Source organism: Flavobacterium difficile (genome assembly GCF_011392115.1).
GTDB classification, from domain to species: Bacteria; Bacteroidota; Bacteroidia; order Flavobacteriales; family Flavobacteriaceae; genus Flavobacterium; species Flavobacterium difficile.
On the sequence record NZ_JAAJBT010000005.1, the window covers coordinates 1 to 115,343 of the forward strand.

Consider the following 115,343-nt stretch of genomic DNA (forward strand, 5'->3'; position numbering starts at 1 on the left):
TGTTGGTGTTCCAATCCCAGTTGCACCCGTTGTTGTATGAGTTATTATCGGTAAGTTGGTATTCACACATAAAACCGGTGACGATGAAGCCGGTGAAACCGTATTGTTCGGGTTAACTGTGATGGTAGCAGTACTAGAAAGTGTATTATCACATACTACATTCGGAGAACCACTTGTAACATATGTTAAAGTATAAGTCGTATTTGAAGCCAAAATTGGTGAATTCCAAACACCAACTCCACTTGAATCTAATAATTGAGTATACGCTGTAGTTCCATCAGTAAAACTCACTGTTGAAAACGGTGACCCGGTAAAATTTAATTGCCCCGAAGTATTAATACATGTAGTATTTCCAATGGCACTTGCTGTAGCAAGAGGAACCAGTGATATAGTAAACGGAACAGTCAAAGACTGATTACAAACTGGAATCGTAGCTGAAGCTATGTTGATTAAAGTAAATGTTGTATTTACAGTTAATGCCGGAGAAACCCATGTTTGTGTACCTGTAGCATCTAAAACAACATTATATGTATTCGTTCCGTCTGTTAAAGTAATCGTAGCGTTAGGAGTACCAAAAAAGTTTTGAGTCCATTGTTCCCCAAAACATGCTTCACCATTTAAAGGCGTAGAACTTAATAAAGGCAACTGATTTACTGTTACTGTAACGCTTCCAGAGGCTGGACTTGTACAAATTGGAGTAGAATTAGACGCAATACTAATTAAACTATACGTTGTTGTAAAATTTGGTGAAACAAGAACCGTTTCAGAACCCGTTGAACCAATCGCTACAGATTGGTTAGTAGTACCGTCTGTATAAATTATGGTTGTGTTAGGAGTTCCTGAAAAAACTAAACCTGTTGAAGAACCAAAACAAATTGTAGTTGTACCTGTAAAATTTGACACAACTGGCTGCGGTTTTACAAGCAATTGAAAAGTTTTCGAAGTATCAAAAACAGAACCATCTGAATTTTTAATCACTCTAATATAAATAGTTTGAGGATTTGACGTATTCGGATAAGCTGTAATTGGAGAAATTGGAGAAGCACCACTTAATACATCTGTGCTGTCATCATGATACGATATAGTATAATCTGCACTAGATAAACTTCCTAAAATGGTTGTATTTTGAACAGATAAATCGAAAATTTCTATTCCATTATTACTACTATCATCGCAAAGTATCAAATCAGGTGGCGTTTGTACACCACAAACTGGATTAATTGTTACATTTAAGGTACTAATATCTGCAGGACAACTCGAACTCGCATCCACTCTGTATTCCAATACATAATTTGCAGGACTATTATTTGAAGCTATGGTACCAGCTGCTAAATTTAAATTGGCTCCTGAACCTGAAACAACAGACCAAGTTCCACCAGCTTGTTCGCCAGAGATATAATCAAACAGATTAAAAGTTATTGTATCGTCTTTACAGAAAACTAAATTACCATCATTTCCAGCAAAATTAGCCTGATTAGCTAAAAGTGTGAATTGAGTAAATTGTCTGTTTACAGGCACCGCGTTTTCCCAATATCGTACATAAATCTCTTCAGGATTGGTAGTTAAAGAATAAGCATTTTCTGGCGTAATTGGTAAAATTCCAGCCACTGCATTTGCCATAGACTGATGAAAACTAATGGAATATTTAGTAGGATCAAAACCATTTAAAATGATTGGTTTTCTATTTGTTAGGTTGAAAACAGCTGAGCTTGGATTTAAACTACAATCTACATCATCACAATTCACAAATTTTAATTTAAACTCCATTACAGAACGACAAACATTACCTGTTAAAATAATATTAGACACACCTAAGAAAATAGATTGGTTTTCTGTTCCATTATAAGCACTCCAAGAAGCAACAGGAATCGCGTTTACGTTATTGTAAGCATCATCTCTAGTGGTATAAAAACCAAGTTCTTCATAATCTGCATTATAACTTGGAATGATGTTATTTATTTGCATATTTAAATTAAACTGACCAGTAGCTGTTGCAGGTGTATCAGAACACAAGGTCAATGGCGGTGGAGTGTTTAATGTTGGACCATATTGATATTGAATGACTATTTCATCATCAAAAGTACAAGCTTGTGTGGGATAAGGTTTTACCACAACTTTAAGTGTTCCATTGGTACATGACGGATTATCAAATATAAATTGATTGGATGTACTCGATGTAAAAACTAAAACATTTTCAAAATACCATTCATGAACTGCTCCAGGATAATCAGTAAGATTAAAAGGAGTAGAAAAAGATAATTTATCTCCACAACAAGCTTTACTTGGTCCTACCATATCCCCACCTAAATTTAAATTAGGTACAGAAAAACTATCTTCTTTAAAAAATACTGCAGAATCGTAAGCAGAATCTCCAACATCTGCAAGTGCAAGTTTGATATGATACGTTTGCCCACATTGCACTTCTGATCTGGCCGTTAAAACAGTTGTAAAACCATCATATTGAATAAAACCTCCAGCTGGATTGCTAACATAATAACTACTATTTAAACCCGGATTCACATTGTTAATAGAAATGGCTGTAGTAGAATTAGGCAATAAAGCTATATTTTTTGCCCCATTAGAATAAGGACCAGTAATTCCAGGACCACTTAAGAAAAAACCGAAGACATCATTAAATGAAGTACCCACAAATTCGGGATATTCCTCTGATGCAAAAACATATTCAAATTTTACTTCAGGTCCAACAGGAATAAAATCAAATTCTAGAATACAAATATTATTGATAGACAAACTCGCAATCATAGCTAAATCAGGGTCGCCATTAACTGGAAAATTTGAAGCAGTTGTACTACCACCAACTGAATTCGGACCGATAGCACCAGTTGCCGAACCATTAGTCATCAATAATCCACTCGACAAACCTAAATTTGTGGGTGTTACACCTGTAGTATAAAACCCTAATTGGTTATTCGTAATTAAAGCGTTAGGCACACTACCATTATATTTTACATTAGACACTGAAATTCCATCCCCAATCAATTTACTTAATATTAAATCTGCAGGTGAGAATAAAGTATTGTTAACGTTTAATTGAGCATTTGTTAAGAGTGTGGATAACAAAAAACAAAAAAATACTATTTTTTTCATATTATATATCGTTGTGTTAATATAATTATAATATTCAAATATATAACTTTAGTTTAAGCAATGTTTGTATCTTTGCAAAAAAAGGATTGAAATGAGCAAAATATCGATAAAAGTCACAAATAATACGTCGATTGTTAAATTTGAACTAGAAGATTATATCACTAAAAATCAAAACTTTGAATTTAAGAACATCGATGAAACTGAAAATTCTCCACTTGCAAAACAATTATTCTATCTTCCGTTTGTAAAATCGGTTTATATTTCTGGAAATTTCATTGCAATCGAGAAGTTTTCTATTGTAGAATGGGAAGACGTACAAGATGATGTAGCCCAACAAATTGAAGAATTTATTGAAAAAGGCGGTAAAATTATTTTGGAAGAAACTATAACCAAGAAAAATCCAATTACCATTTATGCGGAATCTACACCCAACCCTGCGGTTACTAAATTTGTAGCCAACAAAAAACTAACCAATACGGCTGTAGAATGTAAAAATATTGACCAAACTAAAGCCTCTCCGTTAGCCAAAGACTTGTTTAGTTTCCCATTTGTTAAAGAAGTATTTATAGACGAAAATTATATCTCGATTACGAAATATGACATTGCAGAATGGTCAGAAATAACGCTAGAATTGCGTACGTTTTTAAAACAATATTTAGAACAAACCGATTTAGTTGTAGATGAAAGTTTAATTGAGAAAACAGATAACTTCAAAATAAAACAAGATGCTTTTTTTGATAATTTAGATGTTACTTCTCAGGAAATCATCAACATTCTAGAAGAATACGTAAAACCAGCTGTTCAAAGCGATGGAGGAAACATAACGTTTAACTCATATGACGAAACAACAAACGTTGTAAAAGTAACTTTACAAGGTGCTTGCAGTGGTTGTCCTTCTTCAACATTTACTTTGAAAAATGGAATTGAAAACATGTTACGTGATATGCTAAAAAACAACACGATTATTGTGGAAGCAATGAACGGATAATCTAATAAATAAAATATAAAAAAAGCGTTCTAGATTTAGAACGCTTTTTTATTTTTGCAAAAAAACTTCTATGGAATTTCAACCGTATTTAAATACTATAAAAAACATAATTTTCGATTATTCACCAAGAATCGCAATTGCGCTCATTCTTTTATTTGGTGGTTTATGGCTTACAAGTTTTATCACTAAAACGGCCAAAAAAATAATGACTAAAAGAAATGTTGAAATTACATTGACTAACTTTTTAGGAAACATTATTTTTTGGACCTTAAGAATCATGGTTTTTATTGCCGTAATTTCTAAATTAGGAGTAGAAACTTCTTCATTTGTAGCAATTTTAGGAGCTGCAGGATTAGCAGTTGGTTTGTCGCTACAAGGTTCTTTGTCTAATTTTGCTGGAGGAATATTGATAATTTTATTTAAGCCTTTTCGAGTTGGTGATGTCATCGAGGTGCAAGGCGAACAAGGAAGTGTTTCTGAAATTTTAATTTTTTCTACAAAAATAATTACAGCCACAAACCAAATAGTTTATATACCTAACGGAATTTTATCTAACGGGAAAATAAAAAATTACAGTCAACTAAATACAAGACGAGTAGATATCGAAATTATCACTAATTACAGTTCAGATGTAACAGCTATCAAAAGCAACATATTGTCTATAATTAATCAACATCCTTTGGTTTTAAAAGAACCTAAATCAGATGTGTTTATTGCTAATTTTACAGAAACTTCTATCCATTTTAGCGCCAGAGTTTGGACAGAAAATGCCAATTATCCACAAGTAAAGTCGGATATTTTAGAGCAGTGTAAAGATTTGGTGAGTATATAGATTTAGGCGCATTTTAATTCCCCTCTTATAGAGGGGTGGCCGTAGGTCGGGGTGTCAAACTTTATATTCTTGAACAATGTAATCTTCTAATTCTAACATTACATTGTCTAAATCATGTAGCACTCTAAGTTTAGAAATTCTAAAAATTCTAATTCCAAGAGAAATCATAAACTCATTTCTTTTGGCATCATAATTTTCTTTTTCGTTATGACTTTCGCCATCGATTTCAATTACAAGTCCTAAACTTTTTACATAAAAATCAACAATATAATTTCCGATTACTCTTTGTCTGTCGAAATCTAATTTCCAGAATTCTTTGTTTCTAACTTGCTTCCAAAATACAACTTCAGCAAAATTACCTGCTTTTCTTAAGGCTTTTGCTCTGTTTTTTAATGTGTAGTTATAGGGAAGATTGATAATATAGTTAGTTTTTAAAGGAATTCCATTTATATTTAAAGATTCTGACATATTATAAATTATTTATTACACCCCACCCTTCGGGCACCCCTCTAAAAGAGGGGAAATATAGCGGAGTGTTTTATTATATGTTTTACCAATCTGGCTTAACATCTTTCAAATTATCAACATATATCTTTTTATAAAGATGTCTATAATTTGAAGTTATTCTTAATTCTATATCTCCATTAGGTAAAATCCTGTATTTTTTCATACTACCTACAAAAGGATGATTTGGAAATTCAATTTTTACATTTTTATCTCTAACATTATAATAACCGACATATCTTGCTTTTTTTAAATCATTAAAATCAATATCCTTGTATGTTAAATTCACTATTGGTTTATCACTTCTTGAAAAAAAAGCATATTGGCCATTCTTAAAAAATCTAAAAATGAAATTGAATTCTATGTCTATATTTTCATCTTTATCATGAAGATAATAAATTGTATTGAGGTCAATCAAGTCAATTTTTGTAGAATCAAAAGATTTCTTAAGTTTCATTTCTCTGAGTTGCATCCTGCCATAACTATTTTGAGAAATATAATATTGCCAATTATTACATCCTAGAATAAAAAGGATAATTATGAATGTAAAAAACAATTTAAGAATATTCTTATTTCTCATAGCAAGACTATTTACTTCTTCGTCAACATTACAAAATCTTTTAAGTAAAAAGGTTCGAAATACGCTACATCTTCAAATTGATTATTTTGGTATTTATGGTAAGAAATTTTTGCCATTTCTATAGCTGAAGGAAATTCAATTTCTGGATAGTATTTAAATTTAGCATCGGTTAAAACCGCTTTAAATTTCATGGCACCATCACCAATTAAGTGCAAGGTTTCTGAAAATTCACCATAACTGGTTGCGTCTATAATCTCTGCTTGAGTTTCTCTTATCTTATTGAAATTCGTATCGAAAAAAGCAGAAAATACTTCCATTCTACGGGCATCTATCATAGGTACAATAATTCCATTTTCGACAGTGATTTTTCGAGCAATAACTTCTAAAGTGTCTACTGAAATCAAAGGAACAGATAAAGCATAACACAACCCTTTTGCAGCGGAAACACCAATTCGCAATCCGGTATAAGAACCTGGACCTTGACTAACAGCAATCGCATCTAAATCTTGTAACTTTAGATTTGATTCTAGAAATAACTCTTCAATAAAAACGTGCAATTTTTCAGCATGAGAAAAGTTTTGTGTAGCGATTTCTCTTAGCGCTACTGTTTCTCCATCTTTAGCCAATCCAACAGAACAATTTTTTGTTGCCGTTTCTATATTTAGAAGTATTGCCATATTAAAGTAATTAAGTACACAAAGAAACAAAAAAAGACACAATTTCTTGTGTCTTTTAATGATCAAAATCTATTCATAACTAACTTTTCTGCTCTTTTTCTTTTTTATCTTTATCCGATTTGGTTTCTAATCGAACTTTATCATTTGGCATTAACTCTTTAGAAACCAACGTATATGGCCCAATTATAATTTCATCGCCTTTTTTCAAACCTGATAAAATTTCTATATTGGTATCGTCTTGAATTCCAGTTTTAACCACTCTAATTTTAGCCTTATCTCCTACTTTAACAAAAACACATTCAAATTTAATATCTTTTTTTGGTGTGTTTCCTTTTTTCTCTGCTTCTTCTTTTTCCAATTCTGCCACCACATCTTTTTTAGTTGAAGTGGTATCATCTTTTATTACAATTGCGCTAATTGGCACTGCCAAAACGTTTGTACTTCTTTTAGTTTCTATATCAACCGTAGCCGTCATTCCTGGGCGGAAAGGCGAATAACTTACCGGTTTTCCTTCTAATAAATCTTGGTAAGAATCTTTCACTAATCGTACTTTAACTTTAAAATTTGTAACCTGATCTGCAGTTAATCCAGTATTTGCCGAATTTGAAATACTTGTTACCACTCCATCAAATTTTCTTTTTAAATAAGCATCTACTTCAATTTTAGCCGAATCGCCTATGTTAACTTTCACAATATCATTTTCATTCACATCTACTTCAACTTCCATATTGTTTAAGTTGGCAATTCGCATCATTTCTGTACCAGCCATTTGCTGTTGTCCTAGTACTCTTTCACCTAATTCGATATCTAATTTCGAAATTGTTCCATCAGCTGGTGCAAAAATAGTGGTACGTTTTAAATTATCACTCGCTTCAGTTACATTAGCCGAAGCTGATTTCATTTGATAATATGCCGATTGTTTACTCGCCACAGCTACTTCATAAGCCGAAACAATTCTGTCCCATTCTGAACGAGAAATCACGCCTTTCTCAAAAAGCTTTTTATTTCTGTCGTAATTCGCTTTAGCTTCTTTAACTTGAGCATCTGCCTGACTTACACCCGCTTTTGAAGTAGATAAAGACGCAACGGTTCTATCTACACCTGAAGTATAAATATCTGGATTGATTTTAACCAACAACTGCCCTTTTTTTACTTCTTGTCCTTCTTTTACATTTAAGGCGATAATTTCACCTGAAACTTCTGGCATAATTTTTATTTCAACTTCTGGTTGAATTTTACCTGTAGCAGAAACAGTTTCAATAATAGTATTGGTTTCAAGTTTAGCAGTCTCAACTACTTTTCCTTCGTCGTTACTTCCAATTTTTCCTGATTTTTTCAGAATAATTAATAGCGCAATTACAGCAACTACACTTCCTAAAATGATAAATAATTTTTTTCTAGACATGACTTTATTGTTTTTCTATAAGTGGAATTCCGAAATAAAATTCTAAAATTTTAATTCTAAAAATATAATCGTATTTGGTTCTTAATACTTCTGATTGTGCATTTACGAAAGCAGTTTGCGATTGGTTGTAATCGAAAATATTCATCATACCAATTTCGTATCTGTCTTTGGCATACTGCATGGCCAATTCTCTTGCTTTTTCAATTTGTAAAGCAGCTTCATAACTTTCTTTAGCGGCTTTTGTATCGGTGTAAGCTGTGAATACATTTCTTTCAATATCTAATTCTTGTTGTGAAACGTTCAATTTTACTTTTTCGAAATTTACCTTATTTCTTTGTACGTTATTTCGAGTAGCAAAGCCGTTAAAAATTGGAATATTTAAAGACAATCCGAAATTTTGACCTTTATTTGTATCAAACTGATCAAAAATTGGTTTTGCACCGGTAATTACTGGAGCTCCATTTACAATATCAAAACTATTTGAATTTGATGCTCTTGTATTAAATCCGTAAAAAGCAGATAAAGTTGGTAAATAGGCACCTTTTGCTATCGAAATGTCTTTTTCCGCTATTTGTAAATTGGTTTTTGCGATTTTTAATTCCGTTCTGTTTTCTTTTGCTTTTGCGATTACTGCTTCTGCTGATTCATTTAAGATTGTAGACAACATTGAAGGAATATCATCTTCTGAAATATCAAAATTTTGAAAATCCTGAATTTGTAGCAGTTGAGCCAAACTTAACTTTGATAATAATAAGGCGTTTTCGGCTACTATAATTCTTTGTTTACCTGATGCCATGGTAGCTTGAATGTCTAACAAATCTCCTCTAGGAACATTACCCGCTTCTACTAATTCTAAAGTTCTGTTATATTGTTTGGTATCTAATAAATTTTGAACCGTTTGTACCTTTAAGTTTTCTTTATTAAATAATATTTGTAAAAAGGCATTAGCTACATTTAAAGCAATGTCTTCTTGCATTTTAGTAACTTGATATTGAGAGGCTAGTATGGATAAATTCGCTTTTCTAAGCTGATTTAAATTTTGCAAACCTCTATAAATATCTACATTAGCATTCAAATTAGCAGATGTAAATTGAGTAGTTTGATTTTCCAACAATCCTGTAGTAATATTCTGGTTCAAACCAATATTCCAAGAATGTGAACCTGATGCATTCACTGAAGGCAAAAAATTACCAATCGCATCCTTTTTTGTAATCGCCGCTGATTGTAAATCTAATTCTGATTGTTTTATAGAAATATTATTTTTTATAGCATGATTGATACATTCTTTTAAGGTCCATTTTTTTGCCTGGGCCAAAGATGTAGCACTTACTAAAAATAATACAAAAACTAGTTGTACTGACTTCATTATGATAATTGTTTTCTTATTTGACCATATTTTTTAAAAAATGTTACAGTTTCCAATTAAAATTTTACTTTTATGGCTAAAATCTAAAAACGAAACAATATTTAGTCAATCTTTTTGTTATGTTTCTACGAACTAGTTAAAACACCTTTTACACATGAATATAAAAATTAAAATTTTGCTATTTGGAATCTTAACCATGGGACTTTTTAGTTGTAGCTCTACCAAAAGAATTGACACCATAAAACCCGAACCAACAGATAATGCTCCAATAGTTTTTAGTAATAAAACTTCCTTAATTTCAATGCCAATGGAAGTTAGCATGAAAGAAATTGAACACCAACTAAATAAAAACTTAAAAGGTTTAATTTATTCCGATTCGATTTTAAATGACGACAAAACCGAAATGAAAATTTGGAAAACGAATGATATTAAACTAGTAGAGAAAAACGGAGAAATACTATCTGTTATTCCGTTAAAAATTTGGGCAAAAATTAAATACGGAACCGAATTTTTAGGATTGAACGATACCCGAGAAATCAACTTAAACGGAACTATAACTTTAAAAAGTAAAGCTAATTTTGCCAATTGGAAACTGAATACTACATCTAAAATTGAAGATTTCGAATGGAGTGAAAGCCCGAGTATTTTAGTTGCAGGAAAAAATGTTCCAATAACCTATATCATTAATCCGACTTTATCTATTTTTAAAGGAAAAGTTGCTAAAATGATCGACGAAGCCATCAACAAAAGTTGCGATTTTAAAGAACAAGTATTAAATGTTTTAGAAACCATTTCTACTCCATTTATGGCAAATGAAACCTATGAAACTTGGTTTAAACTGGTACCCAATGAAATTTATAGCACAAATGCCGTTTTGAGCCATTCTAAAATTACGATGAATTTAGGAATGAAATGTATGATGCAAACCTTAATTGGGCAAAAACCAAAAAACGGATTTGATAGAACTAAAATAATTTCGAAAGCTGTAAGTAAAATTCCTTCCGATTTTAATGCGGCTGTAGCAGCAGTTTCTACTTATGAAAGCGCAAGTAGAATTATGACGAAAAACTTCATGGGTCAAGAATTCGGATCTGGAAAACGAAAAGTTACAGTTCAAAAAGTAGATTTATGGTATAAAGATGGTAAAATGATTATTGCGTTAGACATGTTAGGCTCTGTGAATGGCACCATTTATTTAGCTGGAATTCCGAAATACAACTCGGAAACCAAAGAAATTTATTTTGAAGAAATGGATTATGTATTAAACACCAAAGGCATTTTAACTAAAACAGCCAATTGGTTACTTCAAGGAATAATCTTAAATAAAATTAAAGAAAATTGTAAATATTCGATCCGACCAAATTTAGAAGATGGTAAGAAAAACATGTTGCCTTATCTTTCAAATTATTCACCGATGAAAGGCGTTTTCGTAAATGGAAAACTGAACGATTTTGTCTTTGAAAAAATGGAGTTAACCGAAAAAGGAATTGTAGCCTTCATAACTTCTACAGGAACAATGAAAATTACGATTGATGGAATGGATTAATCGCATTTACGATTTTGAATTTACAATTAAAAAATCCCGATTATTTAAAATATGATCGGGATTTTTTATATTAACTTGATGCTTGTGCTTTCTTTTTTTGTTTTAATCGCCATACCGCATAAAAAACACCTGCAACTAAAATATAAGGTATAGCCATCAAATAAACAATTCCGTCGTTTACACCTTCCGCAACTGCTTTATTGGCCTCGTTTTGAAGTGAAGCTCGACACATAGCACATTGTGCGTTTCCTTCAAGAAAAAAGAAACAAGTAAAAAGTAAAAAGTAAAAAAACTTACTGCTACTTACCTGGCTCTTTATACTTTTTCCTTTGCTCTTACTTAACATAATAAGGAGAAATCATAAGATAAACTATTACACCTGTAATTGCCACATATAACCAAATTGGAAAAGTAATTTTAGCCAATTTTTTATGTTTATCAAATCGTTGTGCTAAAGCTCTCACATATGTGATTAAAACTAATGGAATGATGATAACCGAAAGCGCGATATGTGTTAACAAAATAAACAAATATATACCTCTAGAGCTTCCAATAGCTACACGCTCTGTTTCTTCTAAAACAGAATTATGATTAACATCTCCATATACTGCTGAAATAGATGTCATGTGATACGCCACATACATAAGTAAAAAAGCTAACGAACAAGCAATCGCTATTTTCATTAAATTTTCATGCAATTTTCTTTTTCCGTTTTTAATTGCCAAAACAGCAACTATTAATAAAACAGCTGTTATTCCGTTTATAGTTGCATAAATTGGAGGTAACTCATGTAAAGGTTCTACATCATAACCTAACTTTTTTAAATTAACACCAAATAGAGCGGCAACAGCTACTGGGATAATTATCGATACGGCTGTAATTAACTTATTATATTTTGTTTCGGTATTGTTTTCCATTTTGATAAATTTTATAACACTGATTAAAAAGTTCACATTGAATGTTAGAACTCAAAAATCTTTTTAAATTATTAATTTTTATTATTCTTCAAGTAGTAATTTTATATCTTCTTTTAAGGCATCAATACCCGCTTGTTCTAAACCATCATAAAATAAAATTGGGTTGCCAAATTTATCTTTTCTACTTCTAATATTTCCATCTTTATCGATAAGGGCAAATTGACCTGAATGTCCAAATCCACCTTGTGCTTTAGCATCTTTTCCTGCTTGAATATAAAATCCTTTGTTCGCTAAATTCATGATATAATCTGAATTTCCAGTAAGAAAATGCCAATTAGGATGTTTTACGCCTAACGTTTTAGCATGTTCTTTTAAAAAAGCGGGAGTGTCATGCTCTGGATCAATTGTAATGGATGCGATTCCAAAATCTAAATTGCCATAAAATTCATCTTGCACCTGAACTAAATTTTTATTCATAATTGGACAAATGGTTAAACAATTTGCGAAGAAAAATTCAACAACATACACTTTACCCAAGTATGATTTATCCGAAATTTTCTTGCCATTTTGGTCTGTTAATTCAAAACTTGGTACTTTAGTAAGGACTTTTAAATCATTTTCTTTGAAACGTTCGGATAGTTCTTTTACTGTCCAAATTCCGAACAACAAAACAATAAATGATATTCCGATGTAAGAGTTTTTTTTCATAATTTAAATTTTTTTAAAATACAAAATGAATTAAAAAGTTAATAAATTACTTTTTAATTACTTCTTGTTCAATTTTATCTCTAAAATCATCTTTACGCTTATTCTTTTTAAGAGCTAAACGGTATTCACGAAGAAGAATTTTAACATCATCCGACATTTCATTATGCAATTCAGCAGCAGAAATAGTGTTATAGCTTTCTCTGTATTCTATCTTATCTTTAATTTTCTGACCGGTTCTTCCACGCAAGTTTCTATCTTTATCTAAAATATACACAAAAGAGCTTCCCGTTTTATCGTTTAGCTTGTTTTTAAATTTAAATGTACTAAAATACTTTTCAATGTCTCCAGGCTTTCCAAAAAGAAAATGCCAATTTTTTAAATCGTTAGACAACCTACGAAACTCTAACATAATGGCTTTAATTTTATCTTGATTGCCTTCAGGTAAAATCATTACCATTTGAAAATCTTTAAAACCGCTGTATTTGTTGTAAATCTTCTGATTTAGGTTAAATAAATTTGCTTTAACTTCATCGATATCGCTTCCAGGAAAACCTAATACGGTGATGTTTTTATCTAAGGTAATTTTTTCATTGTTTAAAGAGACGAACTGATTAGGGACATCTAAATGGTTTTTCGAAATAATTGGAAGAAAAAGAGAATTATGAGAAGCTGTAGCGAAAAACATATAAGCCACAATTGGCAAGATGAATAGAACAGATAAAACGATATATTTTTTCATTTTAGAAAGCTAAATTTTGAAAAACAAAGGTAAAAAAAAATCCCGACGTTAGTCGGGATACAATTATATAAATTTTGTTAAAAAATCCATTTATAATGAGAATTATCGAATACCTCGAAAATATAATCTGCTTCAACCAAAACGATGAAACATAGATATAAAATTAAGAAAACTAAAGGCGCTACAATAGACCAGCGCAAACTCTTCTTTTCTCCTTCTAAGTGCATAAATGCCCACATAATGTAGTAAGCTTTTACAACCGTTAATATAATAAATATCCAGTTAAGCAAACTCATACTCAAAAAATTATTCTTAAATAATGAGTCCGGTTTTAAGATACCTAAAGCAACTTCTACCGTTGTAATTATTGATAAGTATCCGAAAACGATCCAGATTCTTTTCATATTTGATTCATGTGCGTGTGCCATACTATTTTTTTTTACTAAAAATTAAACTAAGTAGAAGAATGTAAATACAAACACCCATACTAAATCGACAAAGTGCCAATATAAACCAACTTTCTCTACCATTTCATAACTTTTTCTTCTTTCGTAAGTACCTAACAATACATTAAAGAAAACTAAGATATTAAGCAATACTCCAGAAAATACGTGGAATCCGTGGAATCCTGTAATAAAGAAAAAGAAATCTGCAAATAATTTGTGTCCGTATTCGTTTCTAACTAAGTTCGCACCTTCAACAACTAAAACGGCGTCTTTTAATCTTTTTTCAGATTCTTCACGAGAAAGAACAGTTTTTTCTTTGTCTTTGATAAATTCTGTTCTAACTAAAAGTTCTGGATGAGATTTAAAACCTTGATTCACTTCATTTAAAGAATAATTTGTCAAGGCAAACTTATCTTCCATAAACCAAACCCCTTTGTCTCTAGTCAATTGTTCTCTTTCTTCATTTAAATTAGCCGCAAATTCTTCTAATTTAACTCTTTTGTAACCTGATTTTTCATTTTTATCTGGCTTCACAAATTGAAGGATAGAACCACCTGCAGTCTCAACCGCACCATATTCTCCTTTGATGAAATTTTTCCACTCCCAAGCCTGAGAACCTAAGAACATAAAACCACCAATAATAGTTAGCAACATGTAAACTGCTACTTTTGTTTTTTGTAATCTGTGTCCTGCATCAACAGCAATAACCATTGTTACAGATGAAAAGATAAGAATAAACGTCATCAAAGCCACATAATACATAGGTGCGTTTACACCGTGTAAGAATGGAAAGTGCGTAAATACCTCATCGGCGATTGGCCAAGTTTCGATAAATTTAAATCTAGAAAAACCGTATGCTGCAATAAAACCTGAAAAGGTTAAAGCATCTGATACGATAAAGAACCACATCATCATTTTACCGTAAGTGGCTCCCATTGGTCCTGGACCTCCGTCTAAAGCGTGTTCATTATTAACCGTAGCGCTCATATTATAGTTATTGTTAAAAAGTTCCCAAATTTATTGATTTTTTTCTATTTGAAAAAATAGAAAAATAAAAACAAGTAAACCCAAATAAAATCCATAAAGTGCCAATAGATGCCACTTAGCTCAATACCAAGGCATTGCGAGGAATTGTATTTTTGTTTATAATGATTATAAATTACATAAATTAATGAAATCATGCCGCCAAACAAGTGTGCCACATGAACAAAGACAAAAGCATACAAAAAAGAAATAGTTACTTTACTTGAAGAACCAAAAGGAACTAGCCCTTGATTGAACAACAAATCAAATCCTTTAAATTGAAGATACACAAACGTTATACCCAAAACAAAAGTAATTAATAGATAAGTTGAAGTTAATGAACGTTTGTTAGCTTTAATAGCTTTTTTTGCTAAATAAAAAGTAACACTACTTAGCAATAAAACAACAGTACTGTACACAAAAGTACTCGGAATAACTAAATCTTTAAGCCAATCTGGTCGCTGTTTACTAACCACAAAAGCACTAGTTAATCCTGCAAAAATCATAATAATGCTAATCATACCAAAATATAATAACATTTTGTATGTTCTAGCTTTTTTATCGTAAGCTTCTTGTATTGATAGAGTTTCCATTTTTAATTATTTTATTTTAAACACATAATCATGTAAAATCATTTATGCTTCATGCCTATTAACATTGGGAGAAATATAAAAACAATCAAAATCTATTTTCATATATCACGAACTATTTTATTTACTACACAAATTTATCGATAACATAAATAACTTGCAACAAAGTTATGTAAGTTACACTAACTAACATTAATTTTCTTGCGGTTTGCGCATCTCTTTTTTTGTACAATTGAACGGCATGGTACATCATCCAACAGCCTAATAAAAAAACTAGAACTGCGCCGACAACTGACAACTGCAGCATTCCAGTAAAAGCAAACACTGGCAACACAGAAGCAATAATTAACCAAAAAGTGTACAAGATGATTTGTATGGCTGTTTTTTTATCTCTCTGTCCAGTTGGCAACATAAAAAAACCTGCTTTCTCATAATCGTCATAAAGAAACCAACCAATAGCCCAAAAATGCGGAAATTGCCAAAAAAATTGTATTAAAAAAAGTGTCCCTGCTTCAATTCCGAAATTTCCTGTAGCGGCAACCCAACCTAACATAAAAGGAATGGCACCGGGAAAAGCACCTACAAAAACAGACAAAGGAGTAATTGTTTTTAATGGCGTATACAAACTAACGTACATAAAAATAGAAATGGCTCCAAACATAGCTGTTTTTGGATTAATAAAATACAAAACAACCAAACCAATAAAAGTTAGCACAAAACCTATAGTCAGCGCTTTGTTTACAGACATTCTACCAGAGGGCACAGGACGGTTTTTGGTACGATCCATTTTTGCATCTAAATCTCTTTCAATAACTTGGTTGAAAATGTTAGAAGCTCCAACCATACAATATCCACCAATTGCTAAAAAAACAAGTGTAGAAAACCGAAAAGGATGCGTTTCTGAAAACCCTAACAAATAACCAACGACAGAAGAAAACACCACGCTAATGGCTAAGCCAGCTTTGGTAATTTCTTTAAAATCTAAAAAAACTGATTTTAGGGTTATAGTATTTGTTTCCAAAAGTGAAATTTTAATCGAGTGCAAAGATAGTAAGAAGTTACGAGTTTTATATATGTACTTAAGTTTTTTTTTAGGACATAACACCCCTATTTATCTTGATTCTGAATAAATTTCGAATTGAAAAATAATAAAATCTTTTTAGTAACGATTAAAAACAAAATATTGTTAGACTAAATTTAATTTGGAAATAATATTTAAGGACATAGAAATATCTCTTGAGACATTATTATGAAATTCCTATGAATAATTTAACACCTAAAATTGATTGTTAAATTGCAAAACCAAACCGATTATAACAACAAAACAATACGCTTATGATTGTTTATTTGAAGCAGTAATGATATTTAATAAGAAAAATTAATAGTCGAAATACCAATTGAATAAATCTGTTGAAATCCCTATGGAAACCCAAGTGGTATTTGATTTTTCAAAAGTTGCCGAAACTTTTGTAGGATCGAAACTTCTGTGAACCAAATTGGCAAATATTTTTAAATTAGAAGACGGATTAATTAAATATCCTGCTGTAAAATCGCCAATCAAAATTGATGTTGTATTTCCTTGACCAGCAAAAACACCTTCATCGTAAGGTCTCGGATTAACGGTACTATCATACGGAATAAATAAATTGGTTCCATAATTAAAGTTATTAGTTCCATCTGTGTAATCGAAGCCTCGTTTCCCGTAAATTAATTTCGCTTGTGCAAAATACCTGTTTTTGTTATAACGAGCAATTCCGATTAACTCTTTAAAATTGGCGCCCCAAGCGTGGCCCATACTTTGGTTATTGTGCGCATAATTAGTAAGTGTAGCGCTATGAGAATAAACATAAGGTCGAACAATATTATATTCTGCTTGTAAGGTTAAATTTTCAATATCGAATGCGTTAAAGTATTTCGCTCCAATTTGATAGCCGAATTTATTTTTCCAACTTTTATTTCCTTTTGAAACGTCGCCAACTGAAAACTCGTCTACTAGAAGCTGACCATAACCTATAATCTGACTGTTAAACTTATATTTGGATGTTAAACCAATTAGCGCATTTCCAGACTTTGGCGAAGAAGCAAATTCAACCGCACGATAAAAAATAATTGGATTGATAAAATTAGGATCAAAACCTCGACCGTTAGTGTTAGACCAAACTACACTTTCAAACAAGCCTAAATTCCATCTTTTAGTAACATTCCAACTTAAATAATGATTGGCCATATATTTAGAAGCATAGGTATCTTGCATGGTGTTTTCTGGAGTAATATCTCTTAAAAACATGTAAGTATTTGTGTATTTAATCTTCCAAAAAGTCGTATTAAACTTAATAAACGGATAAGGACTTGTAGCATCACTCTGAATAACTGATCGATAACCGTCTCCGATAAAATTTCTTCCATATCCTAACTGCACATCAAAAAACTGATTCGCAGTAAACTTAATATTCGCTTCTGCCATTGGAAAATCGAAAGCATCTACTTTAAATTGCTTGGCTATTCCTACACCGGGAATAGTAGCTGGATTTCCACCAGATGGCGCTAAACTAATTGCATAAGCGTTGTAATAATCTGCAAAACGACCTTGACTTTCATAAATAGAGGTAGTAAAGGTTATATTTTTACCTAAACCAGCTTGAATGTTTACACCACGTGTGTTAACAAACGTATTTTTCAATTCACTATCAAAATCTTTTCCACCACGAACATCTAAAATAGGATTGAATAAAAACCAATAGCCATCACCTTGAACTTCTACTAAATTTTCATCCCAAAATTTTCTTCCCCACCAAGACGATTTAGCCTTTAGTTTAGTTTGGTAACTTTTTTCAAAATCGTAATACTTGCTTACATCTTTGTACGAATAAGGTTTTTCAGCGGTATGACTATTTGCGCCAACCTGATTCATAAACACTTCAAATTCGGCATATTTTTGATGATTAAATGGAATATTTAAACCACTTTTAAATTGAGGATTTTCGAATGTATTATACACGATATTCTCAAATTCTTTCAATTCACTTTTAGCTGTAATTTTATCATTTTTATTTATTACTGCTGTTTTTGTATTATTTATTTCATTGTCTGAAAAAGGAAAGTTTACTTTTAAAGTATATTTAGCATAAACCGGTTTACCGTTATAAGTGGCGGGTTGCACTTTTGAAAGCATGGAAAATACGCGTTTGGTTTCCGCTTTAATTTCTTCTGAAGTGGCATCAATATACAAAACTTCAAACTTGCCTAAAGTATCTACTCCAAATAGCGCAATTATAGTTGATTTTTCGGAAGTAAATTCTTTACTAAAATTTTTCTTAAAATGATCTTGAATAGTAGTAAAAAAACAAATTTCATTTTCTGATTGCACGTTGCAATTTTCAAAAACAGGGAATTTTTCTGTATTGCTTTGTGAAAAAACAGACAGAGAAAACAGCACAACTATGGTGATTAAAATTTTTTTCATTTGATGTTTTTTTGTTTACCGCAGAGAAACACGAAGGTTTTCCGCTAAGGTTTGCAAAGAATAATTTTACATTATTTTTACTTTAATTATCTAACTACTTTATTCTTTTTACTTTTTACTTGCAACTTTTAAAAGACGCGATAAATCGTATCTCTACTTTAATATTCACCTAAAATTGAGGCTCCTTCAGCGATGGCTTTGGCTGATGAAGTGCCAATTCTTTTGACACCTAATTTTATCATTTCTAATGCTTCTTCTTTGGTTTTAATTCCACCAGAAGCTTTTACCTGCAATGGAAATGCATTTTCTAACATGGCTATAATTGTTGGAAATGTAGCTCCATTTGGCAATCCGTCTTTTGTTTTATAAAACCCTGTGGATGACTTAACAAAGACATTCTCAAAATCTTTTTCTTTAAAATTGGAAACCACAACATTTTTAATCAAAGTTGTTAACTGAATAATTTGAGCGCCATTTAGAGCGGCAACTTCGATAATCCACTTTACTACTTTGTGCTGTTCCAAACCTAACTTTGTACCTAATTTGACTTCTTCTTTTACTAAATCAATTTCACCAGACTTGAACGCTTCAAAATTAACAACAAAATCTAATTCATCTACTCCATCATGAATCGCTTGATTGGCTTCTAAAAGTTTCGCTTCAAGAGAATTTGTGCCTTCTGGAAAACCAATTACGGTACCAATCAAAACTTTAGAATTAGCCTCAACAAGCAACTGCTTAGCCATTGGAATTTCTTCAGGTCTAAGCATTACCAATTTAAATGCTTCATCAATAGCTTCTTGCACAAAATCACGAACCAAATTTTGATGTTCTTTTTTGGAAACATGGGCTTGGCTAGCTGTTTTTAAATAAGTTGCGTCTAAATAACTTTTAATAGTCATACATTTAAATATTGGTAAAAATAAAAAAATCTCACTAAAGTGAGATTTTATATTGCTTTTATTTTATTTTTTTTAGCACTATCAATAAACCAGTTACGGCTCCAAAGGTATTGGCTAAAATATCATACCCATCAAAAGATCTATTTGCAGTAAAATATTTTTGTAAAAACTCAATAATAATTCCAGTTGAAACGGCGATAAAAAAAAGGAGTAAACAAAAATTAAAATTTTGTAGTTGTAACCCTTTAAACCAAAACATTACAAAAAAGAAATAGAATAAAAAATGAACTATTTTATCTTTATTTTCAAAACTTATATTTGGAACATTTGGCGAATTATCTAGGCTTAAATAAAAAATTAACGCCGTCCAAAAAACGGCAATAATCTTAAAAAAATTAGGCTCCGACAAGTGTTGAGTATGCTTCACTCGATAATAATTCTTCTATTTCAGCAGCATTTGAAATTTTCACTTTTACCATCCAACCCGCTCCATAAGGATCTGAATTTACATGTTCTGGATTACTTTCTAAATCTTCATTAAATTCAATAATTTCTCCACTTAATGGTAAAAATAAATCAGAAACTGTTTTTACCGCTTCCACAGTACCAAAAACCTCATCTTTATCTAAAGTTTGGTCTAAAGTTTCTACTTCAACATAAACAATATCTCCTAATTCTTTCTGAGCAAAATCAGTAATTCCTACAGTTGCTACATCTCCATCAATTGAAACCCACTCGTGGTCTTTTGTGTACTTTAAGTTTGCTGGTATATTCATATCTTTAATTGTGTTTTATTTTTGACAAATGTAAATTATATTCTTAAAATTTACTATTAATTTTTATTTTTTAATTTCCGAAATTATAACGTAATGTGAATCCTGAACGGATGTTAGTAAGTGGAAATGCGGTTGAAACAACTGCTTTAGAAAACTGATGATCGTAGAAGAAAATAGCGGTAAAATTCTTGCTAAACGAATAATCAGCTGTTAATTTGAATGACCAAATATTTTGTCCTCCACCTAATTGATTGTTATCATAATCTAAATATCGCACAATAGTCATGTTTTTTCTTAACGTAAAATCGGCTTTTACATTAATATCACTTTTAATCATTCCTTGCGCATTGTCGGCTAATTTTGAATTAAATTGTACGCCTTTAATTCTGTATCCTAATCGAACCGTGTAGTCATTTCCTTGTACTTCGGTTAGTAAATTATTATCGAAACTCATGTTTAAACTTCTGTCTTTTTTAACTTCCGCCATAATATTAAATGAGTTTTTTAATTCGAAATTAATATTAATTAACGGATTAAATTGTTCTGTTAAATTCACATTAGAAGTAATAATATCAGGGAAAAAGTTTCCATTGGTATCGGTTGGACTAGGATTCAAATTACTTCTGTAAGCATTTACACTATAACTCGAACGGTAACCATGTTGCACAGAAAAACGTTTAAAATTATCTTTAAACCAAGCCAATTTCATTAAACCTGTGTATTTTAACGTCCAGTTTGGAAGTGGAAAACTTGAGAATAAACCCGTTTGAACTCCAGAAGTTTTTACACCTGAATAAGCTGAAATAAATGCAGGAACTAAAACACGCTGACTATTTTTTCCGAATCCAGTTGGAAAACCATCCGGACCAACAGGAAAAGCTGAAGTTCCATAAAATTGTTCCGCTAATCGTGTGGCCACAGCATATCTGTTTTTACGGAATCTATCAAAAATTTCTGATTCGTTTTCATTACTAGCTTTAAAAGCCGTTTTAATCATAATCGTAGAAATATTAAAATTCCCTGTACTAAAAGGAGAAAGCGAATTATAATTTCCACCAACAGCATCAAATTGTTCCGAATAATTTTCTGTAATATTACGTTCTGCACTTACATCAATTTTTAATTCTGGAATAAATTCAACTTGAGCTGTATAGTCTAATCTTTTAGATTGAATTTGTGTAAAACTTTGATTAAATTCTGGGTAGTTCGTTAAATAACCTCTTTTAGCTGCTTCGTAGCGAATATCCGATTGATCACCGAAAACAAAACCTAAAGAAGGACGCGAGGTTCCGAAGAAACCTAAACCTGGTAAATATCCTGGTAAGAGCGTTCCGCCTGATTCTGAGTAATTAACTTGAATGTTTTTTACTGAAGTTAGCAAACCAATTCCGAATTTAGCCAAGCCATTTCTATCTTGCTGAATTACTTTCGGAGCAGTATTGACTACTTTTTCACCTGGTTTTGGTGGTGTTTTTTTTGTAGCAGCAGGTTGTTTTTTCTGTTTTTTAGCGGTTAATCCGATATATTTATAAAATGCATTCATGTCTAATCCTGCATTAATTTTATGTGAATTAGCATTTTGAATAGTATTCCCTAATTGATAAACGGTGCCATCTAGTGCTTGAAAAGTAGCGAAAGCATCAGAGGAACGTTGCCAACTAAAATCGCCCGTATAAATATAAGATGATTTAATAAAACTTAAAAGCGGGATTTTATTAATTGGCAAATCGTAATTGGCTGTAATTTGTTGATTGTGTGTATTGGCGCTACCAAAATTCCAATAATCATTCCAAATATCTAAGTCGTTTATAGGATTGTTTTGTGCATCAAAATAATTTCTAACGATATTATTATTTGCCGCAGTATAATTTAACTTTAACGCTTTAGTAATTGGGAAATTAACTCCATATTGATAATTAAAGAAATAATTTCTTCTGTACAACGGATCTAAACCAATACCTTGAACATCTATTAATCGGAATTGTTGGCGATTAAATTGTCTGATAATGTTTGAATTAAAAGTAACATTACTTGGTAAGAAATTAAAATTAAAATCGCTTAAAGCTTTGTAATATCCATTTTTCTTGAAAAATTTATTCTTTTTAAAAGGTTCAATCGACAAAGGTTTAAATGAATAAGCGTAATCTAAAGATGTTTTTTGTTGTTGATCTATAAGATTTTCCACTTGGAAATCGCGATGCAGCATTTCGTTGAAAGAATAAGAAAGAGTTACGTTTTCTACATCATAAAAATGTTGTTTTTGTTTTTCACCACGATCTTTTTTTACACCAATAAAATTAACACTGGTACGTTTTGTATAATCAATTGCACGGTTTTCTATTTCTTCCTTTTTAGCTGGATTAGATTCGGCTGCTATAACCTGTTTCAATTCTAAATCTTGGTAAAGTGGATCGAATTTTGGCGTAATAATTTGTTCTCCAATAGCATAATTAAATGGCAAATTGATTTTCCATTTTTTTGGTAATAATTGTCCAACATTAAAGTTAGAAACGATATCATATTGTTTGACATCTTCTCTACTTCTTTCGTTTGGTCCTTCTTCTAATGCTCCAAAACCAATGGTACTGATACGACCTGTAGCTGAAAATGTTGCAAAATCGGCTAAATTAGTATCTAAATTAGCTACTGCAGCATATCCACCTTTGTTATCAATTTCAGACATACGAAGTTCGTTAAACCAAACTTCTCCACGAATGGGTCCAGTTGCATCGGGATTCGGATTTTTTAAACCGACCATCAATGTTCTTACTTGTCCGAAATTTGGATTTCCTTTAATACCAATATTCATTCTATCCTTACTAGAACCTAATACACTTTCGTTTAAAAAAGCAATTCCATTAGCATCAGGAATTATGGAAGGATCACCAGCAATATTTAAACTTTTAATTTTAGATAAAAGCGCGAGAGGCAATTCAATTTCGTTTTCTGCCAACCAAACTTCTTCTGCACTTCTGGCACTTAACGAACTCACTTTAAGCGGCATTTCTATTTGATAAAAGTTATCTGTAAAGTCATTTCCTAAACGAATGAAAGCTACCATTTCGTCATCTTTCAAATCATTTCCTCCAGCAACATCTACTTCTAATGGTTCTGCGTGTAAAAACATACGAAGTTTTTTATACTGACGCATATCAACATCTACATTTTTAAAAACGGCACGCGCGTCATTTTCTTCTAAACCACCTAATCCTACTAAAGCTGGATCTTTTTTATATACTCGTAACGATAAAGATTGTTCGTTTTGATTGATAACCGTATTATTATTAAACAATTGCTCTCTGTCTACACCTGGTGGTACAACATAAGGAATTGGACTTCTACTTGCATTCTCCTGAACATTCACAGCCACCACATCAAAACCTGTGTCGTCGTCTGAAACATCTGTATCTGCTGCATCTAAAGTATTTACATAACGTCTCCATTCGCCGCGAACTAAATCTAACGTTCCTAAACGAAGTGTTACCTCTTCACTAAATCCTGTTAAAAACATTCTCATAAATCGAATCGTTCTAAAATCTGAAATTGGCCCTTCAATATTAGCTGCAGTTGCTTCTAAAATTGGAATTTTATATTGTACCCATTTTACATCTGTGGTTTGCCCGTTTGGCATGGTTTGCGTAGTAGTTAATACATCTGACACATAATTTTGACCAACAACTGGATTAGGAGAAATTGGAATGTTAAATTTATAATACGCATTAATAGTATTCATGGTATTATCTCTATTCAAATCTTCTACATCTGGAATTGTAGAATTCCCTCTATTGGTGTCTGTAACGGTTATTGGAGAATTATTTTCTAAACCATTATAATTTTTATAGCGATCTAAAATAGATCCTGTTGCGTTCAAATAAAAATTATAGTTATCGGCAGAAGCATCTCCAAAAGCTGCAAAAGCTGGATGTTCAATTTTTTCTTCGTCATCATTTAAACCATTTAAACCCACATCTTGTACACCTCTATTTCCTTCATTCGTATCAAATGCATAAATTAAAGATTGTGATGCAGGAACTTTTCCCCAATTGGTGGTATAAGTAGGTTGCGTTCCTCCATTTTCTGGTAATCCATTTTCATATAATTTTCTACCGTCTTTCAGGATGTCTTCACTAATTTCACCTAAGTTTAAAGTTAAAACCCCAGTATTTGTTGGATTAGATACATCACCAGGATTTCCTGTATATGGATCCATCATCCAAAACTGCACATACTCTACATTAGATTGTTCAAAATTTGTGGTATTGATAGCACGCATAATTCCACCCCAATTATTTGGTGCATCCAAAGCTGGAAACTGATTGGTTCCTGCTGCTATTGGATTGTAATTATATGGTCCACGTTCTCTCGGATAATACGTTAAATCTAAAGTGTTTATCACATTCGTTTGACCCTGAGGAATATCGATATTCGGGAACAATTCTTGACTAAAAATTCTTCTGGTTTTATTAGATGAAATATCATTGTCATTAATTCCTGTTGGTTGATCTACATAAAAAACTGGATCGATATTGTACCAAGATAATTTGGCTCTTCTGTATCCGTAGTTTAAATCGTTTTCATTAAGTTCTCCACCAAAACCAATTGGTGTACTGGCTAAAGACCAAGCTAAAGGCGATTTTAAATCGATATTAGATTGAGAACCTTCAAAATCATCAATATATGAAGTAGGTTCGCCATTAAAATCTGATGTTTTTGGAGCGTTAGGAAATAAATATGCAAATTCCCCTCTAAACGATAAATTTGATGGTGCTTCTGTTTCAACATTTGGTAATTTATTTACCAATCTAGTCAAAAACGGAACTTCTGTAGAAAAATTAGTATTTAAACCAACAATTGTATTGTTAACCGATTCCTGATTGTAATCTGTTTTTTGGGTAAAAGGTCTTTCTGTCATTTTCAAGAAAGTTCCTCCAAGTAAGAATTTATCGTTAAATTTATGTTCCACATTTAAACCATAAAAACGTTTGGTTTGTTGTCCGAAAACTGAATTATTTTCTAAAGAAACATTAATTGGTGTGTTTGAAGCCAATAAGGAAGGATCTAATATATTTACCTTACCTGCTTGATAATTTACGGTATAATCTATACCTTCAGCTAAAATTCTACCACCAGCAGTTACCACTACACTTCCTTGCGGTACATTAAACGCTCCTAAAGAAATTCCATCGCCACCGGTCGATTTAAAACTACCTTTTAGTTTAAATTTATTCTTCGCACTTTCTTGTAATGCTGCAGCTTGTGTAGATTTATATAATGTACGGAAAACGTATTTAGCCTGATTCGAATTGTAAGATAATGGTGTATCGTAATCTTCTGTTAGCGTTGTAACATCTAATTTATTAAATAAATGTTTTCCGAAAGGTTCAACCGTTGTGAAGATAATTCTACCGTATTGAGCATCTACTGTAATACCTGGATAAAAATCGAAAAATCCATCTCCATTAGGTTGCGGATCGTTTGTAAAGTTTAACTTATCCAAATTGAAAACTTTAAGTAATGGTGTATTGGCAACATCTGCAGGTAAAGGATCAATTCCTGATGGTGTTATGTAATTTAAAGGTGATGGATCTTGGTATAAGATGTTAAACTTAAAATCTTGTTGTTGCAATTGAATACCACCTGGAATTTGATAAATATTCTTCATCATTAAATCCCAACTTGGCTCACTTACATTGATCAAACTTCCTTTTAACATTTTTAAAATCAAAGCCTGAGTTGTTGGAACACCAACCGGATCAACAGTTGTAGATTCTAAACCATCATTAGCAAATTCCCCTACTTGATACACCTCTCCACCAACAGTATACTGATAAGCTACTGCTAAAACCTCATCATTTTGTAATTTCTGATTTAAGGAAATATATCCTAATTGTGGATGAAAGGTATATTCTGAAGGCGATAATTTTCTTGCGTTTTCTAATTTAGAATAATCGATACCTTCCGAATAGGTACTTGATGAAGTAGCATTAACATTAAAACCATTGGAAGCTGTGGCAATTTCCCTTATCGCAGCATTTAAAAAACTTCCTGCTTGTCCTATGGTTAAAGGATTGTATTTGTTATTCTTATTATCTGTTGGAGAATCTGGCGGAACATTAAAAAGTGTTGGATTTAATGTTAAATCTGTACCCACCACCTGATCATCTGGAGTTGCTGCTAATTGCGATTCTCCTAAATCTTGTAAAGCAATAATATTTCTTAAATTATTGTCGGTTGTAGTGACTCTATTTTGCTTGTTGGTAATCCAAACTTCCATTCTAGTGATTTGAGCACGAGAATCGATCACTGGATAATTTCTTAAAGCATTATCATAGTTATTTCTAAAATATTGCGATAAAAAATAGTGCTTATCCGAATCATAGTCTAAAGCAAAAAAATCAAATTCTTGTATGGTTCCGCCACCTTGAGTAGTAATCGATCTGGATTGCGATTTTTGTTCAGAGAAAACCCCAGTAAACGTAGTTTTTCCAAACTGCAGCTGTGTTTTAACTCCAAACAAACTTTGTGCACCACGAATTAATGAATTCGAAATTGGAAAACTAACATTTCCCACTTCAATTTTTTGTAAAATATCATCTTCAGTTGGCGTAAAATCTAGTTTAATTAAATTTTGAAAAGCGAAAGTAGATTGGGTATCGTAATTAATATTTACATTCAATCGAGTTCCTACCTTTCCTTGTAAACCCATTGAAATTCTTTGATTGAAATCGAAGGCAGTTGTTCTTCTATTTCTTGGAGAAAACGAAGGATTATCTTGTTTTGTAAATCGGACACCTAAATCAACTTCTACGGAGCCACTTGGTTTTACATCGATAGTATTCCCACCAAAAATGGCTTCAAAAAATTTATTATTCACGTAAAATCTGGGTAATAAATTTTTTCTAGCTTCTTCAGAACCTGCGCGTTTTCCGTCAACTGCATTTAATTTTTCCTGAAAATACTTTCTCATATTTTCTTTCCTAACCAATTTTTCGTACTCTTCAGGAGTCAAAATTAGAGGATAATCGATAGTAAAACCATCTATAGAAGCTGTATAAATATAACGATTAGAAATGGGATCATAAGTATAGCCATCTATAATACTTTTAGGATTTGGCATTGTAATTTTCCCAACGGCATATCCTGTTTTTGTAGTGTCTGGTGTTTGAACAGGTGCATCTTGAGCATAACTAAAAACACTAACTAACATCATTAATACAACGACAGTAGTTTTTGAAACTATATTTTTAAATAATTTTTTCATATGTTTAAAGCATATTATTTACAGGTAACATATGAATCACTTCTATTTTTATTGGTGTTTGCTTTGGCAAACTATTTGTTAATTGTGATTTCAAATTATAATACTTTTAAAGCTTGTTTAATTAAGTCTTCAACCGAAGCGTTCGGACTATTTGTAATGATTTTTTCAAGAACTTTTTCGGCATTTTTTCTGATGTATCCTAAAACTTCTAATGCAGATAACGCTTCTTCTTTGTTTGTATTGTATGAACTACCAGAAATTTCTTCGATAGCATATATTTTTAACACTTTGTCTTTCAGATCTAAAATCACTCTTTGTGCTGTTTTTAGTCCGATTCCTTTTATAGATTGAACTGTTCCAACATCATTTGAAGCAATGGCCTGAATGATCTGTTCTGGTTGTAAGGAAGAAAGCATGGTTCTAGCAGTATTGGCGCCAATTCCAGATACAGAAATTAAAAGTTTAAACAATTCTCTTTCTTTCTTATCGGCAAATCCGAATAAAGAATGAGAATCTTCTTTAACTTGTAAAAAAGTATACAATTTAACATTCTCAGATTCAGGAATTTGAGAATACGTATGTAATGAAATATGAATTTCGTAGCCCACACCATTACACTCTATCACAACTTCTGTTGGTGTTTTCTCTACTAATTTTCCTTGAATGTGTGCAATCATATATTTTCTTAATCGCTAACTTGTATGCAATTTACAAGGTTCGCAATATTTTTTAATTTCTTAATTTCTTAAATCGTAAATCAATAATCGTAAATCAATAATCGTAAATCACTAATTACTTTTCGATTGTTATTTTTTATTTAGATGTGATTGATCGCATTTATATGTATTGTTAGATGCGATAAATCGCGTCTCTACTTTTTATTTTTTACTTTCAATTTGTTTTTTAATTTTTCTTGAGCATCTACTACAGCAACTGCTGCCATGTTTACCATTTCTTCTACACTTGCTCCCAATTGGAAAATATGCACTGGTTTTTCTAATCCCATCATAATCGGACCAATGGAAACCACTTTATCTAATTCTTTTAGCATCTTGTAAGTAATATTGGCAGCGTCTAAATTAGGAAATATTAGTGTATTTACTTTTCTATTCGCTAATTTAGAAAAAGGGAATTTACTTTTAAGCATATCAGAATTTAAAGCGAAGTCCGTTTGAATTTCACCATCCACAATTAATTCAGGATGATTTTCGTGTAAAATTTTAACTGCTTGTCTAACTTTAATAGCGCTTTCATGAGACGACGAACCAAAATTCGAAAACGAAATCATAGCAATTACAGGTTCAATACCAAATAATCGGGCTGTTTTTGCAGTCATCAAAGCAATTTTCGCCAATTCTTCAGCTGACGGATTTGGATTAATAGCTGTGTCTGATAAAAATATTGGACCACGCTTGGTATTCATAATATTTGTTGTAGCAATTCGGCTCACACCTTGTTGCTTATCGATTAACTCCATTACAGGTTTCACCACATTTGGGTAACTACGAGAATAACCCGTAACCATACAATCAGCATCGCCTGAGTTTACCATCATGGCTGCGAAATAATTTCTTTCACGCATCCATTTTTGCGCATCTAATAATGAAGTACCTCTGCGTTGCCTTGTAGACCAGAAGTATTGCGCGTATTTTTCTCTTGTTTTATCTTCTTCTTTTGACTTCGGATCGATAATTCGCAATTCTGCATCGAATCCAATTTCTTCTTTAAGTTCCTGAATGATTTCTAAATTTCCTAACAAAATAGGCACACCTATACCTTCTTCATGAACAATTTGTGCCGCTTTCAACACATCTAACTGGTCGGCTTCTGCGAAAACGATAGTTTTTGGTTGTGTTTTGGCCCTGTTTGAAAGTAGTTTTACAATTTTATTGTCGCCACCCAAACGTTCTTGTAACTCGTCGGCATATTTTTCCCAATCTGTAATTTCAACATCGGCCACACCGCTTTCCATTGCTGCTTTGGCAACTGCTGGAGAAATCGTAGAAATTAATCTTGGATCAAATGGTTTTGGAATGATATAATCTCTTCCAAAAACTAATTTCTTTTCGCCATATGCGATATTTACTTGTTCTGGAACTGGAGTTTTAGCTAATTCTGCTAAGGCTCTAACAGCAGCCATTTTCATAGCTTCGTTAATTTTTCGTGCTCTAACATCTAGCGCACCACGGAAAATATATGGAAATCCTAATACATTATTTACTTGGTTTGGATAATCCGAACGACCGGTTGCCATAATGATGTCTTCACGTGTATTAATGGCAACATTATAATCAATTTCTGGTTCTGGATTGGCCATAGCGAACACAATAGGATTGGCGGCCATAGACAATAACATTTCTGGTTTTAAAATACCACCAACAGATAAGCCCAAAAACATATCGGCATCTTTAATAATTTCCGATAACGGTGCTGGATTACAAGATTTGGCGTAACGCATTTGAAGTTCCGAAACGTCCTCTCTACAAGTAGTTAACAAACCATTTACATCGAACATGTATAAATTTTCAGGTTTCACACCTAATAAAACATACAAGTTGGCACAAGCTAAAGCGGCTGAACCCGCTCCTGAAACTACAATTTTAACTTTAGCAATATCTTTTTCGGCTAATTCAATAGCATTTAAAAGTGCTGCAGAAGAAATAATTGCGGTTCCGTGTTGGTCATCGTGCATGACAGGAATATTCAATTCTTCTACTAATCTTCTTTCAATTTCGAAAGATTCTGGAGCTTTGATATCTTCTAAATTAATTCCACCAAAAGTTGGCGCAATCGCTTTAACTGTTTCTACGAATTTATCAATATCCGTAGCATCTACTTCAATATCAAAAACGTCAATATCAGAGAATATTTTAAACAATAAAGCTTTTCCTTCCATTACAGGTTTAGAGGCTTCCGGACCAATATCGCCTAACCCTAAAACCGCAGTACCATTGGTAATTACAGCTACTAAATTTCCTTTAGCAGTATATTTATAAACATTATTAATATCCTTTGCAATTTCCAAACACGGCTCGGCTACGCCTGGCGAATAAGCCAAAGACAAATCTCGTTGGGTAGCATATTTTTTTGTTGGCACAACCTGAATTTTCCCAGGTGTTGGTTTGGCGTGATATAGTAAGGCTTCTCTTCTTTTATTATTACTTTTAGACATATATAATCATTTGCATCAACTTACAAAGATAAAATAAGCAATGAAATAACAATAAAGTTTAATTAAAAAGTTGTTATTCTTTTTAAATACAACTGTAAATATTTAATTATCAGTTATTTTTATATTAAACATAACAAATCTCGCCCATTGTGTTTAAATAGCTTTACATCTTTTAAGCTATTAAAAAAATTAACCTAACACACTTATTTGTTTTTTAAACCAAAAAAACAAAGAAAAAACATTTAATTAAAATTCAGAAAACAGCATTTTGTGTAATTCAGGGGTTTCCCCTTATTTGAAGGAACTTTAAAATTTATCAATTTTGTAAAAATAATGAAATTGAAAAGTAGCACAATACAATTTCTCATACTTTTTTCTTAGGACTTAAAAAACTTAAAAATAACATTATTAAGCATTAAAACTTCTCTTCCTATGACACAAATGAGCTTTTTCATGACATTTTTTTTTATGAAAACTAGCACTTAGAATAAATTTGAAAATAATTAATTAAACACAAACTAATAATCAACTAATGAAACAGAAAACTACCTATTGGTTAAAAAAAATACCAATAAAAACTGTTATGAAAACAGATTTTACTTCAAAAATTTATAGGAATATTACACTTTCTATACTAACTTTATTATTCGTTCAATTATCTAACGCACAAGTTTATACCGTTTCAAATTGTGCATATTCTCCAATTGTGGGAGGCGGAACGGCTCTACCATCAGGGGATGATATAATTTCAGGACTTGTCCCGATAGGATTTACTTTTCCATTTTATGGCACAAATTATACAGATTTGGTAATCTCCACCAATGGTTTTTTGAGTTTTGATCCAACAGCCAATCAAGGTTGTTGTACTGGTCAAATTTTACCCACTACTTTCACAAGAACTTTAATTTCATGGGCTTGGGACGATATGTTTACGGTGGGCTCTACTTTTAATTATTTCACTACTGGAGTGGCTCCAAATAGAATTTTTGTAGTGAATTACAACAATGTTGGTTTTTGTTGTAGTCCAGCAAATGAAGCAAGTGTTCAGATTCAATTGTATGAAACAACAGGTGAGATAAGAATGCTTTCAGCGAATAACAATCATGTTGGGAGAACTGCAACAATGGGTATTCAGGATAATTTAGTTGGAAGCACATCTGTTCCCGGAAGAAATTCAAGTTCATGGATATCTCCAGCAAATGAGTGTCTTTCATATTCTCCAGTACTAACTTCTCCAGAAATAAATGTATTGGGAAATTCAATTTCAATTGTAGATGGGGACATTACACCATCATTAGCTGATGGTACTGATTTCGGAGGGGTTTTAACCTGTTCAGGAACAATTTTGAAAACGTTTACTATTGAGAATACAGGGAATACAGATTTAACGTTTTCTACCCCAACTATTACAGGTGCTAATGCAAGTGATTTTACAGTAACCTTAGCTCCGACAAGCCCTGTTGCTGTTGCTGGTTCAACTACTTATCAAATAACGTTTGATCCATCGGCGAATGGTTTAAGAACTGCAACAATTTCTATTTCTAACAATGATAGTGATGAAAATCCTTATAATTTTGATATTCAAGGAATGGGGCAATCTGATGCTATTGCTCCATCAATTACGTGTCCTTCTAACATCTCTGTGAACAATACTGCTGGTTTATGTGGCGCAACCATCACTTATGCTATGCCAACAGCTACAGACAATTGTCCAGGAACAAACATAAGCACGCTTGAAAATGTACTTGCAAACATTAATACAAATTCTAATACAATTTTAGCAACAATTCCAAATCCTGTAGTGTTTGAAATGGACAATGGTTTAAATGGAAATGTTATCTTTGATGGATTTAGCGATATGTATGACGGGGGAAATATTTTAAACACCAATTTTGCATCAAATATACAATACTCTCAAAATAACATTGTTAATTCAAGTGCTTTTGGTAGTAGTGGAAGATATTTTACTAGTTATATTACTAATGGAACTACAGGATCTTTGAATCCATGTATGTTTATTTTAGCAGCAGATATTAATAACGTAAGCAATTTTAATACTACTGGAAATTTAGGAGCTGACGGAAATGGTTCAACAGATGCTAGTTCATTCTCAATTACAGTAAACGGAATTGGATACAATTGCTTTGTTAAACGTGTTTATAACGCTTTTGACCCTTCAATTAATCAGTTAATGATTGTTCCAACAAACCCTTCTGCGAGTCAGACTTTTGCTACAGATACCAATGATGGCTTACATAGCTTAAACAATATTAATGCATCTACAAGAATTTACTATCTATTGTATTCTGGTAATTCTGGAAGCTATATTAATGATGCACAGACACAAGCAATAGCTCAAGCATTTCTAAGCAATGCCGCACAGTCATCTGTTTTAATAACACAAACTACTGGTTTACCAAGCGGATCTGTATTTCCTATAGGAACAACTACAAATACTTTTGTAGCCACAGATCCATCAGGAAACTCAAGCAATTGTTCGTTTGATGTTGTTGTAACAGATACTCAATCGCCTACTGTAATTACTCAAAACATAACCGTTCAAGTAGACGCAACTGGAAATGCAACAATTACGGCTGCTCAAATTGATAATGGTTCAACTGATAATTGTAGTGTGGCTTCAGTTACTGTCTCACCAAATGCTTTTACTTGTGCTAATGTTGGCCCAAATACAGTGACTTTAACAGTAACGGATGTAAATGGAAATATAAGTACTGGAACGGCTACGGTAACTGTTCAAGATGCTATTCTTCCAACAGTAATAACTCAAAACATAACCGTTCAACTAGACGCAACTGGAAATGCAACAATTACAGCAGCTCAAATTGATAATGGTTCAACTGATAATTGTAGTGTGGCTTCAGTTACTGTCTCACCAAATACTTTTACTTGTGCTAATGTTGGCCCAAATACTGTGACTTTAACAGTAACGGATGCAAATGGAAACATGAGTACTGGAACGGCTACGGTAACGATTCAAGATACTGTTCTTCCAACAGTGATTACTCAAAACATAACCGTTCAATTGGACGCAACAGGAAATGCAACAATCACAGCTGCTCAAGTTGATAATGGCTCAACTGATAATTGTGGTATTGCTACAATTACTGTTTCACCAAATACTTTTACTTGTGCTAATGTTGGCCCAAATACAGTGACTTTAACAGTAACGGATGCAAATGGAAACACAAGTACTGGAACGGCTACGGTAACTGTTCAAGATACTGTTCTTCCAACAGTAATAACTCAAAACATAACAGTTCAATTAGATGCAACAGGTAATGCAACAATTACGGCTGCTCAGGTTAACAATGGTTCAACTGACAATTGTGGGATTGCTTCTTCATCATTAAATACCTTAAATTTTAATTGTAACAATGTTGGTCCTAATACTGTAATTCTTACTATTACTGATGTAAATGGAAATATAGGAACAGCAACAGCTATAGTTACCGTAACTAATAATTTCGGTGACAACGATACCGATGGAATTAGAGATAACTGTGATGACGATGATGACAATGATGGTGTTTTAGACACGTCTGATAATTGTGAATTGATTGCAAATAGCGATCAAGCAGATAATGACAATGATGGATTAGGAGATGTTTGTGATGACGATGATGATAATGATGGTTATACAGATACAACGGATAACTGCCCATTTATTTATAATCCTAATCAAGAAGATCGCGACAACGACGGTATTGGAGATGTATGTGATTTAATAGAAGTTAATGTTTCTGAAGCTATTACTCCTAATGGCGATGGTATTAACGATACTTGGATGATTTATAACATCGAAAACCACCCGAATAATACTGTTAGAGTATTTAACAGATGGGGTTCTGAAGTGTTTTTCGCAAGAGGTTATCAAAACAATTGGAATGGTGCCTATAAAAACAACAATCAACCATTACCAGATTCAGGTTCATATTATTATCAATTAGATTTAGACGGTAATGGAAGCATTGAAAAAGATGGTTGGATTTATATAACTCGTCAGTAATCATTAAAATAACAAAAATGAAATTTTTAAATAAAATATTTATAGCACTACTTCTTGTTGGTAGTAGTGCATTTGCCCAACAAGAAAGCATTTTTGCTTTTTATAGATATCAAATGAACATTGTAAATCCAGCTTATGTTGGTGTTGATAACAAAACTGTAATATCAAGTGGGGTTAGAGAACAATGGACTGGTATTGAAAATGCTCCTGAAACTCAAACTTTAGCTTTTGGAACCCCATTAGGGAAAAATACTGGACTTGGTATTTCTATGGTGAGTGACAAAACTTTTATTGAAAAACAAACCTTTTTAGGCCTTGACTTTTCATATAAATTAAAAGTTAGTGAAAACACTAATGTATACTTAGGAATTAAAGGTGGTGGAAACTTTTACAATGTTAATACGGCAGGACTTCAAACTTATAATATTATGAGTGATCCATCACTAAATTCAATAAGTTCATTCAACCCAAATATTGGAGTTGGTGGTTTAGTCAAATATAAAGATCTTTTCGTTTCGTTATCTGTTCCAAGAATGTTAAATACGGAAAGAGCTAAAAACAATGATGGTTATGCTGCTGTAGCAACAGACAAACCTCACATTTATTTGAGTTCAGGTTATGACATTCATTTTGATGACGCTAATCGTTACACACTAAAACCGTCATTCTTTCTGAGATATGTAAATGCTGCACCAATATCAATGGATTTTAACACCATGTTTAATTTTAATGACATCTTAGAGCTTGGAGGAACATACAGAACAGATAATACATTTGCAGGCTTAATTAATGTTAAGATTAATAATCGACTAATCATTGGATATGTTAACGAGACAAGTACGAAAACAAATCTTGCTAGGGCTAGAAACACTAGTGAATTTTTGTTAAGTTTCGAGTTTTAGACTTAAAAACATTAAATTTATTTCCCCAAAAGGCAATTGTTTTTTGGGGATTTTTATGTACAAGAAAGTTCAATTAAATTTTAAAAACCAATAACTGATTTTATAAATAGATAAAATCATTGGAAACGATAATTTAAAAATAACTAATTCCTATCTATTTTGATGAAACATCAAATTTACTAATAACACATCATAAAAAATTTATTTGTCACATTAATTAATTTTTAAAATATAGGAAGCTATAAAAAAAGCTGCAATATTGATTACAGCTCTTAACTAAAATATAAAAACACAACTAACTTTAAGTTTGAATAATTTGTTTGATATTAATGTTATCTGGTAATCTTCCTACATTTTGTAATTTGATTGTGGCTAATTTTTGTGCAATCGTTACACAATCTTCTAAGGATTTGTTTTCAATTTGTGCGTATAAAAAACCGGTCCAAAAGGCATCACCTGCGCCAGTCGTATCTTTAATTTCATCAATTTGAATAGCGGGTTGAAACAACAAACCTTCCTTTACATCGGAAACTACAACTCCATTTTTGCCTTTCGTAAGGCAAATTGTAGTAGCACCTAACTGATGAAAGTAATTAAAAATAAATTCTTCAGATTTCACTTCAGCAAATAATCGGTAACAATCGTCTTCGCTTAATTTTACTAGCGGATCATTGGCTAAATATTCTTTTAAAACTTGTTTGGCTTCTTCTCTATTGGGCCAAATTCGTTCCGAAAAATTAATATCAATACTCAATTTCAACCCTAATTCGGCTGCTTTTTTGGCTCGATTTAAAATTGTTTGACGGGCAGGATTTTTACTTAACGCAAAACAAGTAGTATGAAAAATCTTAGCGTCTGCTATTATTTCATCTGGTAACTGGGATTCAAAAATTTCACAATCTGCCTGACGATATGGAATAAAATCGGGAGTCTCTGTCGATTTCGAAACAAAAATTACAGAAGTGGGAGCTGTTTCTGCCATTCTGATATGTTTCACGTTCACTTCATTAGATTTTAATTTTCTAATTACATAATCGCCCAAACCATCTTGACCACACGAGGCGACCAAAACGGAATTCAATCCTAAACGAGAGGCATTTACTGCTACATTGGTTGGAGAGCCTCCTAAAAAGCGATGGTAATCTTTGGTTCTATTGATAGAGGTATTCACTTCATGACCAATAAAATCAATTAACACTTCACCTATACTTATGATATCTATCGTTTTCAACTTAAAATAGTAATTTAAAATTTTGATGTAAAGATTGTTCCAACAAAACACTTGCTCCTGCGCTCCAAGCACAAAAAGCTACTCCGTTAGGATCTTGTGTGTTGGTGTTGAAATTCTCATAAAATGAAAAATCAGCTACTGCATTAGCAGAATTGATTTTTTCTAAAACATTTAATGCATGTTCTTTTTGATTGGCGTTTAAAAAGGCTAGTCCAACAAAACCATTCACCATGGGCCAACTTCCACCATTATGAAACTCATAAGGGAAATTTCTGAATTCGTATTTACAATTATTTTTTAATAAATTCCAATGTTCGTCTTCAGGGAAAACCGGAGGCCAAAAAGCGGGAACCAGTCCTAATTTGGTTTCAGCAGCTACTTTTGAAGTATGATTCAAAATTTTCATCCTGGTTTCTCTTGTTCCTACTTCTAACAAAACAGCTAAAGCATTAGCAAAAGCATCGAATTGCGTTTTATAACCTGAAGGCGAAAAAGAACAAGGTAAATAGTCTTGAAAATGGATTTCTTGGTATGCTCGTTCATGGTATTTTTCTCCTTCTGAATTCGGTAAGAAATTGGTTTCTACTTGAGCGGTAATCGCCTCAATTTTTTTAGAAATTGATGCTAAATTCACAAAATGATTATAACTTTTTAACGCCCAAATGCGCAACAACTGATCGTATAAAACATAGCCATCGGTAATGTATTCATCGGCCCAATTTCCGGAAAGCGGCACATAAACTAAATGTTTGTTATTGAATTCCCATGCATTTAAAAGTTGTAAGGCTTTTTCAATATGTGTCTGATATTTACTTACGAATTCTGGCTGCTTTTGATGGTATGCAAATTGACAAATTCCGATTACAAACCAAGTTATAGCATCTACTCTTCCCGCTAAACCACCATAACTGACTTCATTTTTTTCATCTGAAAGTAAAACATTAGAAGGAATCGTTCCGATTTCATATTGATGATTGGCTAATGTTTCTAAAGTAGTTTTGAAAGTTGCGATTAGTTTTTCATCGGCGGAAGCCAAAGCAGCTAAACCACAAATTACACCATCTCTTGCCCATACCCTTTGGTAATTAGACGTGTTTTCGGCACTGGCTAAAAATCCGTTATTGGTGCTAACTTGATGAAGCAAATCGATAGCTTTATGATAAGAAACATTATTCATGGATCACTTTTTTACTTGAAATAGTTAAGGTGAAACCTGCTGCTAACACCAATAAAAAGCCTGCAAAAGAAATTGCAACTCGCGGATCGTTATGTAAAAAATGCTTCATAATGTAGCCGAAAGTGATAGTTTGAATAAACATTGGAATTACAATCATCATATTGATAATTCCCATATACACACCGTATCTTTCTTTTGGAATATTGTTGACAACCATTAAATAGGGAATTCCCATCATACTTGCCCAACCGATACCGAAACCTGTGATGGCTGGAAAAAGTAAGTATTTATTTTCTATATGAGGAAAAATTAAAAAACCAATTGCAGCTAGTAACAAACAAGTAAAATGCACCATTTTTGGCGAATATTTTTTAGCAAAATACACCAATCCGAAGGCACATAAAAAGGTAACAATATTGTACCAACCGTTTACTAAACCTGTCCAACCTACAGCCTCTTCATACAACTTACTGTTTTGTTGTGGTGTAGTATTCCAAACCGAAAGCGCGATACTTTTTGAAGAATTTTGCCAATAACAAAATAAAGCATACCATTGAAACAAATATACTACAGCCAATTGCCACATAACTTTCGGCATTTCTTTAATCGCCAAGAAAATATCTATAAAAGGCGTAAAAATATTTACTTTTTCAGATTGAATTTGTTGTAATTCTTCTTCAGTAGGCGGGATTTCTTTGGTAGTGTGTGAACTCCACCAAACCGAGCCAATCGAACAAATGGAACCCAAAATAAATGAGGCAAAAACCCATGTTGGTAATTTTCCTGTTGTACCAATAAAAATCATTGGAAAAACAAACAAAGAAACATTGGCTAAAGTTTGACCGAAACCAGTAAAAAAACTTTGTGCTTGAAAACCCAATGGCTGTTGTGATTCGTCTAATTTATCAGCTACAAAAGCTCTATAAGGTTCCATTGCGGTATTGTTTCCGGCATCTAAAATCCAAAGTAAACCAGCAGCCATCCATAACGAACTGCTAAAAGGAAATAAAAACAAGGCGATACTGCAAACGATGGCACCAATAAAAAAATATGGTTTTCTTCTTCCGCCCAATTTTGGCAACCAAGTTTTGTCACTCAAAGCACCAATTATAGGTTGCACTAACAAACCTGTTAAAGGTCCGGCTAAATTTAAAAGTGGTAATTCATCGGGACTAGCGCCTAAAAAATCATAAATAGGATTCACAGCGCTTTGTTGCAATCCAAAACTGTATTGAATGCCAAAAAAACCAACATTCATATTGATGATTTGCCAGAAACTTAATTTTGCTTTTGTAATCATTAGTTTTTTAATTTTTGTAAAAATTCTTCAAACACACCAGTATTGGTAAAGATCACTCCGTTTTTATCTACAACAGGAATGCCTAAATTTTGTGTACTGATATTCGCATTTTTAAGTTTTAGTAACATTTCTTTTAAAGCTTCTGGATTTTTATCGATATCAAAAAATTCAAAAGAAATTTTATTTTGAGTTAAAAAGGCTTTTGTATCGGTACAATGATGACATTCATCACTTCCATAGATAATTACTTTCTTTACTTCTGACTTTGTATTTTTTTGTTGGGCGTTCGCAGAAAACATTCCAAAAATCATAAACAATACACAAATTAATTTCTTCATTTTAATAATTTTTAAATTTAAAACAATTCCCATATCAGAATAAACTGATACAGGAATTGAATAAACAAAATATGAAACTTTTTTTTAGAATCTGTAAGCAATTGTTAACGCGCTTGTTCTACCTGTAATAGATCTTGCTCTAACGATATTGTTTGTGTTTTCTGTAATGCTTCCTTCTTCTACTTCAGTAATTCCAATAGTATCAAAAACGTTGTTTACGTTAACTGTAGCTGAAAGTCCTTTAGTTAACTCGAAACTTAGGAACGGATTCACGTAAGCATAACCTGGCATCACTAACTTATTATCATCTTGAGCATATGATTTCGTGGTACCAATTACACTGAAACCAAAATTATGCTGTTTGTTTGCCCCGAATTTGTATGTTGGCACTACGTTATAAATAAAATCAGCTTGACGTCTTGGTTTGTTGCCATTTAATGCTGGAGTGATTACATCGTCTGCAATTTCAGCTTTAGTATACGTTACACTTCCATTTACAGAAAAACTATTGATTTTATAATTTCCTTCTAATTCTAAACCGTAAGAATTGTATTTTCTTTGAATTTGTCTGATTCCACCATTTGCGCCACCAAAATCCCAGTTTTGTTCAGAAACATTAGCTAAGAAAGCTGTTGCAAAAATAGACGCGTTAGTTCCTCTTCTTTTGTAACCAAATTCTGCTTGGTTTACCATATCTGCACTTAAACCTGGAACGGCTGAACCATCATTTAAAATATTTGCACCAAATAACAAACGGTCTGCATTGGCTCTACCACCACGGCTGTATCTACCAAATAAAGATTGATTATCAGTTAATAAGTAATTTGCTCCGAAAGAGTAAGATACGTAATCATAATCGTAATTGATTGGTTTTCTGTTCGCATTGTCTACCACAGAAACACTAGCTTCTGGACCTTCAATTGTTCCGTTATTGTCTACATCTAAATTTGCAGATTGAGTTGCTCCAGCGTAAGTACCACGAGCTTTTCCTGAATCAAAACGCACACTGGCATCTACTGTTAATTTTTCATTAGCTTTTAACGAACCAGCTACATAAGGAGCAGTGATGTCGTACTTTGCATCGTAATTTCTTGTACAACAGTTCCCCCAAAATGGTACACCATAAGCATATAAACCGTTAACTGAATTAGAACCCGCATTTAATAAAGCTGCGTTTTCACCTTTAGCTTCTAATAAATATGAATTCCATAACCATGACATAGAAATATTTTGGAAAGCTTTGTAATATCCTAAGGTTAAGTCGAAATTACCAATTTTTTTAGTTAATTTCATATCATTTGTAAAGTTATTGAAGTCATTAATTTCTGTGTCGAAAGTATGAATTCTCATCACTAAGGCATTATTATCATAATTTTGACCTGCTTGAGGACCATTTGCATATGTTAAATTAGTTTCACCAAAACCTGCTGCGATTACACCAGCAGTTGTTACTTCGGCAGGGAAAGCAGAAACAAAACGTCCTTTATTATAATTTTGTCTGAATTTACTATCAATTTTCCAGTCGTTTCCTAAATCGAAAGATAAATCTCCACCGAAAGAAGTTGAAATTGGTCGCATTCCATCAGACATATTACTTCTTCTTCTTTCTCCATTTGCACCAATAGACAACATATCTTGAAAATAAGCACTGTGAGGTGTATCATGCAAAATATCGAAATTAGCTAATGAACTCCAGTTTGGATTGGCGTTAGTTCCTGAAACATTTACTGGCATTGGTAAATATCCGATAGATTTATCATTTAAATATTTGAAATATAATTTTGCATACCCTTTTTCAAATTCTTTAGTCATGTTTGCTTTAAATTGTCCACCAACATTTGCTGTATAACCTGCATTTCTTGGTCCTTCTCCTTGTCTGTAAAAACCACCTAAGTGAAAACGTAATGTTTCTGATATTGGCGAACCATATTCAAAATCTGTACGATTATTTCCATAATCTAAACCAACCGATTGCATTAAACTACCGCCTTCTTTTTTTCCATCTTTACTGATAAAGTTGATAATACCAGCAGGTGAATTACTTGTTAAAGTAGAAGAGGAACCTCCACGAATAGATTCTACTCTTTGTACCGTTTGATCGGCACGAACAAAAATATCTGCATTTCCGAAAGCTACGTCTCCAAATTGCATCACAGGCATTCCGTCTTCATGAATTTGTAAAAATTTTGCTCCACCAGAAGCTACTGGAATACCACGAACTGTAATGTTTGCATTCCCTTCACCACCAGTAGATTCTGACTTAATACCCGGAATTGATCGGAAAATTTCTGCAGTAGCTCTTGGGGCAGCTTGCTCAATTTGTATCCCTGATACTGAACTTACAGAAACACTAGATTGTAATTTTGAAGCTGATTTCACCACTCCGGTAACTACAATTTCATCAATATTAGAAGATTTTTCCTCTAGTTGAAAATCGGAAACCGTACTTCCTTTGATTTCAAGTTCCTTTTTTAAATCTGCAAATCCAGACATGGTAACTTTAATTGTTGTCAATCCGTTTGGTAAATCGGAAAGTAAATAACTTCCATCTTCGTTTGTAGAAGTCGATTTACTACCGTTAGAAACACTTGCGCCATTAACTGGCAAACCCTTTGAATCAGTTACTTTACCTGACAAAGAACCATTTTGAGCAAACGATTGATTGAATAGCAAAATCGCTATTAAAAAAATCGATTTCTTCAAAAAACTAGTAATTTTTTTCATTTTTGAATAATTATTTGATTAGTAATTTTAGTTGTTAATTACTTCGAATGTAAAAATTATAGTAACAAATTATTACGAAATTATTATCGAAAACGTTTTCGAAATTACCGAAAACGTTTTCGATTTAGAATTAGCATCATTTAGATTTTTTTAGCATATTTGTAATATGAAAGAAATTACGCTAAAACAAATTGCCGAAACATTAGGCATTTCAGTCACCACCGTGTCCAAAGCCTTGAAAGGTTATTCGGATGTGAATGAAAAAACCAGACAATCTGTTTTAGACCTCGCTTCCAGCCTACAATATACGCCAAATAGTTTTGCGGTGAACTTACGAACCAAGGAATCTAAAACTATTGGATTAGTCATTCCGGAAGTAGTTCATCATTTCTTTTCGAATGTAATTAAAGGGATTATTGAGGAAGCCGAGAAAAATGGCTACTTAGTAATTATTCTTCAATCTAATGAATCTTTAGAATTAGAAAAAAAGCAAATTGAATTGCTTATTAACAAACGTGTTGATGGCATTATTATTTCCCTTTCAAACGATGCGAATAATGAAATTTACCTACAACAAATTATAGATAGAGAAATTCCGTTTGTACAATTTGATAAAATTTCGAAATTAATTCCGAGTTCAAAAGTCATTATTAATGATCAAAAAGCTGCTTATCAAGCTGTAAAGCATTTGATTGATAAAGGTTGTAAAAAAATTGCACATATTAGAGGCCCGATAAATCCACAAAATGCAATAGACCGATTTTTAGGTTATAAAAAAGCTTTAGAAGACCACAACATTACATTTGATTCTAGTTTAGTGTATCCCTGCAAACATGTAACCTTTGAAGAAGGCAAAGAATTTGCTGCAAGAATACTAGCTGACCACAAAGATGTAGATGGCATTTTTGTGATTACAGATATGGTTGCGGTTGGCGTTTTGGCTCATTTTAATGAACATCAAATAAAAGTACCTGAACAAATAAAAATTATTGGTTTTAGTAATTGGTTTATGTCGCAAGTGATTACACCAAAATTGAGCACGGTGGATCAACCCAGCTTTGAAATGGGCGAACAAGCCTTTAAATTACTTTTAGAAGAAATGCATGCTCGCAAAGAATTTTTACCTTTTACACCTAGAACTATAGAACTAGATACCAGCATAATTGAAAGAGAATCTACTTTTTAGCATTCAACTAAAATAATTCTCCCTGATTAAAACCTTTAATTCTACCTAAATGTTTATACGCTTTTTCGGTTGCTTCACGACCACGAGGTGTTCGCATTAAAAAGCCTTCTTGAATTAAAAATGGTTCGTAGACTTCTTCAATCGTTTCTCCGTTTTCTGAAACCGCTGTGGCTAATGTAGTTAAACCAACTGGGCCACCTTTGAATTTATCAATTAAAGTAGTTAATATTTTATTATCCATTTCGTCTAAACCATTCGCATCCACATTTAATGCTTTTAGGGCATAACGAGCAATTTCGATATCAATTCTTCCGTTACCTTTAATTTGGGCGAAATCTCGAACACGACGCAATAATGCATTGGCGATACGAGGTGTTCCTCTACTTCTTCCAGCAATTTCTATGGCGGCTTCTAAATCGATTGGTACATTTAAAATTCCGGAACTTCTTTCTATGATTGTAGCTAATAATTCGGTGTTATAATAATGCAAACGACTTTGAATTCCGAAACGTGCGCGCATTGGAGCCGTTAACAATCCAGAACGCGTTGTAGCACCGACTAAAGTAAATGGATTTAAGTTGATTTGAACCGTTCTTGCGTTGGGGCCAGATTCAATCATGATATCGATTTTATAATCTTCCATGGCAGAATACAAATATTCTTCCACGATAGGTGACAAACGGTGAATTTCGTCAATAAACAACACATCACGTTCCTCTAAATTAGTTAACAAACCCGCTAAATCTCCAGGTTTATCTAAAACAGGACCAGATGTAATTTTGATTCCCACACCCAACTCGTTCGCTAAAATACTGGCTAAAGTTGTTTTTCCTAATCCGGGAGGACCATGAAAAAGAGCATGATCTAACGCTTCGCCACGTTGATTGGCAGCAGCAACAAATATTTTCAAATTTTCAAGCACGTGATCTTGTCCGGCGAAATCGTCGAAACTTAAAGGTCGCAATGCTTTTTCGATATCTATTTCTTGAGGTGTAAAACGCTCTTTGTTGGGATCTAAATGTTCATTCATGTTACAAATATAATATTAAGTTGGGAGTTGGGAGTTGGGAGTTGGGAGTTTTTTTATCTAAACACAGATTTCACAGATTATCATAAATTTATTTCACGCAGATTAGAAGGATTTTTTTGAAATTGTTGTTGCGTTTTGAGCTTGTTTAACCATATAAGTCATATATAATTTTTAAACACGGATTAGAGAAATTAGTAAAATTGTAGAAATCTTTTAATTATGATTTGGTTCGCGAGTAACGGCGCTTCGCTTAACATAGCGCATATAAGTTTGGCATGCAGATTTTTAAACACAGATTAGAGAAATTAGTAAAATTGTAGAAATCTTTTAATTATGATTTGGTTCGCGAGTAACGGCGCTTCGCTTAACATAGCGCATATAAGTTTGGCATGCAGATTTTTAAACACGGATTTAAGAAATTTCTAAAATTTTACAAATTTCTCCAATCCGTGTTGTGGGTTTTGAGTTAAAAGTTTTGTGATTGAAATAGGGTTTCTTGCGTGAGGGATTGCAGTGGAGCTCTTTTTTGTTCCGTTTTTATCGGGACAAAAAAAGCGGGAACGGAAAGCCCGACCCGAAGGGGCACGCCCAAATTAATAATAATTGAATTGTAGCATTGCTATTGTCATTGATATTAAAAAAGTATCTTTGTAAAAAATTAAGCACATGATTATTTATAATGTTACCATAAATATTGACGATAGCGCACACGACCAATGGTTAAATTGGTTAAAAACCAAACATATTGGAGAAGTTTTAGCAACAGGATGTTTTTACAAAGCGAAACTTTCTAAAGTTTTAGTGGAAGAAGAAATGGGCGGCACCACCTATTCTGTTCAATATTCGGCGGAAAGCCATGAAAAACTTCAAGAATATTACAAAACGTATGCACCAAAATTAAGAGAAGAAGGCTTGCGTTTGTTTGGCGATAAAATGCTAGCTTTTAGAACAGAATTAGAAGTGATTAACGAATTTTTTAGCAACGAAAACTAAATAGATTTACGAATTTCGATCTTAGATTTACGATTTGGGATTTACGAAGTTTAAAAATAAAAAATAAAAACATATGTCAGTTAAAGCCAAAAAACATTTAGGTCAGCATTTTCTTACCGATGAAAATATTGCACAACAGATCGCTGATTCTTTAATTGGCTCTAACTATAACAAAGTTTTGGAAATTGGTCCAGGAATGGGTGTGTTAACCAAATACTTGTTGGAGAAACCTTACGAAACATTTGTGGCTGAAATTGATACCGAATCGGTTGACTATTTGAAAGCACATTATTTGAAACTGACAAATAATATTTTTGGGTTAGACTTTTTACGACATGATTGGGCAACTGCATTTAAAAAAGAGCAATTTGCGATTATTGGCAATTTCCCATATAATATTTCTACTCAAATAGTATTTAAAACTATAGAATTACGAGAGTTTGTCCCAGAATTTTCTGGTATGTTTCAAAAAGAAGTAGCTGAACGTATTTGTAGTAAAAAAGGCAGCAAAGTGTACGGAATTTTATCGGTTTTGGCACAGGCTTTTTATGAGGTTGAATATTTATTTACAGTTCCGCCAACCGTATTTAATCCGCCACCAAAAGTAGATTCTGGTGTGATGCGAATGATTCGAAAAGAGCACTACGAATTACCTTGTGATGAAAAACTATTATTTAAAGTGGTGAAAACGGCTTTTCAGCAAAGAAGAAAAACCTTACGAAACAGTTTAAAAAGTTTAAATTTATCTGAAAAATTACAAGAAGATACTATCTTTGCACAACGACCAGAACAATTGTCAGTAGAAGAATTCATTGACTTAACTCAAAAAATAGCTGCCGATGGAATTTAAAATCAGTAAAGAACTTATCACGCAAATAGAAACTTTAGTACAACAAAATAATATTGTTGAATTAGAGAGCATTTTGCATGAAATTCACTTTGCTGATATCGCGGAAATTATGAATGACTTGGACACTTCCGAAGCCATTTATATTTTCAACTTATTAGATTCTGAAATTACAGCAGAAATATTATTAGAATTAGACGATGAAGTTCGTGAAAATATTTTACGAAGTTTATCAGCCAAAGAAATTGCAGAAGAGCTTGACGAATTAGATACGGATGATGCGGCGGATATTATTGCCGAATTACCACAATCGAAAAAAGCGCAAGTAATTTCTGAATTAGAAGATGTTGAGCACGCCAAAGACATTGTTGATCTTTTACGTTATGATGAAAATACCGCTGGTGGTATTATGGCGAAAGAATTAGTAAAAGTCAACGAAAACTGGAACGTATTAACTTGCGTAAAAGAAATGCGTCATCAGGCAGAAAATGTAACAAGAGTTCACTCGATTTATGTAGTGGATGACGAAGACCGTTTGAAAGGCCGTTTGTCGTTGAAAGATTTATTGACGACTTCTACAAAAACTCAAATTAGCGATATTTACATTAAGAAAGTGGACTACGTTCGTGTCGAAACTAAAGATGTAGAGGTGGCTAGAATCATGCAAAAATATGACTTGGAAGCGATACCTGTTATTGACGAGTTAGACCGTTTGGTGGGAAGAGTTACGATTGATGACATTATTGATATTATAAAAGAAGAAGCCGATAAAGATTATCAGTTAGCAGCCGGTATCTCGCAAGATGTAGAAGCGGATGATAGCATTTTAGAATTAACCAAAGCGCGTTTGCCATGGTTGGTTTTGGCGTTATTTGGTGGATTCATCTCTGTAAAAGTTTTAGGGATTTTTGAACCGATGATGAACAGCCACAGAATGTTGTTGTTTTTTACGCCTTTAATTGCAGCTATGGCTGGAAATGTAGGTGTACAATCGAGTGCGATTGTGGTACAAGGTTTGGCGAATAACTCGCTAACAGGAAGTTTATGGAACCGATTGTTGAAAGAATTATCGTTAAGTTTGTTAAACGGAAGCATTTTAGCGGTTATTTTAATACTTGGCACACATTTCTTGCTTGGATATGAATTCATTATTGGCATCACAGTTTCTATAGCTTTATTGAGTGTCATTGTAGTTGCCTCATTAATTGGAACTTTTATTCCGATAATCTTAGACAAATACGGCATTGACCCAGCATTAGCAACTGGCCCATTTATTACTACCAGTAATGATATTTTGGGAATCATCATTTACTTCTCTATTGCTAGATTGGTGTTAGGAATTTAAGTTTATGTTTTGGTAATGGATTATTTTTTTATTCTTGATTTTTCTTACCATCAAGAACTTAAAGCTTATTTACCTTCGCTGTATATCAATCATTCCGAAGAATTCAGATATATAGAAAAAAAAGCCACACCCGAAGTTCTACAACATTTTGGATTAGAACTGAAGCAAACTAGTAAGGAATCCTCTCGGATTTTTGAAATTGTAACACTTTTACAACCCGAAAAACTTCTAGAACGATTTAATAAGAAAGTCAAAAAAGGATTTTTCTTGGAAGATAAATCGTTAGCTGCTTTTTATTTTCAATATTTAGATGATCGCATTTATGAATTACTAATATTGGCCAAAGCACAACACATTCAGTTGACGTTAAACTTATATCAAGAGAAAGATTTTACTTCAAAAAAGATCAGTTATTCGGAAAAAACATTCGATGTAAGTTTATATTTCAACAAAAAAGAAGATGGTTTATCGTATAAATTATATTTACAATATGAAAATGAAACTATTGTTCCTTGTGAAGTAGAAATTCATTTACTTACGAACACTACTTCATGGTTTGTTTTAAATGCTGAATTAGTGCTTTTAAAAAACATCAACACGAATAAATTAAAACCCTTCTTACATAAAACTACTGTAGAAGTTCCGCAACGTATTTTAGCTTCTTATTTTAACACCTTTATTAAAGATATTGTCCAAAAGGTAGCCATACAAACTGATGGATTTGAAGTGAAACACCAAAACACACTTACAAGTTGCACTATAAAAACTGCTATAGATATTTTTAAAGATCAGCCGTATTTGTATTTAGAATTTGGATATCGAGATAAAGTGTTTAGTTCTGAAGAAAAAAAACAAAAGCAGGTTTCTATAGATTTTGAAAACAATGAAATACTTGTTACCCTTACAACACGCAACACTACTGAAGAAGCTAAAAAAATTGCACAATTAGAAGAATTTAATTTGATTAGTTCAAATAAGGAAAGATGGCTATCAAAAACAGCTACTACTTCTTTATATCATTATTTAGAAAACCACAAAATAGCTTTAGAAAACCTTCAATTTAAAGTAGCTGATTTTTACATTGGACAGAAAAAAATAAATATAGCAACTACAACTATTCATACAGAAATTGCAGAACAAAAAGATTGGTTTGATGTAAGAATGATTGTCACTATTGGAACATTTACAATTCCATTTGCACAATTTGTTCCTTATATAAAAAACAAAAGAAAGATATTTGAATTACCAGATGCAACGGTTTTTATCATTCCAAATGAATGGTTTAGCAAATACAATTCACTTGTAAATCATTTATCTATTCAAGAAAACGCCACACTTTTACCAAAAACAAAAATCGCGTTATTAGAAAATGTAGATTATATTGTTCAGAAACAAAAACATCTTCCATTAGCAAGTACAATTAAAGCTACTTTAAGACCTTATCAGGAAAAAGGAGTAAATTGGTTAATAGAGTTATATCAAAACGGATACGGTGCTTGCTTAGCAGACGACATGGGTTTAGGAAAAACCATACAGGTATTAAGTTATTTAGCAACCATACAAGAAAATAATTTATTAGAAGCTGACAAAAATGAAGAAATAATTACAGATTTATTTACTACAACTGAACCCAATAAAACTAAATTAAAAGCTTTAATAGTAGCACCAAAATCATTATTATTTAATTGGTATCAAGAAAGTAAAAAGTTTACACCATTTTTTCATTGCATTACTTATTTTGGAACATCAAGGAAAACAATTTTAAACCGACTTAAAAACTACGATTTGGTTTTTACCACTTACGGAACTCTCAATAAAGATGTAAAAGAATTATGTAAAATAAATTTTAATTTTATTATTGTTGATGAAAGCCAGAATATAAAAAACAAAGATTCTATAACTTATAAAAACCTTGAATCTATTACGGCACAACAAAAAATTGTATTGAGTGGAACTCCAATAGAAAATTCATTGTCTGATGTTTGGTCGCAAATGCAATTAATTAATAAAGATATTTTAGGTAACTATTCCTATTTCAAGAAAAACTATTTAGATCCGATTGAAAAAAAACAAGATGAAAACACATTAATTGAACTTAAGAAAATACTTAGTCCATTTATTTTACGAAGAACTAAAGAAGAAGTATTAAGTGAATTGCCAGAAAAATCAGAACAAATAATATATTGTGAGATGAGTACAGATCAGGCAAAGGAGTACGAAAAAGAAAAATCTAAAGCTAGAAATTCCTTATTATCTATAGATAAAAACAAACCAGATCATATTCAAATTTTAAAATCATTACTAAGATTACGTCAATGGAGCAATCATCCAAAATTAATAGATGAAAATTCTACTATTGTTTCGGGTAAATTTGAAGCAATTACTACTAAGATTAAAAATTTAGTAACCAACCAAAAAAAAGTGTTAATTTTTAGTTCGTTTGTAAAACATATTGCCATTTATGAAAACTGGTGCCTAGAAAATAAGATTAAATTTCAAACCTTAACGGGTAAAACACAAAAAGAAGCTAGAGAGCAGCTAGTTTATACCTTTCAAAACAAAGAGGAACCCTATGTGTTTTTTATTTCATTAAAAGCTGGAGAAACAGGCTTAAACTTAACACAAGCTAGTTATGTATTATTTCTAGACCCTTGGTGGAATCCATACAAAGAAAACCAAGCTTTATCAAGAGCACATAGAATGGGACAGAAAGAAAAAGTCACTGTACTACGATATATTACTAAAGATACGATTGAAGAAAAGATTATAACTTTACAGGAGAAGAAAAAAATAGTAGGAAATTCTATTTTTGATATTGACGTAGAAATAACAAACGAAATATTTAATAATATTGAAATTTTAATTCAATAGTTGTAATATAAAAAAAGTCCCAATTTACATTGGGACTTTTTTTATATTTTAGTGATGTAACTCCACTTCACCTTCTTTCATTGGTGTAGTTTGTGGTACAAAATCTTCATCATGACCTGGTTTGCTGTAGTCATATGGCCAACGGTGTACTGTAGGTAATTCACCAGGCCAGTTACCGTGAATATGTTCTACTGGAGCTGTCCACTCTAAAGTAGTAGAACGCCATGGATTCATTGGAGCTTTCTTACCTTTGAAAATACTGTAGAAGAAATTCCAGAAGAAAACTAATTGGAAAGCTGCTCCTACTAAAGCAAACATAGTAATTAAAACGTTAGTATCTGCTAACTCATCAAATAATGGAAAGTTAGAGTTGGTATAATATCTTCTTGGTAAACCTGCCATTCCAATAAAGTGCATTGGGAAGAAAACCCCGTAAGCACAAACAGCTGTTACCCAAAAGTGAATGTAACCTTGTGTCTTGTTCATCATTCTTCCGAACATTCTTGGGAACCAGTGATACACACCAGCAAAGAAACCATATAAGGCTGAAATACCCATTACTAAATGGAAGTGTGCTACTACGAAATACGTATCATGCACATTAATATCCAAAGTACTATCACCTAAAATGATACCAGTTAAACCTCCTGTGATGAAAGTAGAAACTAAACCAATTGAGAATAACATACCTGGGTTTAACTGTAAGTTTCCTTTCCAAAGTGTAGTAATGTAGTTAAACGCTTTTACAGCAGAAGGAATTGCAATTAATAATGTTGTAAATGTAAATACAGAACCTAAAAATGGATTCATACCTGAGATAAACATGTGGTGACCCCATACGATTGTAGATAAGAACGCAATCGCAATAATAGATGCAATCATGGCTCTGTAACCAAAAATTGGTTTTCTCGAGTTAGTTGCAATCACTTCAGAAGTAATTCCTAAGGCTGGTAATAATACAATATATACTTCAGGGTGACCTAAGAACCAGAATAAATGCTCGAATAAAACTGGAGAACCACCTTGGTAATGTAACACTTCTCCTTTGATAAAAATATCAGATAAGTAGAAAGAAGTACCAAAACTTCTATCGAAGATTAGCAATAATGCAGCAGAAAATAATACTGGGAATGAAATAACTCCAATAATAGCAGTAATAAAGAAAGCCCAAACAGTTAAAGGTAATCTTGTCATCGTCATACCATTTGTTCTAAGATTGATAACAGTTACGATATAATTTAGAGAACCCATTAATGAAGAGGCAATGAAAATAGCCATTGATACTAACCATAAAGTCATTCCCATACCTGAACCTGGAATAGCTTCTTCTAATGCAGAAAGCGGAGGATAAATCGTCCAACCCGCTGATGCTGGACCAGATTCTACGAATAATGAAGCAATCATTACTACACAAGAAACAAAGAACAACCAAAATGATAACATGTTCATGAATCCGGACGCCATATCTCGTGCACCAATTTGTAACGGAATTAGTAAGTTACTAAACGTACCTGACAAACCTGCAGTTAATACAAAGAATACCATGATAGTTCCGTGAATAGTTACTAAAGCTAAGTAAATATCATTTCTCATAACTCCACCTGGAGCCATTTTTTCACCTAAGAAAATTTTAAAAACTTCAAAAGATTCTTCAGGCCAAGCAATTTGCATTCTGAAAAATAAGGATAAAGCTACCCCTATAATTCCCATTAATAAACCTGAAATTAGGTACTGCTTAGCAATCATTTTATGGTCAATACTAAAAATATATTTAGTAATGAAAGTTTCTTTATGATGACCGTGATCGTGTGACATAATAAGTATATTATTTTTGAATCTTAATTTATTTTTTTGCTGTTACCTGTGCTAAAGTTTTTGTAGAATCAACAACAACATTTGTAGCATCTGGAGTCGTTGCTGGATCTACTTTAGGAGCATTGGCCTCTTTGATAACTGCTGATAATGTTTTTTGAGAGGCTAACCATTTTTTGTAATCTGCTTCAGATTCTACTATAATCTTTAATTGCATATTGTAATGAGATGCACCACAAATTTTGTTACATAATAATAAGTAATCAAAAGTGTATGGCTCTAAAGCTGGTTTTCCTTCAGCAATTAATTTTTGAGATTTTTTAGCTCTAATTTTATTTATACCATCAACTTTCTTCATCATCATGTCTGTAGCACGCATGTCGGCAGTTGTAATAGTAGGAACGAAAGCAAACTCAGTTACCATACCTGGAACACAGTTCATTTGTGCTCTAAAGTGAGGCATGTAAGCAGAGTGTAAAACGTCTTGTGAACGCATTCTGAAATGAATTTTCTTACCAACTGGTAAGTGAATTTCAGCAACAACTTTATCATCTTGTGAAGCAGCATCAGCCATATCAACACCTAAAGTATTTACATCTTTAATATATCGTACATTAGCTTTTCCAAGGGTATTATCTTCACCTGAATAACGAGCTTCCCAACCAAATTGTTTAGCATATAGTTCAATATTGATTACTTCTTCATCTTCATCAACATACATAATTTGATTCCAAGTGTATAAGCCATAAAGAATTAGTACTGCCAAAACGATAACTGGAATGATTGTCCAGATTGCTTCTAACTTATTGTTATCTGCAAAATATAAAGCTTTTTGACCTTCTTTACCTCTATATTTAAAAGCAAAATAGTGTAATAAAAACTGAGTAAATGTTTGTACAATGAAAATAATAACAAATGAAATATTCATTAAGTTATCATAATCCTTACCATGCTCTGAAGCAGGTGTATCTAACACAAAACTACCACATTTTACAAAGGAAATAATTGTTACAATGTATATAAATGCTACAAAGGCAAACATTAAATATCCATTTATATTGTTGTCTCTGTCATTAGCAATACCAGAGTCATCTCTTTTGGTACCTATTTGAGTTAGACTATATATCTTAGATAATTGCCAAGCTGCAATACCTAATAAAACTATGATTAAAAGTATCAATAAACCGTTCATTTGTTTATTTCGTTAATTAATTATTAATAATGAAAATGTTTGCTTTCTTCTATATAAGGATTACCGTCAGACGATAAAGGCGCTTTTGTAAGTGCAGTGAAAACTACAAAAATAAACAATCCAGCGAAGAAAAGTACTGAACTAATTTCAGAGACACCAATAAACCATTGATCACCAACAGTTGCAGGCATTATCATGTTAAAGAAATCAACATAGTGACCTGCTAATATTACGATACCCGCCATAACAATAACCCATTGAAGACGTTTGAAATCGGCATTCATTAATATTAATAAAGGGAATACAAAATTCATAACTACCATACCAAAGAAAGGTAAGTTGTAATTCTCAATTCTTGTTACGAAATAAGTAACTTCCTCTGGAATGTTAGAATACCACATTAACATAAATTGTGAAAACCATAAATAAGTCCAGAAAACGCTAATACCAAACATGAATTTAGCTAAATCGTGTAAATGAGATTTATTAACTTCTGGTAATAATCCTTTATTTTTTAAATAAATTGTAGTCAAAGTAATAAGCGTAATACCACTTACAAAGAAACTAGCAAATACATACCATCCAAATAAAGTACTATACCAGTGAGGATCAACAGACATAATCCAATCCCAAGACATAACTGATTCAGAAACGATGAAGAAAACTAAAAACATCGCTGCAGCATTATAGTTCTTCTTGAAGAAAGACAAATCTTTAGTTTGGTCTAATTTTATGGAATTTTTTCTTGAAACATATCTGTATAAATTCCAACCAAATAAGAAAATTGCAGCTCTAAATAAGAAAAAAGGAACATTTAAAAATCCAGTCTTACCAGCGATTATATGATCATAATTTTCACTTTTTGGATCAGCAATACCATCAGCCATCCATGTGAATAAGTGATTGAAATGGAAACCAGATAAAACTAATAAAATGAAGAAAATAATTGAACCAGGCAAAACATAAGCTGTAACTCCTTCCATCACTCTAAATAAAATTGGAGACCAACCTGACTGAGCTACCCATTGAATTGCATAGAAAGCTAACGCTCCAACTGCAATTAACATAAAGAAAATACAAGCAACATACAATGCAGACCAAGGCTTGTTTTGTAATTGATGTTTTACATGTTCTATGTGTTCTTTGTGTTCTGCTGCATGATCAACTTTTTCTTTATGAAATTTACTTACATAAACTTCACTTTTTACTTCTGAAACTTTTTCTTCAGCAACTACTGCAGAATCAGCAACAATATGAGAAGCGTGAACTGTAGAAGAATGTGTAGTATCATTTTTAATTGAATCATGCAATTTAATTACATCTTCATATTTAACGCTTTTTACATTATCTGCTGTAGCTTCATGAGATGCATGTGCATCTTCTTTGCCATGAGCTTCGTTGTTTGCATGTGAATCATGAGAAGCTTCAGAATGTGAGGCTGTTGCATGAGAATCGTGGTGAGCTCCACCATGATGAGCTTCTTGCTCTTTTAAAATTGCTTCAACATCTTCATCAGTTTTAGGTGCTGACCAGAAACCGTAACCGATTCCTAAGATACCTAATACCATTAAGGCGAATGAAAAGCTTTTTAATCTACTAGAAAACTGGTACATATTTAAATTTTTCTAAAAGTAATACTATTTTAATTCTGATTTAAGCTTCATTACATATTCTGCAACTTGCCATCTTTCTTCTTGTGACAATTGATTCGCATGAGAACCCATTGAATTTATACCATATGTTACAATATGAAAAATACTCCCTGAAGTAACTTCTCTATCTTTGTAACTTGGAACCCCAAGAAACTTTTCTCTTTTAACTAAATTTCCTTTACCATCACCCGCTTCACCATGACAAATAGCACAATAAATGTTAAATAATTCTTTACCGCGCTCTAAATCAACTTGATCTGAAGTTAAAATAGTTCCTCTTGTTTTAGAAAGAGCATAAGCCTCAGGTGTATTTGGCAAATCATATGGTGTAAAACCACGTTTAATTGTACCGGATGCTGGAATCTGATTTACTTTACCTTTTTCACCCGTTGGTGAATTAAACGCATCAGATTCACCATAAGTTTCATAACCTACAGATTCGTACATGTTTGGAAAAAGCTGATAATTAGGTGCAGATTTATCAAAACAAGAAGTCATTAGGAAAGATGCTCCCACTAATGTCAATATATTTAAAATACTTTTCATACCAATTAATGCTTATCAATTACTTTTACTTCTACTGCTCCAGTATTTTTAAAAAAAGAAACTAATTCTTCTTCGTTTCCGTGAATTCCAACTTCCATTAAAAAATGGTCATCAGTAGTTCTTACATCAGGATTTTCAGCTTTTTTAAATGGCCACAATTTACTTCTCATATAAAAAGTGATTACCATTAAGTGAGCTGCAAAAAACACAGTACCTTCAAACAAAACTGGAACAAAGGCTGGCATATTCTGAATGAACTCAAATGAAGGTTTACCACCAATATCTTGAGGCCAATCTTGTATCATAATATATCTTAAAAGATTAAAATAGATAAACAAACCTGTGATTCCGTATAAGAATGCACATATTGCAAGTCTTGTTGCAGGTAAACCCATCGCTTTATCTAGTCCGTGAACTGGAAATGGCGTATAAACCTCTTCAATGTGATAATGCGCAGCTTTTGTTTTGTGAACTGCTGCTAACAAAATATCATCGTCGTTATATATAGCGTGTACTACTTTATTACTCATAATTCTTAATATTAATGATGATCGTGTCCTTCATATCCATCATGACCATGGTTATCATGATGTGGTTTACTATCTCCTCTTTCTCTTTTAAAATTATCACCAGATGATTTTAAAATAGTTTTAACTTCTGCTTGAGCAATCACTGGGAAACTTCTAGAATATAATAAGAATAAAACGAAGAAGAAACCGATAGTACCTATAAAAATACCTGCATCTACAAAAGTTGGTTGGAACATTGTCCAAGATGATGGTAAATAATCTCTATGTAATGAGGTAACGATAATTACAAAACGTTCAAACCACATACCAATATTTACAACTATAGAAATGATGAATGAGAATGCAATACTAGTTCTTAATTTTTTGTACCACATGAATTGTGGAGAGAAAACGTTACAAGTCATCATTAACCAATATGACCACCAGTAAGGTCCAGTTGCTCTGTTAAGGAAAGCGTATTGTTCATACTCAACTCCAGAATACCAAGCTACAAATAATTCAGTAATATATGCACAACCAACAATTGAACCAGTAATCATAATAATAATGTTCATTAATTCAATGTGCTGAATTGTGATATAATCTTCTAAATTTGAAACTTTACGCATTACAATTAATAATGTATTTACCATTGCAAATCCAGAGAATACAGCACCAGCAACGAAATATGGAGGTAAAATTGTAGTATGCCAACCTGGAATTACAGAAGTAGCGAAGTCAAAAGATACAATTGTATGTACAGAAAGTACTAAAGGAGTAGCTAAACCAGCTAATACTAAAGAAACTTCTTCGAAACGTTGCCAATCTTTAGCTCTACCACTCCATCCGAAAGATAAAATAGAATATACTCTTTTGTTAAAAGGTGTAACTGCTCTATCTCTAAGCATTGCAAAATCTGGTAATAAACCTGTCCACCAGAAAACTAAGGATACAGATAGATAAGTTGAAATTGCAAAAACGTCCCATAATAACGGAGAGTTAAAGTTTACCCATAAAGATCCGAATTGATTTGGTATTGGTAATACCCAGTATGCTAGCCATGGACGTCCCATGTGGATAATAGGAAATAAACCTGCTTGAACTACTGAGAAAATTGTCATTGCTTCTGCAGAACGGTTAATAGCCATTCTCCATTTTTGACGGAACAATAATAATACTGCTGAAATAAGTGTACCGGCGTGACCAATACCTACCCACCAAACGAAATTGGTGATATCCCAAGCCCAACCAATTGTTTTGTTCAATCCCCAAGTACCAATACCTGTAGTGATTGTATATACCATACAGCCTAATCCCCAAAGGAATGCAGCTAATGCTATTGAAAATACTGTCCACCATAGTTTGTTAGCTCTTCCTTCAACAGGGCGAGCCACATCTACAGTTATATCGTGATAAGATTTATCACCAATAACCAAAGGTTTTCTAATGGGTGCTTCGTAATGAGACATAATCCTTTATATGTGTTTCTTATTAATACTTATTTATCGTTTCTAACTTTAACATGATACATCACGTTAGGTTTTGTTCCAATGCTTTCTAATAAATGATACATTCTGTCGTCTTCTAATAATTGAGCAACATCGGATTCTTTATTATTTACATCTCCAAACTTCATTGAACCTGAAGTACAAGCGGCAGAACAAGCAGTTTGGAAGTCATCTTTACCAACTTCTTTACCCTCTTTCTTAGCTTTTAAAATAGTAGCTTGAGTCATTTGGATACACATAGAACATTTCTCCATAACCCCACGAGAACGTACATTTACATCAGGATTTAATACCATACGACCTAAATCATCATTCATGTGGTAATCAAATTCATCATTCTTGTTGTACAAGAACCAGTTAAAACGACGTACTTTGTATGGACAGTTGTTTGCACAGTAACGAGTTCCCACACATCTGTTATATGCCATATGGTTTTGACCTTGGCGAGAGTGTGAAGTAGCAGCAACAGGACAAACCGTCTCACAAGGAGCATGGTTACAGTGTTGACACATTACAGGTTGGAAAACAACTTGAGGATTTGCAGAAGGATCTTCTAATCTAATGTTTCCAGGGATAGTTCCGTCACCTTCACCATCACCAAAAAGATAATTACCTAATCCTAAACCATTAAGGCTTTCTTTTTCTTCAACATCACCAGCAAATGTATCTTCAGATGAATAATATCTGTCAATTCTTAACCAATGCATATCACGACTTCTTCTAACTTCAGATTTACCTACTACAGGTACATTATTTTCAGCGTGACAAGCAATAACACATGCACCACAACCTGTACAAGAATTTAAATCGATAGATAAATTAAAATGATGTCCTGTAGTTCTGTCGAACGAAGTCCATAAATCTACAGATGTAGCAGCAACTTCTTTGTGGTCTAACGAAACTACTGGTGTTGGATTATATATTTCCTTATTACCTGCTTCATTAGCTTTATTGAAAACAGACAAAGTCGTATCTTTTACAATATCGCCTCTACCCATTAAAGTTCTTTGTAATTGAACACAAGCAAACTCATGCTCTCCTTCGCCTAAAGTAATAGAAGCTACTTGATTTGCATTAGCATTAGCATACAATGTGTAAGCATTAACACCAGTTTGCATTTCTTCTTTTAAAGCTTCTTTTCTACCATAACCAAAAGCTAAACCAATAGTACCAACTGCTTGGCCTGGTTGTATGATAACTGGCACTTTTTCTAATGTAGTAGCACCTACTTTAATTGAAACATAACTTCCGTTTAAACCTCCGTTAGCTACATTAAAGTTTTTTAAATTATATTTTTCAGCATCTGCCTTGGAAACTGTTACATAATTATCCCATGAAACTCTTGTAATAGGATCTGGAAACTCCTGAAGCCATGGGTTGTTAGCTTGTTGTCCATCACCCATTCCAACTTTACTATACAATACTAAATCTAAACCATTAGATTTAGCAGCAGCTAATTTTGAAGCAGAAGTTCCGAAATTACCACCCTGTGCAGATAAAGCACCAACTGGAAGAGCTACGAAACCATCATGAACCGTTTGATTCCAAGACTTACCGTTTAGATTTGCAGTAGCAAATCCTTTTAAGAAATCATAATATGAAATAGCATTATCAGTCCAAGCTAAAACAGCTTCTTGAAACTGTTTTGTATTAAATAAAGGTCTAATTGTAGGCTGAGCTATACTGTAATTAGAACGTGTAATTGTTACATCATTCCAAGACTCTAAGTAATGACTTGCAGCTGCAGCTATTGTAGTTTTAACTGCAGTCTCATCTTCTTTAGTAGAGAATGATACTGATAATTTAACTTTTCCTAAACCAGCAACAAATTCTTTAGAGTTTGCTAAAGTATAAACAGGATTCACGCCACTCATTATTAATGTGTGAACTTTTCCAGCATTCATATCTGCTACTAATTGAGCAACAGCTTTAGCATCTCCTTTTCTTGTAAGCTTAGCATCAGCAGGATTAAATGCTTCAGATTTTAAAGCTAAATTGATACCTAAAACTAAATATTGAGCATCAAAATCATCTAAACCTGTTACAACAACTCCTTTTGATCCTGCTGCTCTTAATTGTTGTGCAGCTTTTTCAACTTCTTTATCTAAAGGACCAACGCTAGCTACAGAAACAGAAGAGCCTGTAACAGCATTATATAATTTTACTAAAGCTAACTTTTGGTTTGCAATAGTTAATGGAATTCTTTTATCTGCATTAGCTCCTGCTAACGACATATTGGCTTCAATTTGAATGTGCTTAGACATTTTACCATTTTTCGGCACACGTCCTTTAGCATATCCTGCATCATAACCACCACCTTGCCAATCTCCAAGAAAATCTGCACCAACTGAAACGATGGTGTCAGCATTTGCAAAATTATAATTTGCTAAAGCTCTGAAACCATAAACCGCCTGAAATGCATCTAAAGCATTAGAATCAGAAATCGCATCATATACTACATGTTTCACATTCGTATATTTTGCAGCTAAATCTGAAATCAATTTATCAGTTGAAGGACTTGCCATAGTATTAGTTAACACAACAATTTGAGCGCCTTTTGCCTTAGCATCAACTAAACTAGCTTTAACTTTTGCATTTACTTCATTCCAAGAAGTATCTTTTTTATTTAATTTAGGATTTTTTAATCTTAAATTATCGTATAAAGAAAGGACTGAGGCATGTACTCTTGCATTTGCTCCAGTAACTGAACCCTCAATAGAGTTATTTTCAACTTTAATTGGGCGACCTTCACGAGTCTTAATTAAAATATTCGCAAAATCATAACCATCCGCAATTGTTGTAGCATAAAAATCAGCTACACCTGGGATAATTTCTTCTGGTTGAACCACATAAGGAATTGACTTAATCACCGGACCTTCACACGCTGCTAATGATGCTGCAGCTGTACTGAAACCAACGTACTTTAAAAAGTCACGACGCGAAGTAGATGAATTAGAAAGATTTTCTTTATCACCTAAAAACTCATCAACAGGAATTTGCTCTACAAATTCGTTGCTTTGTAACGCCTCAACAATAGAACTATTTTCATTTAGTTCTTCAACACTTTTCCAGTATTTTTTGTTTGATGCCATTGTATATAGATATTAACTTCTTATATTATTATTAATAGTGACATTTACCACACTCTAAACCACCCATTTGAGCAGCTGTCAACTTAGTAACACCCAATTTCTTAGCCAATTGGTCGTGGATTTTAGCGTAATAACCATTGTCTTCAACTTTCACATTCGTTTCTCTGTGACAGTTAATACACCAGCCCATAGTAAGTGGTTGATCTTGTTTCATCACTTCGAAGGACTCTACTTTACCATGACATTTCTGACATTCGATACCACCTACAGTTACGTGCTGTGCGTGATTGAAATAAACGAAGTCTGGTAAATTATGAATTCTAACCCATTTAACAGGTTTGGTTTTCCCAGTATATTTTTGAGTGGCTTTATCCCAACCAACTGCATCATATAATTTTTGAATTTCAGCAGTGTAGAATTCTTTTGTGTATTCCACATAAGTTGAATCTTTAGAACCTTGGAATTCAGCAATGTTTTTGTGACAGTTCATACACACATTCAAAGAAGGAATACCTGAATGTTTAGAAACCCTAGCAGAAGAGTGACAATATTTACAATCAATACCATTTTCCCCAGCATGAATTTTGTGTGAGTAATGAATCGGTTGAATTGGAGCATATCCTTGATCTACACCAATTTGCATGAAAAACCCATACATAAAGTATGCAGAAGTTAACAGGAATAAAATTGCTGTAACAACCATCATAAACTGATTCTTAACGTAAGCTCTAGCGAAAGAAAGAATAGCACTACCAGGACCTTTTGAATCCGGCACCTCAACACCTTCTTTTTTAGCAAGATTTTTCATTAACTTATTTACTGCATAAAGCACAAAAATTAAAGCACTTAAAATAAAAGCTAAAATTCCTAAAATAAAATTATTTGAAAAACCGCCCTCTGAACCACCATCGCCAACAGCAGGTGCAGCAGTTTTAGGGGTTTCTGCCGCTGGAGCCACTTCCATTGTGTAAGCAATGATATTATCAATATCACCATTAGACAATTGAGGAAAAGCAGTCATGTTCGCTTTAGCATAATCATCATAAACCTTTACCGCTCTCGCATCACCAGATTTAATAAGATCAGAACTGTTTTTAATCCATTTGTACAACCATTCTTTGTCATACTTATCGCCAACACCTCTCAATGCAGGACCAGTCATTTTTGCATCTAATTTGTGACAAGCGGCACAATTAGTGTTAAACAATTCTTTCCCTTTAACCGGATCACCCGAACCAGATGCTGGTGCCGCTGCTGCTGCAGCTGGCGCAGCCGCTGCAGCAGGCTCTTGCGCAGAAACGCCAACTGCAAATATTGCAGAAAACGCTAAAGAAAAGATAGTTTTTGAAAACGATTTAGGGTTACCCAACTTTTTCATATTAAAAATTAATTATCAAACTTATTTTTGGTATGGTTTTAGCGTTAGCTTAATCATACTTTTTAAAAACTTGGACAAAAATACAACATTACAAGAATTATCAAAACCTTAAATTTATCAGAAAATGTAATTTATTTTAATTCTAAATAAGATTGCGATTGATAATTTAAATCTAAATAATAAATTTGCAATAAATATCATTCATTATGAAGACTTTAAAAAAAATAACAGTAGTTTCAATTTCAATAGTTGGTTTATTTACAACTCAAAATATTTTTTCGCAAACTAAAAAAAGCAACATAGAACAGGACGAAAAAATAGAAAGATTACTAAACGAAAAAAGAAAAAGCAATTCTGCAATTACAATTAACGATAAATTTAAAATACAAATTTACTTCGGAACAATAGAAGAATCAAAAAAAACATTACTAGCTTTTAAAAAAGACTTTTCCCAAACAGACGGAACGATAACATTTAGCAATCCCTCATACAAAGTTTGGGTAGGCAGTTATAAAAGTAAGATCGAAGCTGAAAAAGCATTAATTGGTATAAAGAAAAAATATCCTACTGCTGTCATTATAGAGCCCAACAAAAAATAATTTGTTTTTAATGGCATTATTTTTGTGGCATAAATTCTTTAAACTTAACTAACATGAAGAAGAACTACTTATGCCTATTTGGGTTACTTACACTAACAACTCAATTATCTTTTAGTCAAGAAGTTACAGATACCATAAAGACACAAAACATCGAAGAGATTAAAATCAATTCTAAGAAATTTAAAATTGACAAAAACCAAACCCCATCACAAATTGAAATTATTTCCAAAGAAAAGATAGAATTTCAAAATTTTCAAACCACGGCCGATATGTTGGCAAATTCTGGCGCATTATTTGTTCAAAAATCACAACAAGGTGGCGGAAGTCCAGTTATACGAGGCTTTGAAGCAAGTCGGGTTTTACTTTTGGTTGATGGCGTAAGAATGAACAATTTAATTTTTAGAGCTGGTCACTTGCAAAACGTGATTACTGTAGATGAAAATTTTCTAGAAACTGCACTCGTTCAATTTGGCCCAACCTCATCATTATACGGAAGTGACGCACTTGGAGGTTCTGTAAATATGATAACTAAAAGCGCAAAATTCGGAAATGGATTTTCAGGGAATGTAAACACGAGATATTCTTCTGCAAATGAGGAAAAATCGGGGTATTTCGACATCAATTATGGAGCTACAAATTTTGCCTCATTGACAGCATTTTCATACAACGATTTTGGTGATTTAAGAATGGGTAAAAAGAAAAATCATAATGGTGATTTTTTTGGCGAAAGAACTACTTACGTTCAAACTACAGATAATGTAGATGTATTAACCACAAACAACAACAAATACCTACAAGTTGGGAGCGGATACAAACAATACAACTTCATGCAAAAATTTACTTATTTGAGTAAAAACAACATCAAACAAAATATTAATTTTCAATATTCAACCTCTTCGGATATCAATAGATATGATCGTTTAACAGATAAATCAAGCACGGGTTTAAGAAGTGCAGAATGGTACTACGGCCCTCAAAAAAGACTTTTAGCAGTGTACAGTTTAGAAAAAGAAAACCTTTTTACGAACACTGATTTTAAACTAGATGCTGGCTATCAAAATGTTGAAGAAAGTAGGATCAATAGGAATTTTGGTTCAGCAAACAGAAACAATAGAATAGAAAAGGTTGGAATTTTTTCTTTAGCAGCCAACTTCGAAACGAAGTTAAATAAAGGAAATTTATACTTCGGAATTGAAAATTACTATGATGATTTAAATTCTTCTGCATTTAGAGAAAATATCAACACAGGATTAATCACACCTTTAGACAGTAGATATCCAAATGGCGATAACAATATGATGAGAAATGATGTGTATCTTTCTTACAGTTCTAAAAGATATAAAAGCACTAATTTTTCAATGGGTGGACGTATAGGTTATGCTATATTAAACAGTAATATTGCTGATAATTCTGTATTTCCATTGCCTTTTTCTGAAATCAAACAACAAAACTTAACCTACAGTGGTAACATTGGAGTAGTGCATAATGCTTCAGAAAATTTCATATTAAAATCTAATTTAAGTTCTGGATTCAGAGTACCTAATATTGATGATTTAGCAAAAATATTTGAATCAGGCGCTGGAACATTAATCGTTCCAAACAAAGATTTAAAACCGGAACAAACTGTAACAGGAGATTTAGGTTTTGTATTGAAATCTAAAACAAATGCCCATCAATTTGATATAACCTATTTTTATACCCAACTTTACGATGCCATAGTAACTGATGAATTTACCTTTAATGGCTCAAATACATACGATTTTGGCGGCGGTGATGTAAGAAATGTTATCGCAAATCAAAACTTAGGAAAAGCATTTGTAACGGGATTTAACGGAACTATTAAAACGGAACTTACCAAGAATTTACAATTTAATGGAAGTTATAATTTCACTCTAGGAAGAGTTACCACTGAAGGAAACAAAAGACCTCTTGATCATATACCACCATACTATGGCAGATTGGGCTTTAGCTACACACCAAAATGGGCTACTTTTGAAGCCTACATGCTATTTAATGGTAAAAAACGTTTACAAGATTATTCTACTAGCGGAGAAGATAATTTAGTTTATGCGCCAGCTAACGGAATGCCTGCTTGGGAAACCTATAATTTTAAAGTAGGAACAAAACAAATTTATAATTTCACTTTATTTGCAGGAGTAGAAAACATTTTAGACACACAGTATAGAAACTTTGCATCTGGAATAAATGCTGCAGGTAGAAATATTTACGGTGGGGCTAAGTATAGTTTTTAAAAATAATTCATATAATTCATAAAATGGCTACAATTCATATTACAGTAATCCTAAAATCTAAGGAAGAAGAAACGGAAAAAGTAAAAAGTACACTGGAAAATCTTGTCAAAAATGCGACATCGGAACCAGGATGTTTGCAGTATAAACTTCATCAAGAAATACAAGACAAATCGGTGTTTGTTTTACATGAAACTTGGGAAAATCAAGAATTGTTTGACATACATAACGCACAACAATATGTAAAAGACTTTTTCGCCATTGCTCCGACATTATTACGAGATAAACCAGAAGTAATTTTTACCAATCTTTTATAAAACAAAAAATGCGAATTCAACAATTCGCATTTTTTTTATCCCAAATTAAGAATAAAATTGTAAAAAAATAATCTCAAGTGTAAAAGGGTATTATCTATACAATTCATCAATTTTGTTAGCTAATTGATCATCTAATTCAGTGATTTTTTGTTGGTCGTAGGTAAATAATGTAATTTCTAATTGAAAGGCCTTGAAGATTTTACAATCTGGATGGTGATTAATTTCATCAGCAAAAATAGCCACTTTTAAAAGAAAGCTTACTAATTCTGTTTGCGATTGAAACTTAAAAGTATTCACTAGTTTTCCATCAACTACATTCCATTCCATACAATTAGTATTTTCCGTTTAAAAGTTCTCCGCCAATGGCCGATTTCGCTTCAATTCCGATTTTTTTCATCATTTCATAAGTTGTACAAACTGCGGCTGATGTGACAGGAATTCCACATTCGGCTTGAATTAAATCAATAGCTTCTAACGATGGCATTTGTACACAAGCTGAAGCTACCAAAACATCAACATCAGTTAAATCTAATTGCTTATAAATCTCCAATAAATTCATTGGATTTTGAGCCGCAACTTCTAAATTATCTGGAATTTCCAAAGCGATACTTTGTTTCACTTTTATCCCTTGATTTTCAATATAGTCGACTACCATGTCTGTCAAAGGTCGCATATAAGGCGTGATGATTGAAATTTGTTTCGCTCCTAAAACCTTTAAACCATTAATTAAAGCACCAGCAGAAGTTACAATTGGTGTAGGAAAATCATTTGCCACTGTTTCTTGATGTAAATTCACTTCCGAAACGCAATGATAACCTCTTCCCATACTCATAATTGCTACCAAACAAGCATAACCCATAACATCAACATGAGCATCAGACAATTCTTGAGCACATTTTAAACTCATCGCGTCCATGGCTTCCAATTCTTCTTTGGTTACTTTTTTCATGCGCATTCTACTACTATGAAACGTAAAACGCTCGGGTAAAATGGTTTCGCGTGAACGAAAAATAGCTGGTATTTCGGTTTCCATCGTTATGTTAGATGATGGAACTATTTGTCCTATTCTGTATTTCATTTTTACATTTTTTTTGGAACGCGGATAAAACGGATTGCTTTAGCAAACGCGAATAACCACTGATTTTTTTTGGAACACAGATTGGAGAAATCTGAGATATTTTAAAAATTATTTGAATTTCTTCAATCTGTGTTTCTTTTAATTATATTTCTTTAATCGTATTTACAATTGTTCCGATTCCTTCCACAGTTGCTTCAACAACATCTCCATCGTACATCCATTCTTGTGGATTTCTTCCTGCTCCTACTCCAGCTGGTGTTCCGGTTGCAATAATATCTCCAGCTTCTAAAGTGAAAACCGTACTTAAATCTTCAACTAAATCGTTAATATTAAACAGCATAAACTTTGTATTGGAATTCTGTTTTTCCACACCATTCACTTTTAACGATAAATTTAAGTTATGTGGATTTTCAATTTCATCTCTTGTGACTAAAACCGGACCCATTGGCGCAAAAGTATCTTGACCTTTCGAAACAATCCATTGTCCTTCTCTACGACAATCGCGAGCAGAAATATCGTTAATTACCGTATAACCAAACACATAATCTAAAGCGTCTTCTTTAGAAACATACTTTCCTTTTTTACTAATCACTACAGCCAATTCACATTCCCAATCTAATTGAGAAGTTAATTTTGTGTTTTTTATAATCTCTGTATTTGTACCAGTAACTGTAGTTGGTGGTTTGGAAAAAATAATAGGTTTAGCAGGTAATTTTCCTGTTGTATCTAGAGTTCTAGCGCTTTCCGCCACATGTTCGGTATAATTTAAACCAATACCGATAATGTTTTTTCTTGGTTTTTCGATTGGTGCTAAGAAAATCACTTCGTCTAATTCATACGCAATTTCTTCAAAGAAATTTTCTGGAGTTTCCGAAATTAATTCTGTGATTTCAGCAATAATTTCAAAACCCATATCGATTAAATCTAACATATCGCTTGGCAGTGGAAAGTTAGAAATTTCCCCGAAATCTTCCATATCTATAACCTGGTTGTTATGAAGGAAACCTAATCTTGGTTCGGTGTCTTGTGTTTTGTAAGTAAGTAGTTTCATGTTTATGTGTTTAACCGCAAAGAGCGCAAGGATTTACGCAAAGTTCGCATTGTTTTTTATATTAATTATTGATTATTTTAAGGTTGATATTGTTATTGCAATTGTTGATGTCCGTTATTTTCTTCTAATTCTCTTGATTGGAATAAGCCTAAACTTTCAATTACTGGTAAATCGTTGAATTGAAATAAGCAAGCATCTTCTGTTTCCGATACATTATGATGTTCATGCCAAGCCCAAGATGGTACGCAGAAAATATCTCTTTCTTTCCAATCGAAACGTTTTCCGTTAATAATTGAAAAACCATTTCCTTTTGCACACTGATAAACAATTGAACCCGTGTGTTTGTGCGCTTTTCCTTTAAAACCAGCTGGTAATAATTGCATGGCTGCTCCCATCGTTTGCATCACGTGACCGCCAGTTAATGGATTCGAGTATTGCATGAAAATTCCATCAAACGGATTGACTTCTGTTACTTTTTGAGCTTCTAAAAGTGCTGGATAAACGTTCTTCCATGAATATTTAAATAAAGGCGAATACGGTTTATCCCAAGTTTTATCAGCTGGAATTAATCCGGCACAACCATAAACAATTGGAGAATAATTTAGCGGTTGTACCAAAGGTTGTTTCCCATCATACACGGCATAATCATTGGCTTCTAAAGCATTCACTAATGGAATATCTAAGCCATCTTGCCAAATGCAGGTTTTTCCACCTTCTTCTACACCATGTTCATGCCAAGTTGAATTCGGAGTAATAACGAAATCGTTGACTTCCAACATGATTTTATTTCCATCCACCACAGTATAACCGCCTTCACCTTCCATAATGAATCGAAGTGCCGACGCTTTATGTTTATGTGCCGAAGTGCTTTCGCCAGGTCGAGTGACTTGAATTCCAGTATACAACCAACCTACAGCTGCCGAAACGTCTTTACGTTTGTCGTTTACCAAATATACTACACGTCTTCCCGCTTGTTCTGGCGTTACTAATTCTGATGATTTTAGAACTAACTCACGTAAATCGTCATATTTCCAAAGCATTGGAACCGATGAACTTCTGGGTTCCCAAGGTTCGATGTCATTGGCAACTGTCCATAAAGCACCAGCGCCAAGTGTTTCTAATTCTTTATAATATTCTACTAATTCTGGCGAATCTTGTACTCTAGCGCGACCTATTTGGTCATCTGAAAATTTATCTTCCATAATCTGTATATTTAAACCTGTCAGATTTCTAAAACCTGTCAGGTTTTTTTGTTAGCGTTTATTAAATTCCTCGTGATTGTCGATGAATGTAATTTTTCGAGTTGGTGAGATGTTGACTCTCAAATCAAAAATATCAAATCGGTTATAATGTCCGAGAATATCGTGCATTTGTTTTGGTTGGATGCATTTTTCTAAATCGATATCTGCATACACCATGCCTTCATTGTCAATTAAAGGCTCGCCAATTACTGCTCCATTTGGACCAATAAATCCAGAAAAAGCTGAATTTTTACGAGTTAACAATTCCTCTACATTTGGAACGTCTTCTTTTAATGCTTCCATAATTTCTTTTGAAATCGTAGAACAAGAAACAATGGTAAACAATTTTCCTTCAAAAGAATGCGCTGCGGCACGAATTTTTATAGCTTCCGCCATATTATAATCTGGTGGTGCAACGGGTAATGAAATGTAATTCGCAATATGAATTAATTCACCTTGAGAAAGTAAGGTAAAACGTGCTAAAGTATTGGTGTTTTCGCCACAAGCCAAAGTTCCAATTGGACCAATTTCTGTTTGATATACTTTTAAGGAAGAACCATCTCCTGAAGTCCATGTAAGTTTTTCTGCCCAAGTTGGGACTAATTTTCGATGCTTCCCGATTAGATTTCCTTTGTTATCAATAATTAAATTAGTGTTGTAAATTTCACCATACGAATCACCACGTTCGTTAATTCCGATTACGATGTGAATGTTGTTATCTTTTGCCGCTTGAAACAAAGGTTGCATCACCTCATCATCAGTTTTTACTGAACATTTATATAGTTTTTCATACCATTTACTTCCTTGAACAGGTGTCATAATCCAATTCCAATATGGATAACCTGCAACAAATACTTCTGGAAAAGCAATCAATTGCGCGCCATTTTGACTCGCTTCTTTTACAAATGAAATTGCTTTTACTACTGTTTTTTCTACGTTAAGAAAAACAGGTGATGTTTGAACAGCGGCTGCTTTGAATTTTTTAAAGTCCATATTTTATTGTTTTGGTACGCGGATGAAACGGATTGCTTTGCAAACGCGGATAATTGCTGGTTTTATTTTGAAACACTGACTGTAGAAATTTAAGAAATTTTAAAAATAAATCTGTGTGGATTTCTCAGATTTCTTTAATCTGCGTTGTTATACTATATATTTTGAAATTTTTTCTTTCATGTTTTCATTAAAAGGTTCTGCTTTGATACTTTGTCTGTCTTCTTGAATTTTTACGTTGACTAAAGTTACTTCACCTTCTAAAACCGTTTTGTCGTCTTGGTTGGTGAATTGAAATCTGCATACGATTGAAGATGATTTTAATTCAGCTACCCATAATTTTTTGGTTAATACTTCTCCAATTCGTGCTGCATTTTTAAATTGTACTTTTAAATCTACGGTTGGAATGCCGTTACTTTCATGCATTTTGGAAAACGGTCTATCTAAAGCTTCTTCAAACCAATCTTCTACTATATCATTTAGCATTTCTAGAAAACGCGGATAGAAAACGATTCCCGCGTAATCGATGTGTTTGAAACGAATTTTTTCTTGTTTTATAAAAGGTTGATTCATGTTTTTATATTATATCGCGATGTTGATTTTGCCAAAAGACACCAAGTCGCTAAGTTATTTTTGTTTTAGTTGTTCTTGAGTACTAGCCCCGTTAGTAATGGAAATCCTTTTGTTTTTTTTCCTTAAAGAAAAGATTGCAATCTCGTCCAATAGACGAGACGGAATTAGCTTCTAAAAAAAAATTAGAAACTGGCTGCATTGGCTCTTTTCCAGAACGTATAAAACTCATTCGGAACGGTTGCTGGTTCTAACAAGGCGCCCACTTTTAATTCGGGATACGTTTCTTCATACGTTTGTATTTTTGACCGTTCAATTCTAGTGCTTACTACCGTTCTATCCACTTCATCTGGATGTGCTAAACCGGCTGAAGCCATTAAATCCATTGCCGATTTTACGGTTTCATGATGATAACGAGCCACGCGAACACTTTTTTCTTCAGGCACTAAACCTTTTGTCAATCTTGGATCTTGAGTAGCCACTCCGGTTGGACACGTGTTATTATGACATTCTAAAGCTTGAATGCAACCTAAAGCGAACATCATACCGCGAGCAGAATTACACAAATCGGCACCCAATGATAAATTTCTGATGATATCAAAACCGGTGATTACTTTACCAGATGCGATAATTTTAATTTGATCTTTAATAGCAAAACCGTTTAAACAATCGTATACAAAAGCCAAAGCATCTCGCAATGGCATACCAACATGATCGGAATATTCTTGTGGTGCGGCACCTGTTCCGCCTTCTCCGCCATCGACTGTGATAAAATCTAGATAAGTTTTGGTTTCCACCATGGCTTTACAGATGGCGATAAATTCCGATTTATTTCCGATACAAATTTTAATTCCGATCGGTTTTCCGCCAGAACCTTTTCGTAATAACTTTACAAAATCCATTAATTCTAAAGGCGTGGTAAATGCCGAATGCGTTGGAGGCGACAAAATGTCTTTTCCTTTTGATACCAAACGAATTTCAGCAATTTCATCCGTAACTTTTTCTTTAGGTAAAATTCCGCCATGACCAGGTTTTGCACCTTGAGAAAACTTAATTTCTATCATTTTCACGTTGTCTAAAGTCGCTCTTTTTACGAATTCTTCATAATTGAATTTACCTTCATCGGTACGACAACTAAAATAACCTGTTCCGATATTCCAAACCACATCACCACCAAGTAAATGATAGGGCGACAAACCGCCTTCGCCCGTATTATGAAAAAAACCGCCTTGTTTGGCGCCATTATTTAAAGCTATAATAGCATTTTTACTTAAGGAACCGAAACTCATCGCGCTGATATTAAACAAACTTGCTTCATAAGGTTTTTCACATTGCGAAGAACCAATTTTTACGCGTGGATTTTCGTTAACTTTTGAAAAAGGAATCGCTTTTATACTGTGATTGATCCATTCATACCCTTCTTTATACACGTCGAGTTGTGTTCCGAAAGGCATCGAATCGGTTTCTTTTTTACTTCTTTGTAAACGGTTGAAAGGTTTCCCATCTGTATCATTTTCTATGAAATATTGACGCGCACCTGGTCCGAGTGCTTCTAACAAATAGCGCATTCTTCCTAATAATGGAAAATTTCTACGAATGGTTTTTTTCGATTGATACATATCGTATAAGCCCATCATAATCAAAGGAACAAATATCAAAAGCAGAAAACAGAATTTCCAATTGATATAAATCAATATTCCCGTTAAGGAAAGAATGGTGATGCTTATAATTATAAATGCTTTTCTCATTGTTTTCTTATTACAAATTATGATGAAATTCTGAAACAAGTTCAAAATAACAAAATAGGCTTATTTCAACTTAAATCGTTGAATTTTACCTGTTTCTGTTTTAGGTAAACTATCTACAAAATTAATGATTCTTGGATATTTATATGGCGCTGCTGTATTTTTAAACCAATTTTGAATTTCAATTTTAAAATCATCTGCGGCTTTATTATGTTCTTTTAATACGATATGTGCGCAAACCAACATGCCTCGTTCTTCATCTGGCAAACCTACAACGGCACATTCTAAAATGGCATCGTGAGTTAAAAGTACGGATTCTACTTCAATTGCAGCAATATTATAGCCAGAAGAAATAATCATATCATCGCCACGGGCTACAAAATAGAAATAACCTTCTTTATCTTGACGAAAAATATCGCCTGTAATATTCCAGCCATTTTCTACATATTCCTTTTGTTTGTCTTCTCGGTTTAAATATTTACAACCTGTGATACCTCGAACTGCTAATCTTCCGGCTTCATTTCTTGGTACTTCATTTCCTTTTGCGTCGATAACTTTAGCTTCGTAACCTGTAATGGCTAATCCAGTTGCACCTGGTTTCATGTTTTCTTCATGGGATGAAATGAAAATATGAAGCATTTCTGTGGCGCCAATTCCGTCTATAATTTTTAATCCTGTTGCGTCATAACAATCTTGCCAAACTTTTAAAGGTAAGGTTTCACCAGCTGAAACACACTTTCTTAAACTTGAAATATCGAACTCTTTCACTTTTGTAGTGATGATTCGCCAAGCCGTTGGAGCGGTGAAACAAATGGTAATCTTAAAATCTTGAATTGCTTTTAATAGCAAATCAGGACTAGGTTTTTCGATTAAGAAAGTAGAAGCACCGAAATACATTGGAAATAAAACCAATCCGCCTAATCCGAAGGTAAATCCGAGTGGTGGACTTCCTGTAAAAACATCATCTGGAGTCGGTTGTAAAGCGTATTTTGGAAACGCTTCGCAAATATTTAAAATATCTTTGTGATAATGCGCGGTCATTTTTGGCAAACCAGTTGTTCCTGAAGTGAAACCAATTAAAGCTACTGAATCAGATTTAGTAGGATAATTTTGAAACGTTTTGGGTTTAGATTCTAGTCTCTTTTCTAATCCCGCAGTTTCTGGAGAATTTCTGAAGAAACTTACTTTTTTTAAATAGTCCGATTGCACCAAGTTCATTTCTTCGGCCAAATCGGCATCGCAAAAGGCGTGAGAAATTTCGGCACAGTTAATTATGGTTGTTAATTCTTTCGAACGCAATAATGGCATGGTTGCAACTACAATTCCACCTGCTTTTAATATCGCAAACCAGCACGCCACCATCATAGGATTATTGGCAGAACGAATTAATACGCGATTTCCAGATTGCAAACCGAAATCGTCTACTAAAACATGTGCGATTTGATTCGCTTTCTCATATAAATCTTGATACGTCCAAGTTTCGTCAAATGTTCGGATGCAAATTTGATTTCCACGACCTGCAGCAATATGACTATCGAGTAATTTTTCCACACAATTCAGTTGATCTGGTCGATTGAATTGAGGCCAATCTAAAAACACATAATCGGGTTGTAATGCCTGATTAGGTAAATTTATATGTGCGAAATTGTCTTCGTAATGTTTCATTTTTTTGAAAGTATACAAATTAATTCTTCTTATTACTCTTCGGTTTCAATGCTTTTTTCATTCCTTCTATTTGTTTTCTTTCTGAAGCTTTGAAAGGATACAAATGAGAAATTCCCATTTTATAAGGATTTGGAATATCTGTGGCTTGAAATTGTTCGTAAGCTTGTGTATTTCTTACAAAATTCGCATCTAATAATAAAGGTCTTCCTAATGCGACCAAATCGGCTCGACCGTTTAAAATTATGGTATTAATTTGATCGATATCCTGAATGTAACCTGCAGTTATTGTTGGTACATGAACCGTATTTCTTATTGTATCTGAAAAAGGCGTTTGCCACATTCTTCCCGTTTGCGGTTTTTGATGCGCTACTGTATTTCCTGTCGAAACATTAATAATATCTGCACCTGAATTTTTAAAAGCCGTTGCAATAAAAATAACCTCTTCATCTGAAATTCCGTTTTCTGCCCAATCTGTAGCAGAAATTCGAACCGACATTGGTTTTTCTTTAGGGAACGCATTTCGCATTTCGGTGAAAACTCGTAAAGGAAATTTTAATCTGTTTTCGATATTTCCGCCGAATTCGTCTGTTCTCGAATTGGTTAATGGAGATAAAAAGGACGCTAATAAAAATCCGTGATGCGCTTGCAATTCAATCATATCAAATCCTGCTACTTCTGCATTTTTTGTAGCTTGTACGAATTGAGAAGTTACTAAATCCATATCGACCAAAGTCATGGCTTTTGGAGTTGCCGAATTTTCATTAAACGGAATGGCTGATGCAGCAAGTAATTCCCAATTTGTTCCAGTAAAACTTTCTTCCCAAGGTTTTTTAGTCGCACCTTTCCTTCCGGAATGTCCTAATTGTATGGCGACTTTAGTTTGTGTATAAGTATGAATGAAATTGGTAATTCGTTTCCATTCAGAAATTTGATTTTCGTTGTAAATTCCGGCACAACCTTCTGTAATTCTTCCTGTTTCCGAAATAGCTGTCATTTCCGTTACAATCAACCCTAAACCACCAACTGCTCTTGATGTGTAATGTTGAAAATGCCAATCGTTTACTAAGCCTTCTTTTGCAGCATATTGTCCCATTGGCGCCATTACAATTCGGTTTTGTAATTCTAAATTACGAAGTTGAAAAGTTGAAAAAGCGGCTGATTGATTTTTGTCATCAACGTTAGTATTAGTATTGAATTCATTTAATACTTTATCTGTAAAAGACTGGTCTCTTAATCGTAAATTCTCATAAGTGACTTTTTTCGCACGCGTCATACATCCGAAAGCAAATTGATAAAACGGATGTTGGTTGTGACGGTTCATGTTTTCGAACCAATCTAAAGAAACTAAAGCGGCGTATTGAATCATTTCAACTGTATTTCTACGAGACTTGTCATATTGTTGAAAAGCAGCTTGCACATCTGTTGGATTAGCAAGTACGGCATCTGACAAACCAATCGCTGAATCCATGGCTAACTTGGTTCCTGAACCTATAGAGTAATGCGCAGTAGCTTTCGCATCACCAAGTAAAACAATATTTTTATGGTACCAATTTTCATTCGTAACATGCGGAAATTGTCGCCAATGCGATTTATTTGTGATTAACGGATGTCCGTCTAATTCTTCTTTGAAAATCTCAGAAATTTTAGTGATGGTGTCTGCTTCATTGGTGACTTCAAAATTAAATTTTTGCCAAGTTTCGTCAGAACATTCGAAAATCCAAGTACTCATTCCTTCTTCGTATTGATAAGAATGTGCTACAATAAGTCCGTGTTCCGTATTTCTGAAAAAATAAGTAAACGCGTCTAAAGGTTTAGTAGAACCCAACCAAACGAAACGATTTTGTTTTTGTACGATTTTTGTTCCGAATTCCTTTTCATATTTTGTACGAATACTACTTCCAATTCCATCTGAAGCAATAACCATATCGGCAGTTTCGAAGAGAGAAAGATCCGCCACATTCTGTTCGAAATGCAGATTCACACCTTCTTCCAAACATCTTTGTTGTAATAATTGCAATAAAGTTTTTCGAGAACAACCACAAAATCCATTTCCTGCGATGCTAACTTCTTCTCCATCTCGAGCGATAATGATATCATCCCAATAAGCAAACTTACTACGAATTAATTCATATGATTGCATGTCGCGTTTTAAGAACTCACCTAAAGTTTCATCTGAAAAAACCACACCAAATCCGAAACTATCATCGGGTTTGTTGCGTTCATACACGTCGATTTGACACTCTGGCATGGCTTTTTTGGTTAATATCGAAAAATAAAGTCCGCCAGGACCACCACCAATTACTGCTATTTTCATTTATACTGAACTTGTTTCAGTATCTCAAGTTATCAAGATACTATTTTTACTATTATTTTTGTTTGGAACACAGATTTAAGAAATTTAAAAAATCATAATAATTACTTTAATTTCTTAAATCTGTGTTCTTATTATCCTCTTTTTATAGAAAAAATTTCTCCTATTTTACTATAATTAGATCCTGCTAAACGAGCAACAGGTTTGTAAGTGTCTAAATTGATTCTGTAATTGTCTTCAAGAATAGCATCATCGATATGCATCGTAAGTATTTTTCCGATGATAATACAAGCGCCACCATTTTGATGGTTTTCGATAAAATAATGATGTACCATTTCACATTCAAAATGCACTAAACTTTCTTTGACTCTTTTGGGTTTGATGTAAACAGAATCGATTGGTGTTACGTTTGCTAATTCGAATTCATCCACATCTGGTGCTACATTTTGAGCTGTGGTATTCATTTGTTCCACTATATCTTCAGTGACCAAATTGACTACAAACTGATGGTTGGCAAGAATATTATTGAGTGTATCTTTGTTTTTATTTCCTGTTCTCACGGTAGAAAACATGATATGAGGTGGATCTTCACTAACCACATTAAAGAAAGAAAAGGGTGCTAAATTGTGAGTTCCATTAGAATCTATAGAAGAAACCCAAGCAATTGGACGTGGAATAACAGTTCCGGTTAACAGTTTGTATAAAGCCGAAGATTCGGTATTTTGAATATCAAATTGCATTTGAAAGATTTTAGTATCTTCAAAAATAAGTTAAAAATTATAATAATAATATTTTTTTAGATGTAAAATTTTCTGATTTTTAGAAGGATTTGTGTGATTTTTAAATTATTTTATAATCCACATAAGCATGCTTTTATTAGTTGTAAGAAGTTGGTCGATTTCTTTCATACTTTCGTTTGAAACTGCTGGACAACCCCAACCTTCTGGTGTGCCTTCCGGATATACTTCATTAGAAGGAACTTTTTCCCAGGAATGCAAAACAATAGCTCGTTTTACGGCGTTAGAATTAGTTTTATCTTTCCCGATTAGTAGGTAATTTACTTTAATTCCCCATTGACTGACACCACGAGAACTTATTACATACTTTCCAATGGAAGAACAATGTGAATCGGGCTCGTTTGATATTGGTGCATTTTCTTTACTGGTCGTCCAACTCCACATATGAGATCCACAACCGTGACTAACCATATATGATTTTATTTTTTTGTTAGTCTTTAAATCGTAAACAAAAAAACGTTTCAATCCAGAATGTAAGGCCAAATCAATTAGAATAAATTTATTCTGATTAAGGGTGTTTTTTTGGCAATATTCTTTTGCTTCTTTGAGGATTGAAGAATAGTCTTTTGGCTTTATTTCTTTTTTTGAAACTTCTTTTTGACAAGAAAAAAACAAGAAGGCTAAAAGGAATATTTTAATGTAATGCATTGGAATTTTATGGAATAACGAATAAATTTTAAGTTTATTGTTTCTTTTAAGAATAAAAAAAGTCCCAATTTTCATTGGGACTTTTTGTTTATCAAAATATTTTATTTCAATTTCTTTTTGATTTCTACTTCGTGGAAACTTTCAATGATATCGTATTCTTTAATATCGTTGTAGCCTTTAATTTGCATACCACAATCGTATCCTTTAGAAACTTCTTTCACATCGTCTTTGAAACGTTTTAAAGCAACTAATTCTCCTGTGAAGATTACTACACCTTCTCTGATTAATCGAATTCTGTTGCTACGGATTACTTTACCATCTGTAACCATACATCCAGCGATTGTTCCTACTTTAGAAACTTTAAATAACTCTCTAATTTCAGCAGTACCTGTAATTTCTTCTTTCAATTCTGGAGAAAGCATACCTTCCATCGCGTCTTTTAAGTCGTCGATAGCAGCGTAAATAATTGAATAGTTACGGATATCGATTTCTTCTTTTTCAGCTAATGTTTTCGCATTTCCAGCAGGACGAACGTTAAATCCGATAATAATCGCATCTGAAGCAGACGCTAACATAACATCCGTTTCTGTAATGGCTCCAACACCTTTGTGTATGATATTAATTTGAATTTCTTCAGTAGATAATTTAGAGAACGAATCTGCTAATGCTTCAACCGAACCATCCACATCTCCTTTGATGATTAAGTTCAATTCTTTAAATTGACCTAAAGCAATTCTTCTACCAATTTCATCAAGAGTAGTATGTTTTTTAACTCTAGCAGATTGCTCACGAGACAACTGAGTACGTTTTGATGCGATTTGTTTCGCTTCTCTTTCGTCTTCGTAAACATTAAATTTATCTCCAGCAGTTGGCGCTCCGTCTAAACCTAAAACTGAAACTGGTGTAGATGGACCAGCCACTTTTACATTGTTTCCTCTTTCATCAAACATGGCACGAATTTTACCATGATTTTTACCCGCTAACATATAGTCACCGATTTTTAATGTTCCGGCTTGAACTAAAATAGTAGATACATAACCACGACCTTTGTCTAATTGTGCTTCTACAACCGTTCCTTGTGCTGGTTTATTTGGATTAGCTTTTAGTTCTAAAACTTCCGCTTCTAACAATACTTTTTCTAATAATTCTGGAACTCCTTGTCCGAATTTAGCCGAAATATCGTGAGATTGGTATTTTCCACCCCAATCTTCAACAAGTAAATTCATACCTGCTAATTGTTCTTTAATTTTTTCTGGATTTGCATTTGGCTTATCCACTTTATTGATAGCGAAGATCATTGGAACTCCAGCGGCTTGCGCGTGAGAGATTGCTTCTTTTGTTTGGGGCATGATGTCATCATCCGCTGCAACTACAATAATAGCAATATCTGTAACTTGAGCTCCACGAGCACGCATTGCTGTAAAGGCTTCGTGACCTGGTGTATCTAAGAAAGCGATTTTCTGACCACCATCTAAAGTTACTCCGTAGGCTCCAATGTGCTGTGTAATTCCTCCAGATTCACCAGCAATAACGTTTGCTTTACGAATATAATCCAGTAAAGAGGTTTTACCGTGATCTACGTGACCCATTACGGTTACAATAGGCGCTCTGAATTCTAATTCTTCTTCTTTATCTTCGATAACTACTGCATTTTCTTCAATGTCTGTAGTAATAAACTGCATTTCATAACCAAATTCGTCAGCCACAATTGTTAAAGTTTCTGCATCCAAACGTTGGTTCATGGTAACCATGATTCCAAGAGACATACACGTTCCAATAACTTTTGTAATCGGCACATCCATCATTGTAGCAATTTCACCAACTGTAACAAATTCCGTTACTTTTAGAATTTTGCTTTCTAAATCTTGTTGTGCTAAATCTTCATCTGTACGTTGACGGTGTGAATCCCTTTTATCTCTTCTATATTTTGCTGCTTTAGATTTGTTACCTTTTCCTTGTAATCTTTCTAAAGTTTCTTTGATTTGATTTTTTACTTCTTCTTCAGTTGGCTCAACTTTTACAACAGGTGCTGTTTTGTTGAACCCTGGTTTTTTGAAACCACCTCCGCCTTGTCCGCCTTGGTATGGTTTTTTAACGAAACCACCTTGACCACCGCCTTGAGTATTTCCGCCAGTTCCCCCTGTATTTGGAGTTCCTGGTTTTACAATTCTTTTACGTTTATTGGCAGCAGCTCCTGCTCCGGCAGCTCCTGGCGTACCAGGTTTGTTAGCTGAGCCAGGCGCACCTGGTTTTTTAAAATCTTCTTTCTTTTTCTTAGGTTTATTAAATTGAGATAAATCAATAGTTTGACCTGTAAAAGTAGCTCCTGAAAGTTTCGTATATTGTGTATCTAACTTGACTTCAATTGGCGTTCCATCCGCATTAAATTCTTGAGGTTGAATTGAAGGTTCTTCTGATTTTGCTGTTGCTTCTTTTGGTTTTTCAAAAGATTTCTTAACCGTTTCTGCAGGTTTGTCTGAAGTTTTTTCTGCAACTAGTGGTTTTTCATCTTTTGCAACAGGATTATTTTCTTGAGCAACTACTGCTTTTTCCTGAGCAACAACAGGTTTTTCTGCTTTTGGTTGTTCTTGTTTTTTAGGATTTAAATCTATTTTTCCTAAAGTAACTGGAGCAGTAACAACAGCTCTTGCTTTGATAACTTCCTGTTTTTGTCTTTCTTCTTCTGCAAGACGCTTAACTTCAAGTTCTTTTTCGATTTCACGTTTTAATGCTTCTTTCTCTTTTTTCTTTTCTTCGCCAACTTCTTTCGAAGCTACTTTGTTTCCCTTATCGGCCGAAAAAATATCGCACAAGACGTCGAATTCCACTTGAGAAACTTTTGCATTGGGACTGTGCTCAATGCTATGACCCTTTTCTTTTAAGGTGTCAACAGCTCTATCAAGTGAAATGTTGAATTCTTTTAAAACTTTACTTATTCGTATTACTCTTTCTTCAGACATATGTGTATTTTGCTTAATTTTCTGTGTTGTTGCGTTGCTATTATATGGAATAGATTAACTATCTAATTCATTTTTTAAAATATTGATAACATCTAAAATGGTTTCTTCTTCTAAATCTGTTCTTCTAACTAAATCGGCTACGTCTTGATCTACAATACTTCTAGCAGTATCTAAACCGATTTTTTCAAATTCTTCAATAATCCATTCTTCGATTTCATCACTGAATTCTCTTAATTCTACATCATCTTCTTCTTGAATCGCTCCTTCACGAATTACATCTAATTCGTAGCCCGTTAATTGACTAGCTAATTTAATGTTTTGACCGTTTCTACCAATGGCTTTAGAAACTTCTTCAATTTTTAAGAAAACTTCTGCTTTTTTATTTTCTTCATCAATTTTTACTGTAGAAACTTTGGCTGGGCTTAAGGCTCTAGTAATAAATAATTGCGTATTTTGTGTGTAATTAATTACATCAATATTTTCGTTACCTAATTCACGAACAATTCCGTGAATACGAGAACCCTTCATACCTACACAAGCTCCAACTGGATCAATTCTATCATCGTAAGAATCTACCGCAACTTTTGCTTTTTCACCAGGAATACGAACCACTTTTTTGATAGTAATTAAACCATCAAAAACTTCTGGAATTTCTTGTTCAAATAATTTCTCTAAGAAACTTGGTGCAGTTCTTGACATGATAATTTGAGGTTTATTACCTTTAAGCTCTACACTTTCGATAATTCCTCTTACATTTTCTCCTTTTTTGAAGAAATCGTTAGGTATTTGTTTTTCTTTTGGTAAAATAATTTCATTTCCATCATCATCCATCAACACAACCATTTTAGGTCTAACGTGATGTACTTCTGCTGTATAAATATCACCAATTAAATCTTTAAATTGCTTGTAAAGATTAGTATTGTCGTGTTCGTGAATTTTAGAAATTAAGTTTTGGCGTAAAGCTAAAATGGCTCTTCTTCCTAAGTCTATTAATTTAACTTCTTCAGAAACTTCTTCACCGATTTCAAAATCTGGTTCAATTTTTCTCGCTTCTGTTAGAGTGATTTCTTCATTTTCAAAATCTAAATCTTCATCAGCTACAACTACACGGTTTCTCCATATTTCCATATCTCCTTTATCTGGATTAATGATAATATCGAAATTGTCATCTGAACCATATTTCTTTTTTAACGCATTTCTAAACACATCTTCCAAAATTGCCATTAAGGTAACTCTGTCGATTAGTTTGTCGTCTTTAAATTCTGAAAATGAATCTATTAATGCAATATTCTCCATGTTATGCTTTATTTTTTAAAATGATATTATTACTACTGCTTCTTTTATATCTGTGTAAGAAATTTGTAAAGTTTTTTCAACTGTAACTTTCCCTTTACCAATTTCTTTGGGTTCTCTAGCGCTCCAAGTTAAGGTTGCACCCTCTTCATTTGCTGCTGTTAAAGTTCCTTCAAAATCTCCTTGAGAGATTGTTTTTACTTTTAACGTTCTGCCAATATTTTTTACGTATTGTCTTACCATTGTTAATGGAGTAGACAAGCCTGCCGAAGCTACTTCAATAGAAAACTCCACTTCTTCTCCTTCTAATCCGTTGTCTAAAAATCGATTAACATTAATACAATCCTGTAAATTTACACCAGAATCACCGTCTAAAACCACTGAAATCTTATTTGATTCTGAAAAATTTAAATCAATCAAAAACAAACTTGGATTATCTTCTAACGCCTTGCCTAGCAAGTCTTTTACTTTTTCTTTAAATGTCATGTTTATAAAAAGAGGCACGCAATGCGTGCCTCATTATCTGGTTCATTACGAAATAACTGCGCAAATATACAACATTTATTTTAAAAATTCCAAATATTTCATTTTTCAAAAAAAGAACCACCATTTCAAAATAATTTCGTAACTTTATGTGAGTCAATTAATCGTAATTAAATTCGAAAACTATGAAAACAATACTAGTACCTACCGACTTTTCCAAACACGCAGAAAACGCCCTAAAAGTAGCTGCACAAATTGCAAAAAAAAATAATGGTGAAATTATTTTGCTTCACATGCTGGAACTATCTACTTCAGGTAACGATGCACTTCATACCGCTCATGACATTCCTGAATTGATGTTTTTTAAAAATGCCGCTTTAGGAAAATTAGAAGATTTAGAAAACGCAAGTTTTTTAGACGGTATTCAAGTTTCAAGTTTAGTTCAATTTAATATGGCATTTGATGGAATTATGGACAATGCCAAAAAACACAATGTAGACCTAGTTGTTATGGGTTCACATGGCGCAAGTGGTTTTCACGAAATGTTTGTAGGATCAAATGCTGAAAAAGTAGCCAGAAATTCTGAAATCCCCGTGTTAGTTATCAAAAAAGAAGAAGAAAACTTTAAGGCCGAAACCTTAACATTTGCATCAGACTTTTCTAAAGAAATTAAAAAACCTTTTGAAAAAGTAGTTGATTTTGCAAAAAGTTTCGGTTCTCACATCAATTTACTTCACATCATAACACCAAACAACTTCACTACAACCCGTGCAGCAGAAGAAAAAGTAAGAAACTTTATCGAAGAGTTTCATTTTTCAAATTATTCTACTCACATTTATAACGATATTAATGTTGAAAAAGGAATTTTACATTTTGCCAAAGACTCAAATACAGATATAATTGGAGTTTGCACACATGGAAGAAAAGGAATTTCTCACTTTTTAAACGGAAGTATTTCTGAAGATTTAGTAAATCATGCGAAAAGACCAGTTGTAGCTTTCAAAATATAAACTACTAAAACATCCTATAAATAAAAAAATCCTACTTGAACTAAGTAGGATTTTTTGTTGGTCCACAAGGACTCGAACCTTGAATGACGGTACCAAAAACCGGAGTGTTACCATTACACCATGGACCAATTATTTTGTAATTGCGAGTGCAAATGTAATACATATTTTTTTTCCTGCAAACAATTCTGTAAAAATTTTTAAGAAAAAATTAATTGCTAATCTGTTCAATAAATAGTTTCTTTGTAATCTAAATTAATTTAGCATACATATGACTTCATTTAATTACAGCAAATGGAATACTTACTTGGGTTGGTTTGCTTTCATAATCGCTTTAGTAACTTACACTCTAACCGTTGAACCTACCATGAGTTTCTGGGATTGTGGTGAATATATTGCCACAGCCGCTAAATTGCAAGTTGGACATCCACCAGGCGCTCCATTATATCAAATGATTGGTGCCTTTTTCGCAATGTTTGCTACAGATAAAACTCAAATTGCATTGATGATCAATATGATGTCGGTTTTTTCTAGTGCATTTACCATCTTATTCATGTATTGGTCGGCCTCAAAGATTATTAGAAAAATCGTTAAAGCAACGTCTGAATGGAATGATCAAACTTCAAAAATAACCTTAGGCGCTTCCTTAGTTGCTGCTTTGTCTTATACTTTTACAGATAGTTTTTGGTATAATGCTGTGGAAGCGGAAGTATATTCGATGGCTTCTTTATTTATAGCTTTACTATTTTGGTTAGGCCTGAAATGGGAAGAAGAACTTGAAACAGAGAGAGGAAACAAATGGTTGATTTTAATTTCTTTGGTAATTGGATTATCATTTGGTGTACACTTTATGGCTTTATTAGCTTTACCTTCAATTGGAATGTTGTACTTTTTCAAAAAACAAAAAAATATTACTACTAAAAATTTCATCATAGCCAATGTAGTAATCCTTGCTATTTTGATGTTTATTTTTAAATTTTTACTTCCTTATACGTTATCCTTTTTCGCAAAAACAGAAATTTTCGCAGTAAACTCTCTAGGTTTACCTTTTAATTCTGGAACCCTACTTGCTTTTATCTTAATTATTGGTGGGTTTTATTACGGATTATCTTATACAAAGAAAAAAGGACAAGTTAATTACAACACCTTACTTCTTTGTGTTTTATTCATATTGATCGGATTTTCTACATGGATCATGTTACCCGTTAGAGCCAATTCTAACATTAACATTAACGAAAATAAACCTAGTGATGCAGCAGAAGTTTTAGCCTATTATAACAGAGAGCAATATGGTGAAACTAAATTGTTTTATGGTCCACAATATTCTAATGCTTATGCCGGTTCTGATGAAGACAATCCGTATTCTGACGACAAACCAAATTACGAAAGAGATGAAAAAACAGGCAAATACGTAATTACTAATAATTATAAAAACGCCAATCATAATCCAAATTCTAATCACAACGCCTTTTTACCAAGACTTTGGAGTGAAGAACACGCAAAAAACTACATGACTTTTACCAAACCTCTAGAATTTAGCATTAATACTGACGCTTTTTACGATGAAGAAACTGGTGAAACTAATGAGGAAAAATTAGGTCAATTTACAGAAATCGTAGCCGATTTTAGAACTCAGTTTGCTTCCAACAAATTAAGCTTAGATGACTATGAAGATTTCTTAAAAACCTATGGCGAATATTTAAATATTGAAAAACCATCTTTTTCAGACAATATGAAATTTATGTTTGAATATCAATTTGGTTACATGTATTTCCGTTATTTAATGTGGAATTTCGTCGGAAGACAAAATGATCAACAAGGAAATTACGAAAGTTTAGAAGGAAACTGGTTGAGTGGAATTGGTTTTATCGATAATTTACATTTAGACAATCAGAGTGCATTAACTTCCGATATGAAAAACAACAAAGGCAGAAACACCTATTTCTTTTTACCTTTTATCTTAGCGGTAATCGGAATGGTGTATCATGCGAAAAAAGAATGGAAATCGTTTTATGTTTTACTTTTATTATTCTTATTCACCGGATTAGTTTTAAAAATATACCTTAATGAAAGACCTTTCGAACCAAGAGAAAGAGATTATGCTTTAGTAGGTTCCTTTTACATTTTCGCTATGTGGATTGGTGTTGGAGTATATGCCATTTATCAGTACATTTTAAAATATGTAAGTCCGAAAGTTGCTTTACCTGCAGTTGTAGCAGTTTCATTGTTAGCTTCACCGATTGTTTTAGCTTCACAAAACTGGGACGATCATGACAGAAGTGGCAAACACACAGCTGTTGCAATGGCAAGAGCTTATTTAGATTCTTGTGAACCTAATGCCATTTTATTTACCATTGGTGACAACGACACTTTTCCAATGTGGTATTTACAAGAAATTGAAGGTTATAGAACCGACATTCGAATTGTTAACACCAGTTTATTAGCAACAGATTGGTATATTGACGAAATGAAAGTAAAATCCAATCAATCTGACGCCTTACCGATTTCATTTACTCACGATCAATATGTTGGAGATAAAAGAAATTATTGTTTATTTGATGAAAGAACTACTGATACTTTAGACTTAAACACCACTTTAGATTTCTTAAAAGACGATAGATCTAAACGTGAAATGAAAAATGGTCAATTTGTACATTTTTATCCAAGTGAACACTTAAAAGTAAAAATAGACAAGCAAAACATCATCAAAAACAAAGTCGTTTCGCCTAAATATTACGATTCTATTGTACCACAAATAAATTTAAAATTAAAAGGTGGTGCGTTGTATAAAAACAGAATTTTAATGTTAGATATATTTAATGAAAACAACTGGAAAAGACCTATCTATTTTTCACCAGGAAGTTTTGGTTCTGATGATTACATTTGGATGAAAGAATACCTTCAATTAGACGGAATGGTTTATAAATTAGTTCCCGTAAGAACTAAATTAGAAGAAGGAAATTCATATGATATGGGCTTTATTGATACAGATAAAACTTTTAATATTGTAAACAAATGGACATGGGGTAATTCTGGAAGCGATAAAATTTATCACGATCCAGAAACACGTAAAAATGCTTTATCATACAGAAATAACTTGTCGCGTTTAATGACGGCTTTAATTGAAGAAAAGAAATTTGACAAAGCTGAAAAAGTAATTCAGATTGCTATGAAAAACATGCCAATTGATTACTTTGAATATTATACTACTGTTGAACCATTTGCTGAAGGATATTATAAGATTGGTAAAAAAGAAGAAGCCAGAAAAATTCTGAATCAACTAATTAAAAAATACCAAGAGAAAATCACATTCTTTAATTCGCAATCTGAAAAGCAAAAAGCGTTTTATAGAATGGAAATTTATAGAGAAATTGAAATATACCGTTCGCTATTATTAATGGCTCAACAAAATGGTGATTTAGAATTTTATAATTCACAAAGAGTAAAATTCAACAATTACAACAATTTAATGGGCGAATACAAAAGAGAAGCAGAATAAACAAACACTAAAGCCATTCTTTTGAGTGGCTTTTTTTATATGACAAAAATCCCTAAAATATTAAAACTCTTATTTTTTAATCAGGTTTGGAATTTTCCAAATACTGATAATACGATATATCTAACTTTTGATGATGGACCTACTCCTGAAATCACAGAAAAAGTTTTAGACATATTAGAAAAACATCAAATTAAAGCCACGTTTTTTTGCATTGGAGATAATGTTAGGAAATATCCAGAAATCGTTCAGAAAATCATTTCTAAAAACCATTCTGTAGGCAATCATACGTACAGCCATTTAAAAGGATGGAAAACCAATACAAAAACCTATATAAGTAATACGGAAGCTTGTGAAATCAAATTGAATTCACTTTTTAAAATTAGAAATTCGAAGTTATTTCGTCCGCCTTACGGAAAAATTTCGCCTTGGCAATCTTATAAATTAAGAAAATTGGGCTACAAAATTATCATGTGGGATGTTTTGAGTAAAGACTACGACGCAAGCCTTTCACCTGAAACATGTTATGAGAACGTTATAAAAAACGTTACATCAGGAAGTATTGTTGTGTTTCACGATAGCGTAAAAGCACAAAAAAACATGCTCAATAGTTTAGATAAAACCATCGAAACCTTAAAAAGTAAAGGATTTAATTTTGAAAAAATCGCCTAAGCTTGTTCTTGAATAAGAGCTATTAAAGTATTAGCATCAAACTCACCACTTTGCCTCCAAACCATTTGTCCATCTTTATAGATCATAAAAGTTGGCAAACCCTTAATACGCAATGCTTCTGCTAATTCTTTATTTTTATCTACATCAATTTTAATCACTTTTGCTTTATCGCCTAAAGCGGCAGCAACGTGACGAATTGTTTCATTCATAGTAATAGATTGTTCGTGCCATTCCGTAAAAAAATCAATTAAAACAGGCACTTGTGCATCTATAAGTTCTCCAAATTTCGACATAGACCGAAGTGTTTATTAAACAAATGTAAATATTTTTTTATAATAACAAACAAAAATGCAGACTTTTTCAGCATTTACGCTACTTTTTTAGATTTTTTTAACTCAATTACCGTGATTTCTGGCATAATTCCGACCCTTCCTGGATACGCATGAAAACCAAAACCTCGATTTACATAAATATATCTTCCTGCATTTTCATATAAACCAGCCCATTGCTTATAAACATATTGCACAGGACTCCATTTAAACCAACCCGGAATTTCAATTCCAAACTGTAAACCATGCGTATGGCCCGACAAGGTTAAGTGATAATGTGTCTCATGATTTTTAATTTCATTTTCCCAGTGACTTGGATCGTGACTCATTACTATTTTAAAATCTTCTGGTTTGGTGTTGGCTGTTGCTTTATTTAAATCTCCTTTTTTACCAAAATGAACACCCCAATTTTCAACACCCACCAAAACAATTTCGCTATTCCCTTTTTTAAGTCTTACGTTTTCGTTCATCAATAAATTAAAATCTATTTTTTGATGAATGGCTTTTACCTCTTCAAAGTTTTGATTTTCTTCTTTTTCGGAATTCCAATCGAAATATTTCCCATAATCGTGATTTCCTAAAATAGAATACTTACCTAATTTTGGGTTGTACAAACCTTTAAATGTATCAATCCAAGGATCCATTTCTTTTGCGTGTGTATTTACAATATCACCAGTAAATAACAATAAATCAGAATTTTGTTCATTAATTAAATCTACAGCATATTTAATCTTATCTGTATTTTCATCAAAACTTCCGCTGTGAATATCTGAAATTTGTGTAATCGTAGTTCCATCAAATTCATCTGGCAAATCATCAAAAAACAGTTGTTGTTTCATGACTTTGAAATTATATTTCCCAATGGTCATCCCATAAAGTAAGGATCCAAACGGAATAGCAGCAATTCCTAAAGCAATTTGACTTACAAACCTTCTTCTTGGACTGAAAAACTGTTCTCGATTTTCATCGACAAAACTCATAATACAAGCTTCTACTAAACGGGAAACATCTTCAATAAACAACACCAAAAAAATTAAAATTTTCGGAATATAAACTAATAAGGCTAATCCAATAACAAATAAACTTGACTTATTTTGCCCTTTTCCTCTTTCAAAATTCATGAAAGAATACACAATAAAAAGCATGGCTAAAATTGACAGCACCAAATAGATGCCTAATACCCACTTGTTTTTAGTGATCGTTTTAACTGCTTGAAACGAGTAGAATTCAACAATTAATAATATAATTAACGGTATTAAACCTTTCATATTTATAATTTTTCACAAAGTAACTATAAGTTTGTGTAAACCAGACAAACTTTTTAAAAATTTTAACTATAAAAAAAAGCTGCAAACTATTAAAATTGTTTGCAGCTCCTATATATAAAAATTAAGAATATTAGAATCCTAAACCTACAGCCATTGCTGTAACATTTGGAGAGAAGTCCGCCACTTTAGTAGCTGCTCCAGTAGCTATATTTATTTTGTAAACACCTTGTACGTTATTTACATTTAGTATAGCATAAGCTTGATTACTATTTCCTCCAATATCAAAACCATTCATGGCAGAAGCCGTAACTCCTAAACTTCCCACTAAAACTAGTGTACCATTATTTGGTGGGTTTTGTAAATACAAATTATTATTTGCAGTGTCAATTACGAACAATTGTGTAGCTGTAGATAAAGCAAAATTGTTTGTATACGCAGCTGCAGAAACTGATGGAGTACCTGGATTCAAATTTAAATCTGTTGCTACAATCGCACCAGTATCAGGATGTAATCTTAAGTTTTGACCTGAATCACTTACCAAACGAATTCTGTCTACAGTTGGGTTAAAATCAAAACCAAAATTAGTACCAGATAAAGCTGGAGAAATTCCTGTTCCAATAGGAGTAACTGCACCACTTGCAGTATTGATTGTTAACATTCTACTTTGATTTGTTACCGCATAAAGAGCACCATTAGCTGGTCTGAAATCTAAACCTACAACTTGTTCACCTGAATTCATTCCTGTTAATGCAACTGAATTTGAAGTTCCTGAATTAGGATTTAGACGGTATAACATATTTGAAGATGAAGTAGCATAAGCAATTGGTTTCGTTTTAAAAGCCACTTCTACAATTTGTTGATTAAAAGTTCCAATCCATAGGGCTTTTCCTGTCTCTAATGAAATTGTGTATAATCTTGATTCATTATTTTTATTGTTTACAGCCATTGCGTAATTGGAATCAGGTAAAATATCGAAACCACCTGCGCCATCAAAATCAACATCTAACGCACCAACTTCTGCTAAAGTTCCATTATTTGGTGGGTTTTGAATGTATAATTTATCTGTTGTATAATCTATATCATACAATTGTGTAGTTGAAGTTCCTGCAAAACTATTGGTATAAGCTATTGCTTCAACTTTTGCATTTGTTACTCCGTTAATTGCGCCATCTGTTGCAACTACTGTACCTAATTCTGGATGTAATCTTAAGTTTTGACCGTTGTTTGAAACCAAACGTACTCTATCTACTGTTGGATTAAAATCTATTGCACTAGATGTTCCTTCTAATTGAGGCGTAAAAGGTGCAGTACCAAGTGGAGTGGCTAAACCTGAAGTTTCATTAATTATATATAATCTACTTGAACTACCCAAACCATATAATTGTCCAGTTGCAGGTCTATAATCAATACTAATAATTTTTTCATTAGCTTGTAAACCAGAAAGTGTTAGTGTTCTAATAGCTGATTGTAAATTTCTAGCATTGTAATACACAATTTTATTGTCATTACTTAAAGCAGTAAACTCTACTAATGGAGCAACACTAGGCATAGGTATTGGTTCTGGTGCTGGTTGAGGAGCTTGAGTTACTTCGTCATCAGAACAAGCAACAAAAAAAGTCAGTAAGCTTACCAGTAAAACTGATTTGATTGGATAGAAAATTTGTCTCATAATTAATTTGTTTTTTTAATGATTTGTTTTTTTTTTAGTATTTACGGAAAAACAAACCACATGGTTTTAAAAAAATAAAAAAAACACAACTATTTATTTGCTTAAGCTGTATTTTATCATAAAAAAAGGAAAATCATTGAGGAATTACTTCTAAAAACAAAAGCAAACTAAACTATAATTAATCATATTTATAAAAAAGTAAAAACAAAAATTCGAAAACTATTAATGAAGGAAAATAGCTATATTTGTTCCTTAAAAATGTTTAAATGAAAAAAATATTCACATTTTTAATTTGTAAATATTTTTCAATTCAACTAAACATGTATTGGTTTGAAAGAAGCAATCGAGTTTTAAAACATCAAACGCTTAAATTCTTACAAAGTGAATCAATAATTTTTACCAAATACAAAAATTATAAATTTGTGTTGAAAGGTAATTAAAATGAAGACTACTGAAAATATGGAATTGCAAATTAGAATTGACAAGTTTATAGGAACATTCTAATACAACCTGAAAGTCTATGTTAGAAAATTTACCATTAAACACAAAGATATTAAATCAAAAAAACGACAAATTCAACCCTAACAAAAAAATCAATTTCAATTAAAATGAATTTGGTTTAACTATAATCTTTTAATTATGTCACAAAAACGCTTATTTCTTTTAGATGCTTACGCTCTTATTTTTAGAGGATATTATGCTTTTATAAAAAACCCAAGAATCAACTCAAAAGGCATGGATACTTCTGCCATAATGGGATTTATGAATGCTTTAATGGATGTAATTAAACGAGAAAAACCGGATCATTTAGCAGTTGCTTTTGACAAAGGCGGAAGTACTTTTCGTTTAGAAATGTTTGAACAATACAAAGCCAATCGAGATGCTACACCAGAGGCAATAAAAATTGCAGTTCCCTATATACAAGATTTATTGCGTGCCATGCACATTCCGATTGTAGAAGTGGCAGGATTTGAAGCGGATGATTTAATTGGAACTATCGCCAAGCAAGCTGAAAAAGAAAATTATCAGGTGTTTATGGTAACCCCGGATAAGGATTTTGCTCAATTGGTATCCGAAAATATTTTTATGTATCGTCCAGCTCGAATGGGGAATGATATCGAAATATGGGGAATTCCTGAAGTACAAGCCAAATTTGAAGTCGAACATCCTTTACAAGTGATTGACTATTTAGGAATGATGGGTGATGCAGTGGATAACATTCCAGGTTTACCAGGTGTTGGAGAAAAAACAGCTAAAAAATTGTTAGCAGAATTTGGTTCGATGGAAAACCTTTTAGACAATACTGACAAATTAAAAGGTGCTTTAAAAACAAAAATTGAAGCCAATAAAGAACAAGGAATCTTATCTAAAAAATTAGCCACAATTTTATTAGATTGCCCTGTTACTTTTAATGAAAAAGATTACGAATTATCTACACCAGATGTAGAAAAAACAGATGCATTATTTATGGAATTGGAATTCCGTCAAATGAAAGCACAGTTTGATAAATTATACAATCCAGCGGCTACTTCGGAAGAAAATACTTCTGAAAATACAGTTTTAAAGAAAGCTCCTGTAAAAAAATCAAACGATGAACAATATGATTTATTCGGATTCTCGGATGGTGAAGAAGCTACAGATACGGTTAATTCCTTTTATGCCACATTAGATACAACTGAACATTTTTACCAGAATGTACAAGGTGATTTGCCTATAAAAATGTTTGTTCAAAATTTATTAAATCAAAATTCTGTTTGTTTTGATACGGAAACTACTGGCTTAGATGCTTTAAATGCTGAATTAGTAGGTTTGGCGTTTTCATGGGAAAAAGGAAAAGGATTTTATGTGCCATTTCCAGAAAACCAGGATGAAGCTCAAATTTTAATCGACAAATTCAAACCTTTTTTCGAAAATGAAAGCATAGAAAAAGTAGGACAAAACATCAAATACGATTTAAAAATTTTGTCACGATACGGCATTGAAGTCAAAGGAAATTTATTTGACACGATGATTGCGCATTATTTGATTAACCCAGATATGCGTCATAATATGGATGTTTTGAGTGAAACTTATTTAAAATATTCTCCAAAATCGATTACTGAGTTGATTGGTAAGAAAGGAAAAAACCAAGGCAACATGCGTGATATTCCTTTGGATGATATCAAAGAATATGCTGTAGAAGATGCTGATGTTACCATTCAATTGAAAAACCATTTCTTACCCATTTTAGAAAAAGTAGGTACGAAAAAATTATATGATGAAATTGAAATTCCTTTAATTCCAGTATTGGCTGATATGGAAAAAGAAGGCATCAATTTAGATGTCGATTTCTTAAAGAAAATGTCTGTGGAAATGACTGCTGAAAGTAAGGCTTTAGAACAAAGCATATACGAAACCGCAGGTGAAACGTTCAATTTAGCTTCTCCAAAACAATTAGGAGATGTATTATTTGATAAAATGAAAATTGGTGGTGCCAAGCAAAAGAAAACCAAAACCGGTCAGTACGCAACTGGTGAGGAAATTTTGAGTTACTTAGCCAACGACAATCCAATTGTAAAAGACATTTTAGAATGGCGTCAAATGGTGAAATTACAAAGTACTTATATTGATGCTTTACCCAATCAAGTAGATGCTAAAACAGGAAGAGTTCACACAGATTATATGCAAACTGTGGCTGCAACAGGCCGTTTGAGTTCTAACAATCCGAACTTACAAAACATTCCAATTCGTACCGAAAGAGGAAGACAAATTAGAAAAGCCTTCATTGCTAGAGATGAAAATTACACCTTAGTTTCTGCCGATTATTCTCAAATAGAATTGCGTATTATCGCGGCTTTATGTGGTGAGGAAAACATGATTGAAGCGTTTAAAAACAATGAAGACATTCACAAGAGTACAGCTGCAAAAGTATTTAACGTGCCGTTAGAAGAAGTGACTAAAGAACAAAGAAGTCATGCCAAAACGGTTAACTTCGGAATTATTTATGGTGTCTCTGCTTTCGGATTAAGTAATCAAACGAATTTATCTAGAAAAGAAAGTGCCGAATTGATTGATGCGTACTATAAAACCTATCCGAAATTAAAATCGTTCATTTCGGACCAAGTTGATTTCGCAAGAGAAAATGGTTATGTAGAAACCATTTCAGGTAGAAGACGTTATTTAAAAGACATCAACTCTGCCAACGCTATTGTTCGTGGTGGTGCAGAAAGAAATGCTGTAAACGCACCCATTCAAGGTTCTGCTGCCGACATTATTAAAATTGCGATGATTAACATTCATAAAAAACTAAAATCGGAAAACTGGCAATCCAAAATGTTATTGCAAGTACATGATGAATTGGTTTTTGATGTGCATAACAGCGAATTAGAAAAAATTCAACCGATGATTAAACATGAAATGGAAAGTGCTTTTAAAATGATTGTTCCATTAGAAGTTGAAATAGGTTTAGGTAAAAACTGGCTAGAAGCACATTAAAAATAGTGATCAGTGTTCAGTTTTTAGTATTCAGTAAATAGTAAAACAAAAAAAGCCTTCTTATACTAAGAAGGCTTTTTTTATGCTTTATTTTTAATTAGTTGATCACGATGTCATCTACTTGTACAGTTGTAGTTGAAGTATCTGTACCGATGTGTTCGAAAACAAAATAACCATTACCTGTTAAACTAGCCGGAATGTTATATGTTCCAGCTGAATTAAATCCATTTTCTGACGCACCAACTGCTGGATACGTAATGTTAAAACTTGAAGTAATGTTTACCAATTTAGTACGGTCTACAGCAGAACCTGCAACATAATCTGCACTTGAAATATAGTATACTTTTAAAGAAACTTGTCCTCTATAAAAACGCATTTGCTCTCTGAAAGTAAATGTACTTGCTGCTGTAAAATTTACAGGAACCATAAAGAAACAGTTAGAAGCTACCCCAGGATTTCCTGTTCCTGCGAAAGAAGAAATTTCAATATACTTGTTTCCACTAAACGTTTTTAATTGCCAGTATCTTGGTCCAAAATCTGCATCGTTAATATACTTAGGAAAATTTTGTTGATTAGTTGTTACATAACTCGTAAATGGCTCATTTAAAGTAGCATCAAAAGTATTTGCATTTCCAACAATTGGTGGTGCACTATCTACTCTAGGATTGGTTAACATAATATCATTTTCTGTACGAACCATAAATTGAAATCCTGTACCAAACTTAGTTAAAACTCCTCTAATTTTACCGTTTAACCCAGGTACTTTATTTCCTGAGAAAGAAGCAAACTCACTAATTCTAACTACAATACTATTTCCAGCAAGATCTGTTACAATATTATTTGTAGCACCACCAATTTGATTGTTTGCATCAAAATAAGATTTACCAACATTAGCATCTGAAAATTGTACATTTGAAATTTCAATTAACTTATTCAAATTTGCATTGTTTAAAGCTGCTGGAATGGTTAAAGCATTAACTAAAGTATTTTCGTTAACTTTTGTACACGATCTTTGAATAACTTGTTCGTAAGTAATTCCAGAAATTCTTCCAACTTCATCAGGTTGTGGCGCACCATTATCAAATAAATCACCAATTTCTAAAGAACTTGAAGTCGGGCTATTGTAAAAATATCTGTTTTTTAATTTGACAAAAACTTTTCTTCCTGGCTCATATTTAGAATATAAATTATAAGAATCAACAGGAATTGAAAACCCTTTTGTTCCATCTACTGTAACTAATGAAATCGATTTGAAAAAGTTTCCGCCTTCATCACTTGAAGTAACATAAGCTTCAATTACATCATCAGCTGTATACTGTTGAACTGTAGAAGTAGCAGTAGCTGCTAAAGCGGTTACAGTTGTAGTTACAGGCACTTCTGTACAAAATTTAGTTGTATCAGGAGCGTCATAATTATCCGAATTTACACAACTTACTAAAGCTGCAAAAATCGATAGACTTAATAGTGTTTTAATATTTTTCATAAAAATAAATTATAAAGTTTTATCGTAAATTTTAACATCATCTACACGTAGTGAACCGTCTAGATTACTGTTTGTACTTGAGCCTGTCGCTTTAAAAGCAATATGAATTGTACCTGTGTAAGAAGATAAATCAACTTCACCTGAATCTACATTTAATGTTCCGTCTGGACTTCCAGATGGTAAGTTTGTTGCTAAACCAGCAATATTAGCTGTAATTGGTGTCCAAGTAGCTGCTAAAACATTATTTCCGTCAAAATTAGTAGAAATATAAACCTCTAATTTATTTCCTGCATCTGTTACGAATTCTGCGGCAGATTTAAAAGTTAATACTTCGTTTTGAGAGTTATCAAGATTTATAGCTGGAGTAATGGCCCAAGCAACATTAACAGGATTACCCGTACCACTTGAAAAAGTAGTAAATTGAATGTAACCGTTACCTTCATCATCTTGTTCAGTCCATTCTACAGTACCAATTTCTGCAAAACTTTTCCAACCGTTGTAATTTAAATATTCGTCTTCACCAAGTAAATCTGGATTAAAATTTTCTTTAAAAACAACAGGTTTAAAAGGTGCTACTTCTGTTTCAGGATCTTCACAACTTGTAAAAGTTACTAAAGTAGTAAAGGCTACAATGCTTTTTAAAAATATATTTTTCATATCGTACTATTTAAAATATTAAAAATTAATGTATAAATTTACGAAATAAGTTCTTCCATATCCGTAAAAATATCTATTACCAAAAGAAGGTGTTCCGTTGGCATTGTCTGTTTGTTGCTCTTGAAAAGTTGCTTTTCTTGATTGTTCAAAACCACCTGATTTGTAAGTTACATCCAATGCATTGTTAATAGTTGCAAAAAAACCAATTGTTTTTCCATCAACTCTCCATGATTTTCCACCTGATAAATTTAATAAATTTAAATCAGGTAATCTTTCTTGTTTTAATGCTTTTGCAACAGTTTCTTTTGAAGCCCCATTATAACCGAATCCATCATCATCTAATACAAAATTTTCTGTTCTAAAAATGTTTGCTACTGAAATATAAGAATCAGCTAAGTAATTGATATTTGCACTTACCCACCAAAATTTAGGATCTCTATATTCTAAACCAAACGAAGCGGCTGTTTGTGGCATACCAGATTGTCTGTAATTTTTAAGATAAGCTTGTCCGAAACTTGTAATTGGGTTGGTATTTGTTAACGTAGCTTGAGTATCATTGTTGATAGAAATAGTTGGATTGTTTGCAATGATATATTGTCCGTAAGAAGCAGCACCAGTAGCTTTAATAGTTGAAGTAATTTGGTATTCTAAACCTAGCTCTGCTCCTACATTTCTTTTATCTACTCCTGATAAAATCTCACTTATTAATGAATCGTCGTCATCACCTTCTGCATCTTCAAATAAACCTTCAGCAAAATAGAACGTTAAAGCCGTTGCTTTTTTAATATTTGTCATAAAACCAGTTAATCTAGCTTTAAACTTAGGTGTTTTTAAAATATAACTAGCATCTAAACTTGAAACCTCTTCGTTTGTTAAATCGTTTGTAATGGCATTACTTCTTCTAGCATTAACAAACGTATTTCTTAAGTTTGGTGCTTTAGTCATGTAAGCTCCGTTAAAATCTAAAAAGTGTTGACCAGAAATCTTGTATGTAAATCCTCCTTTGAAACCAAAGTTTTCAAAAGTTTGTTTTTCACTTTTCCCAAAAGATGTTGTTGGGAAAAAACCTGTTCTGTATAAACCTTCTCTTTGGTATTCTGAACGAGAAAATGATTGTGCTAAATAGAAATCTGTTTTCTTATAAGAGAATTTAAATTGAGTAAAAGCATCAACAACGTTAGCATATAATTTATAATTATAACCAAATACGTCGCCTTCTACAACTTGAGCGTTAGGATTATTTAAATCGAATTGAGAAATTTCTGGTCCGATGTTAAATCCATCTGCATTTAAAGCATAGCTAGCACCTAATAAATCTTCAATAATTGTATAATTTCTTGAGCTTAAATTTCTAAAAGACACTCCAGCATTTAACTTGATATTATCTGATAAATCTGAAAATATGATTGAGTTAGCTGTTAATTGTTTGTCATCTACTCTTTGTTCAGTTAAAAACGCTGCAGCACCAGTTGTACTGTTTGCATTAGCTAAATAAAGTTCATCCCAGTTAATTTGAGAGTTTTGTAAAAAATAATCTGTTGGATTAACTCCAGCTGGTAATCTGTCAGGATTATTAATAAAAAAACTTGGTAAATTTTGGTAATAAGTAGGATTTGGATTGTTTGCTCCTGGGAACTCTAATCTATTTCTTCCTGTAGATCCGGTTTGGTATGCTACATTTGTATTAATTGTCGTTTTATTACTTGGTTTCCAGTAGTGACTTAAAATCACCATCGGCTCCTCGATATTTCTATCCGAAGAATTTCTTTTTTTACCATTTTGATATCCCCATTGTGGATTATATCTAAAACCTTTTAATCTTGCTACTTCATCAGTAATAGCAGTATTTGTTCCTCTACTATTTTGAGCGTAAATTGAAGTAAGGTTTAAACTGTGTTTGTCATTAAATCTTTTTTCTACACTTGCAAATAATGAATTTGCGGCATAATCTGTACCTTCAAAAAAGCCTTCTTTTGCCCATCTTCTTCCACCTGAAACACTATATGCCCAACCATTTTCCATTAAACCAGAATTGATTGTAGCCATAGAACGCCAAGAATAATTGGTATTTGTACCAGAAAAAGAGATACGATTACCTTTTCTATATAAGGAAGCTCTAGTGTTAATTTCTTGAGTTCCTAAAATACTTCCAAAAGTATAATCTGAAGGTGCTGTACCTAAAGTAAACTCCTGATTTCTAGTTACATCATTTAAACCACCCCAGTTTCCAAATTGTGGTCTACCATCTAATAGTTTGTTCATGGTGATACCATTTATCATCGTAGTACCGTATTCACTATCTAAACCACGAATTCTAAATCTTGCTGCACCCCAGTTAAAGGCTGCTGCTTGTTGGTAAGCGTCACGTGAAGATTGTAATAAACCCGAAGTACTTTCAGATCCACTTGAATCGTCTCCTAAATCGTTTTCAGTAATAGTTACTAAACTCAATTGCTGTTCTACGGTAATGTCTTCATCTAAAAATAGCATTCCGACATCTAAAATCTGACCTGCTACTACTTCAATAGTGAAGTTTTGTTTGTTGTATCCTTCCACAGAAATTTGTAAAACTTGACTACCTTCTTGAACTTCGTTTAATAAAAATTCACCTAAGTTATTGGTAGTTACAAAATTCCCACTGGATTGAATCATAACTTTCGCACTTCCTAAAGGAGCTTGCGATTTTGAATCAACTACTTTACCTTTAACAGTTGATTGATTTTGAGCCATTACAATAATAGCTTGAAATAAAAATAAAAGACTTAATGCAAGTTTTTTCATACTTAATTATAAATTAATACTTTACAAACTTTTTTAGCAAAAACTAAAAAGCCGACAAATGTACAACATTTAAATAATATTATTTACCTTTGGCATCTATTTTGCATAAAGATTTAATTATAACTTAATTTTAAAAATGAAAATCAACCCATTTTACAGTGCTGTAGCCCTTATTCTTACTGTTGCAACAAGTTTTGCACAAGAGAAAAAAAACTACATGGTTAATACAATTGCTTTCTATAATTTAGAAAATTTATTTGACACCATTAACGACCCAACCATTAATGATGAAGATTTTATATATACGCCTCAAAATTATAAAGATAAATTACAAAAATTAGAAAAAGTAATTTCTCAAATCGGTGTAAATGCCGAGCAAAAAAATTCTCCAGTCATATTAGGTGTAGCTGAGATAGAAAACCGAAAAGTATTAGAAGATTTATGCAAACAACCTGCATTAAAAGCGAAAGGCTATGCCGTAATTCATTTTGATTCGCCAGATAGAAGAGGAATTGACACTGGTTTTTTATATCAAAAGGGACATTTTCAACCTACAAGTTACAAAAACTACCCTTTAATTGTAACAGAAGATGCTACAGATAAAAAAGCTAAAGACAAAGAAAAAGTAGAAGATACAGATGATAATGTTGTAGATGCCAAAACAAAAAGAATTTATACCCGTGATCAAATTCTTATGACGGGTATATTAGACGGTGAAGAAATGCACTTTATAGTAAACCACTGGCCTTCAAGAAGAGGTGGAGAAAAAAGAAGTAGCCCGTTACGTGAAGCAGCAGCAGCATTAAATAAAAAAATTATCGATTCTTTACAAGCCATCAACCCAAATGCTAAAATTTTCACCATGGGTGATTTGAATGATGGTCCGTTTAATAAAAGCATAAAACAAGTATTAGGCGCAAAAGGAGATGAAAAAGAAGTACAACCTTTAGGACTGTATAATCCGGCAGAAAAATTATTGAAAAAAGGAATTGGAACATTAGCTTTCAGAGATTCTTGGGATTTCTTCGATCAAATTATTATTTCTGAACCTTTACTGAAAAAAGATTATACTTCTTGGAGATATTGGAAAGCAGGTGTTTACAACGCACCATTCATGATTCAACAAACTGGGCAATATAAAGGTTATGCTTTAAGAAATAGTGCTACTGGCCCTGGATATTCCGATCACTTTCCTTCTTACATTTATCTAATTAAAGAAGCTAAAAAATAAAACAAACTAACCGCATCTGCTAATCAGAAGCGGTTTTTTTTATTTTGTGTGTTTCAAAAAATCGGTGTAAATTCGTTAAAACTTCTAACTCAAAAAAAATGTCAATCACAAAACCTTTTAACCTAAATAAATGGATAGAAGAAAATCGCCATCTTTTAGTCCCACCTGTTGCGAATAAAAATTTATATGTTGATTCTGGCGATTATATTGTTATGATAGTTGCCGGACCAAATGCTCGAAAAGATTATCATTATAATGAAACGGAAGAATTGTTTTATCAGTTAGAAGGTGAAATTACCGTTTTCATTCAAGAGAATGGCAAAAAGAAAGCTATGAAATTAGCCGCTGGCGATATGTTCTTATTACCTGCAAAAGTTCCACATTCTCCAAATCGAACCGAAAATTCTATAGGTTTAGTAATTGAAAAAAAGAGAAATCATTTGGATGTAAAAGATGGTTTACTTTGGTTTTGCGACAATTGCAATCATAAACTTCATGAAGTATATTTCGAATTAAACAATATCGAAAACGATTTTCTTTCGCATTTCAAGGATTTTTATACTTCGGAAGAAAAAAGAACTTGCGACAAATGCGGCACCATTATGGAAGCTAATCCGAAGTTTGTAAAGTAATTTTTTTCTTTATTTATTCTCCATAATCTGTACTCAATTTTCTAAATTCTATTTATTACATTTGTAAAAAATAACAAAAACACATAATAAAGTTAAATATGTCAACAATAGCATCACAATTCGGAATGCAAGAAGCCTTACAAGCATTAGGAATTAAAGAAGTAAACGATGGAACTTCAACAGGTTCAAATAGTTTTTCTTCAGGAGAAATTATCGAAAGTTATTCACCAGTTGATGGTCAATTAATCGGAAAAGTAAAAACTACAACAGCTGCAGACTACGAAAAAGTGATGCAAAGCGCTACGGAAGCATTCAAGTCTTTCCGTGCAATGCCAGCACCTCAACGTGGAGAAATTGTACGTCAGTTTGGAAATAAATTAAGAGAATTAAAAGAACCACTTGGAAAATTAGTTTCTTATGAAATGGGGAAATCTTTACAAGAAGGTTATGGTGAAGTTCAGGAGATGATTGACATTTGCGACTTTGCAGTTGGTTTATCACGTCAATTAAACGGACAAGTAATTCCGTCTGAACGTCCTGGTCACGTAATGCGTGAGCAATGGCATCCGATTGGTGTTGTAGGAATCATTTCTGCTTTCAATTTCCCAGTAGCCGTTTGGGCTTGGAACACAGCTTTAGCATGGATTTGTGGAGACGTTTGTGTGTGGAAAGGTTCAGAAAAAGCGCCAATTTGTACGATTGCTTGTCAAAATATTATTGCTGATGTATTAAAAGCAAACAACTTACCAGAAGGAATTTCTTGTATTATTAATGGCGACTATAAAGTAGGTGAAATGATTACAACTGACACAAGAATTCCATTAGTATCTGCAACAGGTTCTACAAGAATGGGAAGAATTGTGGGCGCAACTGTAGCACAACGTTTCGGAAAATCTTTATTAGAGTTAGGCGGAAACAACGCCATTATTATCACTCCAACTGCCGATTTAAAAGTAGTAGTTCCTGGAGCGGTTTTCGGAGCTGTTGGTACAGCCGGACAAAGATGTACTTCTACGCGTCGATTAATCATTCACGAATCTGTTTATGATACAGTACGTGACGCCATTGTTGGTGCTTACGGACAAATTAAAATTGGAAATCCTTTAGATGAGAAAAACCATGTAGGCCCACTTATCGATACAGATGCAGTAAATACTTATTTAGCTGCAATTGAAAAAGCTAAAGCAGAAGGTGGAAAAGTATTAGTTGAAGGTGGTGTATTAACAGGAGAAGGTTACGAATCTGGATGTTACGTGAAACCAGCTATTATTGAAGCGGAGAATCATTTCGAAATTGTTCAACACGAAACGTTTGCTCCAATTTTATATTTAATGAAATATGAAGGTGAAGTAGAAAACGCTATTGAGAAACAAAATGGTGTGGCTCAAGGTTTATCTTCAGCGATTATGACAAACAGCATGAAAGAAGCAGAAAAATTCTTATCATTCGCTGGTTCTGACTGTGGAATCGCTAACGTAAACATCGGAACTTCTGGTGCGGAGATTGGTGGTGCTTTCGGTGGTGAAAAAGAAACTGGTGGTGGAAGAGAATCGGGTTCAGACGCTTGGAAAGTTTACATGAGAAGACAAACGAACACCGTAAACTACTCTGATCAATTGCCTTTAGCTCAAGGAATTAAATTTGATTTGTAATAAATACTTATCCTGCAAGGTTTCCAAAACCTTGTAGGAAATAGAAAAAACCCTGCAAAAATTATATTTGCAGGGTTTTTTAATTATTGACACATTGACCAATTGACTCATTGGCTAATTATTTAGTTTTCTTCACGTATTGTGTTAAAATTACAATGTGTTGGTTTTCTACTCTACCTTCAATTTGATTGGGATTGTCCCAAACTAGTTTAATATTATGAACAGCAGCACCACGTTTAGCGGTAAATGTAGCACCTTTCACATCTAAATCTTTTATTAAAACTACAGAATCGCCGTCTTGTAATATATTTCCGTTAGAATCTTTATGGATGATTTTTCCTTCTTCATCTTCGTCTTCACCTGTTGCCTTTGCCCATTCTAAAGCATCTTCGTCTAAATACATCATTTCAAGCAAATCATGATTTTTTAAACGCGCTAACATTCGCCAAGAAACAATTTGCACGGGTAAATTTTCATTCCACATACTGTCTGACAAACGGGTCCAATCGTTGGCGTTCATCAACTCTTTATTTTCAATTTGATCTCTTAATGATTTGGTAATTAAAATACAATTTTCCGGAATGGCTTCTGTTTTGGGTTCTACAATATAAACGACTAAGTTTTCATCGCTTCCGCTGATTTCACAAACAGCACCACTTCTGTCTTTTAATCTCTTTTCGGTAACTACACTCATCTATAAATTGAATGAAGCACCAATTTGAAAAACAAACTGATTATTATATTTACCAAAAACACCTGGCGTTGAGTCATATTCTGCAATTGGGAAACCTGCTTCTGTATATACTCCAAAACCTTCCGTAAAGAAATATCTGAATCCAAGATGTGCGCCGAAATTTCTTGTTCCTAAATTTAAACCCGGATACACATCCATATTGTCTTCTAAACCAACAACACTTCCTAGGTTGGCATTAAATCGAATTTTCGCATCTGCACGATCGGTAAATTCTGGTTTATAGTTTACATTGTTAATAGTAATGTTATCCGCATTTAACATATAACTAGCTGAAAAACCAAAAGACATATTCTCTCCAATTCCATAATCATTTGTTAAAACAATTCCACTTCCTCCATTTTGTACTGTTGCACCAATTTGCAATTTAACATCACTTTTCCCTTTGTAAGCTTGTGCATTACCTAAAAAACCTATTCCTAAGAATACAAGAAACATTATTTTTTTCATTATCTATAAATTTAAATGTTCTGCAAATATAACAATTAATTTCAACCTAATTCACAGGCTATAATTCTAACTAGATTCTATTTATCCTTTTTTTTTGTACACCACTTTAACAATTAAAACCCCTTGAAAAGTAATTTTTGAGTTTAAAATTTAAATCTTCTTAAGAAAAGAGTTTCCGTAGTTAAAATTCATTAAACATAAAATGTTTAACATATATCGATAAAAGTTTAACAATTTTTGAGGGAAATCCGTAACAAAAATCAAGTCTGCGCATATAATTTTACACCTGTATTTTACATTAATAAATTGTTATATAACAATTTATTAAAAACTTAATTTAAAACCCTTAACACATAAAATTATGAAAAAAGTTATCATTTTATCAGCGCTTATTTTGTCAACATTAGTTTCATGTTCAACTGATGACGAATTAACTTACACACAAGAATCAACAACTAAAAATTCCAGTAAACAAAGTAATTACAGCCTGAGAACAACATCTACAGATTCCATAAACAGATTAACAGATAGTATTAATGGATCTGTAAATCCAAAACCAATAAAACCATAAAGAAACCAACATGTTTGACTCCTTTTTCCTATTTTTGTAATACTATGAGGAGTATAATTAAAATAACAACTTTACTATTTTTAATGCTTTCTTGTCAAGACAAGAAAGCATTAAAAACAAATAAGGATTTCATAACATATAAAATTAAATTAGCTACCAGTCAAAAAGAATTAAAACTAATTGAAACTGAATTAGAAAAATACAACTACGATACCATAATTAGAAATAATCTTGATGCGATTTCTGACAAATATTACGACTTAGAGAAATTTGAAGATTATAACAGAATAAGTACTACGATTCTAAAAAAATCAAAAAAAATTAATGACACTACAGGAATAATAGAAGGACTTTGCAAAAAAGGCGCTTATTATTCAAATATGTATAGATTAGACAGTATGTATTATTACTATACAAAAGCAGAAAATTTCTCCTTAGAAACCAAAAACAAGTATCTTTTAGGCACCATATATTTAAATAAAGCTGTAATCAATCAAAATTTAAATGATTATTATAATTCTGAAAAAAATTCTTTTGAAGCATTAAAAATTTTAAAAAACAAACACAATTACTACTTACTCTACAACGCGTTTTTAAACATTGGATATGCTTCACATATTCAGAATGATCCTGTTGAGGCAATAAAATATTTTAAAAAAGCGTTAGAAATAACCGACAAAATAGAGAACAAAAAAATAGTGTTATCGCTTAAAGGACAGGTGTATTATTACTATTGTTTAGCATACAATAAAAAAAATAATTATGAAATTAGTTTAAACTACGCAAAAAAGGGCCTGATTATTGATAACTTTAAAATAAAAGACCCTCATGTTTTTTGTAACCTAAACAACTGTCTAGGTTATTCAAAACTTAAGCTTAACGACATTAATGCAAAAAACCATTTCATTGAATCTTTAAACATAGCCAAACAAACCAATAATATTTTAGCGATAAACACCTCTAATTTATATTTGAGTGAATATTATTTAAAATATAACAACTTACAAAAAGCCTATGAATATTCTAATGATGCTTTAACAATTGCAAACGAAAATAAACTTACAGATGACAAACTAAAAACACTTTTATTATTAGCGAAAATTAGTCCCAATAAAGCCACTACTTATTTTGAAGAATATAAAACATTATCAGATAGTATCATTAATACCGAAAGGCAAACCAGAGATAAATTTGCCAGAATTGACTATGAAACAAACGAGATTATTTCTGAAAAAGATTCCATTCAGAAAGAGAAAGAATCCATACTTCAACAGTTATGGTCCATTTCATCAATTGCTGTATTTGTAATTCTAATGATTCTTCTGTTTTATTTCATAAAATCTAGAAACATAAAAAACAAAGAGCTTAAATTCATACAAGAACAACAAAATTCAAAAGAAGAGATTTACGATTTAATGTTAAATCAGCAACATCATATTGAAGAAGGAAAATATCTAGAAAAAAATAGAATTTCTCAAGAATTACATGATGGTATTATGGGGAAATTAACCGCAATAAGACTTAATTTGTTTATTCTAAAGAAACGAAAAGATGAAGAAACAATTGAAAAATGTTTACCTTATATAGATGATCTTCAAAATATTGAAAAAGAAATAAGACAAATTTCTCACGACTTAAATCAAAATGTGTTTGATGACAATGTCACTTTTATTTCAATTGTTGAAAATTTATTTACAATGATTAAAGGGCATTCTGATATTGAGTTTAAACTAAAAGTCGACGAAAGAATTGATTGGGAAATCATTAATATTAATATTAAAATAAATATTTATAGAATCATTCAAGAAGCCTTACAAAATATTGATAAATACTCTCAAGCAACAAGAGTAAATTTAAATATGAATAAAAAAGAAAATGAAATTCATATAAAAATTTCTGATAACGGAATTGGCTTTAAAATCGATACCAACAAAAAAGGAATTGGCATAGAAAATATGAAAAAAAGAATGGCTGAAATTAATGGTAAATTTATTTTAGAAAGTAAAATAAATAAAGGCACTACAATAAATTTAATATTTTAGATTGAACACAACATAAACTCCAAATAGAAAAAAATGACTTTAAATATTTTATTAATAGATGATCATCCAGCAATTTTAAGTGGTTACCTTTCTGTTTTAAATTTCAATGAAAAAAACATTAAGCTCCTACCTACTTTTTGTCATAATTGTGAAGATGCTTATAACATCATCACAAAGCCAGAAAACGCGAATTTTTTTGACATCATTTTTGTAGACAGAAGTTTACCACCTTTTCTAAAAATGAAACTTAAATACGGAGAAGATGTAGCTATCCTTGCTCGAGAATACCAACCTAAAGCTAAAATAGTTATTCTAACAGCTCATTCTGAAGCATTTATCATATATGACATTCTATTTAAAGCAAAACCAAATGGATTAATTATAAAAGGTGATGCCACTGGTGAAATTCTTTTAGAGGCATTTGATAGTATTCTTAACAATAAAACCTTTTATAGTGCTACAGTAACAGACAGAATGAAAGAATTATTAGAAAGGGAAAATTATTTAGATAGCATTAACAGACAAATTATCGTTTTACTTGCTCAAGGTTTCAAAAATAAAACAATAAGCATGCAATTAGGATTAAGCGATAGTGCGATTGAAAAAAGAAAATGTAAGATTAAAGATTTTTTCCTAATTAATAAAGGAACTGATGAAGAACTTATAATAGAAGCTAGAAAACTCGGTTTTATTTAATTAAAATACAATTTTAACAATTATTACGTAAAAACCGTACTTCTTCCATTAAACTAATCTCTAAATTTGAACTATGTTTTTATATAACCGGGGGGTATTATAAAAGAAAAGAAACTCGCTAACATTAAGTTGGTGGGTTTTTTTTATATTCTTTTATCTTGTAATTAAATAGATATCTAGAATAGACTATAATTAAAAAAAACCGCACTAAAATAATTTTTAGTACGGTTGAACTTAATGAAATTATTATTCTTTAAAAGAATTTTATCTTACTTTCTCTTTTTCCAATAGTATTTCTTCTTTTAACTTTGTTGGGCCGATTGGAAGTCTTAAATTTTCAAATTCAGAATTTACATTTCCTTTTTCATCTTTACTATCAGCTCTACTTCCAACAATATGCCATGAAAAACTAACATTACTTTTGCCATTATTTAATTCTTTAACTCTAAATCCAACATTTGATTTATCAGTAACAAAAACTCCATTACAATCACCTTCTAACTGAATAAAAACTTTTAATGGATGTTTATCGTCTATTTTCATGGAAGAAGTTAACACTTTATCTAATGATACATAAGCTTCTCCATTATTTAATTTTGCCATTCCATAATCTTCAAATAAAACTTCAGGTGCTTCTGTACAAAACATTATACGTGGTATGTTTTTTTCGTCATAAATTATTGTTGAGGCAACTCCATTACCAATTACCTTAAAATCTGTACCACCACCACCTGATGCGTTATGATTATATTTTATTCCAGTGTAAGAATAAGAAGGCGAACTAACACCCGCTTGAAAATAACCACCATACAAAACGTTTTGAACACTTAAAATCCCGTTAGGAGAAACATTATCTTTACCTGCTAACTTTGCAAAAGCACTTGAACCAAGAGTAGTAACGTTATTGTCGTTATCTAAAAGAAAACCTCCAGCTGCGTGACCATTATGCGTTGCTGTATTAGGATCTCCATTTCCTGTGTTTGCATAAACCCCATATCCATCTATATGTGACCCTGAAATTCCCGCACCTATATTTGGTAAAATATTTGGTGGTGTAGCACCAGAACTTGCAATAATACTTGTTCCGGTTGCATTACCGTTCGTTGCCCAAACTGCATTCCCTTTTCCAATATTATCATCATTATTCACTGCATTTATCGCATCATTCCCTGCGCCAGAATGTACAACTTTTATTTTTTCTGTTGCAGCACCTGGACTATTTATACCAACACTACCATCCGATCTGATTCTCATTCTTTCGTTAAAAAAAGGAGTTGTAGCCCTTCCAGTAGAAAATATAATTGACCTTGTATTATTAGCATTGGCAATATACATATCTTGTCCACTTCCAACATAACTTACATCATTTGCTCCACCAACATTATAAGCGGTTGGAAAGTTAAATGTAGAATTATTAATTCCAATCCAAGCAAAACCTGTGGTTGCTGTTCCATTGTCTGCTGTTGCAGAATAGCCACTTTGTGCGCGAACTCCAGTACTTGTATTTTGAATATTGTATTGTAAAAAATCATTAATATTTCCGGTTCCGTTTACAACAGAATTTACAAGCGTAGTCCCAGCAGCTACGTCTAATTTAGCAACAGGATTTGAAACACCTATTCCCATATTACCAGAACTTGTAACTCTTACTTTCTCTGTGTTGTTGGTTCTTGTTACAAAATCAACGGCATCAGTAGTACCAATAAAATTGGTAGTAGCATTTGTACCCGCATTACCTATTTGTGACCACGCAGAAAGACTTCCTGTTGAAATCGGAACCCATATCGTACCATTCCAATAATAATATCCTGGGGCTACCTGATTGGGGCCTAATGCAGAAGTAAACGTATTGTAAACTAATTCAGATACCATTGGAGTTAAAACTGTTGCCACGTTGGTGGCTGACAATGCAACTCTTGGAATTAAAAGGCCTTCTACCGAAGAAGTTATATCCAACGCTCCAGATGGATTGGTGGTTCCAATTCCAACTTGTGCATTACAAGTAACTTGTGTTAAAATTGAAAGTAACAAAGTTAAAAGTACTGATTTCAAAGTAAAGTTTTTCATATCATTTATTTTTGCAGTTTACTTTATTCTACAATCTCAAAAAGGCTTATAAATTTGAAAATTTTAGAATAATCTTCAAAAATAACAGATAGAAATACTTTTATATTACGGAATATCCGTAGTATTTGTTAAAATTATGACGATTAAAGAACTGAAGTTATTGTTTTAATACTTAAGTTAAAACAACATATTTCAGTCATCAAACTTTTAAAAAATGAAATTTTAACATTTATTACGGTATTTCCGTACATGCATATAAAAATACATGCATATATTTGTCATTATATTTTTATATAAATTTTGGGGATTAAGTGAGAAACTCGTTGGTATTACAACCAACGAGTTTTTTTTTATAGTAACAATTTAAAAATTAATCAATTCTTAATGGATAAAAGAGACTAACTTTAAAAGATAAAAATAAAGTAAAAATAATTTAACTTCTACCTGCTTCATTAGGATACAAGTCACGAACAACATCACTTTGCCAATATTCTTTGGTAGAAATATCCATAATTGTTAAAGCCCCATTAAACGCAGCACCAGTATCTAAATTCCAAACCGAATTTTTTAAAAGCGGGGCCACTTTTTCTGTTTTTGAAATAGGGGTATGACCAATATAAATCTCCGAATAAATTTTTAATCTTTTAGGATACAACTCAGAGTTGGTATCCATTTTCTCATCTAAACACAGAGCAACTTCCCAAAGTGTTCTGTCCCAATACAGTAATTTTGGAAAATACTCAAAATCAACACCATGCAAATTGGTAAATCCAGCATGAAGAAACAATCTGTTTTCGGCATCTAAATAATAATTCTGCAAAGATTTTAAAAACTGAATGTGTGTCTGTTTTACTTCCTCAGAAACTTTTAAATAAGCATCAACAGTAGCTTTACCTCCGTGTTTAAACCACATTTTTTCATTCAAATGCTTGTGATTATTTTCCAACCAATCTAAAAGTAATTCGTCATGATTTCCTTTAATAAAAATACAGTTTTGTTTTTTTGATAAATCTATTAAAAAGTCTAAAACTTCTGGTGATTGACTCCAACCGTCTACATAATCACCTAAAAAAATTATAGTATCATTTTCATTTATTTCAGCTCTTTCTAAAACTTGCATCACTGCTTTTAAACCTCCGTGTATGTCGCCAATTACTAATGTTCTGTTCATTTATGTTACGTAAAATATATGGCCTAAGGTACGAATAAAACTTCAAATGTTAAACCTAACAAATGTTAGGTTTTTGTTTTAAGAATTACTTATCTTTGTATTTTAATTCAATCTAAATAAGTTCGTGAGCGATTATAATGCTTCTATGCTGAAAAAAGGGCAAAGCGCCCAAATTATCGATATTGATATTGACGAAATTCCATTGAAATTAATTGAAATGGGATGTTTGCCAGGGAACGACATTGAATTGATTCAAATTGCGCCAATGGGCGATCCTTTATTTTTTAATGTGAACGATGCCAAAGTAGCTATTAGAAAAAAAACAGCTTCTTTCATTTTTATTCAATCCGACTCCATCCAATAAATGACTCCAAATACAATAAAAGTTGCGCTAATTGGTAATCCAAATGTTGGGAAAACATCTGTTTTTAACCAGTTAACAGGATTAAATCAACAAGTTGGAAATTATCCTGGAATTACAGTTGATAAAAAAACTGGAATTTGTAAAATCAATCAAATTACCCGAGCAAAAATTATAGATTTACCCGGAACCTATAGCTTAAATGCGAATTCAATTGACGAAAATGTAGTAATTGAACTGCTTTTAAATAAAAATGACGAAGACTTTCCTGATGTTGCCGTTGTGGTGACTGAAGTAGAAAACCTAAAAAGAAATTTATTACTTTTCACTCAAATAAAAGATCTTGAAATCCCAACGTTGCTTGTAATTAATATGAGTGACAGAATGAAGCAAAAAGGGATTGAATTAGACATTCCTTTATTGGAAAAAGCTTTAAAAACGAAAATTGCTTTAATCAGTTCTCGAAAAAATATTGGAATTGATAAGATTAAAGAATTAATTTTAAACTACAAGTCACTTTCTAAAGAAGCTTGTTTAAACGCAAGTTCAATAGACGAAGAATATTTCAACCGTTTACGAAAAGCCTTTCCGAATCAATTGTTATACAAACTTTGGTTGGTTATTACACAAGATGTTAACTTCTTAAATTTAGAACGAAACGAAATTGAAAACAACTTCACCCGTTCGCATACCGAATTAAAAAAACTACAACAAAAAGAAACTATAAAGCGCTATCAATTTATAAATGATACGTTGAAAGTAACTCAGAAAATAGACAAATCTAAAGCCACAGATTTTCAGAGTAAATTAGACAATATTTTAACGCATAAAGTTTTTGGTTATTTAATTTTCTTTGGAATTTTATTACTCATTTTCCAATCTATTTTCGACTGGAGTAGTATTCCAATGGATTTTATTGATACGAGTTTTTCTAAATTTAGTGCGTATACAAAAGAAAATTTACCTTCTGGAAAATTCACCGATTTATTATCCGATGGAATCATACCAGGAATTGGTGGAATAGTAATTTTTATACCGCAAATCGCCTTTTTATTTTTATTCATTTCTGTTTTAGAAGAAAGTGGTTACATGAGCCGTGTAGTGTTTTTAATGGATAAAATCATGCGACGATTCGGATTGTCAGGAAAAAGCATTGTGCCATTAATTTCTGGAACTGCTTGTGCGATTCCGGCCATTATGAGTGCTAGAAATATCGAAAACTGGAAAGAACGCTTGATTACAATTTTAATTACGCCCTTCATCACTTGTTCGGCAAGATTACCCGTTTACGCCATTTTAATTTCATTAATTATTCCTGAAAAACGCTTTTTAGGTTTCAGTTTACAAGGTTTAACTTTAATGGCTTTGTACTTAATGGCTTTCTTTGTTGCCATTGGATCTGCTTACATTTTAAACAAATTATTAAAACTAAAATGTAAATCGTATTTTGTTGTAGAAATGCCAAGTTATAAGGTTCCAATGTTTAAAAACGTAGCTTTAAATGTTTTAGAAAAAACTAAAGCTTTTGTAACAGGTGCTGGAAAAATAATTTTAGCGATTTCAATTGTTTTATGGTTTTTAGGTTCACACGGTTCGGCAAATTTTGACAATGCAGAAAAAATTATTGCAGAAAAACATGAAAAACCACTGACAGAAGAAATGCGTCAAAATAAAATAAACGCCTACAAATTAGAGAATTCTTATATAGGAATGATGGGTAAAACCATAGAACCTGTTATCAAACCATTGGGTTACGATTGGAAAATTGGAATTGCTGTAGTAAGTTCTTTCGCTGCTCGTGAAGTATTTGTAGGAACGCTTGCTACTATTTACAGCGTGGGAAGTCAGAGCGAAGAAGAAGCCACAATAAAAATGAAAATGGCAGAAGATATTGACGAAAATGGAAATAAAATTTTCAACTTTGCTACGGGAATTTCTTTACTTCTATTTTATGCGTTTGCCATGCAATGCGTTAGCACACTGGCAATTGTAAAAAAAGAAACCAATTCTTGGAAATGGCCTTTAATTCAATTGGTATTTATGAGTGGTTTTGCTTATGTTGTGGCATTAATTGCGTATCAAACATTAAAATAATTGGGAGTTTTATTTATAACCGAAAGAAAAATATTGAAATTGAATTTTAATATTGAAATTGATATTTTATCATGATGCAAGAAATTTTAACATATATCTGTTTGGCTCTAGCGGTTGGGTTTTTAATTAAAAAATTCTTCTGGAAGAAAAAAGCAAATAAAAAAGGTTGTGGTGACCATTGTGATTGCAAATAGTTTCTTAACTTAATTTTTGATTGAAAAAGATAAAATACTATATGCTAAAAAACACCTTATTACTTGTACTTTTCTTTTTTTCAAGTAGTTTTTACGCTCAAAAAATTGATACATCTAAAAATGAATTAAAATCCGGAAAAGAAGATACGCGTCCGCCTTTACCAACTGAACCTGTAAATCACAATCCACCTTCAAACGCAAGAGAAAGTAATGATAATTTTGGCATTGGCGCCTTTTTTGTAGAACTTGGTTTTTACATCGGACTTTATGCTACCATTGGTGATTACCGAAATGAAGATCACTTGTATTTTCCTTTAACACCTCATCCCTATTTTGATGGAAAATCAGGAAATTACGAAAAAATTAATGATGAATCTGTACTTAAAAAACAACTTCGTTTTGATGTAGAAAATCACTTTCTGTATAGTAATAATGCTGCTTTTGGAAATCATCTAAAAGGAAAATTTCGACCTTTTCAGCATTTCTATTTACAAACCGATTACAGAGCTTTGATAGAACGAGACAAATTTGCTAAAACGACTTCACATTTATCTTTGTTTCAATTTAATTTCGGCTACGACCGATTGCGTTTTGAAAAATTCAATTTGGGTTGGACAATTGGAGCAACCTATATCGCTAACGATATTAACAAAGCCGGATTTTCGTATGGCTTAAATACTGATGTTTTCCCATTTAAAAAAATCAGTTTCAATAGCGCCATGATTTGGAGTAAAGTTAACGGAATGCCAGTAAACTCATTTGAATTTCGAGGAAAATATCATAAAAAAAATCACTTTTTCTCTATGGGATATGAAAATTTAAAAATAGCTTCACCAAGTTATAATTATGTTACATTGGGAGTTGGATCCTACTTTTAAACAAACAAATGTTAAATTTAGAATTTTCTTATTTTAAATTTGTCTAAATAAAAACCAAAAAGTAATTTTGCACGTAGATTTAATCTAAATAAAGCAAAATGAAAAAAATATTTTATGGATTTTTGGTCCTATCACAAATTAGTATCGCACAAGAACTACAACAAGATACCATCACTAAAATTCCAGAAATCTTAATTGAAAAACAAATACATACTCCGGAAAGAATGCCTGATGTTAAAAACAACATCATTTATTCAGGTAAAAAAAATGAAGTTTTAAAATTAGAAAACATTACAGCTAATGTGGCAAATAACAATGCCAGAGAGTTATTTTCAAGAGTTCCTGGTGTTACAGTTTGGGAATATGATGGTTCTGGTATACAAGTAAATGTTGCTACTAGAGGCTTAAATCCGAACAGAAGTTGGGAATTTAATACCCGTCAAAATGGTTACGATATTTCTTCTGATGTATTTGGTTATCCTGAAGCGTATTACAATCCTTCTTTTCAAGCTGTGGAAAAAATAGAGATTGTTAGAGGCGGCGCGGCACTACAATACGGACCTCAATTTGGTGGCTTGCTTAATTATGTACTAAAAAGAGAGAAAAATAAAAAGTTTTCCTACGAAACGCAAAACACATTAGGTAGCTATAACATGGTATCTACATATAATGCGATTGGTGGTACTATTGGAAAATTTTCTTATTACGTTTACAACGATTCCAAAAAAGGTGACGGCTGGAGAGAAAACTCAAGATACGACGTAAGAAACACACATGCATATTTAGGCTACCAATTTAATAAAAACACTTCTTTATCAGCAGAATACACAAATGCCGATTATACAGCCCAACAAGCTGGAGGTATATTAGATGCTGATTTACAAAACAACGGAAGAATATCCTACAGAGATAGAAACTGGTTTGGCGCACCTTGGAATTTAGCCAATATTACATTAGACACAAAAATAGCTGATCGATTAAGTTTAAATGTGAAAGCATTTGGATTAATTGGTGAAAGAAATAGTGTTGGCTTCTTAGGAAATATCAATGCGGCTGA

General features: G+C 32.5%; 87 protein-coding genes and 1 tRNA gene (1 of these 88 running past the window's edge). 28 read left to right on the top strand and 60 right to left on the bottom strand.

The features are described 5' to 3' along the window. On the bottom strand, positions 1 to 3,108 hold a 3,108-nt coding region (locus tag G4D72_RS08905), incomplete at its 3' end, for a choice-of-anchor L domain-containing protein (protein WP_166077332.1). Between the two features lie 91 nt (positions 3,109 to 3,199). Here G4D72_RS08905 and G4D72_RS08910 point away from each other — a divergent pair. Continuing rightward, complete coding sequence (locus tag G4D72_RS08910; protein WP_166077333.1) at positions 3,200 to 4,096, top strand: NifU family protein; 897 nt, start codon at positions 3,200 to 3,202, stop codon at positions 4,094 to 4,096. A 70-nt stretch (positions 4,097 to 4,166) separates the two neighbouring features. Continuing rightward, positions 4,167 to 4,928 carry a mechanosensitive ion channel family protein gene (locus tag G4D72_RS08915; protein ID WP_166077334.1) on the top strand — a complete coding sequence of 254 codons (762 nt, stop codon included), beginning with the start codon at positions 4,167 to 4,169 and terminating at the stop codon, positions 4,926 to 4,928. Positions 4,929 to 4,982: 54 nt separating this feature from the next. Here G4D72_RS08915 and G4D72_RS08920 read toward each other — a convergent pair whose 3' ends face one another. The 5 genes from G4D72_RS08920 to G4D72_RS08940 form a co-directional block, all read right to left on the bottom strand. Next, entirely contained in the window at positions 4,983 to 5,396 is a 414-nt protein-coding gene (locus G4D72_RS08920) for an endonuclease domain-containing protein (protein ID WP_166077335.1), read from the bottom strand. Positions 5,397 to 5,478: 82 nt separating this feature from the next. After that, the gene (locus G4D72_RS08925) at positions 5,479 to 5,889 is read right to left on the bottom strand and encodes a hypothetical protein (RefSeq protein ID WP_166077336.1); all 411 of its coding nucleotides are present in this window, start codon (positions 5,887 to 5,889) and stop codon (positions 5,479 to 5,481) included. A 134-nt stretch (positions 5,890 to 6,023) separates the two neighbouring features. Beyond that, positions 6,024 to 6,689 (bottom strand): tRNA (adenosine(37)-N6)-threonylcarbamoyltransferase complex dimerization subunit type 1 TsaB, encoded by a 666-nt coding sequence (gene tsaB, locus G4D72_RS08930; RefSeq protein WP_166077337.1) that lies wholly within the window; start codon positions 6,687 to 6,689, stop codon positions 6,024 to 6,026. A 79-nt stretch (positions 6,690 to 6,768) separates the two neighbouring features. Further along, positions 6,769 to 8,094, bottom strand: a complete 1,326-nt coding sequence (locus G4D72_RS08935) for an efflux RND transporter periplasmic adaptor subunit (RefSeq protein ID WP_166077338.1) — start codon at positions 8,092 to 8,094, stop codon at positions 6,769 to 6,771. 4 nt (positions 8,095 to 8,098) lie between these two features. Then, the gene (locus tag G4D72_RS08940; protein ID WP_166077339.1) at positions 8,099 to 9,460 is read right to left on the bottom strand and encodes a TolC family protein; all 1,362 of its coding nucleotides are present in this window, start codon (positions 9,458 to 9,460) and stop codon (positions 8,099 to 8,101) included. A gap of 154 nt (positions 9,461 to 9,614) precedes the next feature. On the opposite strand from G4D72_RS08940, the gene G4D72_RS08945 reads away from it, so the two are divergent. Further along, the gene (locus G4D72_RS08945; RefSeq protein WP_166077340.1) at positions 9,615 to 11,006 is read left to right on the top strand and encodes a DUF4403 family protein; all 1,392 of its coding nucleotides are present in this window, start codon (positions 9,615 to 9,617) and stop codon (positions 11,004 to 11,006) included. 70 nt (positions 11,007 to 11,076) lie between these two features. Here the strand turns inward: G4D72_RS08945 and G4D72_RS13540 are convergent, their stop codons facing one another. The 15 genes from G4D72_RS13540 to G4D72_RS09020 all read right to left on the bottom strand — a co-directional run bounded on the left by G4D72_RS13540 (position 11,077) and on the right by G4D72_RS09020 (position 31,003). Then, entirely contained in the window at positions 11,077 to 11,238 is a 162-nt protein-coding gene (locus G4D72_RS13540; protein WP_317165238.1) for a hypothetical protein, read from the bottom strand. 103 nt (positions 11,239 to 11,341) lie between these two features. Beyond that, the gene (locus tag G4D72_RS08955; protein ID WP_166077341.1) at positions 11,342 to 11,923 is read right to left on the bottom strand and encodes a DUF420 domain-containing protein; all 582 of its coding nucleotides are present in this window, start codon (positions 11,921 to 11,923) and stop codon (positions 11,342 to 11,344) included. Between the two features lie 81 nt (positions 11,924 to 12,004). Then, positions 12,005 to 12,631 carry an SCO family protein gene (locus G4D72_RS08960; RefSeq protein ID WP_166077342.1) on the bottom strand — a complete coding sequence of 209 codons (627 nt, stop codon included), beginning with the start codon at positions 12,629 to 12,631 and terminating at the stop codon, positions 12,005 to 12,007. 46 nt (positions 12,632 to 12,677) lie between these two features. Next, positions 12,678 to 13,370, bottom strand: a complete 693-nt coding sequence (locus G4D72_RS08965) for a hypothetical protein (protein ID WP_166077343.1) — start codon at positions 13,368 to 13,370, stop codon at positions 12,678 to 12,680. Between the two features lie 77 nt (positions 13,371 to 13,447). Continuing rightward, positions 13,448 to 13,798 (bottom strand): cytochrome C oxidase subunit IV family protein, encoded by a 351-nt coding sequence (locus G4D72_RS08970; RefSeq protein ID WP_166077344.1) that lies wholly within the window; start codon positions 13,796 to 13,798, stop codon positions 13,448 to 13,450. Positions 13,799 to 13,819: 21 nt separating this feature from the next. Continuing rightward, positions 13,820 to 14,803 carry a cytochrome c oxidase subunit 3 gene (locus G4D72_RS08975; RefSeq protein ID WP_166077345.1) on the bottom strand — a complete coding sequence of 328 codons (984 nt, stop codon included), beginning with the start codon at positions 14,801 to 14,803 and terminating at the stop codon, positions 13,820 to 13,822. Positions 14,804 to 14,847: 44 nt separating this feature from the next. Further along, complete coding sequence (locus G4D72_RS08980) at positions 14,848 to 15,432, bottom strand: cytochrome c oxidase subunit 3 (RefSeq protein ID WP_166077346.1); 585 nt, start codon at positions 15,430 to 15,432, stop codon at positions 14,848 to 14,850. A gap of 124 nt (positions 15,433 to 15,556) precedes the next feature. Then, complete coding sequence (gene cyoE, locus G4D72_RS08985; RefSeq protein ID WP_166077543.1) at positions 15,557 to 16,465, bottom strand: heme o synthase; 909 nt, start codon at positions 16,463 to 16,465, stop codon at positions 15,557 to 15,559. A gap of 342 nt (positions 16,466 to 16,807) precedes the next feature. Then, entirely contained in the window at positions 16,808 to 18,892 is a 2,085-nt protein-coding gene (locus G4D72_RS08990) for a gliding motility protein RemB (RefSeq protein WP_166077347.1), read from the bottom strand. A gap of 158 nt (positions 18,893 to 19,050) precedes the next feature. Next, complete coding sequence (deoC, locus tag G4D72_RS08995; protein WP_166077348.1) at positions 19,051 to 19,794, bottom strand: deoxyribose-phosphate aldolase; 744 nt, start codon at positions 19,792 to 19,794, stop codon at positions 19,051 to 19,053. 58 nt (positions 19,795 to 19,852) lie between these two features. Beyond that, positions 19,853 to 20,221, bottom strand: a complete 369-nt coding sequence (locus G4D72_RS13585; RefSeq protein WP_394367570.1) for a VanZ family protein — start codon at positions 20,219 to 20,221, stop codon at positions 19,853 to 19,855. Further along, positions 20,190 to 20,570, bottom strand: a complete 381-nt coding sequence (gene gcvH / locus G4D72_RS09005) for a glycine cleavage system protein GcvH (RefSeq protein ID WP_166077350.1) — start codon at positions 20,568 to 20,570, stop codon at positions 20,190 to 20,192. Before gcvH ends, G4D72_RS13585 begins: the two co-directional genes overlap by 32 nt. Positions 20,571 to 20,640: 70 nt before the next feature. Next, positions 20,641 to 27,831: a T9SS outer membrane translocon Sov/SprA gene (gene sov, locus G4D72_RS09010; RefSeq protein WP_166077351.1), complete on the bottom strand. Its 7,191-nt coding sequence runs from the start codon at positions 27,829 to 27,831 to the stop codon at positions 20,641 to 20,643. Between the two features lie 95 nt (positions 27,832 to 27,926). Beyond that, on the bottom strand, positions 27,927 to 28,508 hold the full coding sequence (gene ruvA / locus G4D72_RS09015; protein ID WP_166077352.1) for a Holliday junction branch migration protein RuvA: 582 nt from the start codon (positions 28,506 to 28,508) through the stop codon (positions 27,927 to 27,929). A gap of 194 nt (positions 28,509 to 28,702) precedes the next feature. Then, a complete protein-coding gene (locus G4D72_RS09020) occupies positions 28,703 to 31,003 on the bottom strand; it encodes an NADP-dependent malic enzyme (RefSeq protein WP_166077353.1) in 2,301 nt (766 codons plus the stop codon). Positions 31,004 to 31,586: 583 nt separating this feature from the next. Between G4D72_RS09020 and G4D72_RS09025 the strand changes: the two genes are divergently transcribed. Both G4D72_RS09025 and G4D72_RS09030 read left to right on the top strand, forming a co-directional pair. After that, positions 31,587 to 35,030 carry a T9SS type B sorting domain-containing protein gene (locus tag G4D72_RS09025; RefSeq protein WP_166077354.1) on the top strand — a complete coding sequence of 1,148 codons (3,444 nt, stop codon included), beginning with the start codon at positions 31,587 to 31,589 and terminating at the stop codon, positions 35,028 to 35,030. A 17-nt stretch (positions 35,031 to 35,047) separates the two neighbouring features. Continuing rightward, positions 35,048 to 35,932: a PorP/SprF family type IX secretion system membrane protein gene (locus G4D72_RS09030; protein ID WP_166077355.1), complete on the top strand. Its 885-nt coding sequence runs from the start codon at positions 35,048 to 35,050 to the stop codon at positions 35,930 to 35,932. 301 nt (positions 35,933 to 36,233) lie between these two features. On the opposite strand, the gene G4D72_RS09035 is transcribed toward G4D72_RS09030, so the two are convergent. The 5 genes from G4D72_RS09035 to G4D72_RS09055 all read right to left on the bottom strand — a co-directional run bounded on the left by G4D72_RS09035 (position 36,234) and on the right by G4D72_RS09055 (position 42,702). Beyond that, a complete protein-coding gene (locus tag G4D72_RS09035; protein WP_166077356.1) occupies positions 36,234 to 37,163 on the bottom strand; it encodes a carbohydrate kinase family protein in 930 nt (309 codons plus the stop codon). Position 37,164: 1 nt separating this feature from the next. Continuing rightward, entirely contained in the window at positions 37,165 to 38,340 is a 1,176-nt protein-coding gene (locus G4D72_RS09040) for a glycoside hydrolase 100 family protein (protein WP_166077357.1), read from the bottom strand. Continuing rightward, on the bottom strand, positions 38,333 to 39,640 hold the full coding sequence (locus tag G4D72_RS09045) for an MFS transporter (protein WP_166077358.1): 1,308 nt from the start codon (positions 39,638 to 39,640) through the stop codon (positions 38,333 to 38,335). Before G4D72_RS09045 ends, G4D72_RS09040 begins: the two co-directional genes overlap by 8 nt. Then, positions 39,640 to 39,978, bottom strand: coding sequence for a glutaredoxin family protein (locus tag G4D72_RS09050; RefSeq protein WP_166077359.1), 339 nt, complete (start codon positions 39,976 to 39,978; stop codon positions 39,640 to 39,642). Before G4D72_RS09050 ends, G4D72_RS09045 begins: the two co-directional genes overlap by 1 nt. A gap of 84 nt (positions 39,979 to 40,062) precedes the next feature. After that, a complete protein-coding gene (locus tag G4D72_RS09055; RefSeq protein ID WP_166077360.1) occupies positions 40,063 to 42,702 on the bottom strand; it encodes a TonB-dependent receptor in 2,640 nt (879 codons plus the stop codon). Positions 42,703 to 42,868: 166 nt separating this feature from the next. On the opposite strand from G4D72_RS09055, the gene G4D72_RS09060 reads away from it, so the two are divergent. Beyond that, on the top strand, positions 42,869 to 43,888 hold the full coding sequence (locus G4D72_RS09060; RefSeq protein WP_166077361.1) for a LacI family DNA-binding transcriptional regulator: 1,020 nt from the start codon (positions 42,869 to 42,871) through the stop codon (positions 43,886 to 43,888). A 7-nt stretch (positions 43,889 to 43,895) separates the two neighbouring features. Here the strand turns inward: G4D72_RS09060 and ruvB are convergent, their stop codons facing one another. Beyond that, on the bottom strand, positions 43,896 to 44,918 hold the full coding sequence (gene ruvB / locus G4D72_RS09065; RefSeq protein WP_166077362.1) for a Holliday junction branch migration DNA helicase RuvB: 1,023 nt from the start codon (positions 44,916 to 44,918) through the stop codon (positions 43,896 to 43,898). 666 nt (positions 44,919 to 45,584) lie between these two features. On the opposite strand from ruvB, the gene G4D72_RS09070 reads away from it, so the two are divergent. From G4D72_RS09070 to G4D72_RS09085, 4 genes are all read left to right on the top strand, one after another. Continuing rightward, positions 45,585 to 45,911: a DUF4286 family protein gene (locus G4D72_RS09070; RefSeq protein ID WP_166077363.1), complete on the top strand. Its 327-nt coding sequence runs from the start codon at positions 45,585 to 45,587 to the stop codon at positions 45,909 to 45,911. Positions 45,912 to 45,984: 73 nt separating this feature from the next. Next, positions 45,985 to 46,761 carry a 16S rRNA (adenine(1518)-N(6)/adenine(1519)-N(6))-dimethyltransferase RsmA gene (rsmA, locus tag G4D72_RS09075; protein ID WP_166077364.1) on the top strand — a complete coding sequence of 259 codons (777 nt, stop codon included), beginning with the start codon at positions 45,985 to 45,987 and terminating at the stop codon, positions 46,759 to 46,761. After that, entirely contained in the window at positions 46,751 to 48,103 is a 1,353-nt protein-coding gene (gene mgtE, locus G4D72_RS09080) for a magnesium transporter (protein ID WP_166077365.1), read from the top strand. The genes rsmA and mgtE overlap by 11 nt, the downstream gene beginning before the upstream one ends. A 15-nt stretch (positions 48,104 to 48,118) precedes the next feature. Next, the gene (locus G4D72_RS09085; RefSeq protein WP_166077366.1) at positions 48,119 to 50,974 is read left to right on the top strand and encodes a DEAD/DEAH box helicase; all 2,856 of its coding nucleotides are present in this window, start codon (positions 48,119 to 48,121) and stop codon (positions 50,972 to 50,974) included. 48 nt (positions 50,975 to 51,022) lie between these two features. Here G4D72_RS09085 and G4D72_RS09090 read toward each other — a convergent pair whose 3' ends face one another. The 8 genes from G4D72_RS09090 to G4D72_RS09125 are packed head-to-tail and all read right to left on the bottom strand — an operon-like array spanning position 51,023 to position 62,663. Next, on the bottom strand, positions 51,023 to 52,789 hold the full coding sequence (locus G4D72_RS09090; protein ID WP_166077367.1) for a cytochrome c oxidase subunit I: 1,767 nt from the start codon (positions 52,787 to 52,789) through the stop codon (positions 51,023 to 51,025). Positions 52,790 to 52,817: 28 nt separating this feature from the next. Further along, positions 52,818 to 53,978, bottom strand: a complete 1,161-nt coding sequence (locus G4D72_RS09095; RefSeq protein WP_166077368.1) for a cytochrome c oxidase subunit II — start codon at positions 53,976 to 53,978, stop codon at positions 52,818 to 52,820. A gap of 23 nt (positions 53,979 to 54,001) precedes the next feature. Beyond that, positions 54,002 to 55,591: a quinol:cytochrome C oxidoreductase gene (locus G4D72_RS09100; protein WP_166077369.1), complete on the bottom strand. Its 1,590-nt coding sequence runs from the start codon at positions 55,589 to 55,591 to the stop codon at positions 54,002 to 54,004. Between the two features lie 24 nt (positions 55,592 to 55,615). After that, positions 55,616 to 56,176, bottom strand: coding sequence for a c-type cytochrome (locus G4D72_RS09105; RefSeq protein WP_166077371.1), 561 nt, complete (start codon positions 56,174 to 56,176; stop codon positions 55,616 to 55,618). A gap of 5 nt (positions 56,177 to 56,181) precedes the next feature. Continuing rightward, entirely contained in the window at positions 56,182 to 56,706 is a 525-nt protein-coding gene (locus tag G4D72_RS09110; protein ID WP_166077372.1) for a DUF3341 domain-containing protein, read from the bottom strand. An 11-nt stretch (positions 56,707 to 56,717) separates the two neighbouring features. Then, complete coding sequence (gene nrfD, locus G4D72_RS09115) at positions 56,718 to 58,157, bottom strand: NrfD/PsrC family molybdoenzyme membrane anchor subunit (RefSeq protein WP_166077544.1); 1,440 nt, start codon at positions 58,155 to 58,157, stop codon at positions 56,718 to 56,720. Positions 58,158 to 58,183: 26 nt separating this feature from the next. Further along, the gene (locus G4D72_RS09120) at positions 58,184 to 61,285 is read right to left on the bottom strand and encodes a TAT-variant-translocated molybdopterin oxidoreductase (RefSeq protein WP_166077373.1); all 3,102 of its coding nucleotides are present in this window, start codon (positions 61,283 to 61,285) and stop codon (positions 58,184 to 58,186) included. Between the two features lie 31 nt (positions 61,286 to 61,316). Next, on the bottom strand, positions 61,317 to 62,663 hold the full coding sequence (locus G4D72_RS09125) for a c-type cytochrome (protein WP_166077375.1): 1,347 nt from the start codon (positions 62,661 to 62,663) through the stop codon (positions 61,317 to 61,319). A gap of 206 nt (positions 62,664 to 62,869) precedes the next feature. Here G4D72_RS09125 and G4D72_RS09130 point away from each other — a divergent pair, with 206 nt between their 5' ends. From G4D72_RS09130 to G4D72_RS09140, 3 genes are read left to right on the top strand one after another with little or no spacing between them, the layout of a single operon-like run. Continuing rightward, a complete protein-coding gene (locus G4D72_RS09130) occupies positions 62,870 to 63,262 on the top strand; it encodes an SPOR domain-containing protein (RefSeq protein ID WP_207784896.1) in 393 nt (130 codons plus the stop codon). Positions 63,263 to 63,315: 53 nt separating this feature from the next. After that, positions 63,316 to 65,514: a TonB-dependent receptor plug domain-containing protein gene (locus G4D72_RS09135; protein ID WP_166077376.1), complete on the top strand. Its 2,199-nt coding sequence runs from the start codon at positions 63,316 to 63,318 to the stop codon at positions 65,512 to 65,514. A 23-nt stretch (positions 65,515 to 65,537) separates the two neighbouring features. After that, positions 65,538 to 65,828: a putative quinol monooxygenase gene (locus tag G4D72_RS09140; protein ID WP_166077377.1), complete on the top strand. Its 291-nt coding sequence runs from the start codon at positions 65,538 to 65,540 to the stop codon at positions 65,826 to 65,828. Between the two features lie 90 nt (positions 65,829 to 65,918). Here the strand turns inward: G4D72_RS09140 and G4D72_RS09145 are convergent, their stop codons facing one another. The 14 genes from G4D72_RS09145 to rimP form a co-directional block, all read right to left on the bottom strand. Beyond that, positions 65,919 to 66,155, bottom strand: coding sequence for a 4a-hydroxytetrahydrobiopterin dehydratase (locus tag G4D72_RS09145; protein WP_166077378.1), 237 nt, complete (start codon positions 66,153 to 66,155; stop codon positions 65,919 to 65,921). Positions 66,156 to 66,159: 4 nt separating this feature from the next. Beyond that, entirely contained in the window at positions 66,160 to 66,906 is a 747-nt protein-coding gene (locus G4D72_RS09150) for a maleate cis-trans isomerase family protein (protein WP_317165239.1), read from the bottom strand. Positions 66,907 to 67,048: 142 nt separating this feature from the next. Continuing rightward, a complete protein-coding gene (locus G4D72_RS09155) occupies positions 67,049 to 67,957 on the bottom strand; it encodes a fumarylacetoacetate hydrolase family protein (protein ID WP_166077379.1) in 909 nt (302 codons plus the stop codon). A 92-nt stretch (positions 67,958 to 68,049) separates the two neighbouring features. Beyond that, complete coding sequence (locus G4D72_RS09160; RefSeq protein ID WP_166077380.1) at positions 68,050 to 69,159, bottom strand: cupin domain-containing protein; 1,110 nt, start codon at positions 69,157 to 69,159, stop codon at positions 68,050 to 68,052. A 51-nt stretch (positions 69,160 to 69,210) separates the two neighbouring features. Then, positions 69,211 to 70,191: a carbon-nitrogen hydrolase family protein gene (locus G4D72_RS09165; protein ID WP_166077381.1), complete on the bottom strand. Its 981-nt coding sequence runs from the start codon at positions 70,189 to 70,191 to the stop codon at positions 69,211 to 69,213. Positions 70,192 to 70,338: 147 nt separating this feature from the next. Beyond that, complete coding sequence (locus G4D72_RS09170) at positions 70,339 to 70,761, bottom strand: acyl-CoA thioesterase (protein ID WP_166077382.1); 423 nt, start codon at positions 70,759 to 70,761, stop codon at positions 70,339 to 70,341. Between the two features lie 182 nt (positions 70,762 to 70,943). Further along, a complete protein-coding gene (locus G4D72_RS09175) occupies positions 70,944 to 72,506 on the bottom strand; it encodes an FMN-binding glutamate synthase family protein (RefSeq protein WP_166077383.1) in 1,563 nt (520 codons plus the stop codon). A 60-nt stretch (positions 72,507 to 72,566) separates the two neighbouring features. Next, a complete protein-coding gene (locus G4D72_RS09180) occupies positions 72,567 to 74,168 on the bottom strand; it encodes an AMP-binding protein (protein WP_166077384.1) in 1,602 nt (533 codons plus the stop codon). Positions 74,169 to 74,187: 19 nt separating this feature from the next. Then, complete coding sequence (locus G4D72_RS09185; protein ID WP_166077385.1) at positions 74,188 to 76,482, bottom strand: oxidoreductase; 2,295 nt, start codon at positions 76,480 to 76,482, stop codon at positions 74,188 to 74,190. A gap of 131 nt (positions 76,483 to 76,613) precedes the next feature. After that, a complete protein-coding gene (locus tag G4D72_RS09190) occupies positions 76,614 to 77,219 on the bottom strand; it encodes a flavin reductase family protein (protein WP_166077386.1) in 606 nt (201 codons plus the stop codon). A 105-nt stretch (positions 77,220 to 77,324) separates the two neighbouring features. Next, positions 77,325 to 77,924 carry a murein L,D-transpeptidase catalytic domain-containing protein gene (locus tag G4D72_RS09195; RefSeq protein ID WP_166077387.1) on the bottom strand — a complete coding sequence of 200 codons (600 nt, stop codon included), beginning with the start codon at positions 77,922 to 77,924 and terminating at the stop codon, positions 77,325 to 77,327. A gap of 101 nt (positions 77,925 to 78,025) precedes the next feature. After that, complete coding sequence (infB, locus tag G4D72_RS09200) at positions 78,026 to 80,884, bottom strand: translation initiation factor IF-2 (RefSeq protein WP_166077388.1); 2,859 nt, start codon at positions 80,882 to 80,884, stop codon at positions 78,026 to 78,028. A gap of 54 nt (positions 80,885 to 80,938) precedes the next feature. Continuing rightward, positions 80,939 to 82,180: a transcription termination factor NusA gene (gene nusA, locus G4D72_RS09205; protein WP_166077390.1), complete on the bottom strand. Its 1,242-nt coding sequence runs from the start codon at positions 82,178 to 82,180 to the stop codon at positions 80,939 to 80,941. 15 nt (positions 82,181 to 82,195) lie between these two features. Then, entirely contained in the window at positions 82,196 to 82,663 is a 468-nt protein-coding gene (gene rimP / locus G4D72_RS09210) for a ribosome assembly cofactor RimP (RefSeq protein WP_166077391.1), read from the bottom strand. Positions 82,664 to 82,845: 182 nt separating this feature from the next. On the opposite strand from rimP, the gene G4D72_RS09215 reads away from it, so the two are divergent. Then, on the top strand, positions 82,846 to 83,670 hold the full coding sequence (locus tag G4D72_RS09215) for a universal stress protein (protein ID WP_166077392.1): 825 nt from the start codon (positions 82,846 to 82,848) through the stop codon (positions 83,668 to 83,670). Between the two features lie 57 nt (positions 83,671 to 83,727). Here G4D72_RS09215 and G4D72_RS09220 read toward each other — a convergent pair. After that, positions 83,728 to 83,798, bottom strand: a tRNA-Gln gene (locus G4D72_RS09220). A 140-nt stretch (positions 83,799 to 83,938) separates the two neighbouring features. Between G4D72_RS09220 and G4D72_RS09225 the strand changes: the two genes are divergently transcribed. Together G4D72_RS09225 and G4D72_RS09230 are read left to right on the top strand one after the other, a co-directional pair. Further along, positions 83,939 to 87,166, top strand: a complete 3,228-nt coding sequence (locus G4D72_RS09225; RefSeq protein ID WP_166077393.1) for a DUF2723 domain-containing protein — start codon at positions 83,939 to 83,941, stop codon at positions 87,164 to 87,166. 39 nt (positions 87,167 to 87,205) lie between these two features. After that, positions 87,206 to 87,835: a polysaccharide deacetylase family protein gene (locus G4D72_RS09230; RefSeq protein ID WP_166077394.1), complete on the top strand. Its 630-nt coding sequence runs from the start codon at positions 87,206 to 87,208 to the stop codon at positions 87,833 to 87,835. Here G4D72_RS09230 and G4D72_RS09235 read toward each other — a convergent pair. The 3 genes from G4D72_RS09235 to G4D72_RS09245 all read right to left on the bottom strand — a co-directional run bounded on the left by G4D72_RS09235 (position 87,832) and on the right by G4D72_RS09245 (position 91,101). Further along, entirely contained in the window at positions 87,832 to 88,128 is a 297-nt protein-coding gene (locus G4D72_RS09235; RefSeq protein ID WP_166077395.1) for a thioredoxin family protein, read from the bottom strand. The two genes, G4D72_RS09230 and G4D72_RS09235, sit on opposite strands and share 4 nt — an antisense overlap. Before the next feature lie 74 nt (positions 88,129 to 88,202). Next, a complete protein-coding gene (locus tag G4D72_RS09240; protein ID WP_166077396.1) occupies positions 88,203 to 89,432 on the bottom strand; it encodes a metallophosphoesterase in 1,230 nt (409 codons plus the stop codon). 130 nt (positions 89,433 to 89,562) lie between these two features. Beyond that, the gene (locus G4D72_RS09245) at positions 89,563 to 91,101 is read right to left on the bottom strand and encodes a DUF4394 domain-containing protein (protein ID WP_166077397.1); all 1,539 of its coding nucleotides are present in this window, start codon (positions 91,099 to 91,101) and stop codon (positions 89,563 to 89,565) included. Positions 91,102 to 91,737: 636 nt separating this feature from the next. On the opposite strand from G4D72_RS09245, the gene polA reads away from it, so the two are divergent. Then, the gene (gene polA / locus G4D72_RS09250; RefSeq protein WP_166077547.1) at positions 91,738 to 94,575 is read left to right on the top strand and encodes a DNA polymerase I; all 2,838 of its coding nucleotides are present in this window, start codon (positions 91,738 to 91,740) and stop codon (positions 94,573 to 94,575) included. A gap of 97 nt (positions 94,576 to 94,672) precedes the next feature. On the opposite strand, the gene G4D72_RS09255 is transcribed toward polA, so the two are convergent. The 3 genes from G4D72_RS09255 to G4D72_RS09265 are packed head-to-tail and all read right to left on the bottom strand — an operon-like array spanning position 94,673 to position 99,496. After that, positions 94,673 to 96,058 carry a DUF5689 domain-containing protein gene (locus G4D72_RS09255; RefSeq protein WP_166077398.1) on the bottom strand — a complete coding sequence of 462 codons (1,386 nt, stop codon included), beginning with the start codon at positions 96,056 to 96,058 and terminating at the stop codon, positions 94,673 to 94,675. A gap of 9 nt (positions 96,059 to 96,067) precedes the next feature. Continuing rightward, a complete protein-coding gene (locus G4D72_RS09260; protein ID WP_166077399.1) occupies positions 96,068 to 96,715 on the bottom strand; it encodes a choice-of-anchor J domain-containing protein in 648 nt (215 codons plus the stop codon). A gap of 18 nt (positions 96,716 to 96,733) precedes the next feature. Then, a complete protein-coding gene (locus G4D72_RS09265; RefSeq protein ID WP_166077400.1) occupies positions 96,734 to 99,496 on the bottom strand; it encodes a carboxypeptidase-like regulatory domain-containing protein in 2,763 nt (920 codons plus the stop codon). Between the two features lie 136 nt (positions 99,497 to 99,632). Between G4D72_RS09265 and G4D72_RS09270 the strand changes: the two genes are divergently transcribed. The 3 genes from G4D72_RS09270 to amaB all read left to right on the top strand — a co-directional run bounded on the left by G4D72_RS09270 (position 99,633) and on the right by amaB (position 103,011). Continuing rightward, positions 99,633 to 100,727 (top strand): endonuclease/exonuclease/phosphatase family protein, encoded by a 1,095-nt coding sequence (locus tag G4D72_RS09270; protein WP_166077401.1) that lies wholly within the window; start codon positions 99,633 to 99,635, stop codon positions 100,725 to 100,727. A 98-nt stretch (positions 100,728 to 100,825) separates the two neighbouring features. Then, the gene (locus tag G4D72_RS09275) at positions 100,826 to 101,359 is read left to right on the top strand and encodes a 3-hydroxyanthranilate 3,4-dioxygenase (protein WP_166077402.1); all 534 of its coding nucleotides are present in this window, start codon (positions 100,826 to 100,828) and stop codon (positions 101,357 to 101,359) included. A 98-nt stretch (positions 101,360 to 101,457) separates the two neighbouring features. Further along, positions 101,458 to 103,011 carry an L-piperidine-6-carboxylate dehydrogenase gene (gene amaB / locus G4D72_RS09280; protein ID WP_166077403.1) on the top strand — a complete coding sequence of 518 codons (1,554 nt, stop codon included), beginning with the start codon at positions 101,458 to 101,460 and terminating at the stop codon, positions 103,009 to 103,011. Between the two features lie 118 nt (positions 103,012 to 103,129). Here amaB and G4D72_RS09285 read toward each other — a convergent pair whose 3' ends face one another. Further along, positions 103,130 to 103,705: a PhnA domain-containing protein gene (locus G4D72_RS09285; RefSeq protein WP_166077404.1), complete on the bottom strand. Its 576-nt coding sequence runs from the start codon at positions 103,703 to 103,705 to the stop codon at positions 103,130 to 103,132. Further along, positions 103,706 to 104,212, bottom strand: a complete 507-nt coding sequence (locus tag G4D72_RS09290) for a DUF6646 family protein (protein ID WP_166077405.1) — start codon at positions 104,210 to 104,212, stop codon at positions 103,706 to 103,708. 361 nt (positions 104,213 to 104,573) lie between these two features. On the opposite strand from G4D72_RS09290, the gene G4D72_RS09295 reads away from it, so the two are divergent. Genes G4D72_RS09295 through G4D72_RS09305 form a run of 3 tightly spaced genes read left to right on the top strand, consistent with a single transcriptional unit; the run spans position 104,574 to position 107,521 of the window. Further along, on the top strand, positions 104,574 to 104,783 hold the full coding sequence (locus G4D72_RS09295; protein ID WP_166077406.1) for a hypothetical protein: 210 nt from the start codon (positions 104,574 to 104,576) through the stop codon (positions 104,781 to 104,783). Positions 104,784 to 104,827: 44 nt separating this feature from the next. Then, positions 104,828 to 106,825 carry an ATP-binding protein gene (locus G4D72_RS09300; protein ID WP_166077407.1) on the top strand — a complete coding sequence of 666 codons (1,998 nt, stop codon included), beginning with the start codon at positions 104,828 to 104,830 and terminating at the stop codon, positions 106,823 to 106,825. A gap of 33 nt (positions 106,826 to 106,858) precedes the next feature. After that, complete coding sequence (locus G4D72_RS09305) at positions 106,859 to 107,521, top strand: response regulator transcription factor (protein WP_166077408.1); 663 nt, start codon at positions 106,859 to 106,861, stop codon at positions 107,519 to 107,521. A gap of 264 nt (positions 107,522 to 107,785) precedes the next feature. Here G4D72_RS09305 and G4D72_RS09310 read toward each other — a convergent pair whose 3' ends face one another. Further along, a complete protein-coding gene (locus G4D72_RS09310) occupies positions 107,786 to 109,588 on the bottom strand; it encodes a hypothetical protein (protein WP_166077409.1) in 1,803 nt (600 codons plus the stop codon). A gap of 433 nt (positions 109,589 to 110,021) precedes the next feature. Continuing rightward, a complete protein-coding gene (locus G4D72_RS09315; RefSeq protein WP_166077410.1) occupies positions 110,022 to 110,759 on the bottom strand; it encodes a metallophosphoesterase family protein in 738 nt (245 codons plus the stop codon). A gap of 145 nt (positions 110,760 to 110,904) precedes the next feature. On the opposite strand from G4D72_RS09315, the gene G4D72_RS09320 reads away from it, so the two are divergent. The 5 genes from G4D72_RS09320 to G4D72_RS09340 form a co-directional block, all read left to right on the top strand. Next, on the top strand, positions 110,905 to 111,123 hold the full coding sequence (locus G4D72_RS09320) for a FeoA family protein (RefSeq protein WP_166077548.1): 219 nt from the start codon (positions 110,905 to 110,907) through the stop codon (positions 111,121 to 111,123). Next, positions 111,124 to 113,214 (top strand): ferrous iron transport protein B, encoded by a 2,091-nt coding sequence (gene feoB, locus G4D72_RS09325; protein WP_166077411.1) that lies wholly within the window; start codon positions 111,124 to 111,126, stop codon positions 113,212 to 113,214. 74 nt (positions 113,215 to 113,288) lie between these two features. Continuing rightward, positions 113,289 to 113,408: a FeoB-associated Cys-rich membrane protein gene (locus G4D72_RS09330; protein ID WP_394367572.1), complete on the top strand. Its 120-nt coding sequence runs from the start codon at positions 113,289 to 113,291 to the stop codon at positions 113,406 to 113,408. A 41-nt stretch (positions 113,409 to 113,449) separates the two neighbouring features. Then, positions 113,450 to 114,286, top strand: coding sequence for a hypothetical protein (locus tag G4D72_RS09335; RefSeq protein WP_166077413.1), 837 nt, complete (start codon positions 113,450 to 113,452; stop codon positions 114,284 to 114,286). Positions 114,287 to 114,384: 98 nt separating this feature from the next. Continuing rightward, on the top strand, positions 114,385 to 115,343 hold the start of the coding sequence (locus tag G4D72_RS09340) for a TonB-dependent receptor family protein (protein ID WP_166077414.1). Its footprint extends 1,228 nt past the window's final position; 959 of the gene's 2,187 nt are visible here — the first part of the coding sequence; the start codon lies at positions 114,385 to 114,387; its stop codon lies beyond the right edge, outside the window.

What these genes read in the sequence shown, in the direction of transcription:
- G4D72_RS08910 (WP_166077333.1), top strand. Translation starts at nt 3,200, where the DNA reads ATGAGCAAAATATCGATAAAAGTCACAAATAATACGTCGATTGTTAAA.
- G4D72_RS08915 (WP_166077334.1), top strand. Translation starts at nt 4,167, where the DNA reads ATGGAATTTCAACCGTATTTAAATACTATAAAAAACATAATTTTCGAT.
- G4D72_RS08920 (WP_166077335.1), bottom strand. Translation starts at nt 5,396, where the DNA reads ATGTCAGAATCTTTAAATATAAATGGAATTCCTTTAAAAACTAACTAT.
- G4D72_RS08925 (WP_166077336.1), bottom strand. Translation starts at nt 5,889, where the DNA reads ATGAAACTTAAGAAATCTTTTGATTCTACAAAAATTGACTTGATTGAC.
- tsaB (WP_166077337.1), bottom strand. Translation starts at nt 6,689, where the DNA reads ATGGCAATACTTCTAAATATAGAAACGGCAACAAAAAATTGTTCTGTT.
- G4D72_RS08935 (WP_166077338.1), bottom strand. Translation starts at nt 8,094, where the DNA reads ATGTCTAGAAAAAAATTATTTATCATTTTAGGAAGTGTAGTTGCTGTA.
- G4D72_RS08940 (WP_166077339.1), bottom strand. Translation starts at nt 9,460, where the DNA reads ATGAAGTCAGTACAACTAGTTTTTGTATTATTTTTAGTAAGTGCTACA.
- G4D72_RS08945 (WP_166077340.1), top strand. Translation starts at nt 9,615, where the DNA reads ATGAATATAAAAATTAAAATTTTGCTATTTGGAATCTTAACCATGGGA.
- G4D72_RS13540 (WP_317165238.1), bottom strand. Translation starts at nt 11,238, where the DNA reads ATGTGTCGAGCTTCACTTCAAAACGAGGCCAATAAAGCAGTTGCGGAA.
- G4D72_RS08955 (WP_166077341.1), bottom strand. Translation starts at nt 11,923, where the DNA reads ATGGAAAACAATACCGAAACAAAATATAATAAGTTAATTACAGCCGTA.
- G4D72_RS08960 (WP_166077342.1), bottom strand. Translation starts at nt 12,631, where the DNA reads ATGAAAAAAAACTCTTACATCGGAATATCATTTATTGTTTTGTTGTTC.
- G4D72_RS08965 (WP_166077343.1), bottom strand. Translation starts at nt 13,370, where the DNA reads ATGAAAAAATATATCGTTTTATCTGTTCTATTCATCTTGCCAATTGTG.
- G4D72_RS08970 (WP_166077344.1), bottom strand. Translation starts at nt 13,798, where the DNA reads ATGGCACACGCACATGAATCAAATATGAAAAGAATCTGGATCGTTTTC.
- G4D72_RS08975 (WP_166077345.1), bottom strand. Translation starts at nt 14,803, where the DNA reads ATGAGCGCTACGGTTAATAATGAACACGCTTTAGACGGAGGTCCAGGA.
- G4D72_RS08980 (WP_166077346.1), bottom strand. Translation starts at nt 15,432, where the DNA reads ATGGAAACTCTATCAATACAAGAAGCTTACGATAAAAAAGCTAGAACA.
- G4D72_RS08990 (WP_166077347.1), bottom strand. Translation starts at nt 18,892, where the DNA reads ATGAAAAAAATTTTAATCACCATAGTTGTGCTGTTTTCTCTGTCTGTT.
- deoC (WP_166077348.1), bottom strand. Translation starts at nt 19,794, where the DNA reads ATGACTATTAAAAGTTATTTAGACGCAACTTATTTAAAAACAGCTAGC.
- gcvH (WP_166077350.1), bottom strand. Translation starts at nt 20,570, where the DNA reads ATGAATATACCAGCAAACTTAAAGTACACAAAAGACCACGAGTGGGTT.
- sov (WP_166077351.1), bottom strand. Translation starts at nt 27,831, where the DNA reads ATGAAAAAATTATTTAAAAATATAGTTTCAAAAACTACTGTCGTTGTA.
- ruvA (WP_166077352.1), bottom strand. Translation starts at nt 28,508, where the DNA reads ATGATTGCACACATTCAAGGAAAATTAGTAGAGAAAACACCAACAGAA.
- G4D72_RS09020 (WP_166077353.1), bottom strand. Translation starts at nt 31,003, where the DNA reads ATGTCTAAAAGTAATAATAAAAGAAGAGAAGCCTTACTATATCACGCC.
- G4D72_RS09025 (WP_166077354.1), top strand. Translation starts at nt 31,587, where the DNA reads ATGAAAACAGATTTTACTTCAAAAATTTATAGGAATATTACACTTTCT.
- G4D72_RS09030 (WP_166077355.1), top strand. Translation starts at nt 35,048, where the DNA reads ATGAAATTTTTAAATAAAATATTTATAGCACTACTTCTTGTTGGTAGT.
- G4D72_RS09040 (WP_166077357.1), bottom strand. Translation starts at nt 38,340, where the DNA reads ATGAATAATGTTTCTTATCATAAAGCTATCGATTTGCTTCATCAAGTT.
- G4D72_RS09045 (WP_166077358.1), bottom strand. Translation starts at nt 39,640, where the DNA reads ATGATTACAAAAGCAAAATTAAGTTTCTGGCAAATCATCAATATGAAT.
- G4D72_RS09050 (WP_166077359.1), bottom strand. Translation starts at nt 39,978, where the DNA reads ATGAAGAAATTAATTTGTGTATTGTTTATGATTTTTGGAATGTTTTCT.
- G4D72_RS09055 (WP_166077360.1), bottom strand. Translation starts at nt 42,702, where the DNA reads ATGAAAAAAATTACTAGTTTTTTGAAGAAATCGATTTTTTTAATAGCG.
- G4D72_RS09060 (WP_166077361.1), top strand. Translation starts at nt 42,869, where the DNA reads ATGAAAGAAATTACGCTAAAACAAATTGCCGAAACATTAGGCATTTCA.
- ruvB (WP_166077362.1), bottom strand. Translation starts at nt 44,918, where the DNA reads ATGAATGAACATTTAGATCCCAACAAAGAGCGTTTTACACCTCAAGAA.
- G4D72_RS09070 (WP_166077363.1), top strand. Translation starts at nt 45,585, where the DNA reads ATGATTATTTATAATGTTACCATAAATATTGACGATAGCGCACACGAC.
- rsmA (WP_166077364.1), top strand. Translation starts at nt 45,985, where the DNA reads ATGTCAGTTAAAGCCAAAAAACATTTAGGTCAGCATTTTCTTACCGAT.
- mgtE (WP_166077365.1), top strand. Translation starts at nt 46,751, where the DNA reads ATGGAATTTAAAATCAGTAAAGAACTTATCACGCAAATAGAAACTTTA.
- G4D72_RS09085 (WP_166077366.1), top strand. Translation starts at nt 48,119, where the DNA reads ATGGATTATTTTTTTATTCTTGATTTTTCTTACCATCAAGAACTTAAA.
- G4D72_RS09090 (WP_166077367.1), bottom strand. Translation starts at nt 52,789, where the DNA reads ATGTCACACGATCACGGTCATCATAAAGAAACTTTCATTACTAAATAT.
- G4D72_RS09095 (WP_166077368.1), bottom strand. Translation starts at nt 53,978, where the DNA reads ATGAACGGTTTATTGATACTTTTAATCATAGTTTTATTAGGTATTGCA.
- G4D72_RS09100 (WP_166077369.1), bottom strand. Translation starts at nt 55,591, where the DNA reads ATGTACCAGTTTTCTAGTAGATTAAAAAGCTTTTCATTCGCCTTAATG.
- G4D72_RS09105 (WP_166077371.1), bottom strand. Translation starts at nt 56,176, where the DNA reads ATGAAAAGTATTTTAAATATATTGACATTAGTGGGAGCATCTTTCCTA.
- G4D72_RS09110 (WP_166077372.1), bottom strand. Translation starts at nt 56,706, where the DNA reads ATGAGTAATAAAGTAGTACACGCTATATATAACGACGATGATATTTTG.
- G4D72_RS09120 (WP_166077373.1), bottom strand. Translation starts at nt 61,285, where the DNA reads ATGGCATCAAACAAAAAATACTGGAAAAGTGTTGAAGAACTAAATGAA.
- G4D72_RS09125 (WP_166077375.1), bottom strand. Translation starts at nt 62,663, where the DNA reads ATGAAAAAGTTGGGTAACCCTAAATCGTTTTCAAAAACTATCTTTTCT.
- G4D72_RS09130 (WP_207784896.1), top strand. Translation starts at nt 62,870, where the DNA reads ATGAAGACTTTAAAAAAAATAACAGTAGTTTCAATTTCAATAGTTGGT.
- G4D72_RS09135 (WP_166077376.1), top strand. Translation starts at nt 63,316, where the DNA reads ATGAAGAAGAACTACTTATGCCTATTTGGGTTACTTACACTAACAACT.
- G4D72_RS09140 (WP_166077377.1), top strand. Translation starts at nt 65,538, where the DNA reads ATGGCTACAATTCATATTACAGTAATCCTAAAATCTAAGGAAGAAGAA.
- G4D72_RS09145 (WP_166077378.1), bottom strand. Translation starts at nt 66,155, where the DNA reads ATGGAATGGAATGTAGTTGATGGAAAACTAGTGAATACTTTTAAGTTT.
- G4D72_RS09150 (WP_317165239.1), bottom strand. Translation starts at nt 66,906, where the DNA reads ATGAAATACAGAATAGGACAAATAGTTCCATCATCTAACATAACGATG.
- G4D72_RS09155 (WP_166077379.1), bottom strand. Translation starts at nt 67,957, where the DNA reads ATGAAACTACTTACTTACAAAACACAAGACACCGAACCAAGATTAGGT.
- G4D72_RS09160 (WP_166077380.1), bottom strand. Translation starts at nt 69,159, where the DNA reads ATGGAAGATAAATTTTCAGATGACCAAATAGGTCGCGCTAGAGTACAA.
- G4D72_RS09165 (WP_166077381.1), bottom strand. Translation starts at nt 70,191, where the DNA reads ATGGACTTTAAAAAATTCAAAGCAGCCGCTGTTCAAACATCACCTGTT.
- G4D72_RS09170 (WP_166077382.1), bottom strand. Translation starts at nt 70,761, where the DNA reads ATGAATCAACCTTTTATAAAACAAGAAAAAATTCGTTTCAAACACATC.
- G4D72_RS09175 (WP_166077383.1), bottom strand. Translation starts at nt 72,506, where the DNA reads ATGAGAAAAGCATTTATAATTATAAGCATCACCATTCTTTCCTTAACG.
- G4D72_RS09180 (WP_166077384.1), bottom strand. Translation starts at nt 74,168, where the DNA reads ATGAAACATTACGAAGACAATTTCGCACATATAAATTTACCTAATCAG.
- G4D72_RS09185 (WP_166077385.1), bottom strand. Translation starts at nt 76,482, where the DNA reads ATGAAAATAGCAGTAATTGGTGGTGGTCCTGGCGGACTTTATTTTTCG.
- G4D72_RS09190 (WP_166077386.1), bottom strand. Translation starts at nt 77,219, where the DNA reads ATGCAATTTGATATTCAAAATACCGAATCTTCGGCTTTATACAAACTG.
- G4D72_RS09195 (WP_166077387.1), bottom strand. Translation starts at nt 77,924, where the DNA reads ATGCATTACATTAAAATATTCCTTTTAGCCTTCTTGTTTTTTTCTTGT.
- infB (WP_166077388.1), bottom strand. Translation starts at nt 80,884, where the DNA reads ATGTCTGAAGAAAGAGTAATACGAATAAGTAAAGTTTTAAAAGAATTC.
- nusA (WP_166077390.1), bottom strand. Translation starts at nt 82,180, where the DNA reads ATGGAGAATATTGCATTAATAGATTCATTTTCAGAATTTAAAGACGAC.
- rimP (WP_166077391.1), bottom strand. Translation starts at nt 82,663, where the DNA reads ATGACATTTAAAGAAAAAGTAAAAGACTTGCTAGGCAAGGCGTTAGAA.
- G4D72_RS09215 (WP_166077392.1), top strand. Translation starts at nt 82,846, where the DNA reads ATGAAAACAATACTAGTACCTACCGACTTTTCCAAACACGCAGAAAAC.
- G4D72_RS09225 (WP_166077393.1), top strand. Translation starts at nt 83,939, where the DNA reads ATGACTTCATTTAATTACAGCAAATGGAATACTTACTTGGGTTGGTTT.
- G4D72_RS09230 (WP_166077394.1), top strand. Translation starts at nt 87,206, where the DNA reads ATGACAAAAATCCCTAAAATATTAAAACTCTTATTTTTTAATCAGGTT.
- G4D72_RS09235 (WP_166077395.1), bottom strand. Translation starts at nt 88,128, where the DNA reads ATGTCGAAATTTGGAGAACTTATAGATGCACAAGTGCCTGTTTTAATT.
- G4D72_RS09240 (WP_166077396.1), bottom strand. Translation starts at nt 89,432, where the DNA reads ATGAAAGGTTTAATACCGTTAATTATATTATTAATTGTTGAATTCTAC.
- G4D72_RS09245 (WP_166077397.1), bottom strand. Translation starts at nt 91,101, where the DNA reads ATGAGACAAATTTTCTATCCAATCAAATCAGTTTTACTGGTAAGCTTA.
- G4D72_RS09255 (WP_166077398.1), bottom strand. Translation starts at nt 96,058, where the DNA reads ATGAAAAATATTAAAACACTATTAAGTCTATCGATTTTTGCAGCTTTA.
- G4D72_RS09260 (WP_166077399.1), bottom strand. Translation starts at nt 96,715, where the DNA reads ATGAAAAATATATTTTTAAAAAGCATTGTAGCCTTTACTACTTTAGTA.
- G4D72_RS09265 (WP_166077400.1), bottom strand. Translation starts at nt 99,496, where the DNA reads ATGAAAAAACTTGCATTAAGTCTTTTATTTTTATTTCAAGCTATTATT.
- G4D72_RS09270 (WP_166077401.1), top strand. Translation starts at nt 99,633, where the DNA reads ATGAAAATCAACCCATTTTACAGTGCTGTAGCCCTTATTCTTACTGTT.
- G4D72_RS09275 (WP_166077402.1), top strand. Translation starts at nt 100,826, where the DNA reads ATGTCAATCACAAAACCTTTTAACCTAAATAAATGGATAGAAGAAAAT.
- amaB (WP_166077403.1), top strand. Translation starts at nt 101,458, where the DNA reads ATGTCAACAATAGCATCACAATTCGGAATGCAAGAAGCCTTACAAGCA.
- G4D72_RS09285 (WP_166077404.1), bottom strand. Translation starts at nt 103,705, where the DNA reads ATGAGTGTAGTTACCGAAAAGAGATTAAAAGACAGAAGTGGTGCTGTT.
- G4D72_RS09290 (WP_166077405.1), bottom strand. Translation starts at nt 104,212, where the DNA reads ATGAAAAAAATAATGTTTCTTGTATTCTTAGGAATAGGTTTTTTAGGT.
- G4D72_RS09295 (WP_166077406.1), top strand. Translation starts at nt 104,574, where the DNA reads ATGAAAAAAGTTATCATTTTATCAGCGCTTATTTTGTCAACATTAGTT.
- G4D72_RS09300 (WP_166077407.1), top strand. Translation starts at nt 104,828, where the DNA reads ATGAGGAGTATAATTAAAATAACAACTTTACTATTTTTAATGCTTTCT.
- G4D72_RS09305 (WP_166077408.1), top strand. Translation starts at nt 106,859, where the DNA reads ATGACTTTAAATATTTTATTAATAGATGATCATCCAGCAATTTTAAGT.
- G4D72_RS09310 (WP_166077409.1), bottom strand. Translation starts at nt 109,588, where the DNA reads ATGAAAAACTTTACTTTGAAATCAGTACTTTTAACTTTGTTACTTTCA.
- G4D72_RS09315 (WP_166077410.1), bottom strand. Translation starts at nt 110,759, where the DNA reads ATGAACAGAACATTAGTAATTGGCGACATACACGGAGGTTTAAAAGCA.
- G4D72_RS09320 (WP_166077548.1), top strand. Translation starts at nt 110,905, where the DNA reads ATGCTGAAAAAAGGGCAAAGCGCCCAAATTATCGATATTGATATTGAC.
- feoB (WP_166077411.1), top strand. Translation starts at nt 111,124, where the DNA reads ATGACTCCAAATACAATAAAAGTTGCGCTAATTGGTAATCCAAATGTT.
- G4D72_RS09330 (WP_394367572.1), top strand. Translation starts at nt 113,289, where the DNA reads ATGCAAGAAATTTTAACATATATCTGTTTGGCTCTAGCGGTTGGGTTT.
- G4D72_RS09335 (WP_166077413.1), top strand. Translation starts at nt 113,450, where the DNA reads ATGCTAAAAAACACCTTATTACTTGTACTTTTCTTTTTTTCAAGTAGT.